Source organism: Haloarcula sp. CBA1127, from assembly GCF_001485575.1.
In the GTDB taxonomy this organism is placed as follows: Archaea; Halobacteriota; Halobacteria; order Halobacteriales; family Haloarculaceae; genus Haloarcula.
The window spans coordinates 2,289,495-2,399,070 of the sequence record NZ_BCNB01000006.1 but is presented as its reverse complement, the minus strand read 5'-3'; the positions used below and the strand labels follow the sequence as shown (position 1 = coordinate 2,399,070).

Below are 109,576 nucleotides of genomic sequence, written 5' to 3'. Positions count from 1 at the left end.
CGTCGATGATATAGGGCATGACGTTCTCGTCGCCTTCGGCGGCCTGTCGGAGCGCGTCGAGTTTCGCCTTGACGGCCTCCTCGTCGCGTTCCTCTCGGACGGTGGCGACGTTGTCTTGCTGGGCCTGCTCAACGGCCTCGTCGACCTCTTCGATGTCCTGCTCGCCCTCTTCCTCGACCTGATACTCGTTGACGCCGACGATGATGCGGTCGCCAGCTTCCTGTTCGCGCTGGCGCTCGAAGGCCACATCCTGAATCTGGCGCTGGACCCATTGCTCCTCGATGGAGCGGCGCATCCCGCCACGTTCGTCGACCTCCTCAATGAGTTCGCGGGCCTCCGCTTCGAGTTCGTCGGTCAGCGACTCGACGTAGTAGCTCCCGGCCAGCGGATCGATGGTGTCCGCCGCGCCCGACTCGTGGGCGAGGATTTGCTGGGTCCGTAGTGCTGTCCGGACAGACTGTTCGGTCGGCAGGCCGATGGCCTCGTCCTTGCCGTTGGTGTGGAGGCTCTGAGTCCCGCCCAGAACGGCCGCCAATGCCTGGTAGGAGACGCGGACGACGTTGTTCTCGATCTGCTGGGCGGTCAGCGTCGACCCGGCGGTCTGGGTGTGGAACTTCAACTGTTTGGACTTGGGATTCTGGGCGTCGAAGCGCTCGTCCATAATTTTCGCCCAAAGGCGGCGTGCTGCCCGGAACTTTGCTACTTCCTCGAAGATGTTGTTGTAAGAGGCAAAGAAAAAGGAGAGCTGCGGAGCGAACTCGTCCACGTCAAGCCCGGCCTCGATAGCGGCCTCAACGTACTCGATGCCGTCCCCCAGCGTGAACGCGATTTCCTGAGCGGCTGTCGAGCCGGCCTCGCGGATGTGATACCCAGAGATGGAGATGGTGTTGAACTTCGGTGTCTCGGCGGCACAGAACTCGAAGATGTCGGTGATGAGCCGCATCGACGGCTCCGGCGGGTAAATGAACGTGTTCCGGGCAATGTACTCCTTGAGCACGTCGTTCTGGATGGTCCCGCGGAGTTCCTCGCGGTCGACGCCCTGCTTGTCGCCGACAGCGATGTACATCGCCAGCAGCACCGACGCGGGGGCGTTGATGGTCATACTCGTCGAGACCTCGTCCAGCGGGATGCCGTCGAATACGGTCTCCATGTCATCAAGCGAGTCGATGGCGACGCCGGTTTTGCCGACCTCGCCGGCGGCCATCGCGTGGTCGGAGTCATACCCCATCTGCGTGGGGAGGTCAAACGCCATCGACAGCCCGGTCTGGCCCTGGTCAAGCAGATAGTTGAACCGCTCGTTGGTCTCCGTCGCAGTCCCCATCCCGGCGTACTGGCGCATCGTCCAGAGGCGGCCCCGATAGCCGGTGGGATACACGCCGCGGGTGTACGGTTCCTGACCGGGGAAGCCAAGGTCCTCCTCGTAGTCGAGATCGGAGATGTCGTCCGGGGTGTACAGCCGGTCTACCTCGTGACCTTCGGTGTCCGTGGTGAACGTCTCCTTGCGTTCGCCAAAGCGGTCGACGGTGGGCTGGACGTCGTCTTCCTCCCACTGAGCCTTCGACTCCCGTATCTCCTCCAGCTCGTCGGGGTCAAACATGGACGGATTGTCGGACGGCGGAGGCTTAAGGGTTCTTAAATCCTTCACGATTTGTAATACGCGTCTCGCCGTGGTATGGCGGCACGCTGTTCCGAGGTGGGTTTATATCTTCGCCATCTACCGAGAGCGTATGCCAATCGAACCGGGAGACGGCGTTACCATCGAGTACGTCGGCCGCTTCGAGGACGGGAGCGTCTTCGATACGTCACGTCCCGAAATCGCCAGGGAGCACGGACTCATCGAGGCACAGGGCGTCGACGCGAGCGAGTATGCACCGCTTTCCTTCACTGTCGGTGCAGGAGAGATCATTGAGGGAATCGACGAGGCGCTCGTCGGCATGGCCGCGGGCGAGGAGGCCACTATCACAGTACCCCCAGCCAAAGCCTACGGCGAGTTCCAGACCGACCGCGTCCGCGAGTACGATCCCGAAACGTTCGAGGGTATGGTCGGAAAAGAGCCGGAAGTCGGAACCCACGTCGAGGCTGAAAACGGGCTTCACGGGGACGTAACTGCTGTCCGCGACGACGCCGTCGAGGTAGATTTCAACCACGAGCTGGCCGGCAAGACGCTCGTGTTCGATATCGAAGTCGTCGACGTCAGATAATCAGTCCGTCGTCAGCAGATTATCAGTCGCCCGTGTCGTACTTGTAGGTCGCTTCGTCGGGGTCGATGCCGAAGTCCTCGGGACCCTCCTCTGGCTCAGGTTCCTCGGACTCGCCGGCACTGGCCTGCTTGAACTGCTTGCGGAGGTGGCCGGGAACCTCGAAGCGGTCAACGGCCACCCGGAGTGGCACCGCGTCCGGCTGGATGTTCTCCTGTTTGGTCGCGAGCCGGTCCCGGAGCGAGTCGGGGAGTTGTGCCGGCTCGATGCGCTCGAAGCCGAACTGCGCGAGAAATTCTGAGGCGTTCGTCAGTGAGTAGACGGTGTCAAACCCCTCGTCGCCCGCGTACTCGACCAGCCGTTCGATGACGTGTGTGCCGACGCCCTGATTGCGCCATTCGGGCAGGACGCCGATGCTGGTCAGTTCACAGACTGGCTCGTCGCCGCCCTTGTGAATACGGATACGGCCGAAGCCGGCCTTCTCGTGGCTCTCCTCGTCGATAGCGACGACGTAGTCCCGGGATCTAAAAGCCGTCTCGTCCAGCCCCATCTCTTCGATACGGTCGAGCAACCAGACTTCCTCGCGGTTTTTGGCATCCCGGACGTACATACCTCAAAGTTAGCTGCCGCAGTCAAAAGGGTTTGCGGCGTGGTTGAGACGGGAACGACCTGGTGGAGAGGCAATCACTAAGACAGTTCAACATGATTGATTGCCCATGATATCGCTCGAGATGGATATGGTCCAGTACGACTGTCCGTACATCGACACGACACGGGACTACGAGGTGTCGTTTCTGGCCAAGCAGTGGGATTTCCACCCTGTCGAGCGGGAACTGGAGACGCGGATCATGGTCAACGGAGCGGACCGGGAAGAACTGGACCGGGGGCTGAACGCACTGGAGACGCACGACCACATGGAGTCCTATCAGCTTCTCCGGCGGAAGGGCGACCTGGCGCTCATCCGCTCGCGCATCGATGAGACGAACGCGATGAGCGTCATCCGCGACCACAGTGGCTACATCACCGGCCCGTTTCGCATCCGTGACGGGTCGGAAATCTGGCACGTTGGCTTCGATACCGAACGCGTCGCGGAGGGGACCCTGTCTGAACTAGAGCGCGACAATGACTACACTATCAGGTCCCGCGAATCGGTCGATCTGGAGGACTACTACGACCTGCTACAGAACATCGACTCGGCGAAGCGGCTAGTCGATGGCTGTCGGGAACTCTCGGAAGTAGAGCGAAACACGCTGGAGAAGGCCGTCGAAGGCGGCTACTTCGACACGCCGCGGGACGCGACCCTGTCATCGCTCGCCGAGGAGTTCGATGTCTCGAAGATGGCCATCTCGAAGAATCTCCGGCGCAGTCAGCGGAAGATCCTCGACCGCGTCACGACAGCGATGAACGATGTGACCGAGTGAGAGCGGCGGGTGGGGCTGTGTGCTGCTACTCCGCCCCGCTACCCTGCATCAACTTCTGGATGTCTTCGTCCGCCGCCAGCTCTCCCGGGTCACCGCTGGCGACGATGTCCCCGCGCTCAATGACGTAGAGGCGGTCGACGACCTCAGGCACGTGTGTGACGTTGGACTCAGCGATGAGCACCGCAATGCCGCGGTCGTTGATCGCCCGGATGTGGCGCTTGAGGTTCTCAACGACGACCGGAGCTAATCCCTCCAGCGGTTCATCGAGGATGAGCAAATCGGGCTGGAGCGCCAGCGCCCGCCCGATGGCTACCATCTTGGCCTGACCGCCGCTGAGGTTCTGGACCTTCGCGTCCCGGCGGTCGTCGAGTTCGGTCAGTACGTCGTAGACGCTCTCGACGACCGCGTCCTCGTCGTCGATACCGCGGGCCGGCCCGCTGGTCCAGATGGGGAGTCGGAAGTTCTCGTCGACGGTCATTCCGGTGAACAGCTTCCGATCTTCGGGCTGATAGCCGATGCCACGCTTGGGAATCAGCTCCGAGCGGATGCTTGTCAGTTCCTCACCGCGGAATTTGACTGAGCCGCTCCAGACCGGCGTTAGGCCCATGATTCCACGGAAGGTACTCGTCTTCCCGGCCCCGTTGCGGCCAACGAGGCCGACCGCCTCGCCAGCGTTCACGTCGAGGTCGATATCCTCGGTCACCTGAAACCCCTCGACGGCGGCGTTGAGCCCGCGAACGGACAGCAGCGGTTCGCTACTCATCGTCGCCAACCCCCAGGAGGAGCCGTCGGAGTTCGTCGTCGGTTTCGAGCATCGTCGGCGGGCCGACGCCGTGGACTGCGCCCTGATGTAGGGCGACGACGCGGTCGGCGTACTCCGTGACGATGTCCATGTCGTGCTCGATAGTCACTGTCGTCACGCCCTCCGCCCGGCCCACCTCGACAATCGTTTCGATGACGTACTCTTTTTCGCGGGTCGACACGCCCGAGGTCGGCTCGTCAAGCAGGAGGTAATCCGGGTCGAGACCGAACGACATCGCCACGTCGAGCAGTTTCCGGTCGCCGTGGGGCAGTTCTTCGGCGACTGTGTCCGCAGCGTCTTCCAGCCGGAACTTCTCCAACAGCTCGTTGACCTGCGCCTCCACCTCTTCGTGGCCGTCGGCCATCGAGAGCAGGCTCCAGGTCTTGCCCTGTTCGGTCAACACGACCGTCCGGAGGTTCTCCCGGACCGTCATCTCCTCGAACACCTTGACGACCTGGAAACTCCGGGCGATGCCGGCGTCGACGCGCCCGTTTGCCGACATGCCGGTAATCTCGTCGCCGTCGAGGACGATGGACCCCTCGTCCGGTGAGAGAAAGCCGGTGAGGAGGTTGACGAACGTCGTCTTCCCAGCCCCGTTCGGACCGACGATGAAGACGAGTTCACCCTCGTCCTTACCGAACTCAAGCGTGATGTCGTCAGTTGCGACCAGTTCACCGAAGGACTTCCGCAGATTGCGTGCTTCGAGCATATCAGTCGACTCCGAAGAGGATTATCCGCAGGCTAGTCAGCGACTCGGCCACCTTCCGTTCAATCGACTGCACGGCATTCCGACTCCACGTCGACAGGACGGACGGCTCACGACGTAGTTCACTGAGCCGCGTGTTGACGATCCCGCCGGACCGGAGGGACCCGACGATCCCTCGCGGGAACCCGTACACCAGTATCAGCAGCACCACGCCCGTCAGGAATTCGTAGTACTGGGTCACGTCTTGCCCCACGTCCTGCAGGAAGACGAGGACGACACCGCCGATGAGTGGGCCGACAAGCGTTCGGAACCCGCCCAGAATCGCCATGAACAGGATGTCGCCCGACCGGAGGAAAAACAGCGTCCCCTCCGGGCGGACGTACTGGCGAACAACGGCGTACAGCCCGCCCGCGACGCCGCCGTAGATGCCCGAGATGACGAAGGCAGCCCAGACGTACCGTCGGACCGGGAGGCCGATGAACCGCGCTCGGGTCCGTTCCTGCCCGATGGCGTCCAGAGCGTTCCGGAACGGCGACTGCGTGATGCGGTACATCACGAACAGGCCGATGAGGATGACGACCACCGTCAGGTAGTACGTCAGGACCTGGTACACGTCGGGGCTGAACGCGGTCCCGAACAGGAGCGGCTGGTTCGCCGGCCCCGGCCGAATCGGGAGTCCGTCGCTCCCGCCGAGTGCGCTCTGGCCCAGCGCGATGGCGTACAGGAGTTGGCCGAAGGCCAGCGTCAGGAGGGCGAAGTACAGCCCGGTGTGTCGTAGCGATAGCACCCCGATGATGGCCGCCATCACCGTCGCGGCCGCGATGGCACCGAGCAACAGCAGGCCGACGCTCTGGACGCCGGCGTAGCGTGCGAGGACCGCGGTCGCGTACGCGCCGGTGCCGAAGAAGGCTGCGTGGCCGAACGACGTGAGCTTTGTGTGGCGAAGAAGGAGGTTCAGCCCGACCGCCGCAAAGCCAAACAGCAAGCCCTGATGGATGACGCTGAGCTGGAGGCTGTCGGAGAGGCTTGCGATATCTGGAATGACGAACAGGAACAAGATCCCAAGGACGAGGAAGGCCGCTTCCCGTCGCGTTACTTCGACTCCGAGGAAGCGATACGCCGGCGTTCCGTCGCGGTCGACACGCTCCGGCATCACGCCGTCTCACCCCACGTTCCGAACAGCCCTTCGGGCTTGACCAGCAGGATGAGCGCCATGATGGCGAACGGGGCCGCAATCTCGCCCGGCGGGTACAGCGTAATCATCCAGCTCCGGATGACGCCGACAAGCAGTGCGCCGACGAACGCCCCGCGGAGGCTGCCGAGGCCGCCGATGACGATGACGACGAAGGAAAGCACGAGCGGATTGGTGCCCATCTCAAGCGTCGCCGCCGTCGGCGGGACGGCCATCGCACCGGCGAAGCCCGCGAGGAACGCGCCCAGCGCGAACACGAGCGTGAACACGCGGTCGGTGCTGACGCCGATCGCGGTCGCCATCTCACGGTCGATAGCCGTCGCTCTGATGATGCGCCCAGTCTTCGTCCGCTCGAAGAACCAGAACAGGCCCACGACGACGGCCGAGCCGACGAGGATGACGAACACGTTGTAAGTCGGGTAGTTCAGCCCGACGAGTTCGCTCGTCGGAATCGCGTTGATCGCGCTGTAGACGGCGTCGGTCCGGATCGAACTGTCCCCCCAGATGAACTTCTTCACGTCGAGGAGGATGAGCAAGAGGGCGAAGGTCAGCACCAGCTGGTACACTTGGTCGCGGTCGTAAATCTGGCGCAGGAACACCGCTTCGAAGAGGGTTCCCACGGGCAGGAGGATGGCTGCCGTCACCAGCACGGCCGCGAGAACCGCGAGTATGAACACGGCGGTGCCGACGACGCCGCCCCCCGGCGGACCGATAATACCGATGATAAACCCGAACACGCCGATGGCGGTGTACGCGCCCAGCGAGAACAGTTCCCCGTGGGCGAGGTTCAGGACATCCAGAATCCCCAGGATAACGGTGAGCCCTGAGGCGATCATGAACAGGATGAACCCGAACTGGATGCCGTTGAGCGTCTGGACGAGCGCGGCTGTGGGTGTTACGGCCATGGCTCGGTATCAGGCGCTCCAGCTATCCAGCCAGTCGCTCCCGGTGACACCGGGTGGCGGCGCTGTCTCGGTGGCTGCGTATGTGTTCACGTCTTCAAGCCTGGCCGCCCCGAGGTCGTCATCATACACCATCTGCCCGGCAAAGGAGTTCGACGCGCCCTGATGGTCCTCGGCGATGTTGTGGTAGCCGGCCGGGGTGAAGAAGCCGTGTCCCTCCAGAACCTGCGCGATCTGCTCCTGAGTTGGGTATGTCCCCAGCAGGTCGATGGCCTTCTCGACGGCCGTTGCCCAGGCGGTGACCGCCCCGTACCCGCTCATGTAGTGTGCCGTTGGGACGGTCACGCCCTCCTGCTGTGTTGCGGCGTCGAACAGTTCGCGGCCGGGCTGCCAGTTTCCGGGTGCCGGCAGGCCCCAGTAGTAGTTCCGCGACCCGGAGTAGATGTCCGTCCCGGCCAGTGCATCGCCCGGCACATCGCCGGCCGCGCTGTACAGCGTCGTGCCGAACACCGTCGTGTTCTCGAACATATCGTTGGCGTTGGCCTGCCGGACGAACGTCGTCACGTCGCCGCCCCACAGACTGGAGAAGGTCACATCCGGCTCCTCGTTGTTGATCGAGGTGATGTGATTCGCCATGTCGCTGGCCCCGAGTTCCGGGAACCCCTCATAGACGATTTCGGCGTCGGTGAGTCTCTGGATGGCCTGCGTGAACACTCGCATCTCGTCCTCACCGAAGGAGTAGCCGGGGTTGACCCCGGCGACAGTCGAGATGTTGTCAGCGCCAATGCGTTCGACGGCTTCCCGGGCCATCGTCACCACTTCCATGATGTCGTAGTTCTGGAAGCGGAAGGAGTAGGTCGGATCGGGAACGGTTTCCTCGTAAAGCGTCGTTACTGTCCCGTCAGTGCTGACGTTGATGACCTCGTTTTTCTCGACTTCGGGGGCGATCTGGCTGTGTGTGCCACTGGAAATCGGGCCGAAGGTGACCTCTTTCCCCTCCTCGATGAACTGGTTGTAGCTGTCGAGCGGGTTCGACCCCTCGTTGACGACATCCAGTTCGATCTCTCGTTGTCCACCGATGCCGCCCGCTTCGTTGATGCGCTGGACGGCGAGTTCGGCCCCGCGCTGGGCCTGAATCCCGAGTACGCCCGGTGCGCCACGCGTGAACGTCAACAACCCGGCCTGTATCGGTTCGTCAGAAATCTCACCGCCGGACTGCTCGCTCTGATCCGCTGTTTCGCCGTCGCTCAGCAGCGTCGAGCAGCCAGCGAGCGCTGCGGCGACGGCTGAGCTGCCGACGGCGGAGAGCAGTTGTCGCCTGCCGATGCCACCAGTGTCATGGTCCGTTGTCGTTTGTTCCATAGGTGTGTCCCAATACGCCCCGGACAAGCCCGGGCTATCTGGTCACGCGGTGTGTGCCACGCTCACAGGGATGACTGATTCTTCCGACGTAACCCCCGAATAACGGGAGGTTTACACGTAAACCACGACGCCGGTGAGATGACGGAACAGCGTTCTCGGGCCGGAATGCGGGCATGTCACAGCAGCCAGTCGGGTATACATATCAACCCACCCCTATTCGGAGATGTCCAGAGAACGTGTGAACGAATGGCATCCAGCACTTCTCATGAACGGCTCGAAGTCGAGCCCATCGACGAGTCCTCGATCCTGTTCGCCGACGACGACCACTACACGAGCGACACCGTCTGTCTGGTGACCGGCGGCGGGTCGGGCATCGGCCGGGCGACAGCGCTTGCGATGGCCGCTAACGGGGTGACCGCCGTCGCCACGGATATCGACGCCGACGGCCTCGCCGAAGTCGCGGACACAGCGGCGGACCTCGACCTCGACGGGACCGTCGAGACAGTGACCGGTGATCTCGCGAACGACGCAGATATCGAATCCATCGTCGAGACCGCCGCCTCTCACGGCACAGTTCGCTATCTCGCCAACATTGCCGGCCTCCAGCACATCGACGCCATCGAGGACTTCCCGATGGAGAAGTACGACCAGATGCACGACGTGATGTTGCGCGCGCCGCTTGCGCTCTCGAAGCGCGTCATCCCGCACATTCGCGGCACCGACGACGGCGTGGGTGCCATCGGGAACATGGCGTCAGTCCACGGCCACTACGTTACCTCGGATAAGGTGGCCTACAACGTCTCGAAGTTCGGCCTGCGAGGGCTGACACAGTCTATTGCCGCCGAGGGCGGTGACGGCCTCCGTGGGTTCTCTATCAGCACCGGCTACGTCAAGACGCCGCTGGTCGTCGACCAGATTCCCGACACCGCCGAGCAACGGGGCATCAGCGTCGACGAGGTCATTGATGACGTGATGCTGGGCCAGGCCCGGGTCAAGGAGATGATGGACCCTATCGACGTGGCGAACCTCTTCGTGTTCGGCTTCTCAACCCACGCCGACCATCTCAACGGCGGGGACCTGCTGTTCGACGGCGGCATGACAAAGACCTACGAGTGAAATCTTGACGTGTGGACATGAATTACTCCTGCGTCACACAGACGGCGCGGAACCGGGCTCCCCCGCCCGACACACGAGCGTGTCGCGTGTATCGCGTGCCGGACGGCGGTACCAGTTTATACCAGACGACCAAACACTACGGAATACTGACCCTATGAGCGACCAAACCGACGTAGACTCCATCGTCCACGAACCAAGCCATTCGTTCGTCGAATCGACGAACGTCTGGGAGTTCATGCAGGAATACGATATCGACAACTACGACGAACTCATCGAGCGAACGACCACAGACCTGCCCGAGGAACCCGACTCGGGCGTCGAGTGGTTCTGGGACCTGCTCCCGGAGTACCTCGACATCGAGTTCTTCGAAGCATACGACGAAGTCAGGGACAACAGTGAGGGGCCGCAGTTCACCGACTGGTACACCGGCGGGACTATCAACGCCGCCCACAACGTCTTGGACCGCCACGCAGCGCGGGACAGCCCGACCCGAAACACAGTCGCGCTCATCTGGGAGGGCGAGCCCGGAGACGTGCGGGAGGTTACGTATCACGAACTGAACCGACAGGCCAGCAAGGTAGCGAACTATCTGGAGTCCGTCGGCGTCGGCACCGGCGACACCGTCGGCCTGTACATGCCGATGGTCCCCGAAGTCGCGTCGATACTGTACGGCTGTCTCAAGGTCGGCGCGATCGCCGTGCCGATCTTCTCCGGGTTCGGCGTCGACGCGACAGCGACCCGCATCGCGGACGCCGAGTGTTCCGTCCTGTTCACCGGTGACGGCTTCTACCGCCGGGGCTCCGGGGTCCACCTCAAGGGAAGCGCCGACGAGGCTATTGAGCAGGCCGGCGACGAACTCGGGACAACACCGGTCGAACACACTGTGGTCTACGACCGCCTCGGCATCGCGGACAACCCCGACGAGACGATTCGCTGGACCCGCCGCGACGAGTGGTGGGACGAGGCTATCGAGACCGCCGACGACGAGTACGCGGCTAAGGAACTCCCAAGCAATCAGGAGTCGATGCTCCTGTACTCCTCCGGGACGACCGGGAAACCGAAGGGCATCGTCCACACGCACGCCGGCGCACTCATGCAGGCGGCCAAGGAGATCTACTTCGGCTTCGACCACAAGCCGAGCGACCGCTTCTTCTGGGTGAGCGATATCGGCTGGATGATGGGCCCGTGGACGCTGCTCGGAAACCACGCCTTCGGCGGCACTGTCTTCATGTACGAGGGCGCGCCGGACCACCCGGAGCCGGACCGCTTCTGGGAGATGATCGACCGTCACGACATCACCACGTTCGGCGTCTCACCGACCGCAATTCGGGCGCTCCGCAAGAAGGGTGACGAGTGGCTGGAGGGGCATGACCTCTCCAGTCTACGGCTGCTGGGCTCGACCGGCGAACCCTGGGACCCCGAGAGCTGGCAGTGGTTCTACGAGAACGTGGGCGACGAGGACTGTCCAATCATCAACATCTCCGGCGGAACCGAGATCATGGGCTGTTTCCTGATGCCGATGCCGATTCAGTCGCTCAAACCCTGCACGCTTGGCGGTCCAGGGCTGGGGATGGATATCGATATCGTCGATTCCGATGGTGAATCAATCGCCGACACACACGAGCGCGGCTATCTGGTCGCCAGAGACTCCTGTCCCTCGATGACCCGGTCGCTCTGGTCGGGCGACGACCGCTACCTGCACGAGTACTGGTCGACCTGGGACGACGTCTGGGACCACGGCGACTGGGCCCAGAAAGACGAGGACGGCCTCTGGTTCCTCCACGGCCGGGCCGACGACGTGCTCAACGTCGCCGGACGGAAAGTCGGACCGGCGGAGGTCGAAGGGGCGGCGATGGAACACGACGCGGTCAATCAGGCCGCCGCTGTCGGTGCGCCGGACGACACCACCGGCACTGCTGTCGTCCTCTACGCCGTGCTGGAACCCGGCTACGAACCCGACGACGACCTCCGGGACGACATCCGCGCCGCCGTCGGCGAGGAACTCGGCAAGCCGTTCCGGCCCCGCGAAGTGCTGTTCGTCGATGAGTTCCCGAAGACCCAGAGCGGGAAAATCATCCGCCGGGCAATCGCCGGCGTCTACCGCGGCGAGGATCTGGGCGATATGTCCAGCATCGAGAACCCCGCGGCGCTGGACGAGGTCCGCGAGGCGTCGTAGTCAGCCCCCAACGGCGTCCTCTGCCGGCTTCTCCAGCCGTAACAGTCCGGGCAGTGCAAGCACCGCGAGAACGACCTCCGTCCCGCCGGCGACGAAGAACGCAACGGGGTAGCCGAAGGCTCCGGCGACAGTGCCGCCGACGAGGATGCCGGCGAGGAAGCCGACGCTGCCGAAGATGTTGAACCCGGCCATTGCAGTGCCACGCTCCGTCTCGATGGCGAGGTCTGAAACGAGTGCCATCGTCGCTGGGGCCATCAGTGCGCCGATAACGCCGGTCAGTACCATCCCCACACCGGCGATGGTGACCGTCGGCGCTTGCCCGACGCCGACAACAGTGAGCCCGTACAGCACCGACCCGACAACAATAGGAGCGGTTCGACCGATGCGGTCAGAGAGCACGCCGAAGGGATACTGCAGCAGGGCAAACGGGGCAAAAAACAGCGCCAGCATGACACCGGTTTCGCCGGGGCTCAGTTCGAACGTCTCCCTAAAATACAGGGTGCCGACGAGCGCGAAAAAGCCCGCAGTGAGCCGGTCGATAAACCCGAAAGCGTACGGCACGCCGAGCGTCGGTCGCTGTTTGAGGCCAGATACGGTCGCGGCCAGGCCTGACCGCCCGTCCGACGGTGCGCGGTCGGTCACGAGTAGAGCGGCCACTGCGACGACGAGCGACAGCGTGCTCGCCACGTACAGCGGGAGCGTCGTCTGGATTTCGTAGAGTTGGCCGCCGAGTGGCGCCCCAAGCGCCGTCCCACTGCCGATAGCGATGCCTGCCGCACCCATGTTCTTGCCGTGGCCGCCGCCGAGGTCCATCAGCATCGTCATCGCCAGCGAGAACGCGGCGATAGTGGCTCCGCCCTGGAGGACCCGTAGGACCAGCACGCCGGTAAAGGAGAGCGAAACCGCTCCGGGGAGCCACGCGATGAGGGCATACAGCACTGCGCCTGCGCCCGCCCCACCAGCGATATACGGTGCGCGCCGGCCGGTAGCGTCACTGAGCACGCCCCACACGCCGGCGAAAACGACGAACGCCCCGAACTCGGCGGCCAGAAACCACATACTCGCGTTCAGGTCTGTCGTCGCACCCAGCGATCGAACGAGTCTGTCGACACCCGGATACAGTAAGACCTGCGCCAGTAACACGGCGAAGATAACGCCCGCGAGAACGCCCCGGTCTGTGCGGTCCGTCACAGGCAACAGGTACAGCGAGCCGAGAAAAATAGATGTCGGACCCGAATACGGAACGCTGCTCGTAGAACGCTACAACGACCGACGACAGAACAGCGCGTCCGCTGACCCGGCCAATCCGCGTTACTCAGCGCTGTGTGGCGGAACGAAACCGCAGTTCGAACAGCCGTTGTGCTTCGTCGTCTGGTAGCTCAATTCCGCCCCGCAGTTCGGACAGTTGTACTGGTCTGAACTCATTCACGCACTGGTAGTGTTCGACAGTACCTAAACCTTTTCTCGACAATCGTCTATTATGCTTTTTCCGCCGGGTTATGGGATGTAGCGAGGCTTAGACTGCAATCTACCAGTTTGTGGGGCGGATAATTACATTGTTCAGAAAGGATGAACAAGGGTCTAAAACGGGTATTGGTCGCCCCCTGTAGCCGTTGCTCCGCATATAACGGCAGCCGTGTCCGCTCTATGCGCTCGACCACACCGGATCCGGGATTGCTGCCGGCGCAGCCTACATCGACTCCTGTCGAAGTGTTGGAGTGGCAATACTCCGGCCGTTAGCAGGCTCTGAGTTCTGGGGTCCGCTACTGGAGACCGCCCGTTTCGGTCGACAGGCGGATTCGGTTGTGTACTTATGTCTGGTGTGGCGAACGTCGCTACTGAGACAGCAAAAGAAATAACGGTACGGAATCGGCGTCGTTCCGTGGCCGTTTACATGTAGCCGAGGTCGCGCAGGCGCTCCATCAGGTCTTCCTTGTCTTGGGCGCGGCCAGCGCGCTCGGTCGTGTTCGCCATGTCCTGCAGCCAGGCGGGCTCTTCGGCGGACTTGTCAGTGCTGACCTCGCTCCCGAGCGAGCGGAACCCGGCGAAGTACTTCGGCGAGACCGGCACGTCTTCCTTCTCGATGCCCTCGGGCAGGTCGTCCTGACCCTGCGGGACGTAGCCGTCGTCCGGGTAGCCTTCGACCGTGTCCGGGACGACGAAGTTCCAGAAGGCTTCCCACACGTCGGCTTCCGCGAACTGGAGAATCGACTGGATGCGGTCGTGTGGCGGGTAGATGTCCGGGTCGTGACGCGGCGAGAAGAACGTCTCGTCGGCGCGGGACTCCTGCTCGTCCCAGCGGATGCCGGAGAGGATGCCATCGACATCGTGCTCCTCGATAGTGTCGTTGAGCGCCACCGTCTTCAGGAGGTGGTTGCCGACGTAGGTGTCAAGCAGGAACGGGAACGTGTCCTCCTCGTATTCGAGGATGTTCCGAATGTGGTGCTGGTTGTGCTCGGAGAGTTCATCGACAGGGATGTCATCACCCGGTTCGAGACCGTTCTCGTCAACGTAGTTGCCAACGTCTTCGTTGCGAGCCCAGATGACATCGAGGTCCCACTCGTCAGCCCAGTGCTCAACGAAGTCGATGAGTTCGTCGAAGTGCTGGTAGTGGTCGATGAAGACAACCGGCGGTACTTCGAGGTCGAAGCGCTCGGCGACTTCCTTGACGAAGTACAGCGTCAGCGTCGAGTCCTTGCCGCCGGTCCACATCACGACAGGGTTCTCGTACTCTTCGAGGCCGGTCTTCGTGACCTCGATAGCCTTCTCGATCTTGTGGTTGACAGTCGGGTACTCTTCGGGGTCTTCGCCCTCCCCGTCAGTGTAATCAACGTCCAGATAGTCCGGGAACTCTGCTGATTCGGACATAGTGTAATGAGATATAATTACGAATGCCAAGTACTTTTTGGATGATAGACAGGTGTGTGAGGCGGTGGCAAATAAAACTGCGGACGCCCGGTAGGTCACTCGGGTTTTTTGCTGCCGGTCCGAAAGGTGTGGTATGGACGACCGCCCAAGCCTCCCAGCCCGTCTCTTTCACCGCTGGCTGTTGCATTATGTCCCCGTGGCCGCGTTGCTACTGATAGCCAGTGTCCTGCTCGGCTACGGGCTCGGCAGTCAGGTCCCCGCCGAATGGCTTCAGAACCCCGGAACGACCGGCGAGAATCCCTTTATGCCGGCAGAGCTAACGACGCTCTCACTGACGATTAACAACCTCGGTGCGTTGCTCGTGATGGCACTCGGTGCTATTTCGCTTGGTTCGATGACGGTGCTCTCGCTCGTCTTGAACGGCCTGCTCATCGGGGTCGTCGTCGGCATCGCACTCAAGCAGGTCTCGCCCGTCGTCGTTGCCGCGCTCATCGTCCCACACGGCCTCATCGAGATCCCCGCACTGCTCATCGTCGCCGCCGTCGGACTGCGGTTCGGATGGCGCACGATACAGTACATCCGCGGCCGCACGGACGAACTGGTCACCGGACAGGATCTCCGGGAAGCCGGCTGGCTGCTTGCGACGGCCGCCGTGCTCATCGTGATTGCGGCCTACATCGAAGCGAACCTCACAATCGAAATTGCGTCACGGTTTACAGACACTGATCTCTCAGGCATCACACCAGCATAGCGGCGCGGACTGTCCGCTACCAGTGTTGAGCTACGGCTCGGCAAAATTGAATCCGTGACCGGACTACGCGCGTTACGAGATGAACTCGTTGTCGCGCCAGTTGACGCCCTCTTCTTCCTCGCCGTCGCGGGGTTCCTCTGCAACGTTGATCGCAGCAGGTCGTTCCTCCCCATCGACAATCCGAACAGCCGTTAGTTCCTCGTCAACCGCGGCAATCGCCGTCAGCGTGCCCTTTTCAGCGACTTTCGCGACCTCACACAGGACCTCGAACATCGCGTACTGGAGTGCGGTGTTCTGGAGCACAGTCTCGCGGTCACCCTTGAAACAGGCGTACTCGACGAGTTCGGACTCGATCTCTTCTTCTTCCTCTTCGAGTGCGCCCCACTGGGGGCCACCGCCGGAGCTTCCAGTACTCGCGGCCCCGGGTGGACCCATCTCGTCGGGGTCCTCCTCGTACACCCGGTTCTCCGTGACGCTAGCCTTGAGCTGGGCCGTCGGGGTGTACTTGCTCATGGAGTCGTCCTTGGCGACGGCGCTGACGATTAGCGTATTATTTCGACGGGTGATGTCGATGTCAGCGATTTCAGGTGGAAGGTCCGGATCCTCGAAGAAATCATAGGCGTCTTCCAGTGGCAGTTCAAGTGTCGAGTGAAGTCTGTATACGCGGCTGGTCATGGTTGGGGAAGCGTGTATCAGTCGTCGAAGGCCGTCCGCTGACGCTGTAGTCACTACACCATAGGGGCCACTTGCTTATATGACCTGTCCTTCATTCGCGGTTTGACCGCTCTATATCAGGCCACATCTAAGGCGTATGTTAAAGGTATTTACAGACCTTCTAGCAGGCCATATGTTAGCAGTATCCAGTGCCTACTAGTCGTCCGCAGGTGTGGGGTCGCCGTCCTCTGGACTGACATCCGCTTCAATACTGGGCGGGTACTTTCCCCGGTCGAGTTTCAGGTCCGACTGCGGGCGCGCCATGCAGGTCAGTGCGTAGTTCTCCCGTTCCCGGTCGGTCAGTCCACGGGCGGCAGGCTGGGTAACCGACCCCTCGACGATTTCGGCTGAACAGGCCAAGCACATCCCCACGCGGCAGGAGTACTCCTGTGCGATACCCTCCTCGATACACCGCGAGAGAATCGTCTCCTTCTCGGAGACGGTGATCTCCTCGCCCGTCCCCACAAATGTCACCGTATGCTCGGTCATGCTCGGCCATTTGATACCCCCCAGCAAAACTCTTTATCACCGCTGTCACGGAGCGAAACGGACTGCTGTCCGTCAATGCTGTACCAAGCACCCGCAGTCGGCCGTTCAGCGCGAGAGATAGTTCCAGCAGTCCGTCTGAAACCCGTAGCGGAATAATTTTCTCTCTCCGGGCAGGACGAGAGTGCATGACCACACACCAGGACGGCAACGCCGGCGGAGAGTCGGCGACGGCACGGACCGTTTCCGTGGACGTTGTCGTCGTCGGGGCCGGGACATCCGGCTGTTACGCCGCTGCGACCGTCGCGGATGCGGGCTACGACGTCGTCGTCGTGGAGCGCAAAGACGAGACCGAGGCAGGCCATATCGCCTGCGGGGACGCACTGAAAGGAGCCAGCGACTTCCCCGAGGCGATTCCCAAGTCCCAGCTCGAACCGGCGTTTACCAATACGGATGTCGACCACGGCCGGTTCGAGATACCGCAGGAGGACACTGTCCTCGAAATTCCCGTCCCAGGCGAACTCGCCGTCATCGACCGCTGGGAGTACGGTCGCTGTCTTATCGAGGGCGCAAACGACAGCGGTGTGGAGTTCCACTACGATACGGTGGTTCAGGACGTGTTACAGGACGATAGTGGCCGTGTGACTGGCGTGAAAGCCATGCGGAAAGGCGACCCTGTTACATACGAGGGAGACATGGTCATCGATGGGGCCGGCGCGCTGTCGATTCTGCAGGACAAGACCGACCTCGAAGCCGCGACCTTCGATACGAACGTCCAGTACTCGCAGTTTTGTTCGGCATACCGCGAGATAATCGAAGTTGATGAGCCGGTCGAATGGGACGACGCGCTCGTGTTCAAGCCAACCGAGCGCTCCGCCGGCTACCTCTGGTACTTCCCGCGCACGGACACGGAAATCAACGCCGGCCTCGGCTTCCAGATGAACGAGGAGCCGATGGAACTGGTCGACGACCTCAAACGCGATCTTCAGGGCCGAAGCGAGTTCGAGGGCGCGGAGGTACAGGACAAACTCGGCGCTGCACTGCCGACGCGCCGGCCATACGACTCCGCTGTTGCGCCCGGATTCATGGCTGTCGGCGACGCTGCCGGGCACGTTAACCCGACAACCGGTGGCGGAATCGCCGGGGCGGCCTACGCCGGGACCTATGCCGCTGAGCAGGCCATCGAGGCTATCGAATCCGGCCGGACGGACGACGAAGCCGCGCTCTGGGAATATAACGAGCGCGTGATGGACCACTTCGGCGCCCGGTACGCGGCGCTTGACGTGTACAACATCTTCACCACCGCCTACGACGTCGACGACCTGATGGCGCTGCTGGCTGCGCTGCCCGGCGAGAAGCTCGCCGAGGCGCTGTACGGCGGCTCGACCAGCATCGGGCTTGGGCTCAAACTCAAGATGGCCGTCAAGAGCATCGGCCACCTCGGGACTATCCGCGACCTCTACCAGACAAAAAAGGCCGCCGACCGGCTGCTGGAGCACTACGAGTCCTACCCCAGTGACCGCAGCGGCTTCGAGGCCTGGCAACGCAAGCGCGATTCGATTATGGACGATATCTACGAAGTCACTGGCGCAGAGCCGAAGTACTGATTCGGCAGTTCGTTGCGTTTTCGATTGGTTCTGATATATTTGCACGCCTTGTCAGTGGCAGAGCCATCGTTTTGGATAGCAATCTGGATAATGACTGATTAATTAGTGAACTATAGTTCTGAACAACAAGTTTTATTATTCAACAACATGACGTCAAAATGAAGTCACACTGGGGTCGGTCGACCGGGGGGTCACCGAGACGGAGACAGCGTGTCGGCCGTCGCCCGAGTGGGGGTCAATCATGCTAGCACGCAGATTCAAATCCGACGATAGTGCAGTCTCACCAGTTGTAGGTGTCATTCTAATGGTTGCAATAACAGTGCTGCTGGCAGCGACAGCAGCGACGTTCTTCCTCGATTTCGGTTCGGGGAGTCTCGGTCAAAACGCGCCACAGGCGGCGTTTACATTCGAGTACGAATCTGGAAGTCCCGATAGCCTGACAATCGAGCACCGGAGCGGTGACTCGATTCAGGCTGGGAATCTGTACATCACCGTTAGCGGGGCTAGCGGTGCTTCAGGCGTCAACGGTCAGCACGATTTCACAAGCATCGGTGGCGCGCCGGCGGCCGGTTCGAAAATCACGGCCGGGTCACGAGTGACCTTTTCGAGGAGTACGCTCGATCTCTCAGATGCGGCAGTCACGCTGAACTGGAAGTCGCCGGACAGCGGCAAATCTATTCAGCTTGCCAGCTGGGAAGCACCGTAGCGTATTCAGCCGTTCAGTTGGCTGATCGCTTCGGTGACGACATCGATGCCGATAGTCAGCGAGTCTTCATCGACATCGAACAGGGGCGTGTGGTGGCCGCCGGGGTGGTCAGTCCCGATACCGACGAACGTCGCCGTTCCGCCGTGGTTCTGGACGCGGTCCATCAGGTAGGTCGCGTCCTCGCTTCCGCCGAGGTCATCAGTCCGGAGACGGCTGGTGACGCCGGAAACTGAGTCCGCCGCGTCGTACACCACACCCGCGAGCGCATCGTCGCTCACCGCACTCGGCGCTTCTGCGGTTGTCTCGATATCGACCTCACAGTCGTGCATCTCGGCCGCGGACGACATAACGGCGTCCGCCCGCTCGCTCATGTACTCCTTGAGTGGCGTCGTTTCGCCGCGGACCTCGCCTTCCAGCGTCGCTTCTCCGGGGACAATATTCGTCGCTGTGCCGCCCTCGACAACGCCAGCGTTGACACGCGTCGCGCCGTCACCGTGCCGGCGAATCGCATGGAGGTTCTGTACGGCGGTCGCCAGGGCCTGTACAGCGTCCCGTCCCTGTGCTGGATGTCCTCCAGCGTGCGCTGTCTCACCGGTGAAGGTCGCTTTGAACTGCCGAACGGCGAGGAAGCCACCGATGCCGGCGACAATTTCCCCGGTCGGATGGTCGAGACCGATGTGTATCGCCAGCAAGTGGTCCACGTCGTCCAGATGACCGCTCTCGGCGACGGCCTTGCCGCCGCCGATGACCTCTTCGGCCGGCTGAAAGACGATTTTGAACGTTCCGCGGAAATCGCTCTCTTTCACTGCCTCCAACACGCCAAGGCCAATCGTCGCGTGGGCGTCGTGCCCGCAGGCGTGCATATACCCCTCGTTCGTTGAACGGAACTCCGCTGTCGCCGGGGCGTGTGCCACGCTGTCTGCCTCCGTTATCGGCAGCGCATCGATGTCGACTCTGAGCGCGACGGTCGGTCCCTCGCCCTGTTCGAGCACAGCGAGGGCACCGGTGAATCCCCCGTCGGCGGCCTCCAGCACGTCTTCGCGGGCACCAGCGTCACGGGCCTTCCGTTGCCAGTCTTCGAGTTCATCGGCGTCGGGGACTGCCATCCGTGCGTCGCCGTCCACGACATCCTGACCGAGATGCAACTGGTCGACCCCTATCCGTTCGAGTTCGTCGACGATGCAACTGGTGGTGTAGAACTCCCGCCACGCGGGTTCGGGATAGCTGTGCAGGTCGCGCCGGACAGACCTGAGCCGCTCCTGTTGAGACTCGTTCATGCCGGCGAAACGGGGCACAGTTACTTATAAGAAACCACAGGAGCAAACGACAGCTCCCCGACCCTACGATCCGCTGCCGACCTGCGTCCGCTGTTCCACGCCGGCCTCGACGTGGATGGCGTTCGGGAACGTTCGCTGGGTAACGTTCCGGGCGAACTCCTCGTACCCGACAATCTCTATCGTTCGGGTGTAGACGGTGTGGTTCCAGGACTCGAAGCGGCCACCGTCCGGTCCCAGCGTTTTCGACTGTGGAATCCGCAGTTCCTGTGGCTGCTTGGGATGCGGGCCCTTGAGTTCAACCCCCTTTTGCTCGGCGCTCTGTTTGATCTCTGTGACAGTGTCTTCGAGGCGGTGTCGGTCCCCACTGGTGAAGGTAAGCGTCGTGACGAAAGGCATCTGTGGACGAACACTCAGCCGCGAGTGACAAAAGGCCATCTGTTTCCGTTGTGTCTCCGATATTCTCTTAAGTAGCGGTGTCATAAAATCCGATAATGATAGAGGCCACGAGCGCGGGAGCCATCCTCTTTCGCGATACGCGTGGCCGGCGGGAGTACCTCCTGCTCAAGAGCCGACCCGGCGATTGGGAGTTCCCCAAGGGCGGCGTCGAGGGCGAGGAAGAACTCCAGCAGACCGCCATACGCGAAGTGAAAGAGGAGGCCGGAATCGGCGATTTCCGGCTTTTAGACGGGTTCCGCGAAGACTACGACTACGTGTTCGAGGCGAACGGCAACACCATCCACAAGACGGTCCACCTGTTCGTCGCGAAATCGTTCGAAGCGTCAGCCGAACTGTCCACAGAACACCGCGACCTGCAGTGGCGCGACTACGAGCAGGCCATCAACACGGTCACGCAGGACGGCCCCCGCGAGATACTCGAACAGGCACACGGGTTCCTCGACGAGCGCGACGAAGACGAGGAGTAGGGTAGCGCGGGCGGCACTCAACCGTACTCATGCGCACCGACGAGGCGCTCTGGTTAGCGGTAGCTCTGCCTTCGCTTGATGGCCGAGTCGGGCGAACTCTCCGAGGAACACAGCCTTTCCAAAGTGTCATATAAGATGACAGTTTAAGCTCACTTTCCGTGGTAGAATACTCGACCGAGCACCGTTATATGTAATCTAATCTTCGTTTTCCCCGATATCAGCCGTTGCTAAGTTAGTTTCTTCCGATAATATATTATATAAATAGTATTTGCCTCAATACTAACAGTATTTTTAAATAGGATAAGATTACAGTTTGCAAAGAGGCATCCAAAATGTTAGAAGACGGACTATCGTACCCAATGCAAGGCGACAGTTGGATAGCGCAGATGTTGATCGGCGGCGTACTGCTGGTGTTCTTTTTCCTGTTGATACCAGTGTTCGCGTTCAACGGCTATTTGCTTCGCGTGATCGGAACGACCGTTGAGGGTGAATCCGAGCCACCTGCATGGGACGACTGGGGCGAGCTCATCATCGACGGAATCAAGTTCAGTATCGTCGGTCTCGTGTACTCTATCGTACCCATAGTCGCCATCTTCGGTATCGGCAGCGTCCTCCTTGGACTGGGTGGCGCTGCTGGTAACTCCGGTGGCGGAATCCTCGCTGGCTTCGGATTCATGACAATTCTCCTTCTGATTCCGGTAATGTTCCTCGTGTACTACATTGTCCCGGCAGCGCTCGCCAATATGGCGGTTGAAGGCAGCCTCGGCGCTGCGTTCGACTTCTCGCTGCTGAAAAACGTCGTCCTCACGAGCGACTACTTCATCGCAGTCCTGATGCCGATTGTCGTCGGCATCATCACGAACATCATCAGCAACATTCTGGCGTTTACCGTCATCGGGCTCGTCCTCGTTCCGTTTGTTACCTACTACGGGCAGGTTGCCGTGTTCCGTATGTTCGGAACGGCGTTCGCAAGTCAGACGAACAAGACTGCACAGCAGGTAACAGGCCCGACCACGTCGGTCTAACCCTGCAGTTCTTACGCGGCCGACTACTTTTTCGAGGCACGTGACATTGAGTAGTGGAGCCAACCCGGACTCCGAGTTCGCCTTCGAGCTGTCTGTCTGCCAGTGGGCCGAGCGAGCGTGGTCGCCGTCCGACGACGCGGCCGTACTGGTTGCCAGACAGTTCGGGACGAAACACCGCCGCTGGGATACGATTGTACTGGAGTGCGATCGCGATGGACTCCGGGAGCGGGCGAAATTTGGGGCAGAGTCGTTCGACTCAGACCTCTTGCACGTCCTTCGGAACGCGCCGGCCGACTGGACCTACTATCGCGATGCGCTCCCTGACCCGGGCTACCCGTGGCGGTACGTCCGAGAGTCGATTCACGAGGCAGCTGACCGCGATGCCATCGAGACCCGCAAGCGCGGCAACCGGATCGAAATTCGTCGGGTACGTCCCTATCCGGACTGGCTCCGGCGGGTCGTCGCCATCGAGAACAAGCCCGATCTGACGGCCAGCGCCGCAAGGAACCTCATCCCACAACTGGAGCGGGACATCGCGCTGTCGCTGGCCGACGAGGTGTGGGTTGCGACGGCGGCGACCGACGAGCGCGTGGAACCGATCCTGCTGGCGGACCTGCCAGCAGCCGCCGGTGTGTTGACGGTCGACCCAGAATCCGGCACAGCTGAGACGGCCTGGCAACCGCGGTCGCTGTCAGTCGACGACCCTGGAACGCGAATTCTGGACCGACCAGACGATGACACCAGCGCCGCCCGGTTCGAGTACGTGGACACCGACTGGAAGCACGAGCGGCGTCTCGCCATCGCTGAGCGGGCGTATGCTCGCGGGTGGCGTGCGTACGCGAACACGATGCGCCCTGATTGCAGGCACTTCCAGCTCAGTACCGACGAGACTGGCGTGTATCCACACTGCGCCGCGAAGGGGCGTCTCCCGACAGCGGCGGAGTGTCGGGGGCAGTGTCCGTCCTACGAGCCGGAACCCCCGACGTGGCGGTCGATGGACTGGCCGCTCGACGGCGGGCCGGGCAAGGCAATAAAGCGGTTGTTAGCGCGGCGACGACGCCGCCAGCGGCCGGGGCTGTCAGAGTAGCTGACCGACACCGCGGTCCGCCCTCACTCCTCGGACAGCTCAATATCTAGCTCGTCGCGCGGAACGGCCAGCCTGAACGTCGGGACGGTCTTCTCGACTGTTTCCACGATACCCTTGTCTGCGAGGCTCCGGAGCGCAGAACGAACGTCGTCGGTATCCCGGTCCTCGCCGACCTCGCGGAGGGCGTGTAACACGGCGACGACGCTCTGGCTCTCCTCGTCCGGCCCGGCGATCACGTCGACGACAGCCTGCTGGAGTGAGGTGACTGTCACCGTCTGTATCCGTTCAGAGTCCTCCCCGTCGATGAGCGTCGTCGCCTCCGGTGTCGCACAAATGAGGCTGTTGTCGTTGCGGTAGTAGTACTCCTTGAGTTCGGCTTCGAGGTACTGGTGGACCTCGCTCCCGCTGTCCATGTCCCAGCGCTCCTGTAGCTCGCCGTTTTTCGTCGGCTGGAGTTCGACGATGTCGCCGAGCCGCTCGCGGGCCTCCTCCGAGAGGGTCATGGCGCGTCGGTACGACGACCACGTATTTCGGTGTTCTGAATCCGGGTAGGGCTCACTCGTGCCTGAGTGCGTCGATGGGGTCGACCCGCGCCGCTCGCCACGCCGGGTAGAGGCCGGCGACGACGCCGACCAGCACGCCGACGCCGACCGCCAGCGCCATCCACAGCGGTGCGAGCGAGAACGTCACTTCGGCGTACCGGGTCGCGCCGTAGCCGACGAGCAGTCCGAGCGGGACGCCGAGCAGCGAGCCAATCGTCCCAAGCAGTGCGGCCTCGACGAGGAACACCTGCATCACGTCACGGTTGCGCGCACCGACAGCTTTCATAATGCCGATTTCGCGGGTCCGCTCGGTGACGCTGACGAGCATCACGTTGGCGATGCCGATAGCGCCGACGACGAGCGCGATGACGGCGATGCCGGTGACGAAGCGCGTGATGCGCTCGATGACGTCGCTGATCTCCTCGACAAAGTCGTTTCCGGACCGGGCGACCAGCTCCGTGTCATCAGCCGAGAGTGACCGCGCGTCGGACTCACCGGAGAGGTACGTCTGAATCGCCGACTGCGTCTCCGGAATCTCTCGCGGGTCGACGACGAGGGTCACCTGCGGATACGCGCGCTGCCGCACGCCTGCCGACGGGCTCTCAACGACCGACTCATAGAAGGAGTCGATAGGAACGTACACCCGGGGCTGGCGGGCGAACTCGCTAACCGGGACTTCTCCGCGGGTCCCGTTGACGACGCCGACGACGGTAACGTTCCGCTCGCTCCCGTCCGGCATCGTCATCGTGAGGCGCTCACCGGTGGTGAGGTTCTCGGAGAACGAGCCGGCCATGCGTTCGTTGACAACGACGGCATCCTCCTCGGTTTCGAAAGAGCGCCCCTCGACGAGGACTCCCGGCGTGAAACTGGCCGGCCGCGTCGCTGTGACCTGCTGTCTAGCAAGCGTTTGATTCCCGTGCCGTACCGACTGCGTCTGGACGAGACCACGCGGGAGCACTGCCTCTACTCCCGCGATCCCCTCCAATTGCTGAATGTCGTGCTCGGTAAACACCGGCTGGAGGGTCCGGTCGAAGTCGTCATCGCCGGACGGGGTTCCGAACACGTAGATGTTGCCCGCGTTCGACGTCTCGATGTCGCCGACGATTTCGGCCTCGACACTGGCCCCGAACGTGGCGAACGTGATGACTGACGCGATGCCGATGACGACGCCGACGACCGTCAGCGCCGACCGGAGCTTGTGCGCCCTGATGGACCGGAGCGTGATGCGCACGCTCTCACTGGTGTCCATTAGTGCTCGCCTCCGGAGACATCCTCGACGGACTGGATGTGGCCGTCTTCGACGTGGACGATTCGCTCCGCCCGCTCGGCGACGTGCCGCTCGTGGGTCACCAGCAGGAACGTGTTGCCCGCCGCGTGGAGGTCATCGAACAGGTCGAGTATCTGTGCACCGGTGTCCGTGTCGACGTTGCCGGTGGGCTCGTCGGCGAGAATCAACGCCGGGTCGGTCGACAGCGCACGGGCGATGGCGACCCGCTGGCGCTGGCCGCCGCTGAGTTCCGAGGGGACGTGGTCGGTGCGGTCGCCGAGTCCAACCTCAGAGAGGAGCGACCTCGCCCGCTCGCGGCGACGGGCGCGGTCCCAGCCGTCGAAAACGAGCGGAAGGGCGACGTTCTCCACCGCGGACAGCCGCGGCATGAGGTTGAACGTCTGGAAGACAAAGCCGACCTCGGTCCCGCGGATGTCGGCCCGCTCGGCTTCGCTGGCCGCCGAAACGTCCTGTCCGTTGACCACGACCTGCCCCGACGACGGCGTGTCCAGCCCGCCGATGAGATTCAATAGCGTGCTCTTTCCGGAGCCGCTCGGCCCCATGACCGCCGTGTACGACCCCGCCGACAGGTCCAAACTCACGTCGTCCAGCGCCGTCACCGTCCCGCCGAGGTCGTACTGCTTGCTGACGCCATCGACGCGGACGGTCGTGTTCGCTGACTCGCTCACGGCCACGCGTACGGACTGGACGGCAATGAGGGGTTCGCCCTCTGTCATAGTAGTCCGCGCTGTGACAGGAGCAACCCACTTACCACTCCAGTCCTAAGCTCGGACAATGACAGCCGATACCGGACGGAGACTGGCTATCGTCGCTGTGTTTGTCACCATCGGACTGCTGGCTGTGGGGGCAGTCGCCGGCGTTTCCGGCTTCGAGCAGATGGGGCAGCCATCCGGCGACGACGTGCTCGACGAGACCGAGCAGCGCTACGACGCGGCCGAGACGATTACCGGGACCGCGACAGTGACCGTTACGAACGACTCGGCGTCGAAGACTGCGGCGGTGGAGTACGCCGCCGCTGAACCGAACAAAACGTGGGCCGCCGTCACGAGTGAGAACCGGTCCTACGAGATGGGGACGAACGGGACCGTCGTCTGGGCGGTCGGCGAGAACCAGTCGTATGCCCGCGAACTGACCGAGGAGTCCGTGGCGATGAATGACACCGCCGACCCGGTTCCCGAGGAGAACGTCACTGCGACGCTCCGGGGGACTGAGGAGGTCAACGGCGAATCGACGTACGTTCTCGACCTCGAACCGACCAACGAGAGCATCGACGCGCCGAATACGACGCTGTGGGTCAATACTGAGGACTACCGCGTCCACAAGATGACCACTGACGACGGGACGAACCGGACGGAACTCACCGTCGAGGAGACGAACTTCAACGTCAGCATCGACGACAGCCAGTTCGCCCCGCCAGCCGACCGGGTGGCCGTTACAACCGTCGAAACGTACGACACCTACGACGCAGCACAGTCCGCGACGGACCTGGACCTGCCAGAGTACGAGAACGGGACCTTCGAAGAAGCCCGGTACATCAGCCGGCCCGAGAGTACGGCCGTCGCTCAGCAGTACGACGCTGATGGCGAGAACGTGACGGTTCTGACCGCGACCGGCGCATCGAGCTATCTGGACGATGCGGAGAACGGGACAGCGGTGCAAGTGAACGGCCAGAACGCGACCGCAATCGAACGTGACGACAGGGCTGTGGTCTACTGGACCGAGGATGATGTCACGACCGGCGTGGTTGTCGAGGGGACGACCGACGAGGCCGTCGCTGTCGCTGAAGAACTGTAGCGACGCCCGCTAACTGTCTGTCTTCTATAGGTCTTCCAGCGTCGCTTTGACTGACGCCCAATGGCTCCCTTTCCAGAAGTGCTGCCCACAGTCCGTACAGCGCCAGACCCGCTCGTCACCTGCACTCGGTGCGTACTCCGGCGTCGGTTCTACCGGGTCGACCGCCTCGACCGGCCCGTTGCAGACGCCACAGTAGCCCGGCTCGGGAGCCAGCGAGAGGCGGAAGCCGGCGTCGGCGAGTTCTCGCAACTGGTCCGCAATCTCTCGCTCACTGAGGAGCACGCTCTCGGATGCGCGGGCGGCGAGGTCGCTGTCCCGAGTAATCACCAGTCGGTCCTCATGTTCCGCTATAGCGAGGAGGTCGTCATCAGCCTCGGCGTCCCGGTCCAGCGCGTAGGCCGTGTCGTAGCCACACATCCGCAGATAGGTGGCGAGTTTGCCGAGCATCGCATCGAGCGCGAGCCGGTCGCTGGGTGTGTTCTCAGGCATCGAGGAACTCTTGGAGGCCCTCGGCGTCGCGGGTGTTCAGTACGTTGTCCGTCTCGGCCCACCCTCGACGCGCCGTGTGGACGCCGTAGCGCAGGAGTTCGAAGTTACCCGGGCTATGTGCGTCCGTGTTGATGGCGATTGTCGCCCCGGCCTCGATGGACTGCTTGACCGCGCCGCCACCGAGGTCTAGCCGGGCGGGGTTGGCGTTTATTTCCAGCGCCGTGTCGTTGTCGGCAGCGACAGATGCGAGCTGCTCCACATCCACGTCCAGCCCTTCTCGACGGTTCAGATAGCGCCCCGTCGGGTGGCCGATGACGTTTACCTCGGGGTGCTGTGCGGCCGCGACAAGGCGGTCTGTGCCGTCCCCGTCCAGCGCGGCGTGTGGCGAGGCGACCACGATATCCAGCTCTGCCAGCAGGTCGTCGGCGACCGAGATGCTGCCGTCCGCTGCGATGTTCGCTTCAACGCCGGTGAATACGTCGATGTCGGCGTCTGCGGCGACCGATTCGACTTCGCTGATCTGCTCGCGGAGCCTCTCGTCCGGGACGCCGACGCCGCCGACCATCCCCGGCCCCGTCGCGTGGTCCGTGACGGCGAGGTAGTCGTGGCCGAAGTCGGCGGCACCCTCAACCATCTCCGTGATACTGTTGCTGCCGTCCGACCAGTTCGTGTGGGTATGGAGGTCACCACGGACCTCGCCTTCGGCGAGGAGGTCAGGCAGCGACCCGTCCGCGGCAGCCTCGACTTCGCCGCGGTTTTCGCGGAGTTCCGGCGGGACCCAGTCCATGCCTAGGGCGTCGTACACCGCTTCCTCGGTTTCGCTGGCCACCAGTTCGCCAGCCCGCTGGTCATCGTCTTCGACGCCCTCGACATCGAAAACACCGTACTCGTTGACTTTCAGGTCCTGCTCGATCGCGCGGTTGCGGACCGCCACGTTGTGGTCCTTGCTCCCGGTGAAATACTGCAGCGCCGCACCGAACTCCGATGGGTCGACGATTCGAAGGTCGACCCGCACGTCGTCCGCGTAGGCGCTCGCTTTCGTCTCGCCGGACTCGATAACCCGGTCGAGCCCGTCCCAGTCAGTGAACCACTCGACGACGGCCTCGGGGTCGGTACTCCCGACGAGCACGTCCACGTCGCCGATAGTCGGCCGCCAGCGGCGAATCGAGCCGCCGAGCGCGCACTCGGTCACGGCGTCACCGGCGGCCATGTAACTCCGAATCCGGTCACCGTACGGCCGGGCCTCGCCGAGCAGCGACCGCTCGTGGGCCTCACGAGCGAAGTCGATGTTGTCGAGGATGTTCTGCTCCGTCTTTGCACCGAAGCCCGACACCGCCTGTATCTCGCCGGCCTCGGCGGCGGCTTCCAGTTCATCAAGGGTGGTGATGCCCAGCGCCTCGTGCAGCGAGCCAACGGATTTCGGCCCCACGCCCTCGACCGCTGTGAGTGCGTCCATCTCGACGGGAAGCTCCTCGCGGAGTTCGGTTAGCTCCTCGATTTCGCCGGTCTCGACGTATTCGACCACCTTCGAAGAAATGGCGTCGCCGACGGCGTCTATTTCACCGACGCTATCCTCGCCCTCGGCGGCCAGCCCCTCGATTGCGCCGGGGAAGTCCCTGATGTTCTCGGCCGCCCGGCGGTAGGCCCGGGGCTTGTACTCGACGCCTTTAGCGTCCAACAGGTCGGCGAACTCTTCGAGCAGTGTTGCGATTTCGTCGTTCCGGCTCATATTAGTAGCTCCGTCCGGCACGACCCGTGCCGGAGTCCGCGTCCTCGTGTCCAAGCGCTTTCTGCAGGAACTTCATCCAGCGTTTCCTGTCAGCCGTCTCCTGTGCCTGCGCTTCCTGCTCGATGTTGGCCGCACCGAGCTGTTCGAGGGCGTTGAGCGCCCGGTCGATGCCGATAATGGCCGTGGCAAGTTCCTCGCCGCGCTCGTAGCTCACTTCGTTGTCCTCAATCCGTTGTTTGCGCTGGAGACGCTCGCGCCGCAGGTTCTTTTTCGCTTGCTCGACGCGCTCGCGCTCGCCCCGCGGAATTGTCTCCCGACGCTTGATTTCGAAGACGAACGACTGGAGTTCGATCCCCTCGCCCTGCACGGTGATTTCATCGGGAATGTTTGCACCGACGGTCGCGCTGTCGCGTTCGATGCGCTCCAGCAACTGTTTGCGCTCGAACTCTTTCACTACCAGATGTTAGACCGGGTTGCCCTTACCCGCTTCGCCCATCGGTCACCGAGGTTTGCACGGCGGTGCCTGTGTCGCGCCACCTACGTGTACCCGTTCAACGCCCTGCTTCAGGCGACCCTCGTGAGCGGCCCCGACTGATTGAGAACGAAGTCGGCGATATCTTTTTGATGGTTTCTGCCGTTCTCATTGTACGAGAGTAATACTGTCCCCCTCGCTTATTACATGACTCTAACGTTCGAACCGCTTGACGACTGCCCTGGACTTGCGGTTATTGATCAGATCGAGCGCCAGCGCTACCGGATACACACGCCGACCCCAATCGCCCTCAGAGAGGCGGAGACCGACGTGTTTCAGTATCCCGTCGGGGACGCTGTCCGGATACGGACGCGCGCTATCGAACTACCGACGGTGGTCATGGTGTACGTCCGTGACGACGACGGAGCGATAGCCGCCGAGGTTGCCCAGTTCGAGTCGGAGACGCTGCCGGCGGATGACTACGTGCTAGACCCGCTGACGCAGATCAAGACGTATATGCGGGTCGAGGACACCGCGGTAGAGGTCACCGTCGACTCAGACCGGACTCGAATCGAGTTCGACAGTCCGACCGATCTGCTCATCGGCGCTCGCTCACAGCACGACCGCCCGGCGGCCACGGTCACGACGACTGAGCAACCGGCGGACGTAATGGCCGCGGTCGAAACCTTTGGGTCGGCGCTCAAGGCCCACGATCCGGAGCGCTCCTATCCGACACTTCGCGGCCACCCGCCAGCACTTGAGATCGGTGATACGCTGGACATCCCGGGGGAGATCGACAGTCCGGATACCGGTGTCACGCTCGAACTCCCGCCCGATCTCGCGTCTATCTTCGTCGCCGCGCCGCTTTCGTACTACCTCGGAGCCTCACTTGCTCCCGCATCTGAGCCACGACTCGTAACCGACAGCGGATTCACGTACTCACTCGACACCGCACGAGGCTTCGAATCCGAGGTCGGGCGGACGCTCAAACGGCTGTTCTTCCTCGATTGTGTCACACGCACTGAGGGGTTCCACCAGATCGACTTGCACGAGCGAGCAGCTATCGAGCCCTACGTCGACCTCGACTTCCAGTCGCTGTACCAGCAACCGCTAGCGGAGCAGGTCGCCACCTATCTGCAGGTCCCGTACGACGTTATTGAGGACCACATCCCGAAGTGGCGGCTGACAACGCACATCGACCCGGTGCCGGCGAACGCGGAACAGCTCCCGTACGTCGTCGATGACCTCGCTATCGTCCGAACGCACCAGCAACAGCGGCTGAACCAGGCGAGCGTTCCGGCGGAGGCCGAGGCCGAGTTCACCCGCGACGATGTCATCACTCGTGCCGCGAGCTCCGACGCTGGCACCGCCACAGCCGAGACGGACTACGTCGAGCCACAGGCCCACGACTCACTCGAACAGGCCTGGATCGGGGACAGCATCCCCATCGGTGCGAGCAAGCTGACCAAAGCGGCGTTTGAACACCGACTCGACCGCGATACGAACGCCGAGGATATTACGTTTCGCGTCGTCCAGAACGACGCTCGGATGGACGAGGAACGACAGCTCGTCGACGAAGTGTACGGCACCCGCGACGACCTGCCGTTTGATGTCACGGTCCACGACAACCTGACGACGGCAGAACTCAGAACGGTCCTCACGACCGACGCGGAGTTCTTCCACTATATCGGCCACACCGAACACGACGGCTTCGTCTGCTCCGACGGCAAACTTGACGTGACGACGGTCGATTCAATCGGCATCGACACGTTCCTGTTGAACGCCTGTAACTCGTACAATCAGGGCCTCGCCCTCGTCGAAAAGGGTGCCATCGCCGGCATCGTCACGCTCAACGAAGTCCTGAACGACGGCGCGGTTCGCATCGGCGAGGCAGTTGCCCGACTGTTGAACTGTGGGTTCCCACTCCGGGCGGCGCTTAGTATCGCACGCGGTGAGAGCATTCTCGGTGGGCAGTACATTGTTGTCGGTGACGGCGGTGTTACTGTGACGCAGTCAGAGGGAGGAACGCCAAATATGCTGGAAATAAGCCCTCGTGAGGCGCAGTTCGAGCTATACATCAACATGTATCCCACTGATGTCGACGGATTAGGGACAATTACTATGCCTCTAATAGAAAACCATTCTTATCATCACCTGTCATCCGGCAAGATTGGTCCACTTATACTCAATAAGACAGAAATGGAGGATTTCCTTCTTAAACAGGAAGTCCCTGTGCAGGTTGAGGACGAACTGCATTGGAGCAGGTCTATTGATTTAACAGAGGTCACCTGAGAAAAGAGTACTATAACTCTCAGTCGAAACTCTGTTGGCTAAACTGAATCGTCTTTTATTCCCTCTGAAATTAGGGACCGATGTACGAACTGTTGTTAGCTGCTGCTGCAGTCCCTGCCTGTGACAGTAGCATCAGGAGGGTGAAGAGTGCGCCGGCCATTTTTGGGTGCTCTGCGAGGTATTCGCGCATTGTGGTATCTGACATGATACAATTTGGATGATGGCAGGGAGATAATTAAATTTATTTGAAAAGTACCTACATATTATATATTGTATTAAGCATAGAATTAAAAGATAAATCTAGAAATCAACTTATGCAAGGCTTAAATCGCGTGTCTAGTGGAAAAATTACACGCGCGGCTCGTATGTACGGATGAGAAAACGCCAGCGATACCCCCCCCCCATCAGTAACGTTTAGTAGGCAGGTATGTAACTGATAATCAGGGTTGTGTATTAATGTATGAGTGGGAATTAACTGATAACCATCCGAAATATAGACGTCCCACTGGCTCGCTTCGGTTGTCGGACGTAGGGTGGTCGATGTATACAACGGTCGCTACTTTCTTGATGCAATTGATGATCACTGGTGGCTTTGTCGGCAGCACCGGGGGGAAAGATGGCTTCTGAGGAACAGTGGCGACTCGGAGACAAGACAGTGGAACTCTCCAGCGCAGCCATCAGCGGTAGTCGACGCGCGGCAACGCGACATACACCACTTCTCCGAACTGAATCAGTTGACCGACGCGATGAAATGCGGACAGAGGTCCCGATTCCGCTGGCAAAGGTCGAGCAGTCCCAGCAGTGTACCGTGTTGCACGTCGACGACGATCCACAGGTTGGTGAGCTAGTCGAAGTGTACCTCGAACGCATCAACGACGACTTCAATGTCGTGACCAAGACCAGCGCCGTCGCCGCGCTTGATTTCCTCCGGACCGAGCAGGTCGACTGTGTCGTCAGCGACTACGATATGCCGAACACTGATGGGCTGGAGTTTCTGGAACTCGTCCGCGAGCAGTATCAGGATATCCCATTTATTCTGTTCACTGGCAAGGGCAGCGAGGAAATTGCGAGCGAGGCAATCGCGTCGGGCGTTACCGACTATATGCAGAAGGGAGGCCGGTCAGACACATACGATGTTCTCGCCAACCGAATCGAGAATGCCGTTGAGCAACATCGTACCGAGCAGCGGTTCTGGAACGCCCTTTCGTGGTACCAACGGCTCGTCGAACAGGAGCTCGCGGGCGTCTGTATCATTCAGGACGGGGCGTTTGTCTACGTGAACCAGAAGCTGGCCAACATTTTCGGCTATGACCAGAGTGATCTCATCGACGAATCCCCGGCTCTCCTCACGGCAAAGGGCGACGGCGACCGACTTCCCGAGTCACTCCGAGCAGCGGACTCAGACGAGCTCGAAACGTTCCATTCGGAGTTTGAGGGCCGACAGGCCGACGGGGAAACGCGTACCATCGAGGTGTCCGGCGGGTCCATTGAGTACGATGGCGAACCGGCGTGGATCGGTGTGCTCCGAGACGCTGAAAGCAACCCCGACGCTGGCGAGTGAGTCGCCGTTTGGCTGCTGTGTGCCGCCTTTTGATACTACTAGCTCAGACATCGCAGTATCATAGCGGTCTGCCAGTGGCTGGCCCACTGTAAGCACAATCCCTTTCCACCGCCCACACGTATCGTAGTACAATGTCGGAGTGCGATGCCTGTGGAAAGCAGGAGAACATGCCGTACCAGTGTGGGCACTGTGGGGGAACCTACTGTGCGGAACACCGGCTTCCCGAGGCCCACGATTGCCCCGGACTGGACAACTGGAGCGATCCGGGCGGCGTGTTCGACAGCGGGTTCGACGAGAGTGTAGATACTGGCCAGACCTCCGGGAGCGGCGGTGTCGCCGACCGGTTCGGTATCGACACCGGGCCCGGCGGGCCGCTGGCGTACTTCCGGGGGAACGTCACGTACCTGTTCCTGGCGATTATGGGTATCGTCTTTATCTCACAACACGTCGTAACGCTCGCGTTTGGCGAGCAGGTCCACCAAGCGCTGTTCGTCCTCCACCCAAACAACCCTGAGTACGTCTGGACCTGGTTTACATCAATATTCTCTCATGCACGAGGGGGTCTGTTCCATATCTTCGGGAACGGGATTATCATCTACTTCTTCGGCCGGATCGTCGAGCAGCAGATCGGGTCGAAGAAGTTCGCGATCTTCTTCCTCGTATCCGGTGCGCTGGCGGGCCTCGGTCAGGTTGGTCTCCAGATGTTCCTGAGCGGCCCCGCTTACGGCGTCGTCGGGGCCAGCGGGGCTGCACTGGCTATCATGGCATTCCTGACCGTGTTGAAGCCGGATCTGCGCGTCTACCTGTACTTCCTGATCCCGGTACCAATCTGGGCCATCACTGGCTTCTACTTCCTTCTGAGCATCGCTGGGACGTTTAGCATTGGAGGCGCAGGACTGCTCGGCGGCAATATCGCCCACCTCGCTCACCTCATCGGCCTCGTCATCGGGCTCTGGTACGGCCAGAGAATCAAGGGGCAGACCCGGATGCCTGGCCAGATACAGTTCGGCGGTGGCGGCGGCCCAGGCGGACCCGGTGGACCGGGCGGTCCCGGCCGGCGTCGTCCGTGACGATGAATCCGGTTCGCCCCGAGTTCGTTCCTGACCCGTCGCTCTCGCAGGCTGAGATGGAGGAGTTGCAACGCGACATCGCCGAGGTTGCGCGGTTCGAGGACGAGATGGACGTTTTGCCCGAGACAATCGCGCCCGCCAGAGACGCGCCGGACAGCGACCAGACCACGCTGGGTGCTGGCGACGATACGACGGACCCGCCCCTCATCGCTGGCGTCGATCAGGCGTTCGTTGACGACAAGGCTGTCTCGGCTGTTGTCGTGCTACAGAACGGCGAGGTCATTGAGCGAGTCAGCGCCGTCGAACGCACCGAGATCCCGTACATTCCCGGCCTGCTGTCGTTCCGCGAAGGCGGCGCAATTCTGGCCGCGTTTGCGGAGCTAAAGACCGACCCCGACGTGGTCCTTGTCGACGGGAGTGGCCGCATCCACTTCCGGGAAGCCGGGCTGGCAACACACATCGGCGTCACGCTGGACGTACCGGCCGTCGGTGTTGCCAAGAACCTCCTCTGTGGCACACCAGAGCAGTCCCTCGACGAGACGTATCCGGAAGGAACGCGGATTCCGATTATAGCCGACGATAGCGTCGAGACCTGCCCTGACGGGACAATAATTGGCCACGCACTCCAGACACGACAGTACGACTCCCCCAACCGGTACATCAACCCACTTATTGTCAGCCCTGGCCATCGCGTCAGCGCACGCACGGCGGCGGATATCGTCGACGCCACTGCCGACGGCTACAAACTCCCCGAGCCGACCCGGCTGGCCGACAGCTACGCCGACGAGGCGAAGGCAACCGTCGAGTAGCTCGTTCGGATAACCGACAGTATAACTTCCCGGGGTGTGTTCTCCCGGCCAACACATGGCGAAGACGGTGCTGATTACGGGTGCGTCCTCGGGTATCGGACGGGCGAGTGCCGAGGCGTTCCTGGCCGACGACTGGACTGTCTGGGCGACCGCCCGCGAGGAATCGGATATCGAAGACCTCGAAGATACAGGCTGTAAAACCGCCGAGCTTGACGTGACGAACCCGCGGGAGTGCGAGCGGGTCGTCGAGGCGCTTATTGAGTCCGAAGGGCGACTCGACTGCCTGATAAACAACGCCGGCTACGCACAGTTTGGTGCGGTCGAGGACGTATCGACGGCGGCGCTACACGAGCAGTTCGACGTGAACCTCTACGGCCCGCACCGACTCATCCGCGAGGCGCTCCCACACATGCGTGCCCGGGAGAACGGGACCATCGTCAACGTCTCCAGCGTCGCGGGTCGTATCGCGTTCCCAAACCAGGGCGGCTACGCCGCGTCGAAGTTCGCCCTGGAGGGACTTAGCGACGCGCTCCGGATGGAGGTCGAGGAGTTCGACATCGATGTCGTGCTCGTCGAACCCGGACCGGTGGAGACTAATTTCGACGACCGCGCCGACCAAGAACTCGACGACCTCGATACGTCCGGCGCGTACGACTGGCTGTATCAGGCCCACGAAGATTCGAACCTCGTCGGCATTCAGGACGCGCTCTCTGTCACGCCTGGGACGGTTGCGCTGACCATCCGTGACGCTGCCAACGCCAGCGACCCCGAACCGCGGTATCCGGTCGGACAGGGCGCACAGCTACTGCTTATGCTCGACTACTTGCCGGCGCGGTGGCGCGACGCAGCGTTCGGTGTCATCCGGAAGCTGACGAGCTAATCACCGCCCTCGCCCAGTTCAGTCCAGACAGGCCGCGACAACCGACAGCAGTCGCTCGCCGCGCACTTCTTCGGCGAACAGCGGCACACGGCGTACGTCGTGGCCGCGGAACATATCCTGTGACCGGGCCAGCGCGTCTTGCTGGACCTGCCAGCGCCGTGCGCAGAATTCACAGTCGGCGTGGTTCGGGCCGGCGATGTCCACGTCCTCGCCGAGCACCTCGCTCGGGTCCTGCATCACCCGGTTGACGACGACGGTGCTGACAGGGATGTTGAACTCGCCGAGTTGTGCGAGTAAGCGTTCAGACTCGACGACAGAGAGTTCCTCAGGCACCATCACGATGCGGAAGTCCGTCTTCCGTGGGTCCTGCAGAATCGACCGCAGATGCTCGATCCGGTCTGATAGCTCCTGTAGGTCCTCGATGCCGGCCTCGGCGTCGACATCCTGATCATCGCCGAACATTCCCGTGAGGTTGTCCATCATCCCGGAGAAGCGCTCGCGAAGCTGGAGAATCTTCCCGACCATCGAATCCATCGTCTCGGGGAGTTCCAGCAGACGGAGAGTGTGGCCGGTTGGCGCGGTGTCGATGACGACGCGGTCGAAGCGGTCGTCGTCGACGTAATCCAGCAGGAGCCGGAGCGCCGCAGCCTCATCGGCTCCGGGCATCGACCCGCCAAGGAGTCCATCTTCGCCACCAATGGGGTCCTCGGCCTGGCCTGCGCCCGCTGCACCGCCTGCACCCCCGCCAAACATCCCGTCACCGCCGAGCAGTTCACCCATGCCGCCCAGTGCGTCCTCCTCAACACCGAGCGGTCCCTCGCCGACGGCGGCCTCCGGGTCGATCTCCGCGGCGTACAGCGGGATGTCTTCGCGGATGCGCGTCGGCGTTGCCGGAATATCCGCATCCAGCGTGTCTGACAGGGAGTGGGCAGGGTCCGTGGAGACGACGAGCGTCGCCGTGTCGTCGCGCGCGGAGGCCAGCGCAGTGGCCGCAGCACACGTCGTCTTACCGACGCCGCCTTTCCCGCCGTAGAGGACGTACTCCGCCGCGTCGATTCCTGCGGGCGCGTCGATGTCATCGACTGCTTCGACGTCGAGTTCGCTCATGCCAGAAGCTACGCTTGTCTGGCCTTGAGTACTTCCCGAAAAGGAGTTGTCCTACTGTCTCGAGGACCGCGCTTCACGGACGTCCGCGCCGTCCCGGAGTTTGTCCTCACAGTTTGGACAGACCCGGGGGCCATGGCCTTCGACGGCTTCTGGTGTAAAAACCCGTACGTACTGCTCGGTTACGAATTCACCGCAGTTCTGACACTCGGGCATCTATAGGTACACTCGTTCCACGATGTATATGCCTTCCGCTGCCAACGAAACCTTCCGGTTAATCAACAGGCGGCACTACTGGTGGTCGGCCCAGAACGAATCCAGCTGGCTCGCGAGGAAATCCGGCGTCATGCGGGTGAACTCCTTGCGTTCTCCGGCGGGCAGGTACGGAGACACCGAATGTCGTGCGTTCGGCGTGTACCGGCGGCCCACTAGCGCCCGCACGCCGACCTCGTCAACGCCGCGGATGACGCGGCCGATGGCCTGGCGCGCGCGCCGCACAGCCGGAACTGTCAGGGCGTACTCGAAGGCATTGTCCTCGCCGAAGGCGTCACCGTAGGCGCGCTGGACGCCCCGAACGCGGGGCGACCCGATGTTCACCAGCGGAATGCCCACGACGGCACAGGTCGAGAGCTTCTCGCCGTCGTAGTCGACGCCCTCGGTCAGCGTCCCGCGCGTCGACGTGACCATGACTTTCCCGTCGCCGCTGAAGAACTCCCGTTTCAGCCGTTCGGTCTCCTCGTTGCTCGATGACTCGTCCACGAGGACCGGCTTCTCGACGGCGTCTTGCAGGTATGCGCCGGCCCAGCGTGCCTCCCGGTAGTTCGGCATCGCCACCATGACGTTGCCCGGCGATCGGGCCAGCGCGCGCAGTGCCTGTGCGTACTCGTCGCGGGTGGGGTTCCAGTTGTCGCCGAGCGGGCGCATCATTTCGGGGTCGCCCCGGTTGCGTGCGGTAAACGGTGTCGCGTCGACGAGGTACGACGCCCGGTTCTCGGGCGGGAACGGCAGGTCGTAGGTCGTCGACCGGACCGGTCGTCCGTCGCCAGATTGCTCGTCGGGGGCCGTCGAGCCTGTCTCGGCCATCGAGTCCAGCCCCGACACGCGGGTGAACACGTCCAGCGGCTCCAGTGTCGCGCTCATCAGGATACCGCCCCCGAGGTCGTCGAAGACGTTCCGCAGGGCCGTCGCGGGCATACAGTTGTAACACAGCAGTCCGGGCGTGTAGACAGCCTGGTAGTCGGAATCGAGGTTCTGTCCGTGGTTCGGCGAGTGCTCCAGTTCGATCTCCCGGAGGAACGTCGCATGGTCGCGCTCCCACCACTGCCCGGCCAGCACGCCGACAGCGGCACACACCGGCTGGCGGGTCAGCCCAAGCTGGTCGATTGCGTCCTCGACGGCGGCCCCGACCTTCGACAGCGAGCGCCAGAGCGACCCCTCATAGCCCTTGCGCTCGGCCCATTCGGTTAGCTCGTCCTGCTCGACCGTGTCGGGGTCCCGCAGCGGGATTTCGCGGTCGTGCTCGGGGAGGCTTGACGGGTCCGCGCGCCAACCCTCGTGTTCGGCGTCAAGGAAGGACTCGACGCGGTTGTCGAGCCACCGGACGAGGTCGTCGTAGAACTTCCGGGCCTGATCGACCGCGTCCAGCGGGACTTCACGAGCCGACAGCACCTCGCGGACCTGCGCCTTGTGGTCGGCGCTCTGCTGGGCGCGCTGGATGAGTGTCGTGCAGTCGTTGCGCGCCTGCACGAGGCTCTGGCGGCCCAGGCGGTCCGACAGGAGGTCCCGTACGCGCTCTTCGAGTCGGTGGGCCTCGTCCACGATGACGAGTGTCTGGCTGTCGAGCACGTCCGACAGCAGCGGGCGAGAGCCCGGGTCGAACAGGTGGTTGTAGTTCCCGACGATAACATCAGCCTCGTCCAGCATCACGCTCATGACCCGGTGGGGGCAGGTCCCGCGTTCCGTTGCCGCCGGGAGGTAGTCGTCCATCGTCACCACGTGCTCATCCCCGGCCGAGAAGTCGACGGGCGAGCCCTTGTTGCGGGCGTACCAATCCGCCTCGAACGGACAGTACAGCGGCGGGTCTGACCCCTCTGCCATCGACTCCGGAGCCGTTGGCTGGGCCTGCCGGTACGGCGAGGCCGCGCCGGCCGTCTGAAGTGTGTCGTCGCCAAGGGTCGACTGCTCGGCTGCGTCGGGGCGTGCGGCCGCGGCGAGGTCTTGCCCTTTCCGCGGGTCCCACCACTGGTCGTCGTCGGCCTCACCGGCTATTGCGGCGTCCGCGACGGCCGCCCCGTCCGAGTGTCCGTCGTCCTCGACTAACCGCGCTGTCGCCTCCCTGAGGTCCTCACAGCGGTCGTGTGTCCCTACGTCGTCCGGGAACTGTCCCTCGCGCCCGTACGGACAGAGGTCGCGCTTGCCGACCAGCGAGATACCGGCGAACGGCTCCTCGATACCGGCGTTGAGCGCTCGCAGGTCGTCGACGAACTGCTGGAGTTGCTGTTTGACCGGCGTGACGACGACCATTCGCTCGTACAGGTCCGTATCGCGGACCAAGGTCGCGCCGGCGGTGAGCGCGGCCATCGTCTTGCCCGTCCCGCATGGCCCTTCCATCGCGAGAAAGCCGCGTGCTTTGCCCGCCTCGATGGCTCGTTCGACGGCGTCGGCCTGATTCTCGTAGGGCTCGTCGAAGCCGAAATACGTGCGCCAGGACTCCGTGCCCGTCGAGGCGGGGTCTCCCATCGGAACGGGGTTAGTCGTCCCGGTATTTGAACCGCGGGGTTCCCGTCCGTCGCAGTCGCTCTGTGCGCGTCGCGTCGGGACCGCAGTGAACCGAAAAACGGGCTGTGACTGGCCGCCGCCCAGTCACTGGCACCGAGTCGTTAGTCCAGCAGGCCGAGGTCGCTCAGCCGCTCAACGATGGTGTCGACGGCTTCCTCCGCGTCCTCCTTTCGCTTCCCGCCGGTGACAACGAGCTTCCCCGAACCGAACAGTAGCGCGACCACGTCGGGTTCGTCGAGTCGGTAGACGAGGCCCGGGAACTGCTCCGGCTCGTACTCGATGTTCTCAAGCCCGAGGCCGATGGCGATGGCGTTGAGGTTGAGCGAACTCCCGAGGTCGGCGGAGCTGACGATGTTCTGGACGACGATTTCGGGGTCGTCGTCGACTTGGATGTTCAGGTCACGGAGCTTGTCGAAGACGATGCGCAGACTCTGGTGGACATCGTCTGTCGATTTCGCACCCGTGCAGACGATCTTGCCCGACCGGAAGATGAGCGCGGCGGATTTGGGGTCCTGTGTCCGATAGACGAGGCCCGGGAATTGCTCGGGGTCGTAGTCGGCTCCCTCGAGGTCCATCGCGACGCTCTCAAGGTCGAGTTCTTGTCCGATACCGGTCGAAGCAACGACATTTTCGATGTCAATGCTCTCTTTTGGGTCGACCATATAGTGTTTTAAATACCGGATTTAAATCATATAAACGTTTGTGATGCTGTGATTACTAGTCGTTCTTCGACCTCTACCACGTCCGACAGATTCCATTCAAGTAGGGGTCTGTCGGTTGAACGACCCTGCTGTGACCGTTTGCTCCGGCATCGCAGTCTGGTCAGCCCGGCGGTCACTGGGCCGCTGAAGACGCGACGATACCGCTATACAGTGTGGCCGTCGTTGTCGACGACGCTCGCAAACGCGACGTTTTCCTGGACGGTCTCGATCTCGACGGTCGGCGAGTCGCCCGGTTCGCCGTCGGGGACGATGACAACGTATCCGCGTTCGACCTTGGCGATGCCGTCGCCCTGGTCGCCGAGCGATTCGATGGTCACGTTTCGGATTTCGCCCTCGTCGACCGGCGGTTGCGGGACGCCGGTGTCGACTCGTTCCGAGTCGGTATCCTGTGTAGGCGTCTGCGGCTGGGCTGTCGTCGACGCGCTGGCGTCGACCTGCGAGAGCAGGCCGACGCGGTAGGTCTCGCCCGGCGAGACTGCACCGTGGGATACTTCACTTTTCGGAATTTCAACAATATATCGGTCCCCGTCCGTCTCTATTTGGGCACTGAACAATGTACTGAGCGCATCTGGAACTTCGACCATAGCCTATTCTACGGCTCATGATAGATAATGGTCCTGCCCTGATGTGGTGAAAATTGCCGGCAGTTGCCGATTAGTCGTCGCTTTCCACTCGATTGGTTCCCGTATCGACCCCAGCCTCATCAAGCAGTTCCGTCCTGTGCTCGTCTAGCAGCGGCGCACGACCGCCGGGCGAGGGCATCGTCTCGGTCATCTTTATTGGACTGCCAGCGATGGTCATCCGGTCGTCCGCGCCCGGTTGGTCCACCTCGGCGAGCATCTCGCGGTCGTGGATATGCGGGTCGTCGAAGATGTCGGCGGTGTTCTGGACCGGCGCGGCCGGCACGCGCCCTTCGAGCAGGTCAAGGAGTGTTTCCGAGTCGATGGCGGCGGTCCACTCCGCAATTTCGGCCCGCAGGGACTCGCGGTTCGCGATCCGGCTGCCAGCGTCGGGGTAGTCCGCGGCGAGGTCCGGGCGCTCCATTGCCTCGCACAGCGCCTCCCAGTGGCCGTCGGCGAACGCCGCGATGACGACGTGGCCGTCGGCAGCCTCGAAGGAATCGTACGGGAACAGCGTCGGGTGAGAGTTCCCCTGTCGAGTCGGCGGTTCGCCGTCACAGGAGTACTGGTACACCGTCCGCTCGCACAGTGACACCATCGAGTCATACATCGCCGTATCGACGTACTGCCCCTCACCAGTCCGCTCGCGGTGATGCACGGCCGCGAGGATGCCGACGGCGTTCAGCACGGCGGTGAAGAGGTCGCCGACGCCGGGGCCGACCTTCGTCGGGGGACCATCCGACTGGCCGGTGATTTCCATGACTCCGCCCAGCGCCTGCGCAATGAGGTCGAACGACGGCTGGCCCTGTCGGTGGGTTTCACCCGTTCGCGGGTCGCCAAAGCCCCGGATGGACGAGTAGATGAGGTCCGGGTTGTGTTCTCGCAACGTTTCGTAGCCGCAGTCGAACTTCTCCATCGTGCCGGCCTTGAAGTTCTCGACCACCACGTCTGCGCGCTCAACGAGCGAAAGGAACGCCTCGCGGTCATCGTCGTCCCCCAGGTCGAGTTCGAGCGAGCGTTTCCCACGGTTGACGCTCTGGAAGTACCCGCCGTAGGCTTCTTCGTCGCCGTCGCTCACGAACGGCGGGTTCGACCTGATGAGGTCGCCGCCGGGGCGTTCGACCTTTACCACGTCCGCGCCCATGTCCGCGAGCAACATCGTACAGTACGGTCCGGCGAGGACCTGTGTCAGGTCAAGCACACGCAAGTCGTCAAGCGCACCCATGGGAAAACCACGACGGGGCGGCCGCATAAACCTTCTTGAATGTCCGTTATAAATTCCTTAAGGCCATATTATCATGAAAGACCATTAGGTTTATCACTACCCGCCGATGACGGGGAAGTACATGCCCCGGACCGTTATCCTCGGCGTGATTGGCTCCGACGCGCACGTCGTCGGCATCACGATTCTAGAGCAGGCGCTCTCGGCCGCTGGCTTCGAGGTCATCAACCTCGGCGTCCAGACGTCACAGGACGAGTTCGTCTCCGCTGCGAAATCTCATGACGCCGAGGCAGTACTGGTATCCTCGCTGTACGGGCACGCCCGCCAGGACTGCGAGGGGCTGCACGACGAGCTCGACGATGCTGGGCTCGACGTGCTCACGTACGTCGGTGGGAACCTCGCCGTCGGACAGTCCGACTTCGAGGAGACGCAGGCGACCTTCCGACAGATGGGTTTCGACCGCGTCTTCGACGCGGAGACGGACCCGGAGGAGGCAATCGAGATGCTCCGCGAAGACCTGCAACTGACGACAACAGAGGCGGAGCAGATCAGGGTTGACGGGTGACTATGCCAACTGACGAGCGACTCAGCGACGACCAGCTACAGCGCATCGCAAACGACCTCAGGGACAACTGGCACACAGGCCGCGAAGTCGACTTCGAGGAGGCCATCGCCTTCCATGAGTCACTGCCGGCCTCAAAACAGTTCGCCCAAGTGCTGGAGTCCGCCGACCAGCCGCTCCTCCAGCCGCGAGCGGGCGTCCCTTGCCTCGAAGAACAGATCGACCTGCTGCGGTATCTACAGGACGAGGGCGGTGCGGACCTCCTGCCAACGACCATCGACTCGTACACGCGCGACAACGAGTACGAGAAGGCTGAGGAGGGACTCGCCGCCTCCCGCGGCAGCGACGAAAACGAACTGAACGGCTTCCCCGCGGTGAACCACGGCGTCGAAGACTGCCGGCGGCTCATCCGGGCGCTCGACGCACCGGTCGAGGTCCGGCACGGCACGCCTGATGCCCGGCTACTGGCGATGGTCACGCTTGCCGGCGGCTTCCAGAGCTTCGAGGGCGGGCCGATTTCCTACAATATTCCGTACACGAAACGGCACGACCTCGCGACGACCATCGAACACTGGCAGTTCGTCGACCGGCTCTGCGGGGCCTACACCGAGCGCGGTGTGACGATCAACCGCGAGCCCTTCGGTCCGCTGACCGGCACGCTCGTCCCACCGAGCATCGCCATCGCGGTGATGCTCGTGGAGGGCGAGCTTGCTGCGACACAGGGCGTCCGGTCGCTGACGCTGGGGTACGGACAGGTCGGAAACCTCGTGCAGGACGTGGCGGCGCTGCGGGCGTTGCGGAAGCTCGGCAACGAGTATCTCCGCGATGAAGTGACCGTCACGACCGTCTTCCACGAGTGGATGGGCGGCTTCCCGCCCGACGAGGCGCGGGCAAACGGCGTCATCAGTCTCGGCGGCGCGACGGCAGCTGTCGCGCAGCCGGACAAGGTCATCACGAAGTCCGCCCAGGAGTTCCAGGGCGTGCCGACGAAGGAGGCCAACGCAGCCGGACTGCGAACGACGAGACAGCTTATCGATATGATGATCGAACAGGATATCGACCTCGGGGGTATCGACGAGGAACAGGCGCTCATCGAGCGGGAGACGCGAGCGCTGATGGACGCTGTATACGAGGCCGGCGACGGCGACGTTGCACAGGGAGTTATCAACGCCTTCGACAGCGGCGCACTGGACGTGCCCTTTGCCCCCAGCGACGCCGCCAAGGGCGCGGTGCTGCCGGCCAGAGACGACGATGGCCGGGTCCGCATCTTCGAGTTCGCGGACCTCGCGCTCCCGGACGACATCAAGGAGATTCACGCCGCGCGACTCGGCGAGCGAGCCGAGACCGAGGGCCGCGACCAGTCGTTCCGGATGGTCGCCGACGACGTGGACGCCATCAGCGATGGGAAGCTCATCGGGCGGCCGGGCGGCGACAACAGCCCCGCGGGGGGTGCAAGCGATGCGGATTGAGGACGTTCGAACAGTTCCCGGCCTCTCCGGGTTCTTTTTCGACGACCAGCAGGCCATCAAGGATGGGGCGACACAGAGCGGGTTCGCCTACGATGGCCAGCCGGTCACAGACGGATTCGACCGCATCCGAGAGGCCGGCGAGGCGCTCATCGTTGAAATCGAACTCGCCGACGGCTCCATCGCGACCGGCGACTGCGCCGCGGTCCAGTACTCGGGGGCCGGCGGCCGCGATCCGCTGTTCCGGGCTGAGAAGTACCGCCCCGTCGTCGAGGGGGCTGTCGCTGACGCACTCCGTGGGCAGGACGCAACCCAGTTCGGGGCTAACGCGACGATGCTGGAGGAGATGAACGCCCAGCGCTCGGGCGGCGACCAGCTCCACACCGCGGTCCGCTACGGCGTCTCGCAGGCGCTGCTGAACGCAGCCGCACAAGCACGCGGAGTGACGCCGACGGACGTGCTTGCAGACACCTACGACACCGACCCAGCGACGTCACCGGTTCCGGTGTTTGGGCAATCGGGCGACGAGCGCCGTATCAACGCCGAAAAGATGCTCATCAAGGGCGTGCCGGTCCTGCCCCACGGCCTGTTCAACAGCGTCGAGAAGGTCGGCGAGAACGGTGAGGGGCTGCGAGACTACCTCGCCTGGCTCTCGGACCGGGCGACGGCGCTCGGGCCGGAGCCGTACTCGCCGCGCTTCCACGTGGACGTGTACGGCATCCTCGGGAAGGTGTTCGGCCCGCCGTACGACCGGACCGAAGTGACCGACTACTTCGAGACGCTGCGGGAGGCCGCCGCGCCGTACCCCCTTCAGGTCGAGGGACCGATGGACGCTGGCGGGCGGCAGGCACAGATAACCGAGATGGCCGAACTCCGCGAGGGACTGGCCGATGCGGGCGTCGACGTGGACATCGTCGCCGACGAGTGGTGCAACACCTTCGAGGACGTCCAGGCGTTCGTCGACGCGGAAGCGGCCGACCTAGTTCAAATAAAGACGCCGGACCTCGGGGGCATCCAGCGCTCGGCCGAAGCGGTGCTGTACTGCGACGGCACGGACACCCGGGCCTACGTCGGCGGGACCTGCAACGAGACCGTGACCTCCGCGCGGGCCTGTGCCCACGTCGCGCTGGCGACCGACGCCGCGCAAGTGCTCGCAAAACCGGGGATGGGCTTCGACGAGGGGTTCATGGTCGTCACGAACGAGATGCGGCGGGCGCTTGCCAGACGAGACGCCACGCAGGAGGTGCCGGCTGATGACTGACTGGACCGACCCCGACGCGCTTGATCTCTCGGACAGCGAGACGTTCGACTCGCTGCTGGACCGGGCAGACACCAGAGAAAAGGGCCACTTCTTCGAGTTCTTCGCCGAGGGCGACGAACTCGTTCACGACCCCGGCCTCCGACTCACCCACCACGGCAGCGAGCAGTGGATGGGCCAGACGCTCAACCACGACCCGGCGTACTGGCGGGCCGACACGGCACGCGAGCGCGGTTTCGAGGAGCGCCCGGTCCACCCGGATTACCTGCTGGCGTGTGTGATGGGCATCACTGTCGAGGACCTCTCGGAGAAGGGCGGGTACTTCCTTGGACGCGACGACGTAACGTTCCATCAGCCGGTGACAGCCGGGACACCGCTGTCTGTCACGTCGACTGTCGTCGACACTAAGACATCGTCCTCCAGACCCCAATACGGCATCGTCACCTGGGAGACGGAGGGCCGGGACCGCGAGACAGGCGAGACGCTGGTATCCTACCAGCGGACGAACATGATACCGCGCCGCGAGCCGGCAGCCACTGACGGTGGCGCAGTCGGCGAACAGGACGAGGGCGGACCAGCGCTGCCCGATACCCTCGTCTCTCCAGATGGCGAGTACTTCGAGGACTTCCAGACGGCACTGGAACGGGCCGACGCGGAGAACGCAGCCGTCGCCTACCGCCACGAGCGCGGCCGGACGATGGACGACCAACTGGTCGCCGGTCTCCCACTGGCGACGCTCAATACCGCACGACAGCACCACAACCGCGACGAGATGGCCGACTCGCCGTCGGGCGACATCGTCGCGTACGGTGACGTAACACGATCGGTTGCGCTGGCACACGCCCGCTCCGACGAGGCGACCTACCGCGAGCGTCGCTTCGCTGACGAGCGGTTCCACGACTTCGTCACGCTCGGTGACACCATCTACGGCTTCACCCGCGTCCTCGACTGCGACCCCGACGCCGGGCCGGAGCAGGCCGGCGCGGTCACGTTCGAGCACGTCGCGTTCAATCAGGACCAGACCCCGGTCTACTCGGGCCGGCGAACCGCACTCATTCAGCGAGATACATGACACGACTCTGTCGCACATTCCAGACCGCACCAGCCGCGATACCGAACGACAACAGCGCGAAGTTCCTCGTCTCTGGGCTCACCAGCGAGGGGTTTCAGGCCCCCGATTGGCTCGTCCCTGACATCGAGGACGGCACCGCGCCGTCGATGAAAGACGAAGCTGTCGACAACATCGTCGAGCACATTCCGGACCATGCCGACGACTTCGCCGGAGACATCCTCCCCCGAGTCGAATGGGCCTACGACGACGCCGACGCCCGCGAGCGTGGCATCGAGCAAGTGACTCGCTTGGCCGAGGAAGTCGGCGAGGAACTCGACGGCTTCGTCTTCCCGAAGGTTGGTCGCCTCGACGACGTGCGCGACGCCGCGGGCGTCATCGCCGACGCGGAGCGCGACGCCGGACTGCCCGAGGGGACGCTGGAGATGGCGATCATTCTGGAGACGGCCCCCGGCCGCTCGGATCTGCGCGAAATCTGCCAGTACGCAACAGACTCCCGGCTCTCCGGCCTCGTGTTCGGGCCGGTGGACTACACGGCGGAACTCGGCGGTCGCACGCTCAACGGCGAGCGGCCCCGCTGGGACGGCCTGCTCGAAGCGCTGTCGAACGAGACGAGCGCGGCTGACATCGTCGCCATCGGCGGCCCCTTCGACCAGTTGTTCCACGAGCGCGCTGGCGTCACCTACTACAACGCCGAGGGGTACGCCGATCAGGTGGAGTACGAGGCGACGATCGGCATCAACGGCTCGTGGTCGCTGCACCCCAAGCAGACCGAACAGGCGAATCGAATCCATATGCCGACAGTGGAAGAAATGGAGCGGGACCTCCACAAAATCGAGTCGTTCAACGAGGCCAAACGCGAGGGCACTGGCGCGGTCGTCGTCGACGGCCAGATGGTCGACGAAGCGACCTACAAGAACTTCGCCAACACCGTCAAGACTGTCCGAGCCATCGACGAGACACATCCTGCCCAGACCGAGGCGTACTACGATGACGACTTGCTGGCGCGGGCGAGAGACGTCGAACTGATTTTCGGCTAAGCCGGCAGTCGTTTCTTATTCGAAGTAGTTCGCCAGCCGTTCGGCCGCTTCGTCGGCCCGGGAAGTCACGAGCGCGAACCGTATCCAGTCGCTACGGGACTCGCCGAAGGCCTCGCCAGGCATCCCGGCGACGCCGGCCTCGTCAATGAGTTCGTACACGTTCTCGAACGACCCGGGGAAGTCGGGGAACCGCGCCATCACGTAGAAGCCGCCGTCGGGGCGGTTGTACTCGGCGCCAGCCGCAGCCAGTGCGGCACAGAAGTCGTCGACGCGCCTTTCGAGTCGCCGTCGGCAGGCGGCGTAGTAGTCCGGATTCGTCGTCTTCAGCGCCCGCAGGACGGCGTACTGCGCTGGTCGGCTCCCGGTGACGTTCGTAAGCATATGCTGGGTGCGAGCGCGCTCCAGAAGTGTCCCAGTAGGCCGGTCTTCCGGCGGGAAAATCGCATAGCCAACCCTGAGCCCCGTTATCGCCATCGTCTTCGAGAAGGAGTTGGTGGCGACGACGTGGTCGGAGTCGGCGTGTAGGGCCGAACTGAACCGACCCGCGTAGTCGAAGTGGTCGTACACCTCATCGCTGAGCAACAGGGCGTCGTACTCCTCAGCGATGGCGACGAACTCAGCCATCGCTTCAGCGTCGTACACTGCGCCGGTGGGGTTGTTCGGCGAATTGACGACGATGACGGCCGTCTCCTCGCTTGCGGCCGCTCGAACGTCCGCGGGGGCCAGTCGGTTGTGCTCGTCGACCGGAACGAAGGAAATATCCGCGCCGATGAAGTTCGCCCGGCCGGCGTAGTACGGGTAGACCGGGTCAGTCAGGAGGATTTCGTTGCCGTCGAAATGATGGAGCCCGCCGGTCATCGCGAGGTGGTTCGCCTCGCCAGCGCCGTTCGTGACCAGCACGCGGTTCCGATCCACACCACGCCGAGCGGCGATTTCATCGCGGAGTGGCGTGAGGCCCACGCTTGGCGGATACTGGTAGTCGTCGGCCGGGGCTTCGGCGTAGTCTCTGAGCCCGTCCCGAAGCCCCTCGGGCGGGTCCCAGTCGGGATTACCCGACACCATGTCTACCACGTCCCGGTCGGCCCGAGCCGCATACTGCATGACCCGGAAGAACTGGGGTTCCGTGTAGTCCATATGTCCATTCTGACTGCCGGCCCCGTCTGCTTTTCTGTCTACTGGCGAATATACAACGTCAGTCCGCCGAGGACGAGCAACAGCATCCCCCACAGGAGGTCCGACCCCGGCAGGACCCAGAGGAATAGCGTCACGAGGCCCGACGTAACGAGTGACCAGCCAAGCGTCGTCTGATAGCTCATATACACAGTTGTGTCTCCTAACTGAAAGTATCCCGCCCTGAACGTTTATTCGCCTGTCACGACAACTACGGCCAATGGCAGACGACACTGCGGACCCAGTCGAGAAGCGCGTCGGCAAGCGTCTCCGAGAAGCTGCTGCCACGGTCGCTACCGCGGAGTCCTGTACCGGTGGCCTCGTGGGGTCGAAAATAACGGACATACCCGGGTCGAGCGACTACTTCGATCGCTCGCTGGTCACCTACTCCTACGAGGCCAAGCGAGAACTGCTGGCCGTTTCGCGGGAATCGCTGGACGACCACGGCGCGGTCTCCGAGCCAGTCGCTATCGAAATGGCAAGGGGCGTTCGCGATACCGCCCGGACCGACTGGGGCGTCGCCACGACCGGCGTCGCTGGGCCGAGCGGCGGCTCGCCGGAGACGCCCGTCGGGACGGTGTACATCGCTGTTGCCGAGGCCGCCCCGTGGGGAACCAACGAGTCTGGCGTGACAGTGTCCCGCTACGAGTTCGATGGCACCCGTCGCGAGGTCAAATCGGCCATCGCATCACAGGCGCTCCGAGACCTGGAAACCGCCTTACAGGAGTAGTAAGCTCTTTCAGTTGGGACACGGACGGTCCGGTAGATGAACAAACGTGGGCACGTCCTGAACGCGGTCCTCCTGAGTATCGGACTGGGGTACGTTCTCGACCCCTCGGGCGACGTGACGACCTTCGCGACAATCGCGGAGGTGTTCCTTCCCATCGTCCTGGGTGCGCTGTTCCCCGATGTCGACACCGCCTTCGGCAAGCACCGCAAGACGCTGCACAACATCCCCGTCCTCCTCATATTCTTGGCCCATCCGCTGTATCACGGCGGTAACCTCCAGTGGGTGTGGCTCGGCGTCCTCACGCACTACGTGCTTGACTACTTCGGCTCCCGACGGGGGATTGCCCTGTTCTACCCGTTCTCGGACACAGAGTATGGCTCACCGACGGGCGTGACAACCTCAAGCGACCGCGCTGAAGCCGTCACCGTCGTGATTACCGCCTTCGAACTGCTCGCGGTTGCCCTGCTTGTCCACGTACTCCCACAGTATCTGCCGCCAACGGTCAGAACCTTCGTCGTCGAGAACAGCGCGTTTCTGGTTTAGTACACTTTCACGTCGTTGAATCGACCGGCGTACGCGACGTGGTCAGGGTGTGTCGGCTCGGTCCCCTGTAACATCAGTCGGTCGAACTTACCCCACGTGTTTTCCAGCCCCAGATGCGCCCACTCGACCGCCCGGCGGAGGTCGTGTGAGAGACCATCGCGATGGAACAGCGACCGCTCCACATCGTTTTGCAGCGCCACACTGAGCCCCGCCACGCTCTCGAACGCCTCGGTGAACGTTACGTACGCCTCGCCGACGGTACCGCGGACGTGGGCATACGACGAAACGAACGGCTCGTGGCCGGTCTCCGACGTGAATGATTGCGCGCGGTCTCGGTGGTGGGACAACTGCTTGGGGTTGTACACTTCCAGCGCGTCGATGATGTCGTCGTACGCTTCGATGTCGTCCAGTCCGAGACTGACGTTGAGAAAACCGGGATGTGGAACCAGCACAGCCGCGTCTTGACGGTCCAGTTCCCGCATCGCGCCGTCGAAAGTAATGAAATCCGGAACCGGGTCTTCGAGTCCGATGCCTAGCACGTGCCGGCGCTGTTGCCAGGTGCCAGTAAATATCTCTCTGGCTGGAAACACAGTCAGCTCTTCGTCGGAAAACGCCGCTGCTTGCCGCCGTATCTCCGACAGCCGCGTGAAATGCGGCGCGTACACCAACGCGTCGAGGCCACGTGCCTTCGCGCGCTCGACGACCCCGTCATCGAGCACTTTCACGTGGAGATCAACGGCGTACCCCTCGGGTTGCACGGTGAACGCTAACTCCGTACTGCCATTAGGGGTTTCCGTTTCGGTAGCGCGCGGGACAGACCGCTGACAGGTAGCAGCCAACGTTTTTAACCCCGCGTCGCCTGCGACTGAGCAAATGCCACGCTGGGAGTGCGACATCAAAGGGGACGAGAGACAGTTCGACCGCGTTGAAGAGCTTATTATCCACCAGTCGGTCGAACACGACCGTATCGAGTGCAAGGTCTGTGGTGCCGTCGTCCCCGACGGCTACTTCGCTATCAAGCACGCGTTCGACGAACACTCCCGCGCGGAGTACGTTCGCGCCTACGACGCCTCCGCCGCCGAGGTCCGCCGCCGCGAACAGATCAAGGAGTCTGTCGAGGCCGCCGCGAACATGAGCGAGGTCATCGACCGACTGGAAGGCGGCGAAGCGTAGCGACTGCGCGTTTTTGAAAACGGAGACGGCGTATCAATTGGTACGTCGCCGAAGAAGGGTTATTCCGGTCTCTCACGGACAGCTACGCTCCTCGTTCGAATTAAACGATGACCGCCTCGCTCAGCGCTCTTCGGAGTCGAGAACGCGGATCTGGTCACCACGCACGGTAACCGGAATCGGGACTGTCGCCTCGTACAGTTCGACGGTGACCTGATCTTTGCCCTCGTCGATGCGCTGGACCTGCGCCTTCTCGCCCTTGAACGGGCCGGCGATGAGTTCGACGATGTCGCCCTCCGCGATGCCTTCCACGTCCGGTTTCGGCGAGAGGAAGTGCTCGACTTCCGCCATCGAGGACTCGCCCTGCACGACGCCGTTGGCGTGGGGAATCTCGTCGAGGATACGGTCGAAGACGTTGTGGTCGTCCGCTTCGACCATGACGTAGCTGGTGAGCGAGTCCGGCGCGAGCGCGGCGTGGATCTCGTCTTCTTCGCGGGAGATGATCATGTCCGCGACGGTGCGCTCCTGACTGGCCGTGGTTTTGACTGCGTAGATCCCCATCGGTTTACACCGGCTTGCTGCCAGGGATGAAGGTCATCACGGCGAAGATGATGAACCCGAGCAGTCCGACCAGCGCGATGCCCGCGCCGGCGATTTTCGCGATCTGGGAGAACTCCTCCCACGACGGCGTACTCGCCAGTTTGAGTACGCGGATGTAGGAGGTGAGATCGTATGGAACGTCCATAGCGGGTCGTACCCACTGGTGGCTTTTCTATATTGTGGTGCGCGGCGACGAGTCCGCACCTCTCACAGAGTGCGCTGGGTATAACCGCAGATTAAAAGAGTAGCCGACAGAACGGATCGATAATCGGAACGGGCGTTCTGAACCCGTTCAGTCAGTCGTCAGTCAGCGCGGTTCCGTCCGACCCGTGTGACCCCAGTTCACTACTGCCATCGGCATCGCTGGTTTCGAACTGGTCGATGAGGTCCTTGAGGTCGGTCGCCTGACTGGAGAGCGACTGTATCTTCTCGGTGACCTCCGTAATCGACGCTGTCTGTTCCTCGGCGGACGCGGCAACGTTCTCGGCTTCTGCGGATGTCTCCTCGCTGATCGAGCCGACTTCCTCGGCCATCGAGACGACTTCTTCCATCGAAGCTGCCTGTTCGTCGGTCGCGTCGCTGATAGCCTGCACGCCGTCGTTGGCTTCGTTGACCTGCTGGACGATACTGGTCAGCGCGTCGGTCGTGTTTTCGACCGTCTCTTTCCCGGTGTCGACGCTTTCGCCCATCTCCTGCATATCCTCGACGGTGGTATCCGTCCGGGACCGAATGTCGTCGATCATCGACTCGATGTCAGTCGTCGCTTCCTGGGTTTCCTCGGCGAGCGTCTTGATTTCGCGGGCCACGACAGCGAACCCTTCGCCTGCCTCACCGGCCCGAGCGGCTTCGATGTTCGCGTTGAGCGCGAGCATGTTCGTCTGTTCCGCGATGTCGTCGATGAGCGTCGTGACCTCGCCGATGCGCTCCATCTCCTCCGCAAGGGACTCCACCTGTTCGATTGCCTCGGTGGACTTCCGTTCGAGCGCCTCGATTTCGGCGGCGGCCTGCTCGGCGTATTCGCGGCCGGATTCGCCGTCGTTGACGGCCTGCTGGGACTTCGACGCGACTTCGTCGGTGGATGAGGTGATTTCCTCAACAGTCGCCGACAGGTCGGTCATCTCGTCGCTCACCTGCTGGATGTTCCGGTTTTGCTCGTCAGCGCCCTCAGCGATCTGTTGCACCGACTCGCTCACCGACTCGCTGGCCGACCGCACTTCCTGTGCGCTCGCGGAGATCGTCTCTGTCGAGCTGTCGACAGTGCCGGCGAACCCTTCGATGCGGTTGACCGTTCGTTCGAGTTCCGCGATCATCTCGTTGAAACTCTCCGCGATATCGACCATCGCGTCGTAGTCGCTGTCGGTGGCCATCCGCTGGGTGAGGTCCCCGGCCGCCGACTTGTCCATCACGTTGCTGAACTCGGCTGCCTTCGCTTCGAGGGCAGACGCCATCGACTCGGCGTCTTCTTTTGCCGCCTCCGCCTCGTCCCTCGCGGCTTCAACGTCGGTAATCAACGTCTGGATATCCTCGCCCATCTCCTCCAGCGCCGCGCCGAACTCGCCGGGGATGCTCTCGTCGAGTGCCGGGTCGTCGAACCGCTTTTCGGCGAGCGCGTCAGCCTGGTCCGCGGCGGTCGTCAGGTACGCCTGCATCGACGCGAATGAGTCGTACAACTGTCCCATCTCGTCGACGCGCGTAGTCTCCGGGAGGGTGCTATTGATATCACCGGCGGCGATGTCTTCGGCGCTTTCGGCCACGCGGGAGAGTGCGTTTGCGGTTCCGCGCCCGATTGTCACGCCGACGACGAACAGTGCCCCGACGGCAAGCGCCACCAAGAGCGCGATATTTTGTGAAACAGCCGACTGCAGGGCGAACGCGCGGTCCTGGGGCACGTGGTACAGCAACGCCCACTCAGTGCCGGTCACCGGCGTGTACGCCATCACGTACTGCCCGTCTTCCATGCCCGTTCTGGCGGAGACGGACTTGTAGCCGGTTTCGCCGTTCAGGGCTGCTTCGACGCTCGTATCGGTCGCATCCCCGGTTGCCGCGTACTCTTCGAGAATCGAGCTTTTCCGGTTGTCGAGGATGATCTGCCCGTTTGACCCGACGACCTTCACGTCGCCGGTCGCAAACGGTGACGTGAATTCGTGGGAGCGCGCCTCAAGTGACGCCGTCAGCACGACGTATTCGTCGCTGCCGGAGACGGGCTGGACGAACGCGATGACCGATTCGTTCCCGCTCTGGTACGCTTCGGACGTGCCCGTTGGTCCTGATGAGACGACTGCCCCACTCGCGTCGGTCCACGGGTCGTCAACGTCGCTCAGTGCGACGCCGTTCAGTTCGTCGTCGGTGCTGGCGGTGACTGTGCCGTCAGCAGCGTCGACGTAATGAAGCGCCCGGACATCTCCCGGGAGCCCAATGAGCTTCTGTTCGAGCCACCGCTGGTGGTCTGTATCCGAGGTTGATTCGGACCGGTCACCGATAGACGACGCAAGGAACGACGTCGTAGATTGCTTGTTCGAGACCCAACTCGAAACGGAACTCGACTGGGACTCTGCGACACCGAGAATCTGCTCCTCGGTCTGTGACTCGACCAGCGACCCCGTGTCGAGGTGGATGGCCGCGCCGCCGAGCGCCAGCACGACGACCACGCCGAGCAACAGGACGCCGAACTTCGCCGCGTACCGCCGCCGAATAACGTCAGGGAGCGCACGCTCCGTCGCCTGCATCATCCGATTCGGGAGCGAACTCATTGATTCCCTCCCGACTGGAAGAACCGTGACTGCAATAGCTCCAGCGACTCGACTGACCCATTATTGACCCGTTCGATCAGGTACGAACTCAGCGGTTCGAGGTTCGCTGTCAGGTCGACGCTTCCGGACGCACCCTGGTAGTTCACTGCTCGGCCTGCGTCAGTGAGTGACCGAACACGACCGAAGTCACCGACTGAAACAGTGTGCCCAGACCCGCCGGAAACCGATTGAATGGTCTCGGCGATTGCCGGACCGCTGGCTTCACCGGCCTGTTCGGCGGCACACGCCATCAAAAACAGCGCATCGTAGGCATTGACCGAGTACGCTCTGGGCTGGTCGATATCCGGGAGTCGGCGGACGAGTTCGAAGTAGGCCTGCGTTCGCGCAGAGGACAGCGACGCGCTGTAGAACCCTTCGTAGTACGACGGGAGGTCGCCGCCGAACATCCCCGCGGACAACACCCATGGAACGTCGTACTCCGACTGGCTGTACGCATCAAGGATACCGCGTTCCTGACCGGAGACGCTGGTGAAGCTGACGGCATCAGGGTCGTTCTGAAACACGTCCCCGAGCGTGTCGTCGAACGATTCCGACCCCGGGTCGTACCGAACGTCGGCGACGATCTCAGCGTCCAGTGCCTCACGCTGTGCGTCTGCCAGTCCAGCACCGAACGAGTTGTCGATACTCAGTAACGCGACGGAGTCCGCGTCGATGTACAGCGAGTCGTCGACGGCCTTCGCCATCACGACTGCTTGCGTCCCGTCGCTTGGCACCGTTCTGCCGAAGTACTTCCGCCCGTTGGCTTGGCCGGCCGACGATAGTTGCGGGGCAGTACTGGCGGGGCTGACCTCCATGATCTCGTCGCTGGCTGCCTCCGGTGCGAGAGCGAGCGACGCGTCACTGACGAGACCACCGACGAAGCCGATGACACCACGGTCGACAAGCGTCCGGTACTGCTCGACAGCAGTTTCGGCGCTGGCTTCGGTATCGAGGATGGTCACTTCGACGTCGGTACCGCCGATACCACCGGCCGCGTTGACGTCGCTCACTGCCTGCTCGACCATTCGCTTGCCGTGTTGCCCGAGCGGAGCGAGCGCACCACTGAGTGGGAGGAGCGCACCAAACTGCACAGTGTCACCGCTCCCACTCAGGGTACCAAGGCAGCCAGACGAGAGCCCCAAGCTCCCAGCTGCAATACATTTTTTGAGAACGCCACGCCTCGAATCTGAGTACATGGACAAACAGTCTGAATTTCTGGATAAACGCTTTTCGGCGAGAATATCATTTATGATAGTAAAATGTAGGTAGTGCGGTATATAACGGTAGTTACGGAGAAACAGAAAACTGAGACGACGGGGTAGTTTAGTCGACGTAGTCGATGTCTTCGCCGAGTTGCTGGGCGGCCTTCTCCTGTTCGGCCTCACTCTGGCCGTAGATTTGTGGGCTCTCGACGCCGGTGACGACGATCATCGTCTCCATCTTGCCCTCGAACTCGTTGTTGACCGACGCGCCCCAGATGATACGAGCGTCGGGGTCGATACGATCGTAGATTTCCTCGACGACGCCCTCGGCTTCCTCGATGCTCATGTCGGGGCCACCGACGACGTTGACGAGCGCGGAGTTCGCGCCGTCGAACTCCACGTCAAGCAGCGGAGAGCGGAGTGCCGAGCGGATAGAGTCCTGCGCCTTGTTCTCGGAGTCGGATTCGCCCAGCCCGATCATCGCGACGCCGCCGTTCTCCATAATGGTCCGAACGTCGGCGAAGTCCACGTTGACGAGGCCGGGTTTGGTAATCAGTTCGGTCATGCCTTTGACCGAGCGCATCAGCACGCGGTCACAGATCTTGAACGCGTCCTGCAGCGGCATCGACGGCGCGTAGTCCAGCAGACGGTCGTTCGGGACGACAATGACCGTATCGGAAACGGAACGGAGTCGTTCGAGGCCAGCGTCAGCGTTGGCACGGCGGCGTTCACCCTCCGCGGTAAACGGAATCGTGACGATAGAGATAGTGAGTGCGCCGGCTTCCTGCGCGGCCTGTGCGACGACCGGGGCTGCGCCGGTGCCGGTGCCGCCGCCGAGACCGGCGGTGACGAACACCATATCCGACCCGTCGATAGACTGCTGGATGTCCTCGATATCTTCTTGTGCGGCCTCCTCGCCGATTTTCGGGACAGAGCCCGCGCCGCGGCCACCGGTACGCTTGCGGCCGATGAGAATTTTGGTGTCGGCGGCCACCTCGTCGGCGAGGTGCTGTGCGTCGGTGTTTGCGGCGACGAGTTTGGCCCCGTGGATGCCCTCCTCCATCATCCGGGTGACCGTGTTTCCGCCAGCGCCACCACAGCCGACGACCGTAATCTTCGTCTCTAGGTCTTTGACGACGCTTGCCAGTTCCTCGTCGGACATCGTCCCCGATGTGGACATGTCCTGTGACGGCGTCGATGTCGTTTCGTCGACAGTGCCGCCAGCCGCGTCCTCCCCGTCTTGTTCTGCCTCGTCGATAGCGTCGTCAATTATCGAATCCATAATTTAAAGCGTCCTTGCAGACGAATAGTTATTAGTTTTCCCCCTGTGTCTGACGCCCGTCTGACGTGTTGAGTGCCAGCTTTGGCGGCTAACGCGCCAGTGTTCACAGCGTATATCGACGTATACGCTCGCGATGGAACCGCTCCGGGTCGATTTCTTCGCCGTCGATTTCGACTGATTCGCCAGAGGCGAGTTTCCCGAACTTCGGTCCCTCGGGGATGTCAGCAGTTCGCGCGAGGTCCGGATCGAACGCTGTCTCGCGGGCGATGAGTTCGTCCGCGTTTCGCTCGACGCTGTCGAAGCGTCGTTCGAGAATTTCGACGAGCGGGTCGACGACCGCTTCCAGATCCGTCGTCGCCGGACAGACAATCGGTCCGGTGAGCACGGTCCCGTTTTGCTCAGTCGCGTACGCGATAGACTGGCGGTCGATAGTCTCACGCAATGCCGCACTATCGATGCCGCGCACGTCCGAGATAAGTTCTTTCGGGAGGTCGAGTACGGTCCACTCGCCGTCGTATCCGGGTGCAAGCGCTCCGAATCGAAGGCCCTCGTCGACTGGCCTGACAGCGTCTTCTAGCGCCTCGACGAGGCCAAGGTCGACACCGGTTGTTTCCTGAACGAACGTCTCACTGACGACGCGGTAGCCCAACGACTCGATAGCTGCCTCAAGATCCGGCCGGTCACCCTCCATGAGGGCGTAGTCGGCCGCGCTGGCCCGGAAGGCGCGGTCGAGCACTGTGTCGCGCTCCTTGTCGCTGTCGGCCCACTCCGCCAGCGCGTCCAGCGACCAGTTGGCGGCGATGTGGCCGACTGCCCAGTCCGTCTCACGAACAACTCGCTCGAATCGCGGGGCGTAGTGGCCGCCGCCGACGCCGAGGAGGTGGCGGCGCGTCCCGTTCTCTCGTGGCCTGTCAGCCGGTTCGTCGGCGAGGTCAAGTATCGCTTTGGCAGCGGCCTCGGCGGCGTCGGGGTCCTCCCACTGTGGCTCCGCACTGCCGACCTCAACGAACATCGACGGAACGCCGACTTCTGTCGGGCCGTGGTGCGTACACTCCATCCCGACTTCGTAGTTCGGCGGAGCGTGGCGCTGGAGCGCCGAAACCACGCTCTTGTGAGCACCGGGACAGGCTCGGGCGAACTGCCCGTCTTCGCCGCCGTACTCCGCGACGCCGAAGTTTCCGGTATGGTGAGCCGTCAGGAGCTCGTCCGTCTCGCCGGCGTGTTTTGAGGCGAACACCAGCAGGTCCGGGTCGTCGAACGCTGCCGCGACGTTTTCGATGTCCAGATGTAACGCCTCGAACTCGCGGAGTTCCACGCTGTCTGTTCGGAACACCGTACCGCCGCCCTCGTCGTCGGGCCGCGTTTCGTCGACGCTCGTTTCCCAGTCACGCAGAGAACGCAGGTGTTCGCCGATGTGAACTGACGCTGCGTCGGCCTGTGAGACAACGATTCCAAGCATCAATCGGCGTTCTCCAGATGGACCGGTTCACGACCCATCGCGGACCGGACGGCGTCACCGGCCAGCCCGAACAGGTGTTTCAGCGCCTCGCGGCGCTGGACGAACAGCCCCACGCCGATGGCGACGTACAGCCCTGTATACGCCAGCAGAAGGTCGTGACTCGATATCGGCAGAGCGATGAGGTCCCTGATGATGGCGAACTCCAGAATCACCTGCGAGATGAACAGCGTGAACAGCCCGATTGCTTCGCGGATACTGATCTCGAAGTTGACCAGAATGGCGAGCGCAAAGAAGGACTGGGCCGCCGTAATCCAGATCTCCGCGCCCTGTCTGGCGTCGAACGGCAGGACGCCGTACCCGCCGAGCGCGATGGAGTACACCACCGCGATGGTCCCGATGAGCAGCGTCCACTGATTGAGTTTCGAGGAGATGAGGGCGTTGAACCCGGCCGTCGACCGGGCCTTGTTGACCAGCACGGCAACGACGATGAGTTCGGGTGACTCACTGGCCAGCGGAGCAACCCACTGGATCATGAAGAACTCGGGGATGCCGTTCGCGACACCGATCTCTTCGAGGCCGTGGGCGAACGGCTCGACTGCAGTGAATATCATCGCGCCAGAGTAGCCAAACAGCACTAGGACGACGAGCGGCCGCCACGGCAGCGACCACTCCTGGAAGTACTTTGGCACGCCCACAGTGTGCTCGCTGTGTTCGATGTCGGACTTGAGCACGAGGCCGATGTACGCGACGTAGAGGCCGACCAGGAACAGCGTATCGAGGATACCGATACCGCCGCCAAGAGGGACGAGAAACGCCCACAGCGTCGCCAGAAAGAGGAAGGAAATCTCGGTTGCGATGTCGGTGTCCAGCTGGACGGCGTCTTTCAGGAAGCCGTCGCGTTTCGTGACTGCGGGGTCCTGTGTCTTTGCGGCGCGCCAGACGGTGAACACAGCGATGCCCGCCCAGCCGATACCGATAAGGATGCGATTCGCGCCGGTCATGTTCGCGATCGCGAGGTTCGCGTCGTGACAGGCGCGAGCGAGCCCCCCGCTCGCGGACTCGATTTCTGCCGCCGTGAACTGGCGACAGGCCTCCGTCGTCGCCCCACCAGCCCCGGCGTTCCAGGCGTACAGTGCGTCGACGGCGTACTCTGGAGCCACGGCGAGGATGGCGAGGACGGCAATAGCGAACGCCCTCGGTACGTCTTTCTCTGCAGTTTCAGCGCCCCAGGCCAGCAGGAACGACGCCCCGAGGACGGCGAGCCCACTGACCGCGACGGTGGTCACGTTCCCGACCTCAATGCCGGAGATAAATAGGTAAATCCAGCCGACAGTCAGGGCCAGCGCGACTGCGACTTGCATCAGTGGATGGCGAAAACGACTCACTGTCGGAAGTGTGGCTGGGTCTGGCTGAAAAGCTTGCGAAAGTGTCGGCTGCAGACCGTGCTTCCCACAGAGCGTGGCGTTCATACGACCGGGGCGCGCTGGCGTTGGTATGGACGTTTACGGACTCATCGGCAACCCGGTCGGGCACTCGCTGTCGCCCCCGATGCACGAGGCGGGCTACGAGGCATTGGGACTTGATGCACGCTACGTCACGTTCGAACCACCAGCTGATGCTGGTGCCGAAGCCATCGAAGCGGCAGAGACGCTCGGAATTGACGGCCTCAACGTCACAATCCCGTTCAAGCAGGATGTCCTAGACGCCGTCGACACCGCGCCGCTCGCCGAACGCATCGGCGCGGTCAACACTGTCGCCTTCGACGGCGAGACGCCGACGGGCTACAACACCGACGCGGTCGGTGCGGTCCGAGCGCTGGACCACCACGGTGTGTCGCTGTCGGGCACGGCGGTCGTTGTCGGGGCCGGCGGTGCGGGGCGAGCGGTTGCGTTCGGGCTCGCCGACAAGGGGCTGTCGGTGCGGATCGCGAACCGGACCGAGTCTAAAGCCGACGCGCTCGCCGATGAAGTCCCGGACGCCTCCGGCCACGGGCTTGACTCGCTCTCCGACCTGCTTGTGGATGCCGACATCCTCGTCAACTGCACCAGCGTCGGTATGGAGGAAGACAAGACGCCGGTCCCCACCGACGCGTTACACAGCGACCTCGCGGTGCTCGATGCGGTGTACACGCCAATCGAGACCCGTCTGCTACAGGACGCGGCGGCCGCGGGCGCAACGACAGTCGACGGTGCGTGGATGCTCCTGTATCAGGGGGTCGAAGCGTTCGAACGCTGGACTGGCGAAGATGCGCCAGTGGACCGGATGAACGACCAGTTGCGCGACCACCTGTAGCGGAGCGGTCACCAGCAAGAGATTTGTGTGGGGGATAAATACGTCCATGTATGGGTCTGCTTCAGAAATTGAAATCCGCCCTCGGGCTTGACGGGACTGGGTCATCCACGTCGGGAACTAACCGCGACGTGGACGTGACCGTCGAGCGAGAGCCCTCTACTGAAGACGAAGACGCTGTGAAGGGGACGAACACCGCGACGACTACCGAGACCCACACATCCGATACCGCGGACGGGGCCGGGACTGAATCAGGGGATGGGAGTGCAACATCTGCTCACACGGACGAGTCGGAGACTGCCGCGTCACCGACCACCACCGATGACGAATCGACATCTGCGGCCGATGATTCTTCCATGGACTCCGAGCCAGAAACGGCGGCCGACGACGAAGCCAGCGACTCGGCGGCCACTACTGACGAGGAACCGGCCGAGGCTGATGACGAGGACGCCGCTGAGACCGACGACGAGGGAAGCACTGCCCCCGTCACAGACATCAAGGGCATCGGCCCCGCCTACGCCGACCGACTCGCCGATATCGGTATCGAGACGGTGGGCGAACTGGCCGCTGCGGATGCAGCGGACATCGCCGCGGACACCGACCTCTCAGAGAGCCGTGTTTCGGGCTGGATAGAGCGGGCCGAGGACTTCTGAGACCGCTGGCAGTCCATCTTTTTGCGCCGAACCGCAAGGGAATTAGTCGCCGCACTGTTTTCGTTCGGTAATGCAATCGGTCGAAACCGACCGGATGACGTTCACCGACCTCGCAGCCGGCGCGCCCGCAGCGGCGCGTGTCCCTGTCGAGGTTCGAGTGAACGTTGATGACCCGTTTCTCGCCTATCGCCGGGCGCGCGACGAAACTGGCGGCGTGTATCTGGCGACGACCGGTGGACAGTCTGGGTGGGGCTACTTCGGGACAGCCCCGGCGGACTTCCACGAAGTCGACCCGAGAGCAGGCGGGACCCTCGCCGCATTGACAGAGTTCCTTGACGGCGAGCGACTGGTTCGCGGTGACTGTGACGTGCCGTATCCCTGCGGGGCCGTCGGGTGGCTCTCGTACGACGTGGCGCGGGAACTGGAGTCCCTGCCCGACAGCGCCGACGCCGACCGTGCGCTCCCGAACCTCCAGATAGCTCGCTACGACCGCTTCGCCGCCTGGGAGGAACCCCGCGGTGAGTCGGTGACGCTGCGCGTGACGGCCTGCCCGCGGGTCGGCGACTTTGAGACGCCAGAACTGGCATACGAGTTCGGAAAGCAACACGCGCTGGACCTCGCACGGGCGGCCGTGCAGGGGGACCCTGCCGTCGGGGACCCTCCGGTCGAGGCCGACGAAGCGACCTTCGAAAGCGATTGCACGCGCGAGTCATTCGCCGACCGGGTCCGGACAGTCAAGCAGTACATCCGCGACGGCGACACGTTCCAGGCGAACGTCTCCCAACGCCTCCGCGCACCCGCCGCAGTCCATCCCGTCGAGGCCTTCGACGCGCTTCGAACTGTGAACCCCGCACCGTACTCCGCCCTGCTTGAGTTCCCCGGCGTCGACCTCGTCAGCGCCAGCCCGGAACTCCTCTTGCACCGCGACGGCGACCGTATCGAGACCGAACCCATCGCCGGCACCCGCCCGCGAGGCGAGACGCCCGAGGCCGACGACCGACTGGAAACGGACCTGCTCGACGACGAGAAGGAGCGGGCCGAACACGCGATGCTCGTTGATCTGGAGCGCAACGACCTCGGGAAAGTGAGCAAATTTGGGAGCGTCGAGGTGTCGGATTACCGCCGCGTCGACCGCTACTCCGAAGTGATGCACCTCGTCTCGGTTGTCGAGGGCCGGCTCCGCGACGGCGCGTCTCTGCAGGACGCCATCGCTGCGGTGTTCCCTGGCGGCACCATCACCGGTGCGCCCAAGCCCCGGACGATGGAGATTATCGACGAGGTGGAGGCTACCCGACGGGGGCCGTACACCGGCTCCATCGGTCTGTTCGGCTTCGACGGCAGAGCGACACTGAACATCGTCATCAGGACCCTGGTCCGGTACGCCGAGGAGTATCACCTCCGCGTCGGTGCCGGCGTCGTCCACGATTCGGACCCAGACAGCGAGTATCAGGAGACGCTTGACAAGGGCCGCGCGCTCGTCAACGCCGTCGACGAAGCGCTTGGCCGGCGTGTCGACCTGGCAATGGAGGGCGAGGGATGAGCGACTCTCATGGTAACGGCGGCAGCGGCGATAGCGGCGAAAGCGGGGGCAACAGCGGCACCGACGCCGAGGGTGGCCCGGCGACGGACTCACTGGCTCCGACCGTGCTGGTCATCGACAACTACGATTCCTTCGCGTACAACCTCGTCCAGTACGTCGGCGAGGTGGTCCTCCGCCTCGGCGGGACTGAGGACGACGTAGTTGTGCGGCGCAACGACGCCATCGACGTAGAAGGTATCCAGCAGATGGACCCCGACGGCATCGTCGTCTCGCCGGGGCCAGGGACACCCGAGGAGGCTGGCGTCTCGATTCCGATATTCGAAGAGTTGGAGTACCCGACGCTGGGAGTCTGTCTCGGCCATCAGGCGCTGTGTGCGGCCAACGGTGCGCCCGTCGGCCACGCCGAGGCGGTCGTCCACGGCAAATCATCGTCAGTTACCCACGACGGCACAGGTGTGTTCGAAGACATCTCAGACCCGTTCGAGGTCGGGCGCTACCACTCGCTGGCAGTCGACCGCGAGCACCTCCCCGACGTGCTGACCGAGACAGCGTACACCGTCAGTGACGGCGGTGCTGCTGGGACCACGACGGAACCGACTTCAGTTGACTCTGTCACCGACGACGGCACGGACGAGTCGCAGGTCGTCATGGGCGTCCGCCACAACGACCGCCCGCACATCGGCGTGCAGTTCCATCCCGAAAGCATCCTGACTGACCACGGCAAGACCATGATCGAGAACTTCTGCCTGCTATGCAATACCACGTAAACGGGACGCTCGTTCCCGAAGACGAGGCGACGGTGTCGGTGCGCGACCGCGGGTTCATGTACGGCGACGCGGCGTTCGAAACGCTCCGGGCCTACGGGGGTGAGCCGTTCCGGTGGGACGCCCACCGCGAGCGCCTCCAGCGGACGGCCGAGACGCTGGGCTTCGCTGACGCCGTTCCCGAGGACCTCGGGGAGCGCGTCGACGAGACGCTCGCGGCTAACGATCTAGCGGAGGCGTACGTCCGACTGTCTGTCACGCGGGGCGTCCAGCCCGGAAAGCTCACGCCGGGGGCCGATGTCGACCCAACTGTCGTCGTCATCTGCAAGGAACTCCCGCGGGGCGGGCTTGACGGCGAGCGCGTCTGGGACGAACCGGCGTCGGTTCAGACGGTCCGGACCCGACGGATTCCCAGCGAGGCCGTTCCGGCGGACGCGAAGACTCACAACTACCTCAACGGAATTCTCGGCCGACTCGAACTCCGGAAGGCCGCCGCTGGCGGCGACCCAGCCGACGAGTGTCTCATCCGGGACATGGACGGAAATCTGGCAGAAGGGGCGACGAGCAACCTCTTTTTCGTCACGGACAACGGTCTCCGGACCCCGAGTACGGACCTCGACCTGTTGCCGGGTGTTACCCGCGACGTGGTGATGGACATCGCTCGCGGCGAGGACTTCCCCGTCGAAACCGGCCACTACTCGCTCGATGCCCTGCGCGACGCCGATGAGGCGTTTCTCACAAACTCGACGTGGGAGATCCGGCCGATCGAGACCGTCGACGGCATCTCCGTCGGGAGCGGGCCGATGACGAAGCTCCTCCAGCGGCTGTTCGACGAGCGCATCGAGGAGCAACAGTACTGATTGCACTGAGGGGGTAGAAAGCAAGCCAGCGTGGATCGCTGGCGTGCTAGCTGACTGGTGCCCGCGTCCGCGGCCTACTCGGGTGCGTAGCAGACCCAACTTGTTGCGGGAACGGTGATCTGGACCCAGCTGTCACCGTTGGTCGAGATATTGCCCGCGTTGCCGCTGTAATCGTTGAGTGCCTGGTTCGTCCAGCTTGTGGGGACCCACTTGCTCCGCTGGCCGCTCGCACGGTTCAGGCCGACGAGGAGGTTCCCTTTGCGCTCGTAGATGTACAGGTCCTGATCGACGTGACGGGTCTGAGCGTCGCCGCTTGCGAGGTTGTTCCGGATCCAGAGGAGGTTCCGGATGCCGTCGTCGTCGACACTGATACGGTTGCTGTACACCCGTGGATACCCCTCGTATGTGAGGATGTAGGCGTACGCGAGTTTCTCGTAGTCCGGCGGCCCGCTGTCGTGGTTTGAAACGAACGTGAACGCCTGGAACGGCGACTGATTCACCATGCCGGCGCCGTCGAGCGCCTGCATATCGCCGCCGCTGTGGAACGTCTCCTCTTTCATCGTGTAATAGAGTGGGTAGTCAGTGACGGACATCTCCGTGTCGGCGTACCCCTGGCAGACGCTGACATCGCCATCGAGCACCTCACCCACTGTCCAGAGATCGAGGTCGTCGGCCCACTGGTTCGCGTAGTCGGCGAAAAATGACTCGGGGACGTGTTTGGCGGCGTCCCAGCGAATGCCGTCGACACCGAGGTCCGCGTACTTCTGGACGTAGTTCTGTAACTCGCCGCGGACGTATTCGGACGTCTGTTTCAGGTCTTTCAGCCCGACGAGCCAGTCGTCCTCGACCGACTCTGGATCGTCGTAGTTAATGTCGTCTTTCGGGTGGAAGTCGCGTTCGCTGAACCGAGGGAGGTCCTCGAACGTAATGCCCGGCGCGTCCCGGAAGTCGTCGTTTGCAGCCATGTGGTTGATGACTGCGTCGGCGACGACGTCGAGGCCCTGATTGTGGGCCTCCTGAACCATCGCCTCGTACTCGGCCTCTGTGCCGAACACGCTGTTGAAATCCGTCAGATCGACGGGCTGGTACCCCAGCGGTGGGTCGGTGACACCGTTTTGATGGCTCCGATCGAGGCGGCTCCGATGGGCGGGTGGGACCTGAATTGCATCGTAGCCCTGTTGTGCGACTGTTTCCAGCGTCGCTGTGACTTCTGTCCAGTCTGTGTGGTAGTACTGGTACACCGCGCTATCACCGACGGCGGCGCTACTGCCGAGCGATGTGGCGGTGCCGAATACTGCAGCACCGAGCGCGCCAATCCCTTTCAGCACAGTTCGCCGAGACGCTCGGCCACTGCCGGTTATTTGGGTTCTGTTCATCTGGAATCGAAGGTGTGTCTCATGTTATCTACCATGCACATCTGCAAAGAATGATGAAACACTACATCATAATAAATAGTTGGTAGTGATAGTAGAATTATGTATCAGAGTTCGAGAGTACCTGAATGCTAATCAGGGAAAGAATCGTCGACAGAGCCGCCATCTACACACACTTTCGACTCTAGGTATATACAGCGTTGAGAACGTGTTTCTTATCTGATTTATTAATTACAAACTCACTCTGTATCGAGACGGCTCGTTCACACCACGTCTTCGCGCTCCACACCGCCAATAGCGAGACGCAACTCAGAACCCGACGTGCCAGTGGACATCAGAATCCCGACGAGTGGTTCGCATCCGGGACCCGCTTGGTGGCCGTTCACGGCTTTGGCGACTTGATTCCCACCACAACTGTCTGCGGAGCTACGTTCCGCGCTACTCGCCGTGACCGGCGGTTTGAAACGGCTCACATCCTTAGGGATGCGTAGTATGGACGAGGACAGCCGTATCGTCGCGCTGGATGAAGTGCCAGACGATGGAACCTTTCTGTTCACTGTTCGTGACGGGTTCGACACGAAAGAAGCGATTATCGTTGAGTTGTCCGATGCCGTCGTCGCGTTCGAGAACTACTGTCCACACTGGACAGATGTCCGGCTTGACAAAGGCAGTGGGGCGACGGTTCGTAACGGGGAACTGGTGTGTGAGAAACACGGGGCGACGTTCGAATCCGAGTCGGGGCTGTGTAACTACGGTCCCTGCGAGGGGGCAGTGCTGGAGGAAGTCGCGATCACTACTGAGGACGGTGATGTCTACCTGACTGACGAGCGCTACGAGTTCGAAAATCAGGGACCCTCCGGCAATCATGACCTTTCCTCACGCGGTCGCATCGGCTTCTCCGGGAACTGAGCGCACAGAATCGATGCCGCTGGGAATCGGTCCTGTATCAGCTGATCCGGTACGCCGGCTCCGAGACGGCTTCGCATTTACACTCCGGGCATCGACTCGGTCGGTTCGTCAAGTCGTCGAAGTCCGTGAAGCCGCACTCCTCGCACTCGGGCGGCGCGACGAGAAGCTGTTCGTCGGTCGATTCCAGAGATTTCGATATATGCTCTACGTGCGTGAGCGCGTCGCTGGTCTGTATTTCGAACTCGTTGGCGATTGTCCCGGCGGCCATCGCTTCGTCGCGTAGTTGGTCAGCGATGCGCTGGCGCGTCGTTCGACTTGCCTCGCGCATGGGAAAAATTGGCATCCGACTGTTATAGGCTTTGTTCTGTTCTTGTGGCACCACCGTCGCCCTCTCCCGGTCAGTTCCTCCATCCGCCACGATACTTTATCACCGACGGCGGTGAATAGCGACACCCGATGTTCGACAGAATCCTCGTTCCGACCGACGGAAGCCCCGGTTCCGAGCGCGCGTTCGAGGTCGCCGCGACGCTCGCCAGCACTCACGATGCAACCGTCCACGTCCTCTCGGTCGTCGACGAGCACGGACCCACGGACGACTGGGACTACGATGGCGACTCCCCAGCAGAAGCGTTCATCGAGTCACAGGCTGACCACGTCGACACCGAAGGCCTGTCCGTCACCGCCGCGGTCCGCGAGGGGGTCGTCCACGACGCGGTGCTTGACTACGGCGACGAGAACGACATCGACCTCATCATCATGGGGACCCACGGCCGCACCGGTGTCCGGCGGTTCCTCCTCGGCAGCGTGACCGAGAAGGTCGTCCGCCTCGCCGACGTACCGGTCCTCTCGGTCAAAGCCGACGCGGAGCCGGGGACCGTCTCGTTCGACGACATTCTGCTCCCGACCGACGGCAGTAGCGGCGCGGAGGCAGCGATTGAACCGGCGGGCGCGCTCGCAAGCGCAACCGATGCCACCGTTCATCTCGTTTCGGTTGTTGACACGCGGTCGCTCGGTGTCGATGTCGGGTCGAGCGTTATCGTCGACGAATTGGAGTCAGTCGCGACGGATGCGGTCGAGAATACGTCCGACCGACTCTCCGAGATGGGGGTCGAAACCGTCGAGACAGCTATCGCTCACGGCGTCCCGTATCGGACCATCCTCGACGCTATTGAGGAAGCTGATGCCGACCTCGTCGTCATCGGAACTCACGGCCGCACCGGCATCGACCGCTACCTGCTGGGCAGCGTTGCCGAAAAACTGGTCCGAACCTCGCCGGTTCCGGTGATGACCGTTCGAGCGTCGGACGTCGGTGAGGAAAGCTAACACCGCTCCCAGCGGTGTATCGTGGAATTATAGCCAGCCGATAAGACAGCGCTCGAACGGCACTCGACCGACCTATCCGAAGTTCTCGACTTTCGCGTCGTCAGTGTTGACCCCCGCAGCTTCCAGCGCTTCCGTGGCGGCGTCGAGGAAGTCCGCGAAGCCGTAAATGAACACCTGTCCGCCGTCCTCGATGGCGTCGGCGACCGGCTCAGTCAGGGACTCCTCGCTGTCGATGACCGAGACGAGCGCCCCGGCCTCGGCGAGCGCGTCCAGTCGGTCCTCGTGGACCGGCGCATCGTCCTGATACACGACTGCGGCCTCGTTGCCGTCGTCCAGTGCGCGCTCGGCGATACCCACGGCCGGACCGACGCCGGGACCCCCGGCGAGAACGACAGCGCGACTTTCGCCTTCGTAGTAATCCGACCCGAACGGCCCGGCAATGCGGACACCGTCGCCCGCTTCAAGCGCGCCGAGCTGGGGGGCTAGCTCGCCGTCGGGGTCGATGCCGACGGTAATCTCGAACGCCTCGTCGACCGTCGGCGAGGAGATTGTATAGAACCGCGAGATGTCTTCCCCGTCAACGGCCAGCGTCAGCTTGACGAACTGCCCCGGCTGTGCGTCGAAGGCGTCCGGTGTCTCGAAGTCGATCGCCACGGTGTCCGGTCCGACATCTCGGACGGCAACCACGTCGAGGACTTGTTCATCCATACCCGAGAGTTGCCGTGACTGGGCAAGGGGGTTACGGTCGCGGAGTTTCACGCCTCCCGGCATTTTTTGCTGGTGTTTTCTAACATACGGGTTATTATGCCGGTTTTCACTCGAAACTACCCCGGAATTCACTCGAATGCGAGTAGTGCGCGCGCGGGCGGTTACGGAAGGCTTTTCCTACCACGCTGGCTACCCGAGGGATATAATGCCAGAGGACCTGAACTGGGCCATCGGCGGCGAAGCCGGCGATGGAATCGACTCCACCGGGAAGATTTTCGCGCAGGCACTCTCCCGGGCTGGTCGACACGTCTTCACCTCAAAGGACTTCGCCTCCCGCATCCGTGGCGGGTACACTGCCTACAAGGTACGGACGTCAGTCGACCGGGTTGAGAGTGTCGTCGACCGCCTCGACATCCTGATCGCACTCACCGAGCGCACGATCCACGAGAACGAGGACGAACTCCACGAGGACTCCGTCATCATCTACGACGGCGAGCGCTCGACGATGCAGGACGTGGAGGTTCCCGGCGACGCGACAGCACTTGAAGTACCGCTGAAACGACTCGCGGAGGACGCGGGTGGGGCCATCATGCTCAACGTCGTCGCACTGGGCGCGGCGTGTGAAGTCACCGGCTTCCCCATCGAGAACCTTGACGAGAGCCTCGAAAAGCGCTTCGGCGACAAAGGCGAGGCCATCGTCGAGAACAACAAGAAGGCCGCCCGCAAGGGCCAGAACTACGTCCAAGAGGAGTACGGCGAGTTCGACTACGACATGGAGACCACCGACGAGGACTACGTGCTCCTCAACGGCGACGAGGCCATCGGCATGGGCGCTATCGCCGCCGGCTGTCGCTTCTACGCCGGCTACCCCATCACACCGGCGACGGACGTGATGGAGTACATGACCGGTCGCGTCGACCAGTTCGGCGGCAAGGTCGTTCAGGCCGAGGACGAACTCTCGGCCATCAACATGGCGCTTGGCGCGGCACGTGCCGGTGCCCGAGCCATGACCGCCACGTCCGGGCCGGGTATCGACCTGATGACCGAGACGTTCGGACTGGTCGCCACAAGCGAGACGCCGCTGGTCATCTGTGACGTGATGCGCTCCGGTCCGTCGACCGGGATGCCGACCAAACAGGAGCAGGGCGACCTCAACATGACGCTGTACGGCGGCCACGGCGAGATTCCGCGGTTCGTCGTCGCGCCGACGACCGTCTCGGAGTGTTTCTGGAAGACCGTCGAGGCGTTCAACCTCGCCGAGAAGTACCAGACCCCGGTCTTCCTCGTCTCGGACCTCGCGATGGCCGTGACGGAACAGACCTTCTCCCCAGAGACCTTCGACATGGACGAGGTCGAAATCGACCGCGGGAAGGTCGTCGACGAAAACGAAATCGACACCTGGCTGGACGAGAAGGGGCGCTTCCAGGCCCACTTCGCGGCCGCCGACGGGGTCTCGCCGCGTGCGTTCCCCGGCACGACCGACGGCGCACACATGACGACCGGCCTCGAACACGATGAACTCGGTCGCCGGACCGAGGACACGGACGTGCGTATCGAGCAGGTCGACAAGCGCCAGCGGAAAGTCGAGACCGCCCGCGAACAGGAGGACTTCGACTACCGCGAGTTCGGCGACCCCGACGCCGACACGCTCGTCATCTCTTGGGGCTCCAACGAAGGGGCCCTGCGTGAAGGGCTGACGCTGCTGGAGGAAGACGGCTACGACGTGCGGTTCCTCTCGGTGCCGTACATCTTCCCGCGGCCGGACCTCTCCGAAGAGATCGAAGCCGCAGAGGACGTCATTGTCGTCGAGTGTAACGCCACTGGCCAGTTTGCGGATGTTATTGAGCACGACGTCCTCGAACGGGTACAGCGCATCAACAAGTACAACGGCGTGCGGTTCAAAGCAGACGAACTGGCAACCGAGATCAAGCAGACGCTTGACACACCCCCGGAGGCAACACAATGAGTTCCGACGTTCGCTTCACAGACTTCAAATCCGACAAGCAACCGACCTGGTGTCCCGGCTGCGGTGACTTCGGGACGATGAACGGCATGATGAAGGCACTGGCAGAGACGGGCAACGACCCCGACAACACCTTCATCGTCGCCGGTATCGGCTGTTCCGGCAAGATCGGGACGTACATGCACAGCTACGCGCTTCACGGCGTCCACGGCCGCGCCCTGCCGGTGGGCATCGGCGTGAAGATGGCCAACCCGGACCTCGAAGTGATGGTCTCGGGCGGTGACGGTGACGGGTACTCCATCGGTGCCGGCCACTTCATCCACGCGGTACGGCGCAACGTCGACATGAGCTACGTCGTGATGGACAACCGGATCTACGGGCTGACCAAGGGGCAGGCCTCGCCGACCTCGCGTGAGGACTTCGAGACCTCGACCTCGCCCGACGGCCCGAACCAGCCGCCGGTCAACCCCAAGGCCCTCGCCCTAGCCTCCGGCGCGACGTTCATCGCGCAGTCGTTCTCCTCGAACGCACAGCGACACGCCGAGATCGTCCAGAAGGCCGTCGAACACGACGGCTTCGGCTTCGTGAACGTCTACTCGCCGTGTGTGACGTTCAACGACGTGGACACCTACGACTACTTCCGCGACGCCATCGTAGACCTCGACGAGACCGACCACGACCCATCGGACCGCGACCAGGCCAAGGACAAGATCCTCGAAAGCGAGAAGGAGTACATGGGCGTCCTGTATCAGAATGAAGATTCCGTTCCATTCGAGGAGCGTGAGGGCGTCGAGGGCTCGATGGCCGAGATTCCAGACGGCGCGCCCGAGGGCGCGATGGACCTCGTCCGCGAGTTCTACTAGACCACCTTTTTCAGCGTCGCCTTTCCTCGCGCGCTCACAGAGCGCGCTGTGGGAAGGCTCCTCGAAAAACGTGGGCGAAAAAGGCCGGAATCGAGGCCGAGCCTCGATTCCGGTGAAACGGCGGCCTGCGGCCGCCGTATGCTACCTGGCGTTTCTATAGACTCCCCAAACAGGTGTTCTTGATGACACATCCCGGCAACAAGTTGTGGCGATCACAACGTTGCTGAATGGGTTTATTTATGACAGTCGAATGAGGACTGTACGGAGATGGGTGACACGCTCGACTACGACGAAGCGGAAGCCCGGCAAGAGGAGGCGATATACAGAACGCCGGCCGCAGCGGCGCGTCGGGAGCGAGTCCGGACCCTGCTCGCACCCGAACTAGGCGACACAGTTCTTTCTATTGGCTGTGGGCCGGGCTTCGAGCCGGCAGAGATCGGCTGGGCGGTCGGCACCGAGGGACACGTTCACGGTATCGACCGGAGCCAGGCGATGCTTGAACTCGCCCGAGAACGCTGTGCTCCGCTCCCGCAAGTGACCGTGTCAAAGGGAGACGCTAGTTACCTTCCAGTGGCCGACGAATCGGTTGACGTGGCCGTTGCGGTGCAGGTGTTTGAGTACCTCGAAACAGTTGCGCCGGCGGTTGCAGAACTGGCCCGAGTCCTGCGGCCCGGCGGGTCCGCTGTCGTCTGTGACGCTGATTTCGCGTCGCTTGTCTGGCGCAGTCCCAATCCAGAGCGAATGGCCCGCATCCTCAGGGCGTTCGACGACCACTGCCCGCACCCGCGACTGGGCTCCCGTCTGGCTCCGGTTCTCCGAGAGGGTGGGCTGGCGGTTGACCGGGTCGAACCGAACACTATTGTCAACACCCGACTCGAAGAGGAGACGTTCGCGTATCATCTCATGCAGTTCATTGAGGACTATGCGGCCGACCATGGAGCTATCGAGCGTATGGCGGCACAGGCCTGGGTGAACGACCTCCGGGAGCAGGAGGTTGCCGGGGAGACGTTTTTCAGTTTCACGCAGTACTGCTATCTCGTTCGCAAACCTGCGTCACAGTAGGTCGGCGATATGTGGGAGACAGAGAGCCAGATATCATGTCTTCCGGTCTCACACACAATAGAATCGGGTTCGGACCCATATGCTGGTATCCCTAACAAAAGGTATGCACGTTTTCTGGCATCAGCGGGACCTCCGAATACCGGACAACCGGGGGTTGACTGCCGCCGCTGCGGACGACGAAGTACTGCCGGTGTACGTTCTCGACACGGACCTGCTGGCAACCATCGGGAAGCGGCAGCGAGCGTTCCTGCTGGCCGGCGTCCGAGCGCTGAAACAGGCGTATCGGGACCACGGCGGGGAGTTACTCGTCAGGAAGGGGACTGCCGTCGATGTGCTTTCGAATGTTGTCGATGAGTACGATGCCGACCGGGTGTACTACAACGAACACTACCGCCCAGCACGGCGGAACCGCCAGCGGCGAGTCGACGAAGCGCTCCCGACGAAATCGCTGACTGACCTCGTGCTCGTTGACCCGGCAGGGCTCGATAGCCAGTACGAGAACCACAGCCGCTTCTACGACGACTGGCAGGCCCACCACAAGCTACCGCCGGTCGGCAGTCCGGACTCGGGCACACTCGTCGACGTGTCGGACCCAACGACAGCGCCGACCATCGAGACGGAGATGGACCTGCCGACGCCCGGCTACGAGGGCGCACGGCAGCGATACGACAACTTCCTCACCGGCGGCATCGAGACGTACAACGATACCAGAGATGATATGCAGGCCGCCGTCGAGCGGCCGACCAGCGCCGTCTCGCGTATGTCGCCGTACCTCGCGGCGGGGATGATCGGCATCCGCGAGATGTGGCGTGATGCCTCCGACCGACATACAGAAGCTACCGGCGACGCCCAGCGAAACATCCAGAAGTACCGCTACGAGCTTTCGTGGCGCGAACAGAGCTACCACCTGCTGTACTACAACCCAACGCTGTTGTCGGAGAACTACAAGACGTTCCCAAACCGTATCGAGTGGGAAAACGATGAGGATAACTTCGAGGCCTGGAAGCGCGGCGAGACGGGGTATCCATTCATCGACGCCGGGATGCGCCAGCTCGAACAGGAGGGGTACATCCATAACCGGCCGCGCCAGAACGTCGCGTCCTTCCTCACAAAGCATCTCCTCGTCGACTGGCGCGAGGGGGCGCGACACTTCCGGAAGCGACTGGTCGACCACGACCCGGCTAACAACGCCGCCAGCTGGCAGTGGACGGCCTCGACCGGGACCGACTCCGTGGACGTGCGAATCTTCGACCCGGTCGCACAGATGAGCAAGTACGACAGCGGGGCAGACTACGTCACGGAGTACGTGCCGGAGCTTCGCGGCGTTCCATCGAACAAGATTGTCGACTGGCCGACGCTCTCGGACGGCGAACGCGAGGAACTGGCCCCGGACTACTACCACCCAATCGTCGACCGGAACGCCGCCTACGAGCGCGCACAGCGCGTGTTCGAGACGGCGCTGGGGAAGCGCTGAGGAAGGTAGACGTAAGTAGCGCTATGCTCTGTACTGCACGAGGAGATAGGCCGCCACTGCAACGGAACCAGTGACGCCGGTGAGCCAGATATCCGTACTCAGATACAGCCCCGGTGTCGGCGGGTGGTACTGCGTCAGCGGCCACAGCACTTCGTATGATCGGCCAGCCGCCTTCAGTAGGAGTGCATCGGCAAACAGGTGGCTGGCCGCCCCGAGCGACAGCAGACCGAACACGCGCCGCCGGTCGGCGCGGTTCACGACCACTACCCCTACAAGGACGGCGACGAACGCGCCACCGAGCGTGTGGACGCCCAGCCAGTCAAACGGGGTGTCCAGCGCCGCCTCGATGGTCGCGGAATCCACTAGGAGCTTGATTTTCGCCATATCCGGAATAAATGCGCCCGCCATACCCACAGTCACATACTCGCCAGTGAGCCAGTCGTACCGCAGTGACAGGAGGGTACAGATGGTGAACGCGATGAAGGCGTGCGAGAGCAGGTCCGGCATCAGGCACGCACCTCCTGCACCTGTGTGCGCAGCGCCCGTATCGGCCGGAGTGGCTCCTCACGCCGGCATAGTGCCCCCGTCTGCCAGTTCAGCCGCCAACCACAGACTAGCCGTCCGAGGGTCCACAGGCCGGCGAGGGCAGAAACGAGGTACATCGCAACGTAGTTTGTCGCGGGCACGCTCACACTGTTTTCCGCGGTGATGGTCCAATCTGGGCCGAGCGTCCCGTACACCTGCAGTGATTCGCCTTCGGCGACGGCTCTGTCGACGTTCCGGACCACGATCGCGAGTGTGCCGCTGTAGCGCTCGCCGTTAGCAGCGTACTCGTACTCGACGGCGATTTCGACCGGCTCAGTTCCGGTGACCGTGCCAGTCACCTGAACAGACTCGCCGACGTACCTGTCGTAGTCCGCAGCTAGTGCGTCCTCTGCGGGATAATCGCCCAGTTCGGAGGCCGGCGTGGCGGTGCCGAATCCGACCATGAGTGCGAACAGCACGGCCAGCAATCCGCAGATAGCTGCGGCCCTGCCCACCCACGAGTGAAGCATTCAAATCTCGGTGCGGGCGGCGTGATATAAACTCTGGCGCTTGGGTCGAATCGATATCGCTCGTGTGCCTACTCAGGCTTGCCGGGCAGGACGTCCGGGTCGCCGGAGCGGTAGATGTACTCGACAGCGACGCCGGTCAACGGCGAGTCGGCGGCCGTTGCGTAGGACTTCGCGAGGTCGAGGTACTGTTCGGTCACGTCGACGACGCGCCGATAGGCGGCTTCGTCGTCGGGCGCGAGCAGGTACTCGGCGGTAACAGGTGTCAGTTGCCCCTCCGCGCGGTCGTCGTCGTAGTCGTCGACGTCGTCGAGCCACACCTGTGCGCCGATGATGGCGAGGACGATGGCCTTGGCGAACTCGTCATCGATATCGAGGCCAGCGAGTCGGTAGAGGTCAAGCATCCCGTCGTAGAGGACGCCGACACGGGCGTACTGGGTCTTGCTGTAGGGGAGTTCCTTCTCCGTCTCGGTAAGTGTCGCCGGCTCCTCGTCATAATCAGCGAACTTGTATTCTTTCCGGATATCGGTCAGGGCATCGGCGTCACCGTCCTCGGCCGCAGTCATCAGCTCCCGGAAGTAGTCGTCGCGGTCCTGATGGGCCTCGCTGTAGTCGACAGCCCACTGGTAGGCGTTCTCGACAACAGGCGGCATATCTTCCAACAGGCCGTCGAGGTGGGACTGCAGCGCGGACTGGGCGACCTCGGCGACACGACGGCGGTCGGCTTCGCTCCCGCTCCACGGCTCGCTTCGCTCACCGTGTCGCTTCGAGGGCTCCAACCGGTCGCCCTCGGCCGCCTCAAACTCGACCTCGAAATCTTCGAACTCGTCGTCGTTGATGGCGTCGCGCATATCGCCATCGATGAGTGCCTCGATGGAGAGGCGAGTCATCTGCTCGGCGCGGACGACCATCTCGCGGGGCGCAAGGTCCTGTGCCGGTCCCTGTTCCAGCGCCGTCTTGTCGACAGTCGGAACACCGTCGGCGATAGCGTCGATAACGGGGTCACCGGGTGCCTGCTGACGGGCATTGCGGTAGACATAGCCCAGCGTCAACTGTGCGGGCAGAATAAGCTTCGTGTCATAGGAGAATTCGACCGGCCGGCCGAACTCGTCTTCGAGGGCGTCCTCGATGCGGTCGGTTACGTCGTCGACCATTGCCTCGGTGCGGTCATCGATCTCGGATTTCAGCGAAAGACTGCCGGCATCGAACACGCCGGTGTCCGCGTAGTATCCCAGCACTGCCCGTACTGCCGTGGGAAGCCGCCGCCTGTCCGCGAGCACGCCCGCGCCTGTCTTGAGAACCATTGTATGTCGCCCCGGGTGTTCCCGTCATGGTAGTGGGGCCGTCTTTACCCTTTCGAGAACGCCCTCGGTGTATTCGGAAAGACTGATTACTGACAGGGAATACCCACAACCATGCGCGAGCGCTTTGACGTGGTAATAGCCGGAGCCGGCCCTGCCGGGGCGCAGTGTGCCCGTGATCTAGCGGAGCGAAACTACGAGGTGCTCGTTCTCGAAAGCGAGCCCGAAGACGGGTTCCCGCGTCAGAGCAACAAGTCTACCGCCGGGACGTTTATGTCGGCGATGACGGGCTTTGCGATTCCTGATGACGTGGTGATGAACTACACGGACGACGTCGTACTCGAGTCCCCCAACGACCACTACGTCCGCAATCAGACCGGCGCAGTCTTGGAGTTCGCGGAGTTCAAACAGTGGCTCGTCTCTGAGGGCCGGGATAAGGGCGCGACCTACCGCTTTGACTCCCGCGTCTCGGCCCCCATCATGGAAAACGGTGAGATCGTCGGCGTCCGCTACGACGGCGACGAAGAGGTGTACGCGGACATCGTCATCGACGCCACCGGCCCTGCCGCGCCGCTGGCGAAGGAACTAGACGTGTGTAACCTCCAGCGGGACCACCAGGCCATCGGCGTCGAGTACGAGTTCGAGGGCGTCGAAGTCAACCACGACGACTACGCCGACCTCAGGGACGCGATGATGCTCCGCCTCGATCACGACCTCGCCCCGGGTGGCTACTCCTGGATTTTCCACACCGGTGAAGATACGGCGAAAGTTGGCCTCTGTTACATCCAGAACGGCTCCCACCAGAAGTACGCCAAAGACGGGATGGGGATCGACGACTATCTGGAGTACTGGCTCGATTCGGACCCCAGATTCGACGACGCCGAGCGAATCGAGGGCACACAGGCCCACCGCGGGTCGGCCCACATCCAGCCACCCGACTCGATGAGCACGGACAACTTCATGGCTATCGGCGACACTGTCCCGACTGTCGACCCGCTGTGGGGAGAGGGGATACATAAAGGGATGAAATCGGCCCGCGCCGCAGCCGCGACAGCCGATTCGGCGCTCAAGCCCGACGAACCCGACACGTCGGCGGAGAACCTCTCTGTCTACGATCAGCTCTGGCACAGCGAGGTAGCCCCGAAACACAACGCCCGCCTGATGATGACGGAACTGCTGTATCTCGCCCCGAACGAGCGGTACGATCAGCTGATGGACGATCTCCGGAGTACCGGACAGGACACCCTCAGGCAGATCAACGGCGGCGACCGGCGGGCGATTGCGAAGCTCACCCATCTCTCTGACATGCCGATTCTCGTCGAATACGCGCGCCGTCGTCTCGATATCTGAGTACCATCACGCGAAGTGCGGCAGGTTTTTTTCCGCCGGCCCGGAGTTTCAGATGATGGAAACCCCCGTTGGTGTGGTCGGTGACGACGCCCTCGCAGACGTGCTCCGAGACGCCGGCGTAGCTGTTGAACGGGGTAGTGACGGCACTGTGCCGGATACTGAACGGGTCGTCGCTGTCGGTGAGGACGCCGTCGCTGCCGTGGCGCGGGCCGACGGTGACCCGCTCGTGTTGCCAGTCGCGGCAGGTCGCGGCGTCCGGTCAGTACCGCGAGACGACGCTGTCGGGGCTGTGTCGGGGCTTGCGGACGCCCGGGTTGAGACGCATCCGATCCTCCGCGTAACGATGCCCGACAGAACGGTCGAACAGGCGTTCTGGGACGTGACCCTCGTCACTGCCGACGCCGCCCGCATCTCCGAGTTCACTATTGCATCGACGGCTGACCGCATCGGACAGTTCCGGGCCGACGGTGTCGTAATTGCGACGGCTGCTGGCTCACCGGGCTACGCCCACCGTGTCGGCGGCCCAATTCTGGCACCGTCAGACCAGGCAGTGGCAGCACCGATCGCGCCGTTTGCAACCGACCCGGATCACTGGGTGTTGCCCGTCGACGGACTCAGTGCCTCGGTCGAGCGCGACGAGGCGACCGTCGAGTTACTCGTCGATGACCGCGTATCTCAGCCCGTCAGCTATCAGGAAAGTATCACAATCTCGCTCGGGTCCCCCGTTCGGACCGCCGTCGTCGACGAGAGCCAGTCCAGATTCGAGTGAGATTGGAAAGACACTAATGGACGGTGGACAGAGCTTTGCATATGCAGCCATCCGTAACGTTCTTTGGGCCACTGGATACCATTCTGGGGAGCCCCACTGTCGGCGGCGCGCTCCTCATCGAATACGTCATCTTCGGAGTGGTAATTGTCAACTTCCTGACCCGGCAGCTCGCCCACAGAAGCCACGTCAAACAGTACGAAAACGATGGCGCGGACGCGGTCAGCCGCCACCCGGCGCACACGTTCACCAACATCACGCTGGTCGTGCTGTCGTTTTTCTACATGACGCTTCACCATCACGGCGGGATGGTCCTGTCGGTACTCGTCCTCGGCGCAGTCATCACCGACTTCTTCGAGTTCGAATCCCGGAAGGTCGAGGCGCGCCGTGACATTCCACTCGAACGGCCGAAGGGAGCCATCGTCGCCGCCCTCGTAGTGTTCATGTACGCGGGCTACCAGAGCCTGTTCTGGGTCATCAAGGGTCCCTGGAGCGCTATCGTCTGAACACGGCCTCTCATTCTGTCGGCGTCGAGTACCTGTAATTTGTTAGCCGCGCCTACCGATAGCCGTGGGTATATGATCGGCACTCCTCCCAGCTCATCCAGTACCAAACATTCGTATGGTTCTGCGCCATAATAGTTTTTGGACGGCCAGCATACTACGATTTCAGGGGCTAATTGGTATAGAATTAGCCGCAATAGTTTAATACCTACACTTCATTTGTGTCGGTGTAGACGAACATGTCACACAGGTCCCTCACAACGGCGTTGACACTATATCGCGGGGAAACACTCACACTCGAAGAGGCGGCGACCTACAGCGGAGTGTCACCAACAAAGTTCGCCGCGGCGCTTCGTTCCCGCGGGATTCAGGTACGTGACGAGGACAGCGCACCGCTCGATCAGACTGCGAACTGAGAGTGGCGTCGGTCCCAGTTAGAAAGACACGGCTACTGCGTACTTATGCCGACCGCTCGTTGAGATACGCCTGGAATTCACTGATCAGCGGGAGCACGACCCAGAAGGTCAGTGCGCCCAGTACCGCGAACCAAAAGAACGCGTCGCCCATGAACAGAGCGATCTGGTCGAACGTGGTCGGTTCCTCGATAGTAAGTTCGCCGGTGAGCTGTGCCCCCTCGAAACTCGGCGTGTTGTACCAGCCCTTGATGGTCATCCAACCCAGTCCGCCGACCATGAGGCACGCGAACCCCTTCATGAACTCGTCAGCCATTATCCGAACGTTAGGTAGCGTCGTCTTTAGACTTTCCCATTTCCTCGGTACGGAAGCGCGTCGAAAACGCATAGACGACTGTGCCGGCGAGGATGCACGCGATCCCGGCGAGGCCGACCGGAACATCGATCTCTGAGGCGGGCGCTGACGCCCGCTGTGTCGCCACGTCGACGAGGATGAATCCGGCGACGACGCTGACGACCGCAAACAGCGTCGAAAACACCGTCACGGCCTTGTACACGCGCAGCGGCACCACAACGTCCCGCCGCTCCGAACCGTCTTCAGTCCCCGCTGACTGGTCCCCTGTCATCGGTACCACTAGGGACGGGAGCCACTTTACTGCGGCGAGATGTGGTCGCAACGCTCGCGGTAGTAGTGGGCAGAGAACGTGAGAAACGACGGAGAAATCGACCGATCAGATTACTTCGGCGGCCGCAGCCGATAGTACCGACGGTTGAGGTCGAACATGTAGCCCTCGCGCATCGTCTTGAGCACCGCGTAGGTGATGGTCGCACTGATGATGGGGACGAGGAACGTCAGGTCGAACAGCAGGTGGGAGTCCATCGGGAGGAGGTTCTTGATGGACAGCGCGGCGATGGTCAGGCTGAAGATGACGCCGGACATCCCGACCGCAGCCCAGAACGGCTGCTCGACGGGACGGCGGGCGGACCCCTTGTTCAGGAAGGGGACGATGGCGACGAATCCGACGACCACGACGTTTGCCAGCACACCGTAGGTTCGGTCAGCCATGAGCTTCGAACCGCCGAGGATGCTCAGCTCGGGGTTCAGCGGGCCGAGCTTGAGCAGGCCGAAAGACCAGTAGAGATACCAGTCCGGCAGGATAATCGCCGGCGTCACGCCGGAGTTTGCGGGGTTCGGCATCTCTGGCGGTAACGTCGCCGAGACGAACAGAATCATGCCCACGAAGAAAGACGTCAGCGCGATATTGCGCATCATCTCGTGGGGCCAGGCCGGGAACGCGAGCACGTCACGCTCGACGTAGTCCGACTGCTGGCGAAGGTCCTGGTCCTCGCGGCGCGCCCGCTCGAAGTACTCGTAGGTCAGCCGGGAGAGCCCCTGGGTCCGCTCCTTTCGCTCGGACCATGCGGGGGTCTCGTCGTCCGGCGAGACGATACCGGTGCCGGAACCGTCCGTGCGAACGTCGTCTGTGTCGTTGTCGCTCATAGTATTAGTGTGGCTCAGCGATCCCCTGCATCCAGACGATGCCGATGTGGACCGCGATGATGGCAGTCGTGATGAACGGCAGGAAGAACACGTGCAGGATGTACATCCGTTGTAGCGTGGCCTGCGATAGCGTGAACCCTCCGAACATCAACTGTGCGACCCACTCACCGATAAGCGGGATGGAGAGGGACATCTCGACGCCAATCTGGCCGGCCCAGAACGAAAGCTGGCTCCACGGCAGCAGGTAGCCGGTGTATCCGAACACCAGCGTCAGCGAGATCAGGACGATGCCGATGAGCCAGTTCAGCTCGCGCGGCTCCTTGTATGCCCCGGTGAAGTACACACGGAGCATGTGGAGGAACACGGCGGCGACCATGATCTGCGCGGCCCAGCGGTGAACCGAGCGCAGGAAGTAGCCGAGGTTGAGCTGGCCCATGATGAGCATCACCGAATCGTACGCGACTGTCGGCGACCCGTCAGCAGCCGCGGCTGCCGGTGCGTAGTAGAAGCCCAGCAGCGCGCCTGATATCGCAGCAACGATGTACGCAACTGTCGAGAACGACCCGAGTGCGTACAGTGGGTACCAGTACCAGAACTTGTTGTCGAGGTTGTACTGTTCCGTGTGGCTCTTCGGCATCTGCATGTTGACCTTGTAGTAGAGATCTTCGAGGATCTCCAGATAGTCAACGACGCGCAGCCGTCGGTCGAGCCAGATGAGCACGGTCAGGTACACCGATTCGATCGGTGTCAGCTCGCGCGATTCCATCCAGCCTTTGTGGTCGTGTTCGTCTTTGCGTTCGAGACTCATTGATTACTCCGTTTTTGGTGGGCGTGGCAGCGCCACGAACGTCGATTGCACGGGGCTGAACGGGTCATACACGGACTGGTGGCACTGACAGTAGATGTCGTTGGCCGCGCCGAAGTTGGCGCTCCCGCTCTGCGTTTTGAACCCTGGCACGCAACAGAAGTGCGTGCATTTGTTCAGCCAGGCGATGAAGCCTTGGTCAGTTGCCTCGGAGACGAATGACTGGACGCTTCCGGGAAGGTCCGCGTACTCGCCCTCGCCATTGGCCATCTTCTCGACCTCGGCTGACCTGATTATTTGCACCGGAGCGCCGTTCTTTCCATCGCTGTTGGCCCGCCAGATGACACTTGCGGGCTTCCCGACGCCGGAGTCGCCGATGCCGTTACCCCAGTCCTTATAATCCTCGAACATATCGACCGTAAGGGGTTTGCCGGACTCGTACTCTCCCTGCCAGGAGAAGGTCCCTGTGGAATTGAGGAACGTGTTGTTCCGGTCTGATTGTGGGTAGATAGCTGCAGTACTCTGGATACCGCAGTACTGGAACCACTGTGAGGAGTAGTCGATGCCGCTCCCGCCGAAGTCCGGTGCAACGGCCGCACCGGCGTTCTCGTCGTACTCTGGCCAAAGCCCACTGATCTCGCCACCGTTAATCTCGATCGGGATGATCGGCATTCCCCGCGGTGCCGGTCCATCAGTGTTCTCAACGGCAACGAACGGGGTTGTCCCGCCACCTTCGCCGGCGGCGTCTGTCGTCGCGTCAACGGCTGCTGCGCCACCGACGCCAACGCCGGAGAGTGCAGCGCTTCCAACGACGCCCTTTACGAAGCGACGACGGCCTGTTTCGGCCGGATATTTGTCTTCATCAAGTGGCATATTATTTCTTGTAGTATGGGTACACTGCGCGTTTGAATGTCTCTGCGAACTTGTCGCCATCTGCAACCGTTGTTCCGTCAACGTCTTCCTGACGGATGTAGAGGTCTTCCCACTTGCGACGGCGCTTCTTGACGATCATCACGTCGGGGAGGAACTCCTTGCGGTACAGCAGCATGATGAACGCCAGGTCGATGAAAATCGCCGTCAACACGCCGCCCATGAACATATTGGCCTCGATGAGGCGGACGGTCAACACCGTGCCGATGCCGGACGCCCACCCGGCGATCATGCCGTAGGTGAAGAGGCCGACGAGGCCGACCTGAATCACCGTCAGGAGTACGATGCCGACAGCCGCTGCTGTGCTTTCGCGTGGCGGTTCGTACCGGTGGATATCACCGTACGTGGAGCCTTCGGACGCCATTAGTTGTTCCCTCCGCTAGTGTGGGGCGACTCGCCGTACTTCAGCTGGAAGAACGTGAATATCAGCGGGATGATGACTGCGAGGCCAGCGCCGAACCCGACGTAGTGTGGCTGAATCGGGACGCCGGCGTAGTGGGGGTCGACCTCGACCGGGCCACCACCACCGACCGTCATTGTCGGGTACTCCTCGCCGACGACGATAGCCCCCTTCATGTTGAGGCTTTCGTGGGGGACACAGAGATACGGGTAAATGCCGTCCTCTTCGAAGGTGTGCTCGTAGTTGACGCCAGCACTGGAGACGGCGCTACCGGAATCCAGCGGGCCGTCACCATCTGAGGCGACGTTGTGGCCGCCGCCGTTGCCTGTCCACTCCCATTGGACGGTCGCGCCGTTGTCAACGTGGACGGCTGGCGGACCGAACCCGTACGCGCCGCCGTTGGCCTGCACGCCGACCTCGACAGTTACTGTGTCCTGCCCGGTCGCGTCGACGGTCGACCCGTCGAAGTTCCCGACCGAATCCAGGAAACCGCCGTAGTCCGGGACGGTTTCGCCACCGTCACCGCCCTCCTCCTGTGCGGCGGCTGCGCCGGTGGCGCTGAGGGTCGCCGCAGCACCGGCGGCCCCCCCTGCTGTCCGGACGAACTCCCGTCTGTTCATATACACTCTGGAATCAGGACTGAGTTTGTATAAACCCACCGAATACCACCCGCAGGAACCGTCATTACCCGGCTTCGTCAGTCTCGGTCGCTCCGTCTTCAGACCCCGAATTCTGTGGGTCGAGCTCCGGAACGAACTCCGGTCGTTCGCCGTCCTCGAGTCCGATAGCCCGGAGTCTGTCCCGGTACTCTTCGGCGCGGAACGTGTCCGAGAGCCTCGCGTTCGCGACGGTGAAAAAGAGGACGAGCGACACACCGATGAAGGCAGCGCCAGCTACGACCAGAAGCGCAATGCTAGTCCCCCTGTTGCCGATGACGCCAGCGGTCGCGAGCACTGCGCCCCCGAGCAGGGCAATCCCGGCCAGGAGCTGTGCCCCGGCAATCGCCTGTAACATCCAGTTGCCGAGTTCGCCGCCACCCTCGGGAACTGATTCCGGTTCGGGAAGGGGCCTATCGGGGACGTTCTCGGGCACGTCGTAGGAATCCATCGAACACAGCGCGACTGTGGGCTTCACGTCACGCATGACGGTCCCCTCGCCTTCGAGGCTTCCGTCGGGGTAGACGACCGCGTAGCCTTCGTCGGAGTACGCGAGTACGCGTGGCGGGTCCCGATGACGTTCGATGCGGGCGAACACGTCTCGGTTTGCAACGCGGTTCCGCAGGTCCCGCGTGACCCGGTCGAGGAGTTCGTCGCCGGTGATCCACGACTCCTCGTCGAAGGCAACGTCCCATTCCTCGGCGGTCATCTCGGCCATGTCCGCCGGACCGAAGTTGTCGAAGTCGTACTTCTCTTCGACCTGCTTCCGGAGTGCCTCCGTGTCGAGTTCCTCGCCCAACTCGCCGTCTTCGCCCGTCTCACCGCCGTCGCCTTCAGCCCCGTGTTCGCCGGGCTCGGTTTCGGCAGCTACCGCGTCCGCAGGGGTGTTCCCGCGCTCGTCCTCCGTGGGAGACGTCGAGTCCGGGTCGGCCATTGCTCGGGTGTACGGACCGCGATGGCTTACAAGTTCTGACCTTCTGCATCCGGCAGTCTTTAGCGAGCACTGTCCCTAGGTCGGCCCATGGTGTCGGACGGCCTCGTGGCCACAGTCGTGTTACTGTCGGTGAGCCTCAGCCTCCCCTGTTTCTTGTACGGCGCGTACTACATCATCGAGACGGAGCCAGTCACCTGGGACGTGCTGATGCATCACCTGAAGTTCGTCACGACGGGGCTGGTGTTGACCACCGTCCCGATGGTGTTCTGGATGGTCCCACGGCTCCCAGACCAGCTCGGTGGCCTGTCCGCTGTTCACGCAATGCTCGGTCTGCAGGCCTACGCGTTGCTCGCCTTCGGCGGAACGGGTATCGTCCGCATCTTCCGCGCGAAGCGGAAACACGACCTCTACAACGAGTACGACGAAGACCTGTTACTGGACGAAATCGGTGACGAGACGTTCAGCCACTGGCGCTCGCGGCTCCGTATCGGCGTGTTCGGATACGTCATCTTCTGGCTGCTGGCGTATCTGGTCGGCGTCGCTCGATATGCCCTCCGGTACGTGGTGTGAGTGCCGACAGCGGGTCTGATTCTCGGTTTCTGCGAACAGGCTATATGTTTCATTAGCCTTGCATGTCTATCTCTAGTTGTGGTTCCAATGTACGAACACATCCTCTTTCCAACCGACGGTAGTGACGGAGCAGCAGCCGCACTGGCGCATGCACGCAATCTCGCCGAAACGCACGACGCGACGTTACACATCATGACCGTCCTCGATACGTCGTCGCCGCATATCGGGATGACTGCCGCGAGCCCGGAAGGGGTAACGACCGGCATGACTGCGGAGGAGCACGACGAGTCGGAGCCAGGCATGGTCGGTGAAGAACACAATCTTGAATCGTCGCTACAGGAGCGGTCACAGGCCATCGTTGAGACAGCGGCGGACGAGGTCGATACAGTCGACACCGTCACCGCCATTGAGCGCGGTCCCCCCGATAAAGCAATCCTCGACTACGCCGACGGGAACGACATCGACCTCATCGTCATGGGGACCCACGGCCGGACGGGTATTGAACGGTATCTGCTCGGCAGCGTCACCGAAAAGGTCGTTCGCACATCCGACGTGCCAGTGCTCACTGCGCGTTTCAGTGACGAGGAAAACTGAGTCGCTCGGCGCGGGGCTACCATGCCTCGCCGCTGGCGAGGTCGACCTCGCTGTCGCCTTTCTCTGAGGGACAGATGTCCGCCAGCACGCACGCCTCGCAGTCGGCCGAGCGCGCACCACACACGGCTCGCCCGTGGTCGATGAGCAGGTGCGTAAACTGTTGCCACTCGCTTCCCGGTACCACGTCGAGCAGGTCCTGCTCGATGGCTTCCGGGCGCTCTTTTTCGGTGAGCCCCAGCCGCCGTGAGAGCCGCTGGACGTGCGTGTCGACCACGATGCCCTCGACGATGTCGTGGCCGTGCTGGAGGACGACATTCGCCGTCTTACGACCGACACCGGGGAGGTCAGTCAACGCAGACATCGTGTCCGGGACCTCGCCGTCGTGTTCTTCGGTCAGAATCTCACCGATTCCCTGGAGATAGCCGCCCTTGTTGTTGTGGAACGTAATGCCGTAGATGTCCTCAGCGAGTTGCTCCTCGGAGGCTGCAGCGTAGTCCTCGGCACCCTGGTACTTTTCGAACAGGTCTGCTGTGACCTCGTTGACTCGCTCATCGGTACACTGCGCCGAAAGGACGACGGCAATTAGCAGTTCCAGGCGGCTACTGTAGTTCAGTGAAATCGTCGAGTCGGGGTATTCCTCATGTAGCCGGTCGACGACCTCTGTTGCCTGTTCCTCACGTGACTCCAGCGGCGTTCCCATACCGCAGGGCAGTGCTGGGTTCCCTTTGGCGTGTCGTTCTTGACTGCCTGCTGATTGCATGTCACTACCACGCAAGCTGTGGCAACGCCCTTATATCAACTGTGAGTTGTTTCACGCGTGTCAGGACCAGCGTTCATCCACGGCGAACGCGTGACGCTCCACCCGCAGCAAGCAACCGATAGCGACCTGCTACAGCAGCTATTAAACGAGCCGCAGGTCCGGCATAAGATCGGCTTCAACGAACCACTTTCAGAGCCTGCCGCAGAAGACCTCAACAGCCGCGATGCCGACACGCACTTCGTCGTCTGTGTGGATGATGAGCCGGTCGGGACGTGCATGCTTCACGAAGACTACCACCCGTGGGGATTTGGTGTGCTCGGGTACTCAATCTGTCCGAACCACTGGGGCAACGGCTACGCGACCGATGCTGTGGACTGTCTCGCACAGTATGCGTTTCAGGAACTGCGACTGAACAAACTCGGTGCGGACTGCTACGCTACCAACCCGGCCTCCGCGCGTGTGCTGGAAAAAGTGGGATTCCAGCAGGAGGGACGACGGCGCGACCACGCCTTCGTCGACGGCGACTACGTCGATCTACTGGAGTATGGTCTCCTCGCTGACGAGTGGAGCCCATGACCCGCTCTGACACACCTACCGAAGCTTCTTTCAGTACCCCCTCGTCGGCTTGTGTATGCCCGGACCAGCATTCCTCCGGGGCGAAACAGTAACGCTCCGAACGGTCGAAGACGAAGATGTCGAGTTCCTGCAAGAGACGGTCAACAACCCTGATGTCAGACACGGTCTTTCGGCCACAGAGCCGATCTCCGAACAGGCAGAGCGTGAGTGGGTCGAATCTGTCGCCAGCGGCGAGACCGATGACGTGCACCTGCTCATCTGTGTCGACGGCGACGCGGTCGGTATCATCGGCCTGAACGATGTTACAGACCGGATCGGCATGGCCGAGCTCGGCTACTGGCTCACACCGGATGCGTGGGGCAACGGCTACACGACCGACGCCGCCCGAACGGTCACCGAGTACGCCTTTCAGGAGCGTCGGTTCCATCGGGTGTATGCGAAGGTCTTCGCCGGCAACGAGGGCTCCCAGCGCGTGCTTGAGAAGACGGGGTTCCAGCGAGAGGGGACGCTGCGGGACCACTGGTTCCGCGATGGCCGCTACGAAGACGTACACATCTACGGTCTGCTAGAGGACGAACTGGACCACGGTGAGTAGCTACAACTCGGCAAGGCCACGCAGAACCGTGTCGAGGGCCGGTGTGGTCCCGTCGGTGTCGTCGAACACAGTTGCCACCTGAACACGACATCGCTGGTCGACGACGAACGCCGCTCGCTGGATACTCCCGCCCTGTTTTCTGACGCCGAACTGCGTCGCGACGCCGTGGGTGTCAGCCAGCAGCGGGTAGGGAAGCGACAGCGCCGCCGCGAGCGACCGGCAGTCGTCGATATCTGCTGGGAGAACGCCAAAGACAGCCACGGCATCCGATACGCTCGCCCAGTCTGCGTCGGCCAGCGCACTGAGGACGGTCCGCGACTCGGGGTCGTCACCGGGAACGAACGCCACGACCACCGGCGCGCGGTTCGTCGCAGCCGACAACCGATAGGCACCAGCACCTCCGTCCGCGGTCCCTTGCAGGTCGAAATCCGGAGCTGGGTCGCCGGGCGAGAGCATACTGAGTGAACGGGAATGCAGTGTAAAAGTCCCGCGGCCTGAACAAACGACTGGTATCCGTGTGGCGACAGTGCTACTGGGAAGACAGAATCCGCCCGACAATCGGTTTTGGAAGTGCTGCGTGGTATTGAGCCCCCGCACCGCAGACGTTTCAGTCGCAAAGAAGCTTTATAAGCCGTCCGACCAACCACCGTCGTATGGGAATGGAGAATCTACCACAAGAGATTACAGCCCTCGTGGGTCGCGAGGTGTATTCGAAAAACGGCGTGTTCGTCGGCGAAGTCGAAGACCTTCGGCTGGAACTTGATCGCAAGGAAGTGACAGGGCTGGCACTCCACCAGCTCAACACGGAGCTGTTCGACGAAGAAGTGAACACAGCCCGGGGCGTCATCATTCCGTACCGGTGGGTCCAGGCTGTTGGCGATGTCGTCATCGTCAGTGATATCGTCGAACGGCTTCGCCAGCCCGAGGCCGGCGACGAAGAAGAAGAAGTCCCCGCCTAGTTTCCGTTCGAACTCTCGCTACTGGAACTGTCGACACCCATTGCTTCGAACAGTTTCCGCTTAACTGCTTCCTCAGTGAGTTCCAGCAGTGTATCTCTGTTGTCATCGCTCGTATCTAGACCGGTAAAGATGCCAAGCGGTATCTCGACGCTGGCATCGGTGGAGTGGCCCGCTGTCTCGCCCATCCCGCCGAACGCGTCTGATAGTACCTTGCCGATGTTCATCCGGATATCCTTGGACCGAGCGGCGAGATAGATTGTATCATCGGCAATAGCGAACACCGCTGTGGTCGTGATGCCCTCCAGGTTGAGGAGGTGCTGGGCCGCCTGTGCCAGCGCATCGCGGTCCCGAATGAACCCGGCGTTGGAGACGAGGTGGCTCCCCTGAACCTCGCGGTTCCGGATTGCCTCGGCGAGCACGTCAAGCGTTTCCGGACTCATCGACGGCGATTCGACCTGCTCGAGCGTGTCGTGGTCGGCGAAGGGATACAGATACGCCGCGGCGGTCAGGTCTGCCGGCGTCGTGTCCCGTTTGAAATCCAGCGTCTCGGCACGGATGCCGTACAGCAGCGCCGTGGCGACGCTCTGGTCGAGATTGAGATCGAGTTCCTGAATGTACTTCGTTAGAATCGTCGACGTGGCCGAGATGTTGGGCCGGATATCGGAGAAGGCGGCGTCGTGCTCCAGTTCGTGCTCGTGCTCGTAGTGGTCGACGACGATATCGACCGATTCGACAGCCGGTTCACCACCTTTGGCAACGTCCACCAGCGCGAACGTGTCGTACTCATCGAGGTTGACATCCTCGTTCGAGGTCAGTTCGATACCGAGGAGATTGACGAACGCGCGGTTCTCCTGATGCCCGATCTCGCCCTCGTAGATGATGTCAGCGTCCACATCGCGGCTTGCGGCGATGGCCCGTAGCGCCGCCGCCGAGGCGATGGAGTCCGGGTCCGGTGACCGGTGGATAAGTATCGCCATGCGTTCCTCGGTCCCGTCGATGACGTCCCCAAGCTGCGAGGCCTTGTACTCCAGTTCACCCGTCTCCAGCGCTCGTAGCGCCGAATCGGCGATGACTGCGGAGGGATTGATGACCACGTCCGCACCGAGTTCCGTGAGGTCGTCGGCAGACACCGGGTCATCAGCGCGAGCGATGATGAACTGCTCGCCGCCGGACTCGCGGATATTCTGCACCGCTTCGGCGTTGGCGTTCACGTCCGGAGACATGATGAGAACCACGTCGCGGTCGGCAACCGTCTGGGCAACGTCAGTCTCGCAGATGTCTGCCTGCTGTGCGTTGAGGTCCTGATCGCGGAGCGCCTCGACTCGCCCCTCGTCTGCGTCGAGGATGAGTACGTCTTTCCCCTCCTCGACGAGTTCTTCCGCCACGGCGTGGCCAACACTCCCACACCCGAGGATGGCGTAGGTCGACATAGAGGCCATCGTGATGCCGCTGGCTGTACTCATTAGTGTCTGTATCGCTTGGCGTCAAGCCTCTTTAATGCCAGCTATTTCACCAACAACTGGGAACGGTCTCCTGAAAGATCGGGTCGAGAGGCTGTCAAACGTCGCCCAGCTCGGACACAGTCGCACCAAACGACACCGATGATAGCCAATCGCCGCTAGCCGACTGGTGTGTGCAAGAAACGTGGGACCAACCGACATGAGGCGTTCGAATGAAAACCTATTTTACCGGGCCGTCCAGAGAATTGAGTGCACTGGGCCGGTAGCTCAGTCTGGCAGAGCGACGGCCTCTTAAGCCGTCGGTCGAGGGTTCAAATCCCTTCCGGCCCGTTTTCCTGCGAACGACAGTGAGCAGTGAACATATTCGAAGGATTTGAATCAGGGAGGTCGCGCGGAGCGAAGCGAGCACGTCCGATCGTGGTTCAAATCCCTTCCGGCCCGCTACTTACTATGGCTCGCAAATCCGCGAGCTACGGGTGTAGGAGGAGACAGTTGAACCAGAGAGGGCGCGAAGCACGAAGCGAACACGCCCGACCGTGGTTTGACTCTCTTCCGATCCGTTGGGCAGGCCAGTTCAGCCGTCCAGTCGCTTTCGCATCTTGACGTGTGGGATGCCTGCTTCCTCGAATTCGTCGCTAACCGTCTCATAGCCGAGCTGCTGGTAAAATGGTTCAACGTGGGTCTGTGCGTGGAGTTTGAGTTCGGTTGCGCCGTCGTCCCGAGCGGCGTCTTCGACGGCCCGCATCAGCGCTGCGCCGACGCCATCGCCCCGATAGGGCTCGCGGACCGCAACTCGCTCAACCTTGCCGACCATAGGCTCGGGGAACCGGAGCCGAGCAGTCCCGACGGGATGCTCGTCTTCACGGGCCAGAAACTGAACGGCCTCCGAGTCGTTTCCGTCGAGTTCCTCATCCTCGGAGACGCCCTGTTCCTCGACGAACACCGCTGTTCGGACGGCTGTTGCCGCATCTTCGAACGCATCCCAGGTGCCGACACTGATTTCCAAGTCGCTCATGATCGCCGCTTCGAGCGGGTCCCCTGTATGTGCTGTTACTGGGAATCGCCGAAACCATCAACACAGATGCGGGTGAAGCGAGCACGTATGACGTACGACTACGCTCGCGACCACGAGCACGAACTGTCGGCGGAGTATCTGTACGCCTCTGACGCGGAGGTTCTGGGAATCTACGACTCTGATGACTCTCTACAGGTCGACGTGGCCGTCATCTGTCCCGAATGCAGCGAGACACTTCGCTTGGAGGCGACCGTCGACAAAGTCACGTCGTCCGGAACGGAACTGCCGCTGGACGAAGACTACTACGACTGACTAGCGTATCCGCAATAATTTTTTCCGCGGCGCGAGTACGGCCGTCCGCTATGTCCGACTTCGACACGTTCGAGTGTGCGAGCTGTGGTGCGTCGTTCAAAGCGTATCCCGACGCAAATGCGGCACAGAAAGAAGCGTGTAGTCCGGCCTGCGAAACCGCGTTATAATCGGCTTCGACTTTCTGTTCCGCTGGTCGACAGCGTTAGTTGTCGGGGCTGTAGTTGGGTGCTTCGTCCGTAATCATCACGTCGTGTGGGTGGCTCTCCTGCTGTCCCGCGGCAGAGACCCGAACGAACTCGGCGCGTTGCTTGAACTCTGGAATCGTCTCGGCTCCGACGTAGCCCATCCCGGACTGCATCCCGCCGACGAGCTGGTGGAGTTCGGAGGCCAGCGAACCCTTGTACGGCGTCGCGGCTTCGACGCCTTCGGGGACGAACTCCTCGCCCTCTTCGTCGTCCTTGAGGTAGCGTTCGCCGCCGCCCTCGTTCATCGCGCCGACGCTACCCATGCCGCGGTACTGCTTGTACTTCTTGCCGTTCATCGTGATGACGCGGCCCGGGGCCTCATCGGTTCCGGCGAAGTAGGAACCGAGCATCACCGCGTCAGCGCCTGCGGCGATGGCCTTGATAGCGTCGCCGGAGTACCGGATACCGCCGTCGGCGATGACCGGCACGTCGTGCTGGCTCGCCACGTCGGCGACCTGCGCAACGGCGGTGATCTGTGGCATCCCCGAACCGGTGACCACACGAGTCGTACAGATGGAGCCGGGGCCGATACCCACTTTGACGCCGTCGGCGAAGTCGACGACGGCCTCAGCGGCTTCCCGGGTTCCGATGTTGCCGACGACCACGTCGGCGTCTACTTCGGCCTTGATCTCGCGGGCGCTCTCGATGACGTTCGCGTTGTGGGCGTGCGCACAGTCGATGAACAGGATGTCAGCGCCGGCCTCGTCGGCGACCTGTGCTCGGTCCATCTCGAAGGGGCCGACGGCGGCACCACAGCGGAGCGAGCCGTCGTCCGCGCGGGCGGCCTGGTCGTACTCGCGACGCTGGAGGATGCCCTGCATCGTGACCAGTCCGACGAGTCGGTTCTCGCCGTCGACAATAGGGACGCGCTCGATTTTGTGGTCGTACATCAGTTCTAGCGCTTCACGCGGGGTCACGTCCTCGGGTGCGGTGACGACCTCGTCAGTCATCGCATCTGTGACGGCGTCGTCCTCACCGACCTCCAGATACGGGCGGATGTCCGTCCCGGAGATGATGCCCAGCACTTCGCCACTGTCGTCGTCGACGACCGGCGCGCCCGAAACGCCCTCGTGTTCCATCATCTCGTCGACCTCGCGGACGGTCTGGTTCGGGCTGGCCGTCACGACATCGCGGATAATGAGTTCGTCGGCGCGTTTGACCCGCTCGATTTCGGTCGCCATCTGATCGGCGTTCATGTTGCGGTGGAGGACGCCGATACCGCCCTGTCGCGCCATCGCGATTGCCATGTCGCTCTCGGTGACGGTGTCCATCGCCGCGGAGACAACGGGGACGGTCAGTTCAACCGACTTCGAGACCCGCGTTGTGGTATCTGCCTCGTCTGGTTCGACGCGAGACTCCTTGGGTCTGAGGAGTACGTCGTCGAACGTCAGCGCCTCCGGCACTCGGAGCTTCTCTGAGAAAGGCTCGGAATCGTTCGCCATGTAAATCGTCCACGACGGCCCGGCAAAAACGTTGCGAGACTCAGCGCTACGTGGGGTTCGATGCCACACGTCTCTCTGGCACCCCGTTCCAGAAATCCGCCATCGATCTCTCATTTTTCATTCCCTGGTCCCGAAGGTGAGACATTCGTCCACAAACAGCGAGGCATTCCGGAGAAACGGTGGCGTATGTGCGCAGTTCTCACGCAACGGTTATGTGCGAATGAAGGATAATTAAAAACATGCGACTCACCGAACCCGCACGGAACGGTACTGCCCGCCAGATGACGTCCACAGCGTCGGGCAACACAACGTTCACGTGGTTCGGTAAGAAATTCTGGCAACTCTGTCGTGTTCGTCAGGACCGAGTGAGAACCTCCCAACGAGAGTTGGGTTACGCTCGACCGTAACACGACATGAGTAGCTCCAGACACCCGATTGCACTCGACATCGAGCAGCAGGTCGGCCGCGGTGGCCGGCTGCTGGCGACCGTCATGGGCCTGCCGCTCGTTGACGGCATTTTCCCGGTGCTCGTCCTCGCGGGAGCACTCTCGACCTGGATGGGCGTCCTCGAAGTCGGCTTGCTCGTCTTCGGCGGGTCGGCCACTGTCGCCGTCGTGTTAGCCGAACTCGAAGGCGGTCCCCGGCAGCAGGCGCGTTCGGTACTCATCATCGGAGCCGTGTTGATGCCGATCGCGCTCGTCGAAGCGGCCCTTGCCCCGACGATCGCGGGGATCGTCAAACTGGGGACCCTCGAACGCTTCGCCGGCCTCGTCATCCTCGCCATCGCCGCACAGACCGCGAGCGCACGTATCGGCGAATACCTGCCGCGGCCGGCCGTCATCGTCGGACTCGGCCTGCTGGCGAGTCTGGACCCCGCCGGCGCGACGCTGGTCACCGCCATCGAACCCGGCGTCTTGCTCCGCGCGGCCGCCACCACCGGCGTCGGTATTGGCTTCGCCCTCGCCGTCGCGCTGGCCAGTCCGTGGCTCCGCAACGCCGTCGACATCGACCGGTTCCGCTTCGGTAGCGCCGTCGCGCTCGGCGTGCTCGCCCTCTCTGTCCTCGGCGTGATGCCGACCGACGCGCCGGTGGCGCTGGCCGTGCTCGCCGTCACGGCGCTGCTGTCGTTCGACCCGGAGAACGCCCGCACGCGTCACACGGAATACCGGCCGGACGCAGTTGACCTCACCGCCGCCTTCGCCGACGGCGGCGCGTCCCAGGGCGTCGCCGCCGACGAGCAGACCGACGAAGGGGCCGCTGTCGAGTACGAGCCTGACCAAGAGCGCGCCCCGTGGCTGTGACGAGGGAGAACTTTTAGGCCTCTCAGGCTCGGCTGTCCGGTATGAGCGACAATCGCGTGGTCCAGGGTCGGATGCAGACCCCCGAGAGCCTGGCCGAACTCATCGAAGGTGAGGATGTTATGGACGCAGAGCCTATCGAAGACGCCGATGACGACTGCCCGGAATGCGGCGAAAACGTCATTTCCGTGGGATATATGCCCTCTGCGCTGGAATTCGTTACTGGATACAAGTGCCAAGAGTGCGACTGGTCGGACACCGACCGCGACTGAGCGCCGTCTGCCAATCGAAATCCCTTTAATGCGAGTCGGCTTACGCCGGAGTGCGGGGTCGTGGCCTAGTCCGGGAAGGCGGCTGACTCCAGAGGCCACGCGCCTGGGACGACACTTCGAGGGCTGATATACTGAGCGGCCGGCTGATCACCGGTCCGCGACGATGACCCTCTGGAGTTCCGAGGCGCAGGACGGAGATATCAGCCGATCGGGGGTTCAAATCCCTCCGACCCCATACTGTTACCCTTCCAGACCTGTCTATTCATTGACTTTCGCGTAGTATTACAGCTAAATAATCTATATCTGTCTTCAAAAACCCGCTCTCAGCGAAGCCAACGCATTCCGGAATCATAGATTCTCGTAATCAGTTCCAAGTTGGGACGCCAACACTGCCTAAGTCCAATGAGTTTACTGCATGGCGGCTATCTGCCCACCCATGAGTCAGTTATTACGTGATTTACTTGCCGGAAACGCCGACCACGCGGCGGAGTTCCGGGATCGGTTCGACAGCGTTCAGAACTCTCAAAGGCCAGATGCTGTCACGGTCTGTTGCTCCGATTCGCGGGTACTTCAGGACCATATGTGGGGTAATAGCGAACCGGGGCATCTCTTTACTTGCAGCAACATCGGGAACCGAGTCATCCAGCGGACCGCATCTGGCGAGGCGGTGTCCGGTGACGTACTGTACCCGATCGAGCATACGATGACCGAAACTGTCGTCGTCGTCGGCCACACCGGTTGTGGAGCGGTGACCGCGACGTACGACGACCTGACGGATGGCCTTGACGAACCGGCAGGCATTGACCACTGTCTCAGCGTTCTCAGGCCCCATCTCGAGCCTGCACTGGAACATCTCCCTGAGGATATTGAACGGGCAGCAGCCGTCAACCGACTCGTTGAGTACAACGTCGACAGGCAAGTCGAGTTTCTTCGAGATAGTGACGATGTTCCCGCCGCTGTCGACGTGTTCGGCGTCGTCTACGACTTTCAAGACGTGTACGGGGGGCAACGGGGTGAGGTCCACGTCATCAACGTCGACGGCGAAACCGATGTCGGCGCGCTCCGGGCGGCCCATCCCGACATCGACTCACGGATCAACCGCCTCTGGGAGTACTAGTCCGGCTACCGGCTTTCGCGCTGTTCGACCGTATTCAGTTCGATAATAGTCTCCGCCACTATTAAAAGGGTTTTATCGAACCATTAGGATTTCACTGATGGTAACACTCTTTGTCTGTGGTAACTAAGTCCATTCTATGTCAACAGAGACGGATGCACAGGGACGGCTGTATATCCCAAAAGAGGTGCGCGAAAAGTACGGCCAGAAGTATCACATTGTCATGTACGAGGACAGAATCGAACTGATCCCCGTCGCAGACGATCCACTCACCGCTGTCCGTGAGGCGGCAGGTGAGCTTCACGATGCATCCGTCCAGGAGATTCAAGGTGATATCGAGGCGGAGGCGAAAGACGTAGCTGAGGAGGCCGGCGGCGATAGATGACGGTGTATGTCGAGACAGATTTCCTGCTCGCACTGGCAAAGGATACCGATTGGCTACAGAGCTCCGCAGAGGACGCCCTCGTCGAGTACGATGTCGAAACGTCACCGTTCTCGTACCTCGAACTCCTTCTCGCTCGGGAACGTTACGAGTTCGACTACGTTCCGCTGGTAGCAAACCTGCTCGAACTCGTCCCCGTACGAAACGAGGAAGAGAAACAGGTAGTTCTGAAAGCCGTTAACTACTACGACGAGGGAATGACGCCGTTCGACGCATTTCATGTAGCGACTGCGGAAACGCGAGGATTGGATGTCCTCTCCTCTGAGAAGGCCTATGGAGAAGTGGAGGTCGACCGAGTCCCACTCGAACCAACTGACGAAGAATGACTTCGGACTGAAAAGAGAGTCGCACAGTCCTGAATCATGGTTTTCACGATAGTTATGCTGACCACGGGTGCGACAGACCGGACCAACTCTTCCGGCTGCCCGTCGAGTCCAAAAGTTCGGACGGTGGAGCGAGTAACATCGCACTCAAGCCACTAATGCGCGTATAGAAGTCCTATTGAAGCCGTTCTTCTGCTACCGGCTCTCTCTTTGTTCAACCTTGTTCAGTTCGATCAGCAACCGGAAAATCGCTTTCACGAGGTTCTCGTCGACGTCGAACTGCTCCGCGTTGTCGCCGGCGCGGTCCATGACGGCCTGCTCTTGCTGTTCGTCGGTCGTCGGCAGCCCCTTCTCATCTTTGACCTGTGCGATGGTGTCAGCCACGTAGGTTCGCTGTGCGATTTTCTCGACGATCTCCCGGTCGATAGTCCGGATTTCGTCGCGCAGTTCGTCCAGCGACATGTCCTCTGGGTTCGGATTCGTGCTCATACTGTGTGTGTTCCCTCGGTTTGTGTCGTCGTCAGCCAGGTCGCCCCGGGTCGCTCGTCCCAGGCGTCCTGTACGGCTTCGAGTGCGGCCCGCTCGCCGACGGCAGTGAATGACGGTCCTGTCCCGGACAGCGAGACGCCCTCGACGTGCTGGAGCGCGTCGAGAACCGGGTCCGTCTCGAAACCCAGCGCGGCCGAGAACGCGAGGCCGTTGACCGTCATGGCCCGCTGGTAATCGCCGTCGAGCGCGAGGTCCTCGACGAGGCGGGCCATCGGCGCGATCTGCCGGCATCGCTCGACATCCGCGTCAGCACTGAATGATTGTTCCGGCGGCGTCCAGACGAGCACGTCCCAGTCGATTTCCTCGCGGGCTAGGAGCGCGTCGTCCTCGTTGTCGGTGACGGTGACGCCGCCCAGCATCGACGCCGACGCGTCGTCGAAGGCCCCGGTGACGGTGACGCCCACGTCGCGAGCGGCCATGACGCCCAGACGGGCCATGTCCTCGCGGCTCATCCGCTCGGTCGCATCAAGCGCGTCGAGCGTCGCCATGACGGTTGCGTTCGCGGCCGCACTGGAGCTTTTCAGTCCCGACGCCATCGGGACCTCGCTCTCGGTGCGGACGGTCCCGCCGGAGACCGCGGGCACGCCCACGTTCTGTGGGCCGCCGTGGGCGTCAATGACGTACTCGACACAGCGCTCGATAAGCCGTGTGTCGGCGTCCGGCGCACCGGCGACCTCGCCGGTAACACCGTCGGTCTCAGTCGAGAGCGTGACGGTCGCTGTCGTGTACTCGTCGATAGCAAACGCCGCGCCGCGGCCGGTCGCGAGCGCGTTGAGGACCGTCCCTGCTGCGGGCGCTGCTGCCTTCCCTTCCATCGACGTGTACTCTCACACGGACCTATTTACTAACTGCGATACCCCTGTAGCGGCCACATTGACCGCAGCAGCGAAGCGATCGCGTCACAGTAAGACGGACAACACTATACCGACCAGTTCGAAGGAAGCCAGCAACCGGAAATGAGCATCGGGAACGTACTTCGTGGACTCGCAGCAGGCATCGCGGTTCTGGGCTACGTCAGCCTGTTTCTGTTGTTGCAGGTCCAGGCGGCCCCAGTATCAGCGCTGGCGGGAATTGCAGTGCTCTCCACTGCTGTGCTCGTCATTGCTGGTGGCCGGCCCGCAGTTCGCCAACTTCTGGGTCGCGGGTCGTCCTCTCAGGCGGACACGTCCGGGTGGTGGCTCGCTCGCGTCGAACCCGCACTCGAAGACGTCTGGAACACGTATGCGGACCTCGTGCTAACGGTCGGCCTGTGGGGCATCAGTATCAGCTCCTTTGGCGGACTCATAACCTATCCCGGCGACGACCCGCCGTTCGGCCTCGCTATCGTCGGATTCCTGTCGATGGTCTGTGGACTCATCTCGCTCGGGTTTCTCATCGATTCGAGATACGAGTGAAATCGGGTGACTCGGGTTCCGGTCAGGCCGGGAACAGGAGGTACGGCAGAATAAACAGCAACAGGAACATGAACAGGAGGATGATGCCGTAGCCGGCGAGCGTCCCGGCGGCTGTCAGCCACGCCGGATGGTCGAACTGCTCGGTTAAGTGTGCCATACCGTGCGGTTCAATCGGCGATAGTATAGTGGTTTGGGAGCGGGACGTACCCGAACTACTGCAGTATCCTCACTGCGACTGGGAACGGTAGGCTTTCAACGATCGGTTCAGTACACTGGCAAAAATGTATATTGTCATCGTCGGTGCGGGTGATATCGGGTCGCCGTTGCTTGAGATTGCGACAGCGGGGGGGAACGAGGTCGTCGTCATCGAACGCGACAAGGAGCGGGCGGAACGTGCGTCGAGACAGTACGACTGTCTCGTTATCAACGACGACGCGACGGTGAAAGATACGCTAGAGGACGCCGGTGCGGACCGGGCCGATGCGCTCATCTCGACGACCGATCAGGACGCGACCAACATCATGGTCTGTCTGCTGGCACAGGAACTGGAAGTGCCGGACATCGTCTCCGTCGTCCACAACCCAGAACACATGAACGTGTTCCGCCAGATCGGCGTCAACACGATGCAGAACCCACAGCGGCTTATCGCCGAGTATCTCTATCGGGCCGTCAAACGGCCGTCTATCGTTGATTTCATGCGGATTGGCGACCAGGCGGAAGTGTTCGAAATAACGGTCACGCCAGGCGCGCCGATTGCGGGCAAGACGCTGCAGGAAGCCAACACGGAGGGTCTCATCGGCGGCCAGACGCTTATCGTAGCCATCGAGCGTAATGGCGATGGTGACCCAATAACGCCCCGCGGCGATACGCGTATCGAGGCGGACGACCTCCTCACGGTCTACTCGGGAGAGGGTGCGACGCCGGGGGTGACCGACATCTTCGGTCACTCCGAGGACCACAACTGATATGTCGCGACGGAACGGCGGGCTGCTCCCGACGGACCTGAAGACAATCGCCCGCGATATCGGGTCCCTCCTGCTGATGGAGGCTGGGCTGATGACGATTACGGCCGTGATTGCGCTGGGCTTTCGGGAGTTCTACGCCGCGTTCGGGTTCTTCACTGCGGCCGGGGTGACCGCCGCTGTCGGTGGCCTCGCAAACCGGGGGTTCACCGATGCTCCAGCCCCACAGATGAAACACGGCATGGTCATCGCCGCCGGCGGGTGGCTGCTGGTCGCCGCGTTCGGCTCGTTGCCGTTCCTGTTGACCGCGTGGTTCACGCCTCCTGCTGTCATGGATACGTTCGTCCCGGTCGGAACGGACACGAGTACGTGGGAGCCGATCAGGGTCGGCGGAACCACGACGCTTTCCAGTCTGGCGTACTTCCGGAATCCGCTCCATGCCTTTTTCGAGAGCATGAGCGGATGGACCGGGAGCGGCCTGACGATGGCGATTCACGAGCCTTCGCTCCCCCGCGCAGTCCAGTGGTGGCGGTCGTTCATCCAGTACGTCGGCGGCGTCGGCGTCATCGTCCTGACCGTGTCTATCCTGTCACGGCCTGGCAGCGGCAGTTACGCACTCTACCAGAGCGAGGCCCGCGAGGAAAAGATCCACCCGAGCGTCGTCTCCACCGTCCGAACGGTCTGGAAACTTGTCGCCGGCTACACGGTTCTCTCGTTCGCACTGCTGTTCGGTGCTATCCTCGCCAGCGACAGCGAGTACGCGGAGTCGCTGCCGCTGTGGGAGGTCGCCTGGCAGGCACTCAACCATGCCATGACTGGGCTCACGACCGGCGGGTTCTCGGTCACTGACAACTCGATTGCGACGTACAACTCACCGCTTGTCGAGACCGTCCTGTTGCCGATTATGATTCTCGGTGCGATTGCGTTCCCGGTCCACTACGTCGTTTTACACGACAGGCAGGTTCGCGAACTGGTGACGGACCTGCAGACCCGCTGGCTGTTCATCCTGCTTGCGCTCGGCGTCGTCGGTCTCTCAGCACAGAACGCGTGGTCCGTTCCTGCGACGACTGAGGCGTTTGCCACCCAGTCATTCCTGCCGTTTTCGGTGCCGATGCTCGACGCCGCACAGCTTGATGCGGTCCGGGACTCGACGTTCCAGTGGGTCAGCGCCCTCAGCTGTACCGGCTTCCAGTCGGCACCAATCGGTCGCTGGCTCGCCGGCGGCAAGGTGCTCGTGGCCGGTGCGATGGTGCTTGGCGGCGCTGCGGGGTCCACTGTCGGAGGCATCAAAATCATCCGGGGCTACACCATCGTTCGCGGCATCATCTGGCAATTCTCGCGAGTGTTCCTCCCGACGAACGCGGTGATTACGGCCCGTATTGGCGACCGGACGCTCGACCGTGAGTCGATGGAGCGGGAGTTCAGCGAAGCGGCCATCGTCACGCTGCTGTGGCTCATCATTCTCGTCACCAGCAGCGTTGTCCTCACCAACGTCGCGGGACCAGCGTTCGGCTACGCCGATGCCCTGTTCGAAGTCGCCAGCGCGCAGGGGAACGTCGGCCTTTCATCGGGCATCACCGGCCCGTCGATGCCCGCGCTTGCGGAGGGGATGTTCGTGTTGAATATGTGGGTCGGCCGACTTGAGATTATCCCGATACTCGTGTTCATCCGAGCCGGGCTGTACGGTCTCGACCCGTAGCTGAGCGGTCGCCCCGCTGTCTTTCACTCTTCGTCAGGGTACACCTCGCCGAGGAACATCCAGCGGACTTTCGTTCCGCCTTCGGGTCTGGTCTCCTCCTTGACGTGGTAGAGATACGGTCCGTGTGGGCAGTCATCACATTCTTCAGCACAGGTAGTCCGCTTCACCACCTCGGTGTAGCCATCGCGTTTGGTCGCGCGGAGGATTTCCTCGTTGGGGCCCGGCTCCACCGGCGATTCCGTCTCGTCGTGGAATCGCAGCAGTTCCTGCGCGTAAATAATCGTATTGCGAAGTTCGTCAGGCGTCAACTGGGGCAGTTCCGTCGCCACGTTATCCGGAACCCCCTCAGGCGGTGTCGGCTCGTTTTCATGACTAGACATACTCACATCTCTATCTGGGAGGAATATAACTGAACTGGCAGCTACAAACAGCGACAGAAGATGTCTCCCGGACTCACTCGTTCCAGAACGCACCCGTGAATAGCACGAACACGGGGATTATCTCCAGTCGACCGATCCACATCAGGAATATCATCAGCAGTTTGCTGGTTTCCGGGAAGAGTTCGTAGGTCCCGAACGGCCCCAGAAACCCGAACCCGGGACCGATATTCCCGATGGTCGCCAGGCTTGCGCTGAGGGCTTCAAAAACAGTTAGGTCGAGCCCGACACGGCCCGCATCGAGGAGGAGAAACACCGTCGCGATACCGAAGGTGAGCAGGTACAGTAGCGTGAACCCGTATATCGCGTTGATAACGTCCTCGTCGATGACCTGCCCGCCGAGCCGAACTGGTTTGACGGCGCTGGGATGGGACGTCGTGAACAGCTGGCGTCGGATACTCTTGAACACGACGAGCCATCGGACGATCTTGATACCACCACCGGTCGACCCTGCGGAGCCGCCAATAAACATCGCGAACAACAGAACTCCCTGTGCGGTGTTGCCCCACTGGGCGAAGTCGCTCGTCGCGTACCCGGTCGAGTTCAGCAACGAGGCGATCTGGAACGTGGCTTGCCGGAGCGAGTTCTCCAGCGCCCCCTGCGTGATGCCCCCGAGTTCGAGCGGCGGTGCGGACCCGGTAAACAGCAGGCCCCAGAGGATGACGGCCACGCCGGCGTTTGCGCCGAGGTACGCCTGGAGTTCACGGTCCTGGAGGAAGGCGGCATACTCGTCCTGCAACAGGAGGTAAAACAGCGCGAAGTTCATCCCAGCAATGAGCATGAACGGAATGACGGCCCACTGGACAGCCGGTGAAAAGTAGGCGATGCTCTCAGCCTGTGGCGAGAAACCACCGGTCGGCAGCGTCGTGAACCCGTGGGCAACGGCGTTGTAGGCGTCCATATTCGGTGCGTAGCCCGTGTAATGGAGGCCGAGCAGAATGAGGATATACAGAACAGTAAAACCCAGATAGAACAGCCAGAGGAGCCGTGCGGTCTCGGCTATCTTCGGCGTCAGCTTCTGGAGTTCTGGGCCGGGTGCCTCCGACTCAATCAACTGCGCCCCGTTGACGGCTGCCTCTGGAAGAATGGCGACCATCAGGACGATGATACCCATCCCACCGAGCCACTGAGTGAGCTGTCGCCACATCAGCAGCGCGTGGGAGTGGCGAGCAAACGATATTTCATCGGTAGCAGTCGCGCCAGTGGTGGTAAACCCGGACATCGACTCGAACAGTGCGTTCACAGGCTCACCGAGCGCTGATTCAGTCCCATACCCGGCAATAACGTAGGGAATCGCACCGATGACCGCGACGGCTCCCCACGAGAGCCCGACGAACAGCAGCGCTTCGCGTGGCCCGAGTTCGTGGCTGTCGCTGGCTTGCTCTATCGCTACGCCGAGCGTAATGGCGATCCCGATAGAAATCAGGAAGACAACGGTATCTTCTCCGTACAGCAGACCGATCCCGAGCGGGACCAGCATTGCGACGGCGAGATACTTGATCACAGTGCCGGTCAGGGCAACGCTCTGTCGCCAGTCGACGCGAACCGACATCACTGATCACCGACCATTACCTGACGCTCACACCCCCGATATGAAAAAGCCCCGCGTTCCAATAGCGCTGTTTCCAGCGAATTTACTCGTACACAGCGTCAGTTCGATACGGTCGCTGTTCCGTTCTGGCAGCACACCGAGCGCGTATGTAGCCGCGTCGTCCGGGGTAGACCTTGCCGTTGGAACTGCCGGAGACGCTGCAGTGGCGACTCAGGCGTGACCCTGTTCTTTCGCCCCCTCGCGGATTTTTTTCGACCGCTTGCGGACACGTGAGACGTATCGTTCGATTTTCTCCGGTTTCTCGCCGTAGAACGACGCGGCCCAGTGGACGTCGACGCCGTCCTGTGTGAGGAAGTAGGCGACAAGCGTATCACGGCCCGCCTGTATGACCGTCGGTGGCACGCCGCGGTCGCCGGTCCCGGCCTCTTGGAAGCCGTTCACATCGAAGTACACATCAGCGTATAGCGTTGCCATCTCGGGGTCATCGAACTCGACGCCCTCGTGGTCCGGAGCCTCGAACCGGTAGCGTGTGTCGCCGTCGCCAGTCGGTCGTTCGGCGATGCGTATATCGAGGATGTACTCGCGATAGGTCGAACTGTCCGTCGGTGCAACAGTGGTGTCTGGTTGTGGCATGGATAAGTTGGTCTGGGCTACGGTCGTCGGCTCGTTCTGGCTGCGAGCGCCGCCACTGCGGCGAGTGCAGCGATGGCCAGTACTATCGGGAGTGACCCGTTCGCGCCGGTCGTCGACTGGTCGTCGCCACTCGCGGAGTCGTCTTCCGTGGCACCTGCGGCGTTTGCGGTGCCCGTTGACTCGGCTGTGGACTCGCTGGCGGGTGACGATGCGTCGGTCATGGCGGCCACTGTCTCTGTCGATGCGCTCGGCGAGACTGCGACCGCCGTCGGCTCGGTCGTAGGTTCGACCACTCCGCCGCCGTCCGCGTCGACCTGGCTCGACGCGACGGTCACCTGTGTCTCGCCGCCGGCGACGCCGGTGAGCTGGACCGTCGCGAGCGACGTGGCGCTCGCGCCGGGTTCTATCTGCCCGTCGAGGTCAGCCGCCTCAAGTGTGACTGTCCCGCCGTCTGAACTAATGACAGGGTCAGTCGTGAGGCCGAGGCGGTCGGGGTAGCTTGCGTTCTCGAATCGGGCGACTGCGGGGTCGTCGACGGAGAGTTCGAGCTGGTAGCCGGCCAGTCCGTCCGGCGCGCTGGTGAGGACAACCGGTACGGCCATCGTCTCACCGGCGGCGACGGAGCCGGTCTCGATGCTGATTGCTGGCGTACTCTGCCCTGCAGCGAGCGCGGGGACTGTCCCCGCGAAGAGGACGAGCGCGACGAGCGCGAGCGGGGTGCCAGCGGTTCTGACGCAACCGCGTATCGAAAGGGGGCTGTCGTCTGTCATTGTGTTCCTGTATGGAAAGATGAGAGGGGGTCGGTTGCGGCCGTCAGTTGACTTCTTCGTAGAGTGCCGTCACGTCCGCGAAGTCGAGTTTGCCGTTCTCATTGAAGTCGTACGCCCCGGTGTTCAGCTGCACGCTGTCGGAGTCCATGTTCGAGAACAGCACCTGCACGTCCTCGTAGTCGAGACGGCCGTTGCCGTTGAGGTCCTCGAAGTGACCGTCACCGTCGGGGTCGGTCGGCGCGGTGTCGCCGACGACCGTCTGCGGGCCACCCACAACGATGCCGTTTCGAGCTTCTGCCTCGATGGCGTTCCCGTTCTCGTCATCCATCTGCTCGATGGAGACAGTCAGGTCGGTCGTGCCGCCGCCGTTGGCGCGGACGTCAAGCGTTGCGAGCGAGACGTCCATCGCGCCGGACTGGACGTTCGTGTTGACATCGGCCACGCGAATCGTCGCCGACGAGCCGTCGTCGCTGATGGAACTCTCTGTGAGTCCGAGCGCGTCGGGGAAGGAGACACCGGTGATAGATGCGATTTCGGGGTTCGAGACGGTGACGGTGAGCCGAGCGCCGGAGAAGCCAGCGGGGAGCGACGAGGCGGTCAGCGGGACGCTACCCGTCGACCCGCTGCCGACCGCGGCGGAGTTAGCGCTGACGACGACGTTAGGCTGGTAGACATAGAGGCCGTCGTTCGGGTACGAGCGCGCGGGGCCGCCGAAGCCGTCTTCACAGCAGATGACGCGGCCGTCGCGCATCGTGTAGACGTTGTCGATGTTCCGGAGCGCATCGTTTGCGTCTTCCGGCGAGTCGGTGAAATCGGGGCCGGTGATGACCGGTTCGAGCGTCGAGACGTTGTAGTCCGATTCCAGCACACCGCGATAGACGACGCCGCCGTCGACGCGGTCCATCTGGATGTCGCCGGTGTCGTTTGCGAGGTCGTCGTTGAACTCCGAAATGCCGAAGTAGATGAAATCGCTGGGCTGTGAGTTGTCGACGCTGTCGACGCCCTCGGCCTTGTTGAACTCGATGGTCGCACCGATCTCCTTGGCGGCTGCGCGGGTCTCAAGGAACGGGACGCGACGGAGTTCCTCGTCGACGCCGTCTGGGCCGTTCGCCTCGTACTGTTTGGCCCACTCGATGATAGCCTCGTTCGAGATGTAGTTCCGGTTCCCGTTCTCGATGACGTCGAGGTCGGCCTGCTTGATGACCGCCGCTGTCACCTCGTCGCCTTCCGCCCAGTCGGCGTGTGCGCTGAGGTAGTCGGCTTGGGTCACGTCGTCGTACTCGGCGACCCAGGACTCGACCTCGCCGTTGGTGGCGTGGCCGAGTTCTATCCACTCGATTTCGAGCGGGGTCTGCGCGGGAGAGTTCCGTTCGCCGGCTTCGGCAGCGTTGGCCGCGTCGTTCGTGATCTTCGGTGCGTACAGCGTTCCGGCAACGTCCATCGGGTCGTCGTACTCCGGAATCGGCTCGTCGGCGACGAACTTGTAGATGCCCTTGCTGTCGCCGTCGGAACAGCCGTAAACAGTCCGCTGGTCGCCTTCGATGTCAGGTGCCTCCCACGAGGCCCGCCCCATCACGTAGTACTTGACCGCTTCAGGTTCGTCAGCGGTCGGTTCGCGGAAGTCGACGAAGTACCCGTACCGGTACGGGTTCGGATACACGTCGTCGAGCAGCGTCGTGTCGAGGTTCTCGCCGTCCCCCTGGTCGTCGCGCTCCGCACCGAGGTAGTACGCGAGGAACTCGACGCCGGTCAGTGCCCAGTAGCCCTGCGGGCCGAAGTTCTCGTCGAGGTCGCCGCTCTCGGCGTAGGACTCGATTGCGCCCGATATTTCACTCGGGTTCGGCCGGTTCCAGAACTGACACCCGCCGATGAGGCCCTCGCCCGACCCCGCCTCGACGATGTCGCTTACCGTCGCCGTCAGGCTGACGCGGGGGTGTGCGTAGTTCTCCTCGGCGGAGATCATCGTCTCCCACGGACTGAGGTCGCCGTAGCAGTTGATCCGCGTCCCACCGTGTTCGCGGAGTGACTCAGTGTTGGTCAGGTTCATCGCGTTCTCGGTGTCCGCGCTCCACTCGCCGTTTTCGTCCTGGCTGAGCGGGACCCGGGAGACGCACCCGGGGCTGTTCTCCCAGTTCGTGAACAGGTAGCCCTCGGTCCCCTCGTCGTTGCTCGGGACGAACTGGTTACAGTCGGGGTTCGTCGCCGCGCCGCCGTACTGTGTGCCGGCGAAGTTCTCTTGATTGATATCTGTCCCGTCGGGCGTCTGGACCACGCCGAGGCGTTCCTCGCCGCCGTTGATCGGTTCGCGCCCTTGGACGAGGACCTCGTAGTCACCGGCCGCTGATCGGACCTGACGCTGTTTCTCTTCGGTGTCCGGAATCCCCACCTCCGAGAAATCATCGTTACTCCCATCGAACTCGAACTGGAAGCCGCTGAAATAGCCCACCGCGGCCCGTCCGAACGGTTCGGGGTTCTCTCCTTCCGGGTGCTGGAGGCTGTACAGCAGTGATCCGTCTTCAAAGACGAACGGTCCCGTCACCTCCGCACCGAATGCCGTCGTCGAGAACCGTTTGAGACTCCCGGCGACACTCGGTGCCCCGGGTGTGTCTGTCTCTTCGACCTCTTCCCCACTTGCCACGCCGATGACGCTGGCCCCAAGTGCAGCAGCCACCGACTGTGAAAGTACCTGCCGTCGAGTGAAATCGACCATGCGAGTGAGGGGTAGCAGTGATTATTAAAGCAAGTTTATAATATTCGTATGATGTATTTAGAGCGATCTTAATACATCGGCTACACACGTACTGCTAATTTGCTAGATGTATCATAAATAGTACTATTTTTGCGGGATACGTACTGAATAGCTCTGACAACATCCGCTCACGGACCCGTTGGAAATCACCTACTTACCAGTAAGCGTTACAGGGAGCTGATACTACTCCATACCACGATATGTCATGTTACGAAGTAAACAGGTCGGCGCTGTGGAGCGTGGGACGAAGGGCTACATCCCCATGTCGGCGGCCGGGTCGGGGACCGGAAGCGCGTTCGGGGACACACCGAGCAGTTCCGCTGCGTGGTCAAGCGCCATGTCGAAGCCATAGTACCGCTCCAGTTCGTCGCCGTCAGCGGTCGGTCTGACCTTCAGCATCGCGTACCCCTCGATGTTCTGTGCGACCGCAGCGCTCCCGCCGTTGCTCTCGAATATCAGTAGCCGTTCCTCGTCGGTCTCTCGGTAAGTGGCCGTGATACCGTCGGCTGACGCCTCGACGGGGAGTTCGGAATCGGTCATCGGCGGCTCTAGGGACCGGGGGTATGCGAACTTGGCGGTCCACTCGGAACCGCAAACGCGAAACCGGGCGGCTGTGACCGGACACCTATGCCGAAGTGGCTCCAGAGCGGTCGCCGACGCGATATGTGCGTCCTGCTGGCTGCTGCCGAGGACGGGGAACTCTCCGGCCAGCGGCTGAAAACGCGGCTTGAGCGTCGCTACGACACGCGGATCGAACCGAAGAGCTTCTACGGCGCGCTTGACGCGCTGGAGTCGGCGGGGTTCGTCGCTCACCGCGAGGACGGCATCGCCGACAAGTACTCGCTGACCGAGGCCGGCAAGCGACGACTTCGAGCCCAGTTCGAATGGATGCGGGAGGCGCTTGGCGAGGAGAGCTAACTATTCATTCCCGGCCCTGCCGAATTTCGTCGGCCGCTACCGATGGGATATCCTTTTTGTGAGCGGTCCCACAGAACACAGGTATGTCCCTGTCCCGCTCGCTCCTCTTGGCAGGTCTAGACGCCCTCCCGTTTGCGGCGCTCGCCAGCTTGGCAACGTACGTGTTCGCACGCACAACCATCCAGCCGTCAGTAGTTGTTGGCATGCTCGCCGGGACCGTCGGTGTGGCGGTCCTCCTCGCGCTGGGAACTATCAGCGCGAACCGCTACCGTGCGGACGGAAAATCGTTCTACTTCACGCGTGCGGTCGTCGTTGAAGGACTCCTCTCGCTTCCCTAGTCGAGAAGCTCGCTGGCAATCGTATTCCGAAGAACCTCGCTGGTCCCCTCGTAGATCTCGTTGAGTTTGGCGTCGCGGTAGAACCGCTCGGCCGGGAAGTCTTTCGTGTAGCCGTAGCCGCCGTGGACCTGAATGCCCTCGTTCGCCACTTCTCGGGACACCTCGGAGGCGTAGA

119 protein-coding genes and 2 tRNA genes (2 of these 121 only partly in view) are annotated in these 109,576 nt (G+C 62.4%); 57 read left to right on the top strand and 64 right to left on the bottom strand.

Annotated features, from left to right (window positions below):
- A protein-coding gene (locus tag AV059_RS16640; RefSeq protein WP_058996226.1) for a methylmalonyl-CoA mutase crosses the window boundary here: on the bottom strand, positions 1–1,597 show its 5' portion. 86 nt of this gene lie to the left of the window's left edge; only the first 1,597 of its 1,683 coding nucleotides appear in the window; the start codon lies at positions 1,595–1,597; its stop codon lies off the left edge, out of view.
- Positions 1,598–1,727: 130 nt separating this feature from the next.
- Between AV059_RS16640 and AV059_RS16635 the strand changes: the two genes are divergently transcribed.
- Positions 1,728–2,201, top strand: coding sequence for a peptidylprolyl isomerase (locus AV059_RS16635; protein ID WP_058996223.1), 474 nt, complete (start codon positions 1,728–1,730; stop codon positions 2,199–2,201).
- A gap of 22 nt (positions 2,202–2,223) precedes the next feature.
- On the opposite strand, the gene AV059_RS16630 is transcribed toward AV059_RS16635, so the two are convergent.
- Positions 2,224–2,808, bottom strand: coding sequence for a GNAT family N-acetyltransferase (locus AV059_RS16630; protein WP_058996221.1), 585 nt, complete (start codon positions 2,806–2,808; stop codon positions 2,224–2,226).
- A 106-nt stretch (positions 2,809–2,914) separates the two neighbouring features.
- On the opposite strand from AV059_RS16630, the gene AV059_RS16625 reads away from it, so the two are divergent.
- Positions 2,915–3,619, top strand: coding sequence for a helix-turn-helix domain-containing protein (locus AV059_RS16625; protein ID WP_007190498.1), 705 nt, complete (start codon positions 2,915–2,917; stop codon positions 3,617–3,619).
- A 25-nt stretch (positions 3,620–3,644) separates the two neighbouring features.
- Here the strand turns inward: AV059_RS16625 and AV059_RS16620 are convergent, their stop codons facing one another.
- Genes AV059_RS16620 through AV059_RS16600 form a run of 5 tightly spaced genes read right to left on the bottom strand, consistent with a single transcriptional unit; the run spans position 3,645 to position 8,583 of the window.
- Complete coding sequence (locus AV059_RS16620; protein WP_058996219.1) at positions 3,645–4,382, bottom strand: ABC transporter ATP-binding protein; 738 nt, start codon at positions 4,380–4,382, stop codon at positions 3,645–3,647.
- Positions 4,375–5,130, bottom strand: a complete 756-nt coding sequence (locus tag AV059_RS16615) for an ABC transporter ATP-binding protein (RefSeq protein WP_058996217.1) — start codon at positions 5,128–5,130, stop codon at positions 4,375–4,377. The genes AV059_RS16620 and AV059_RS16615 overlap by 8 nt, the downstream gene beginning before the upstream one ends.
- A gap of 1 nt (position 5,131) precedes the next feature.
- The gene (locus AV059_RS16610) at positions 5,132–6,280 is read right to left on the bottom strand and encodes a branched-chain amino acid ABC transporter permease (RefSeq protein ID WP_058996215.1); all 1,149 of its coding nucleotides are present in this window, start codon (positions 6,278–6,280) and stop codon (positions 5,132–5,134) included.
- Complete coding sequence (locus tag AV059_RS16605) at positions 6,280–7,224, bottom strand: branched-chain amino acid ABC transporter permease (RefSeq protein ID WP_058996213.1); 945 nt, start codon at positions 7,222–7,224, stop codon at positions 6,280–6,282. The genes AV059_RS16610 and AV059_RS16605 overlap by 1 nt, the downstream gene beginning before the upstream one ends.
- A gap of 9 nt (positions 7,225–7,233) precedes the next feature.
- Positions 7,234–8,583 carry an ABC transporter substrate-binding protein gene (locus AV059_RS16600; protein ID WP_058996211.1) on the bottom strand — a complete coding sequence of 450 codons (1,350 nt, stop codon included), beginning with the start codon at positions 8,581–8,583 and terminating at the stop codon, positions 7,234–7,236.
- 246 nt (positions 8,584–8,829) lie between these two features.
- Between AV059_RS16600 and AV059_RS16595 the strand changes: the two genes are divergently transcribed.
- Positions 8,830–9,699 carry an SDR family oxidoreductase gene (locus tag AV059_RS16595; protein WP_058996208.1) on the top strand — a complete coding sequence of 290 codons (870 nt, stop codon included), beginning with the start codon at positions 8,830–8,832 and terminating at the stop codon, positions 9,697–9,699.
- A gap of 154 nt (positions 9,700–9,853) precedes the next feature.
- Complete coding sequence (locus AV059_RS16590; RefSeq protein WP_058996207.1) at positions 9,854–11,875, top strand: AMP-binding protein; 2,022 nt, start codon at positions 9,854–9,856, stop codon at positions 11,873–11,875.
- On the opposite strand, the gene AV059_RS16585 is transcribed toward AV059_RS16590, so the two are convergent.
- Together AV059_RS16585 and AV059_RS16575 are read right to left on the bottom strand one after the other, a co-directional pair.
- A complete protein-coding gene (locus tag AV059_RS16585; protein WP_058996205.1) occupies positions 11,876–13,066 on the bottom strand; it encodes an MFS transporter in 1,191 nt (396 codons plus the stop codon).
- Between the two features lie 699 nt (positions 13,067–13,765).
- Positions 13,766–14,743: a phosphoadenosine phosphosulfate reductase family protein gene (locus AV059_RS16575; protein WP_005534748.1), complete on the bottom strand. Its 978-nt coding sequence runs from the start codon at positions 14,741–14,743 to the stop codon at positions 13,766–13,768.
- 133 nt (positions 14,744–14,876) lie between these two features.
- Here AV059_RS16575 and AV059_RS16570 point away from each other — a divergent pair, with 133 nt between their 5' ends.
- Positions 14,877–15,494 carry a stage II sporulation protein M gene (locus tag AV059_RS16570; RefSeq protein WP_058996200.1) on the top strand — a complete coding sequence of 206 codons (618 nt, stop codon included), beginning with the start codon at positions 14,877–14,879 and terminating at the stop codon, positions 15,492–15,494.
- 72 nt (positions 15,495–15,566) lie between these two features.
- Here AV059_RS16570 and AV059_RS16565 read toward each other — a convergent pair whose 3' ends face one another.
- Together AV059_RS16565 and AV059_RS16560 are read right to left on the bottom strand one after the other, a co-directional pair.
- A complete protein-coding gene (locus tag AV059_RS16565; protein WP_058996198.1) occupies positions 15,567–16,169 on the bottom strand; it encodes a hypothetical protein in 603 nt (200 codons plus the stop codon).
- Positions 16,170–16,364: 195 nt separating this feature from the next.
- The gene (locus tag AV059_RS16560; protein WP_058996196.1) at positions 16,365–16,697 is read right to left on the bottom strand and encodes a 2Fe-2S iron-sulfur cluster-binding protein; all 333 of its coding nucleotides are present in this window, start codon (positions 16,695–16,697) and stop codon (positions 16,365–16,367) included.
- Between the two features lie 185 nt (positions 16,698–16,882).
- Here AV059_RS16560 and AV059_RS16555 point away from each other — a divergent pair, with 185 nt between their 5' ends.
- Complete coding sequence (locus AV059_RS16555; RefSeq protein WP_058996194.1) at positions 16,883–18,301, top strand: geranylgeranyl reductase family protein; 1,419 nt, start codon at positions 16,883–16,885, stop codon at positions 18,299–18,301.
- A gap of 241 nt (positions 18,302–18,542) precedes the next feature.
- Entirely contained in the window at positions 18,543–19,007 is a 465-nt protein-coding gene (locus AV059_RS16550) for a type IV pilin (protein ID WP_079990793.1), read from the top strand.
- Positions 19,008–19,012: 5 nt separating this feature from the next.
- Here the strand turns inward: AV059_RS16550 and AV059_RS16545 are convergent, their stop codons facing one another.
- A complete protein-coding gene (locus tag AV059_RS16545) occupies positions 19,013–20,284 on the bottom strand; it encodes an amidohydrolase (RefSeq protein WP_058996191.1) in 1,272 nt (423 codons plus the stop codon).
- A 63-nt stretch (positions 20,285–20,347) separates the two neighbouring features.
- The gene (locus AV059_RS16540; protein ID WP_058996189.1) at positions 20,348–20,680 is read right to left on the bottom strand and encodes an uS10/mL48 family ribosomal protein; all 333 of its coding nucleotides are present in this window, start codon (positions 20,678–20,680) and stop codon (positions 20,348–20,350) included.
- A 95-nt stretch (positions 20,681–20,775) separates the two neighbouring features.
- Here AV059_RS16540 and AV059_RS16535 point away from each other — a divergent pair, with 95 nt between their 5' ends.
- From AV059_RS16535 to AV059_RS16525, 3 genes are all read left to right on the top strand, one after another.
- Positions 20,776–21,207: a bis(5'-nucleosyl)-tetraphosphatase gene (locus AV059_RS16535; RefSeq protein WP_195156668.1), complete on the top strand. Its 432-nt coding sequence runs from the start codon at positions 20,776–20,778 to the stop codon at positions 21,205–21,207.
- Between the two features lie 359 nt (positions 21,208–21,566).
- Positions 21,567–22,232: a DUF4013 domain-containing protein gene (locus tag AV059_RS16530; RefSeq protein WP_228841826.1), complete on the top strand. Its 666-nt coding sequence runs from the start codon at positions 21,567–21,569 to the stop codon at positions 22,230–22,232.
- A gap of 40 nt (positions 22,233–22,272) precedes the next feature.
- Positions 22,273–23,319: a DUF5787 family protein gene (locus AV059_RS16525; RefSeq protein WP_058996186.1), complete on the top strand. Its 1,047-nt coding sequence runs from the start codon at positions 22,273–22,275 to the stop codon at positions 23,317–23,319.
- A 23-nt stretch (positions 23,320–23,342) separates the two neighbouring features.
- Here AV059_RS16525 and AV059_RS16520 read toward each other — a convergent pair whose 3' ends face one another.
- The 3 genes from AV059_RS16520 to AV059_RS16510 are packed head-to-tail and all read right to left on the bottom strand — an operon-like array spanning position 23,343 to position 25,865.
- Entirely contained in the window at positions 23,343–23,822 is a 480-nt protein-coding gene (locus tag AV059_RS16520; protein WP_058996184.1) for a DUF5797 family protein, read from the bottom strand.
- Positions 23,823–23,874: 52 nt separating this feature from the next.
- Positions 23,875–25,110 (bottom strand): ABC transporter permease, encoded by a 1,236-nt coding sequence (locus AV059_RS16515; protein ID WP_058996182.1) that lies wholly within the window; start codon positions 25,108–25,110, stop codon positions 23,875–23,877.
- Positions 25,110–25,865 carry an ABC transporter ATP-binding protein gene (locus AV059_RS16510; protein ID WP_195156667.1) on the bottom strand — a complete coding sequence of 252 codons (756 nt, stop codon included), beginning with the start codon at positions 25,863–25,865 and terminating at the stop codon, positions 25,110–25,112. Before AV059_RS16510 ends, AV059_RS16515 begins: the two co-directional genes overlap by 1 nt.
- 58 nt (positions 25,866–25,923) lie before the next feature.
- Between AV059_RS16510 and AV059_RS16505 the strand changes: the two genes are divergently transcribed.
- Positions 25,924–26,943, top strand: coding sequence for a hypothetical protein (locus tag AV059_RS16505; protein WP_058996180.1), 1,020 nt, complete (start codon positions 25,924–25,926; stop codon positions 26,941–26,943).
- 24 nt (positions 26,944–26,967) lie between these two features.
- On the opposite strand, the gene AV059_RS16500 is transcribed toward AV059_RS16505, so the two are convergent.
- From AV059_RS16500 to AV059_RS16490, 3 genes are read right to left on the bottom strand one after another with little or no spacing between them, the layout of a single operon-like run.
- Positions 26,968–27,432, bottom strand: coding sequence for a Mut7-C RNAse domain-containing protein (locus tag AV059_RS16500; RefSeq protein WP_058996178.1), 465 nt, complete (start codon positions 27,430–27,432; stop codon positions 26,968–26,970).
- The gene (gene polX / locus AV059_RS16495) at positions 27,425–29,161 is read right to left on the bottom strand and encodes a DNA polymerase/3'-5' exonuclease PolX (protein WP_058996176.1); all 1,737 of its coding nucleotides are present in this window, start codon (positions 29,159–29,161) and stop codon (positions 27,425–27,427) included. Before polX ends, AV059_RS16500 begins: the two co-directional genes overlap by 8 nt.
- A 1-nt stretch (position 29,162) precedes the next feature.
- The gene (locus tag AV059_RS16490; protein ID WP_058996174.1) at positions 29,163–29,615 is read right to left on the bottom strand and encodes a DUF5788 family protein; all 453 of its coding nucleotides are present in this window, start codon (positions 29,613–29,615) and stop codon (positions 29,163–29,165) included.
- Positions 29,616–29,840: 225 nt separating this feature from the next.
- Between AV059_RS16490 and AV059_RS16485 the strand changes: the two genes are divergently transcribed.
- On the top strand, positions 29,841–31,925 hold the full coding sequence (locus AV059_RS16485; protein WP_058996172.1) for a caspase family protein: 2,085 nt from the start codon (positions 29,841–29,843) through the stop codon (positions 31,923–31,925).
- 70 nt (positions 31,926–31,995) lie between these two features.
- Here the strand turns inward: AV059_RS16485 and AV059_RS23025 are convergent, their stop codons facing one another.
- Entirely contained in the window at positions 31,996–32,130 is a 135-nt protein-coding gene (locus tag AV059_RS23025; RefSeq protein ID WP_023843239.1) for a hypothetical protein, read from the bottom strand.
- 411 nt (positions 32,131–32,541) lie between these two features.
- Here AV059_RS23025 and AV059_RS16480 point away from each other — a divergent pair, with 411 nt between their 5' ends.
- The 4 genes from AV059_RS16480 to AV059_RS16465 all read left to right on the top strand — a co-directional run bounded on the left by AV059_RS16480 (position 32,542) and on the right by AV059_RS16465 (position 36,245).
- The gene (locus AV059_RS16480) at positions 32,542–33,486 is read left to right on the top strand and encodes a response regulator (RefSeq protein WP_058996170.1); all 945 of its coding nucleotides are present in this window, start codon (positions 32,542–32,544) and stop codon (positions 33,484–33,486) included.
- Positions 33,487–33,617: 131 nt separating this feature from the next.
- The gene (locus tag AV059_RS16475) at positions 33,618–34,556 is read left to right on the top strand and encodes a rhomboid family intramembrane serine protease (protein WP_058996168.1); all 939 of its coding nucleotides are present in this window, start codon (positions 33,618–33,620) and stop codon (positions 34,554–34,556) included.
- A 2-nt stretch (positions 34,557–34,558) separates the two neighbouring features.
- The gene (locus AV059_RS16470) at positions 34,559–35,365 is read left to right on the top strand and encodes an endonuclease V (RefSeq protein WP_195156666.1); all 807 of its coding nucleotides are present in this window, start codon (positions 34,559–34,561) and stop codon (positions 35,363–35,365) included.
- Between the two features lie 55 nt (positions 35,366–35,420).
- Positions 35,421–36,245, top strand: a complete 825-nt coding sequence (locus AV059_RS16465) for an SDR family oxidoreductase (RefSeq protein ID WP_058996165.1) — start codon at positions 35,421–35,423, stop codon at positions 36,243–36,245.
- Positions 36,246–36,263: 18 nt separating this feature from the next.
- Here the strand turns inward: AV059_RS16465 and AV059_RS16460 are convergent, their stop codons facing one another.
- From AV059_RS16460 to mct, 5 genes are all read right to left on the bottom strand, one after another.
- A complete protein-coding gene (locus tag AV059_RS16460; protein WP_058996163.1) occupies positions 36,264–37,352 on the bottom strand; it encodes a TRC40/GET3/ArsA family transport-energizing ATPase in 1,089 nt (362 codons plus the stop codon).
- A gap of 288 nt (positions 37,353–37,640) precedes the next feature.
- Positions 37,641–40,088, bottom strand: coding sequence for an ATP-dependent DNA helicase (locus AV059_RS16455; protein WP_058996161.1), 2,448 nt, complete (start codon positions 40,086–40,088; stop codon positions 37,641–37,643).
- A 140-nt stretch (positions 40,089–40,228) separates the two neighbouring features.
- Positions 40,229–40,789, bottom strand: coding sequence for a TATA-box-binding protein (locus AV059_RS16450; RefSeq protein ID WP_004516850.1), 561 nt, complete (start codon positions 40,787–40,789; stop codon positions 40,229–40,231).
- Between the two features lie 203 nt (positions 40,790–40,992).
- On the bottom strand, positions 40,993–41,433 hold the full coding sequence (locus tag AV059_RS16445; RefSeq protein WP_058996160.1) for a TRAM domain-containing protein: 441 nt from the start codon (positions 41,431–41,433) through the stop codon (positions 40,993–40,995).
- Between the two features lie 70 nt (positions 41,434–41,503).
- The gene (mct, locus tag AV059_RS16440) at positions 41,504–42,694 is read right to left on the bottom strand and encodes a succinyl-CoA:mesaconate CoA-transferase (RefSeq protein WP_058996157.1); all 1,191 of its coding nucleotides are present in this window, start codon (positions 42,692–42,694) and stop codon (positions 41,504–41,506) included.
- Positions 42,695–42,815: 121 nt separating this feature from the next.
- On the opposite strand from mct, the gene glmS reads away from it, so the two are divergent.
- Genes glmS through citE form a run of 5 tightly spaced genes read left to right on the top strand, consistent with a single transcriptional unit; the run spans position 42,816 to position 48,086 of the window.
- Entirely contained in the window at positions 42,816–43,256 is a 441-nt protein-coding gene (gene glmS / locus AV059_RS16435; RefSeq protein ID WP_004516847.1) for a methylaspartate mutase subunit S, read from the top strand.
- 2 nt (positions 43,257–43,258) lie between these two features.
- On the top strand, positions 43,259–44,722 hold the full coding sequence (locus AV059_RS16430) for a methylaspartate mutase subunit E (protein ID WP_058996155.1): 1,464 nt from the start codon (positions 43,259–43,261) through the stop codon (positions 44,720–44,722).
- On the top strand, positions 44,712–45,980 hold the full coding sequence (locus AV059_RS16425) for a methylaspartate ammonia-lyase (protein ID WP_058996153.1): 1,269 nt from the start codon (positions 44,712–44,714) through the stop codon (positions 45,978–45,980). Before AV059_RS16430 ends, AV059_RS16425 begins: the two co-directional genes overlap by 11 nt.
- Positions 45,973–47,049 (top strand): 2-methylfumaryl-CoA hydratase, encoded by a 1,077-nt coding sequence (gene mch, locus AV059_RS16420; protein ID WP_058996151.1) that lies wholly within the window; start codon positions 45,973–45,975, stop codon positions 47,047–47,049. Before AV059_RS16425 ends, mch begins: the two co-directional genes overlap by 8 nt.
- Entirely contained in the window at positions 47,046–48,086 is a 1,041-nt protein-coding gene (gene citE, locus AV059_RS16415) for an L-malyl-CoA/beta-methylmalyl-CoA lyase (protein ID WP_058996149.1), read from the top strand. The genes mch and citE overlap by 4 nt, the downstream gene beginning before the upstream one ends.
- 15 nt (positions 48,087–48,101) lie before the next feature.
- On the opposite strand, the gene AV059_RS16410 is transcribed toward citE, so the two are convergent.
- Together AV059_RS16410 and AV059_RS22490 are read right to left on the bottom strand one after the other, a co-directional pair.
- Positions 48,102–49,220 (bottom strand): pyridoxal phosphate-dependent aminotransferase, encoded by a 1,119-nt coding sequence (locus AV059_RS16410; RefSeq protein WP_058996147.1) that lies wholly within the window; start codon positions 49,218–49,220, stop codon positions 48,102–48,104.
- Between the two features lie 38 nt (positions 49,221–49,258).
- A complete protein-coding gene (locus tag AV059_RS22490) occupies positions 49,259–49,402 on the bottom strand; it encodes a hypothetical protein (RefSeq protein ID WP_004961837.1) in 144 nt (47 codons plus the stop codon).
- A gap of 74 nt (positions 49,403–49,476) precedes the next feature.
- Here AV059_RS22490 and AV059_RS16405 point away from each other — a divergent pair, with 74 nt between their 5' ends.
- Positions 49,477–49,986 carry a CinA family protein gene (locus AV059_RS16405; RefSeq protein WP_058996145.1) on the top strand — a complete coding sequence of 170 codons (510 nt, stop codon included), beginning with the start codon at positions 49,477–49,479 and terminating at the stop codon, positions 49,984–49,986.
- A 36-nt stretch (positions 49,987–50,022) separates the two neighbouring features.
- Complete coding sequence (locus AV059_RS16400; RefSeq protein WP_058996143.1) at positions 50,023–50,529, top strand: metal-dependent hydrolase; 507 nt, start codon at positions 50,023–50,025, stop codon at positions 50,527–50,529.
- Here the strand turns inward: AV059_RS16400 and AV059_RS16395 are convergent.
- The gene (locus AV059_RS16395; protein ID WP_058996141.1) at positions 50,526–51,287 is read right to left on the bottom strand and encodes a PHP-associated domain-containing protein; all 762 of its coding nucleotides are present in this window, start codon (positions 51,285–51,287) and stop codon (positions 50,526–50,528) included. The two genes, AV059_RS16400 and AV059_RS16395, sit on opposite strands and share 4 nt — an antisense overlap.
- Before the next feature lie 115 nt (positions 51,288–51,402).
- Here AV059_RS16395 and AV059_RS16390 point away from each other — a divergent pair, with 115 nt between their 5' ends.
- The gene (locus AV059_RS16390; RefSeq protein ID WP_058996139.1) at positions 51,403–51,702 is read left to right on the top strand and encodes a hypothetical protein; all 300 of its coding nucleotides are present in this window, start codon (positions 51,403–51,405) and stop codon (positions 51,700–51,702) included.
- A gap of 120 nt (positions 51,703–51,822) precedes the next feature.
- On the opposite strand, the gene AV059_RS16385 is transcribed toward AV059_RS16390, so the two are convergent.
- The 7 genes from AV059_RS16385 to AV059_RS16355 all read right to left on the bottom strand — a co-directional run bounded on the left by AV059_RS16385 (position 51,823) and on the right by AV059_RS16355 (position 60,392).
- The gene (locus AV059_RS16385; RefSeq protein ID WP_004516836.1) at positions 51,823–52,260 is read right to left on the bottom strand and encodes a transcription elongation factor Spt5; all 438 of its coding nucleotides are present in this window, start codon (positions 52,258–52,260) and stop codon (positions 51,823–51,825) included.
- 4 nt (positions 52,261–52,264) lie between these two features.
- Positions 52,265–52,444 carry a protein translocase SEC61 complex subunit gamma gene (locus AV059_RS16380; protein ID WP_004592944.1) on the bottom strand — a complete coding sequence of 60 codons (180 nt, stop codon included), beginning with the start codon at positions 52,442–52,444 and terminating at the stop codon, positions 52,265–52,267.
- Positions 52,445–52,595: 151 nt separating this feature from the next.
- Positions 52,596–55,049 carry a methyl-accepting chemotaxis protein gene (locus AV059_RS16375; protein WP_058996137.1) on the bottom strand — a complete coding sequence of 818 codons (2,454 nt, stop codon included), beginning with the start codon at positions 55,047–55,049 and terminating at the stop codon, positions 52,596–52,598.
- Positions 55,046–56,284 carry an ABC transporter substrate-binding protein gene (locus AV059_RS16370; protein ID WP_228841824.1) on the bottom strand — a complete coding sequence of 413 codons (1,239 nt, stop codon included), beginning with the start codon at positions 56,282–56,284 and terminating at the stop codon, positions 55,046–55,048. Before AV059_RS16370 ends, AV059_RS16375 begins: the two co-directional genes overlap by 4 nt.
- A 127-nt stretch (positions 56,285–56,411) precedes the next feature.
- A complete protein-coding gene (ftsZ, locus tag AV059_RS16365; RefSeq protein WP_004592941.1) occupies positions 56,412–57,572 on the bottom strand; it encodes a cell division protein FtsZ in 1,161 nt (386 codons plus the stop codon).
- A gap of 103 nt (positions 57,573–57,675) precedes the next feature.
- Complete coding sequence (locus AV059_RS16360; protein WP_058996135.1) at positions 57,676–59,031, bottom strand: D-aminoacyl-tRNA deacylase; 1,356 nt, start codon at positions 59,029–59,031, stop codon at positions 57,676–57,678.
- On the bottom strand, positions 59,031–60,392 hold the full coding sequence (locus tag AV059_RS16355; RefSeq protein ID WP_058996133.1) for a sodium:calcium antiporter: 1,362 nt from the start codon (positions 60,390–60,392) through the stop codon (positions 59,031–59,033). The genes AV059_RS16360 and AV059_RS16355 overlap by 1 nt, the downstream gene beginning before the upstream one ends.
- 133 nt (positions 60,393–60,525) lie before the next feature.
- Here AV059_RS16355 and AV059_RS16350 point away from each other — a divergent pair, with 133 nt between their 5' ends.
- The 5 genes from AV059_RS16350 (at position 60,526) to AV059_RS16330 (ending at position 65,137) form a co-directional block, all read left to right on the top strand.
- Complete coding sequence (locus AV059_RS16350) at positions 60,526–61,323, top strand: shikimate dehydrogenase (RefSeq protein ID WP_058996131.1); 798 nt, start codon at positions 60,526–60,528, stop codon at positions 61,321–61,323.
- 50 nt (positions 61,324–61,373) lie between these two features.
- Positions 61,374–61,973 (top strand): helix-hairpin-helix domain-containing protein, encoded by a 600-nt coding sequence (locus AV059_RS16345; protein ID WP_058996129.1) that lies wholly within the window; start codon positions 61,374–61,376, stop codon positions 61,971–61,973.
- 70 nt (positions 61,974–62,043) lie between these two features.
- Entirely contained in the window at positions 62,044–63,513 is a 1,470-nt protein-coding gene (gene pabB / locus AV059_RS16340) for an aminodeoxychorismate synthase, component I (protein WP_058996126.1), read from the top strand.
- Complete coding sequence (locus AV059_RS16335; RefSeq protein WP_058996124.1) at positions 63,510–64,280, top strand: aminodeoxychorismate/anthranilate synthase component II; 771 nt, start codon at positions 63,510–63,512, stop codon at positions 64,278–64,280. Before pabB ends, AV059_RS16335 begins: the two co-directional genes overlap by 4 nt.
- A complete protein-coding gene (locus AV059_RS16330; RefSeq protein ID WP_058996122.1) occupies positions 64,265–65,137 on the top strand; it encodes an aminotransferase class IV in 873 nt (290 codons plus the stop codon). Before AV059_RS16335 ends, AV059_RS16330 begins: the two co-directional genes overlap by 16 nt.
- A gap of 74 nt (positions 65,138–65,211) precedes the next feature.
- Here AV059_RS16330 and AV059_RS16325 read toward each other — a convergent pair whose 3' ends face one another.
- On the bottom strand, positions 65,212–66,465 hold the full coding sequence (locus tag AV059_RS16325) for an alpha-amylase domain-containing protein (protein WP_228841823.1): 1,254 nt from the start codon (positions 66,463–66,465) through the stop codon (positions 65,212–65,214).
- 537 nt (positions 66,466–67,002) lie between these two features.
- Here AV059_RS16325 and AV059_RS16320 point away from each other — a divergent pair.
- The gene (locus AV059_RS16320; protein WP_007190455.1) at positions 67,003–67,419 is read left to right on the top strand and encodes a Rieske 2Fe-2S domain-containing protein; all 417 of its coding nucleotides are present in this window, start codon (positions 67,003–67,005) and stop codon (positions 67,417–67,419) included.
- 37 nt (positions 67,420–67,456) lie between these two features.
- Here AV059_RS16320 and AV059_RS16315 read toward each other — a convergent pair whose 3' ends face one another.
- Positions 67,457–67,747, bottom strand: a complete 291-nt coding sequence (locus tag AV059_RS16315) for a transcriptional regulator (protein WP_004592932.1) — start codon at positions 67,745–67,747, stop codon at positions 67,457–67,459.
- Between the two features lie 128 nt (positions 67,748–67,875).
- On the opposite strand from AV059_RS16315, the gene AV059_RS16310 reads away from it, so the two are divergent.
- On the top strand, positions 67,876–68,742 hold the full coding sequence (locus AV059_RS16310) for a universal stress protein (protein WP_058996118.1): 867 nt from the start codon (positions 67,876–67,878) through the stop codon (positions 68,740–68,742).
- 72 nt (positions 68,743–68,814) lie between these two features.
- Here the strand turns inward: AV059_RS16310 and AV059_RS16305 are convergent, their stop codons facing one another.
- Positions 68,815–69,450, bottom strand: coding sequence for an FAD-dependent oxidoreductase (locus AV059_RS16305; RefSeq protein WP_058996116.1), 636 nt, complete (start codon positions 69,448–69,450; stop codon positions 68,815–68,817).
- A 205-nt stretch (positions 69,451–69,655) separates the two neighbouring features.
- Here AV059_RS16305 and AV059_RS16300 point away from each other — a divergent pair, with 205 nt between their 5' ends.
- The 4 genes from AV059_RS16300 (at position 69,656) to AV059_RS16285 (ending at position 74,812) form a co-directional block, all read left to right on the top strand.
- A complete protein-coding gene (locus AV059_RS16300; protein ID WP_058996115.1) occupies positions 69,656–71,416 on the top strand; it encodes a 2-oxoacid:acceptor oxidoreductase subunit alpha in 1,761 nt (586 codons plus the stop codon).
- Positions 71,413–72,276, top strand: coding sequence for a 2-oxoacid:ferredoxin oxidoreductase subunit beta (locus AV059_RS16295; protein ID WP_058996113.1), 864 nt, complete (start codon positions 71,413–71,415; stop codon positions 72,274–72,276). Before AV059_RS16300 ends, AV059_RS16295 begins: the two co-directional genes overlap by 4 nt.
- Before the next feature lie 267 nt (positions 72,277–72,543).
- Positions 72,544–73,338: a class I SAM-dependent methyltransferase gene (locus tag AV059_RS16290; RefSeq protein WP_058996111.1), complete on the top strand. Its 795-nt coding sequence runs from the start codon at positions 72,544–72,546 to the stop codon at positions 73,336–73,338.
- A gap of 103 nt (positions 73,339–73,441) precedes the next feature.
- Entirely contained in the window at positions 73,442–74,812 is a 1,371-nt protein-coding gene (locus AV059_RS16285) for a deoxyribodipyrimidine photo-lyase (protein ID WP_058996109.1), read from the top strand.
- Between the two features lie 21 nt (positions 74,813–74,833).
- Here the strand turns inward: AV059_RS16285 and AV059_RS16280 are convergent, their stop codons facing one another.
- From AV059_RS16280 to AV059_RS16270, 3 genes are all read right to left on the bottom strand, one after another.
- Positions 74,834–75,319: a metal-dependent hydrolase gene (locus tag AV059_RS16280; RefSeq protein ID WP_058996107.1), complete on the bottom strand. Its 486-nt coding sequence runs from the start codon at positions 75,317–75,319 to the stop codon at positions 74,834–74,836.
- A complete protein-coding gene (locus tag AV059_RS16275; RefSeq protein WP_058996105.1) occupies positions 75,319–75,867 on the bottom strand; it encodes a hypothetical protein in 549 nt (182 codons plus the stop codon). The genes AV059_RS16280 and AV059_RS16275 overlap by 1 nt, the downstream gene beginning before the upstream one ends.
- Before the next feature lie 68 nt (positions 75,868–75,935).
- On the bottom strand, positions 75,936–77,168 hold the full coding sequence (locus tag AV059_RS16270) for a hypothetical protein (protein ID WP_058996104.1): 1,233 nt from the start codon (positions 77,166–77,168) through the stop codon (positions 75,936–75,938).
- Between the two features lie 111 nt (positions 77,169–77,279).
- Here AV059_RS16270 and AV059_RS16265 point away from each other — a divergent pair, with 111 nt between their 5' ends.
- The 4 genes from AV059_RS16265 (at position 77,280) to AV059_RS21660 (ending at position 80,200) form a co-directional block, all read left to right on the top strand.
- Positions 77,280–78,515, top strand: a complete 1,236-nt coding sequence (locus tag AV059_RS16265; protein ID WP_058996103.1) for a digeranylgeranylglycerophospholipid reductase — start codon at positions 77,280–77,282, stop codon at positions 78,513–78,515.
- A gap of 55 nt (positions 78,516–78,570) precedes the next feature.
- Positions 78,571–79,284: an NAD(+)/NADH kinase gene (locus tag AV059_RS16260; protein ID WP_058996101.1), complete on the top strand. Its 714-nt coding sequence runs from the start codon at positions 78,571–78,573 to the stop codon at positions 79,282–79,284.
- A 41-nt stretch (positions 79,285–79,325) separates the two neighbouring features.
- Entirely contained in the window at positions 79,326–79,787 is a 462-nt protein-coding gene (locus AV059_RS16255; RefSeq protein ID WP_058996099.1) for a hypothetical protein, read from the top strand.
- Between the two features lie 236 nt (positions 79,788–80,023).
- Positions 80,024–80,200, top strand: a complete 177-nt coding sequence (locus AV059_RS21660) for a UPF0175 family protein (protein WP_079990792.1) — start codon at positions 80,024–80,026, stop codon at positions 80,198–80,200.
- Between the two features lie 43 nt (positions 80,201–80,243).
- Here AV059_RS21660 and AV059_RS16250 read toward each other — a convergent pair whose 3' ends face one another.
- From AV059_RS16250 to AV059_RS16215, 8 genes are all read right to left on the bottom strand, one after another.
- Positions 80,244–80,513 (bottom strand): hypothetical protein, encoded by a 270-nt coding sequence (locus AV059_RS16250; protein ID WP_004517812.1) that lies wholly within the window; start codon positions 80,511–80,513, stop codon positions 80,244–80,246.
- A gap of 10 nt (positions 80,514–80,523) precedes the next feature.
- A complete protein-coding gene (locus AV059_RS16245; RefSeq protein ID WP_058996097.1) occupies positions 80,524–80,823 on the bottom strand; it encodes a hypothetical protein in 300 nt (99 codons plus the stop codon).
- A gap of 110 nt (positions 80,824–80,933) precedes the next feature.
- Positions 80,934–81,698 (bottom strand): cytochrome bc complex cytochrome b subunit, encoded by a 765-nt coding sequence (locus AV059_RS16240; protein ID WP_058996095.1) that lies wholly within the window; start codon positions 81,696–81,698, stop codon positions 80,934–80,936.
- 4 nt (positions 81,699–81,702) lie between these two features.
- Entirely contained in the window at positions 81,703–82,506 is an 804-nt protein-coding gene (locus AV059_RS16235; protein ID WP_058996093.1) for a cytochrome bc complex cytochrome b subunit, read from the bottom strand.
- A gap of 3 nt (positions 82,507–82,509) precedes the next feature.
- Positions 82,510–83,376, bottom strand: a complete 867-nt coding sequence (locus AV059_RS16230; RefSeq protein ID WP_058996092.1) for a cytochrome B — start codon at positions 83,374–83,376, stop codon at positions 82,510–82,512.
- A 1-nt stretch (position 83,377) separates the two neighbouring features.
- Positions 83,378–83,797, bottom strand: a complete 420-nt coding sequence (locus AV059_RS16225) for a hypothetical protein (protein ID WP_058996089.1) — start codon at positions 83,795–83,797, stop codon at positions 83,378–83,380.
- Positions 83,797–84,453, bottom strand: a complete 657-nt coding sequence (locus AV059_RS16220) for a halocyanin domain-containing protein (RefSeq protein WP_058996088.1) — start codon at positions 84,451–84,453, stop codon at positions 83,797–83,799. The genes AV059_RS16225 and AV059_RS16220 overlap by 1 nt, the downstream gene beginning before the upstream one ends.
- Before the next feature lie 64 nt (positions 84,454–84,517).
- Positions 84,518–85,423 carry a hypothetical protein gene (locus AV059_RS16215; RefSeq protein WP_058996086.1) on the bottom strand — a complete coding sequence of 302 codons (906 nt, stop codon included), beginning with the start codon at positions 85,421–85,423 and terminating at the stop codon, positions 84,518–84,520.
- Positions 85,424–85,510: 87 nt separating this feature from the next.
- Here AV059_RS16215 and AV059_RS16210 point away from each other — a divergent pair, with 87 nt between their 5' ends.
- Positions 85,511–85,993, top strand: a complete 483-nt coding sequence (locus AV059_RS16210; protein WP_058996084.1) for a hypothetical protein — start codon at positions 85,511–85,513, stop codon at positions 85,991–85,993.
- Positions 85,994–86,080: 87 nt separating this feature from the next.
- A complete protein-coding gene (locus AV059_RS16205) occupies positions 86,081–86,587 on the top strand; it encodes a universal stress protein (RefSeq protein ID WP_058996082.1) in 507 nt (168 codons plus the stop codon).
- A 16-nt stretch (positions 86,588–86,603) separates the two neighbouring features.
- Here the strand turns inward: AV059_RS16205 and nth are convergent, their stop codons facing one another.
- Positions 86,604–87,287, bottom strand: coding sequence for an endonuclease III (gene nth / locus AV059_RS16200; protein ID WP_058996080.1), 684 nt, complete (start codon positions 87,285–87,287; stop codon positions 86,604–86,606).
- A gap of 117 nt (positions 87,288–87,404) precedes the next feature.
- Between nth and AV059_RS16195 the strand changes: the two genes are divergently transcribed.
- Both AV059_RS16195 and AV059_RS16190 read left to right on the top strand, forming a co-directional pair.
- Complete coding sequence (locus AV059_RS16195) at positions 87,405–87,923, top strand: GNAT family N-acetyltransferase (protein ID WP_058996078.1); 519 nt, start codon at positions 87,405–87,407, stop codon at positions 87,921–87,923.
- Positions 87,924–87,978: 55 nt separating this feature from the next.
- Positions 87,979–88,518, top strand: coding sequence for a GNAT family N-acetyltransferase (locus AV059_RS16190; protein WP_058996076.1), 540 nt, complete (start codon positions 87,979–87,981; stop codon positions 88,516–88,518).
- Here the strand turns inward: AV059_RS16190 and AV059_RS16185 are convergent, their stop codons facing one another.
- The gene (locus tag AV059_RS16185) at positions 88,519–88,974 is read right to left on the bottom strand and encodes a peroxiredoxin family protein (RefSeq protein ID WP_058996075.1); all 456 of its coding nucleotides are present in this window, start codon (positions 88,972–88,974) and stop codon (positions 88,519–88,521) included. It abuts the gene before it with no gap.
- Between the two features lie 203 nt (positions 88,975–89,177).
- On the opposite strand from AV059_RS16185, the gene AV059_RS16180 reads away from it, so the two are divergent.
- Positions 89,178–89,477, top strand: a complete 300-nt coding sequence (locus AV059_RS16180; protein WP_058997649.1) for a PRC-barrel domain-containing protein — start codon at positions 89,178–89,180, stop codon at positions 89,475–89,477.
- Here the strand turns inward: AV059_RS16180 and AV059_RS16175 are convergent.
- Positions 89,474–90,940 (bottom strand): DHH family phosphoesterase, encoded by a 1,467-nt coding sequence (locus AV059_RS16175; RefSeq protein WP_058996073.1) that lies wholly within the window; start codon positions 90,938–90,940, stop codon positions 89,474–89,476. The genes AV059_RS16180 and AV059_RS16175 overlap by 4 nt on opposite strands.
- A 253-nt stretch (positions 90,941–91,193) precedes the next feature.
- Between AV059_RS16175 and AV059_RS16170 the strand changes: the two genes are divergently transcribed.
- A tRNA-Lys gene (locus AV059_RS16170) sits at positions 91,194–91,267 on the top strand.
- A 244-nt stretch (positions 91,268–91,511) separates the two neighbouring features.
- On the opposite strand, the gene AV059_RS16165 is transcribed toward AV059_RS16170, so the two are convergent.
- Positions 91,512–91,952: a GNAT family N-acetyltransferase gene (locus tag AV059_RS16165; RefSeq protein WP_058996071.1), complete on the bottom strand. Its 441-nt coding sequence runs from the start codon at positions 91,950–91,952 to the stop codon at positions 91,512–91,514.
- Positions 91,953–92,039: 87 nt separating this feature from the next.
- On the opposite strand from AV059_RS16165, the gene AV059_RS16160 reads away from it, so the two are divergent.
- The gene (locus AV059_RS16160) at positions 92,040–92,264 is read left to right on the top strand and encodes a hypothetical protein (RefSeq protein ID WP_058997647.1); all 225 of its coding nucleotides are present in this window, start codon (positions 92,040–92,042) and stop codon (positions 92,262–92,264) included.
- A gap of 202 nt (positions 92,265–92,466) precedes the next feature.
- On the opposite strand, the gene guaB is transcribed toward AV059_RS16160, so the two are convergent.
- Complete coding sequence (gene guaB / locus AV059_RS16155) at positions 92,467–93,951, bottom strand: IMP dehydrogenase (RefSeq protein WP_058996069.1); 1,485 nt, start codon at positions 93,949–93,951, stop codon at positions 92,467–92,469.
- Positions 93,952–94,364: 413 nt separating this feature from the next.
- On the opposite strand from guaB, the gene AV059_RS16150 reads away from it, so the two are divergent.
- The 6 genes from AV059_RS16150 to AV059_RS16125 all read left to right on the top strand — a co-directional run bounded on the left by AV059_RS16150 (position 94,365) and on the right by AV059_RS16125 (position 97,403).
- Positions 94,365–95,252, top strand: coding sequence for a DUF5794 domain-containing protein (locus AV059_RS16150; protein ID WP_058996067.1), 888 nt, complete (start codon positions 94,365–94,367; stop codon positions 95,250–95,252).
- 41 nt (positions 95,253–95,293) lie between these two features.
- Complete coding sequence (locus AV059_RS16145; protein WP_050037997.1) at positions 95,294–95,521, top strand: DUF5795 family protein; 228 nt, start codon at positions 95,294–95,296, stop codon at positions 95,519–95,521.
- A 54-nt stretch (positions 95,522–95,575) separates the two neighbouring features.
- A tRNA-Trp gene (locus AV059_RS16140) sits at positions 95,576–95,756 on the top strand.
- A gap of 201 nt (positions 95,757–95,957) precedes the next feature.
- A complete protein-coding gene (locus AV059_RS16135) occupies positions 95,958–96,638 on the top strand; it encodes a carbonic anhydrase (protein ID WP_058996065.1) in 681 nt (226 codons plus the stop codon).
- 136 nt (positions 96,639–96,774) lie between these two features.
- A complete protein-coding gene (locus AV059_RS16130; protein WP_058996062.1) occupies positions 96,775–97,020 on the top strand; it encodes an AbrB/MazE/SpoVT family DNA-binding domain-containing protein in 246 nt (81 codons plus the stop codon).
- Positions 97,017–97,403: a PIN domain-containing protein gene (locus AV059_RS16125; RefSeq protein ID WP_058996061.1), complete on the top strand. Its 387-nt coding sequence runs from the start codon at positions 97,017–97,019 to the stop codon at positions 97,401–97,403. Before AV059_RS16130 ends, AV059_RS16125 begins: the two co-directional genes overlap by 4 nt.
- A gap of 192 nt (positions 97,404–97,595) precedes the next feature.
- On the opposite strand, the gene AV059_RS16120 is transcribed toward AV059_RS16125, so the two are convergent.
- Positions 97,596–97,889, bottom strand: coding sequence for a chorismate mutase (locus AV059_RS16120; protein ID WP_004592890.1), 294 nt, complete (start codon positions 97,887–97,889; stop codon positions 97,596–97,598).
- Positions 97,886–98,764 carry a shikimate kinase gene (locus AV059_RS16115; RefSeq protein ID WP_058996059.1) on the bottom strand — a complete coding sequence of 293 codons (879 nt, stop codon included), beginning with the start codon at positions 98,762–98,764 and terminating at the stop codon, positions 97,886–97,888. Before AV059_RS16115 ends, AV059_RS16120 begins: the two co-directional genes overlap by 4 nt.
- A 141-nt stretch (positions 98,765–98,905) precedes the next feature.
- Between AV059_RS16115 and AV059_RS16110 the strand changes: the two genes are divergently transcribed.
- A complete protein-coding gene (locus AV059_RS16110; RefSeq protein WP_058996057.1) occupies positions 98,906–99,343 on the top strand; it encodes a hypothetical protein in 438 nt (145 codons plus the stop codon).
- A gap of 22 nt (positions 99,344–99,365) precedes the next feature.
- On the opposite strand, the gene AV059_RS23020 is transcribed toward AV059_RS16110, so the two are convergent.
- The gene (locus AV059_RS23020) at positions 99,366–99,500 is read right to left on the bottom strand and encodes a hypothetical protein (RefSeq protein WP_255356166.1); all 135 of its coding nucleotides are present in this window, start codon (positions 99,498–99,500) and stop codon (positions 99,366–99,368) included.
- A 124-nt stretch (positions 99,501–99,624) separates the two neighbouring features.
- Here AV059_RS23020 and AV059_RS16105 point away from each other — a divergent pair, with 124 nt between their 5' ends.
- Positions 99,625–100,308: a TrkA family potassium uptake protein gene (locus AV059_RS16105; RefSeq protein ID WP_058996055.1), complete on the top strand. Its 684-nt coding sequence runs from the start codon at positions 99,625–99,627 to the stop codon at positions 100,306–100,308.
- Between the two features lies 1 nt (position 100,309).
- Entirely contained in the window at positions 100,310–102,004 is a 1,695-nt protein-coding gene (locus AV059_RS16100; RefSeq protein WP_058996053.1) for a potassium transporter TrkG, read from the top strand.
- 23 nt (positions 102,005–102,027) lie between these two features.
- Here AV059_RS16100 and AV059_RS16095 read toward each other — a convergent pair whose 3' ends face one another.
- The 6 genes from AV059_RS16095 to AV059_RS16070 form a co-directional block, all read right to left on the bottom strand.
- The gene (locus AV059_RS16095) at positions 102,028–102,384 is read right to left on the bottom strand and encodes a hypothetical protein (RefSeq protein ID WP_058996051.1); all 357 of its coding nucleotides are present in this window, start codon (positions 102,382–102,384) and stop codon (positions 102,028–102,030) included.
- 73 nt (positions 102,385–102,457) lie between these two features.
- A complete protein-coding gene (locus tag AV059_RS16090) occupies positions 102,458–103,993 on the bottom strand; it encodes a TrkH family potassium uptake protein (RefSeq protein ID WP_058996048.1) in 1,536 nt (511 codons plus the stop codon).
- 210 nt (positions 103,994–104,203) lie between these two features.
- On the bottom strand, positions 104,204–104,626 hold the full coding sequence (locus AV059_RS16085) for a hypothetical protein (protein ID WP_058996046.1): 423 nt from the start codon (positions 104,624–104,626) through the stop codon (positions 104,204–104,206).
- Between the two features lie 17 nt (positions 104,627–104,643).
- Positions 104,644–105,396: a hypothetical protein gene (locus tag AV059_RS16080; protein ID WP_058996044.1), complete on the bottom strand. Its 753-nt coding sequence runs from the start codon at positions 105,394–105,396 to the stop codon at positions 104,644–104,646.
- A 43-nt stretch (positions 105,397–105,439) separates the two neighbouring features.
- A complete protein-coding gene (locus AV059_RS16075) occupies positions 105,440–108,106 on the bottom strand; it encodes an alkaline phosphatase PhoX (protein ID WP_058996042.1) in 2,667 nt (888 codons plus the stop codon).
- 291 nt (positions 108,107–108,397) lie between these two features.
- Positions 108,398–108,685: a hypothetical protein gene (locus AV059_RS16070; RefSeq protein ID WP_058996040.1), complete on the bottom strand. Its 288-nt coding sequence runs from the start codon at positions 108,683–108,685 to the stop codon at positions 108,398–108,400.
- Between the two features lie 87 nt (positions 108,686–108,772).
- On the opposite strand from AV059_RS16070, the gene AV059_RS16065 reads away from it, so the two are divergent.
- Both AV059_RS16065 and AV059_RS16060 read left to right on the top strand, forming a co-directional pair.
- Positions 108,773–109,063: a PadR family transcriptional regulator gene (locus AV059_RS16065; RefSeq protein WP_058996039.1), complete on the top strand. Its 291-nt coding sequence runs from the start codon at positions 108,773–108,775 to the stop codon at positions 109,061–109,063.
- An 83-nt stretch (positions 109,064–109,146) separates the two neighbouring features.
- Positions 109,147–109,401 carry a hypothetical protein gene (locus AV059_RS16060; RefSeq protein WP_058996037.1) on the top strand — a complete coding sequence of 85 codons (255 nt, stop codon included), beginning with the start codon at positions 109,147–109,149 and terminating at the stop codon, positions 109,399–109,401.
- Here the strand turns inward: AV059_RS16060 and AV059_RS16055 are convergent.
- A protein-coding gene (locus AV059_RS16055; RefSeq protein WP_058996035.1) for an acyl-CoA dehydrogenase crosses the window boundary here: on the bottom strand, positions 109,398–109,576 show its 3' end. The gene runs 970 nt beyond the window's last position; only the last 179 of its 1,149 coding nucleotides appear in the window; its start codon lies off the right edge, out of view — the gene reads right to left on this strand; its stop codon occupies positions 109,398–109,400. The two genes, AV059_RS16060 and AV059_RS16055, sit on opposite strands and share 4 nt — an antisense overlap.

Excerpts from the sequence above, each read along its gene's own strand:
- AV059_RS16635 (WP_058996223.1), top strand. The coding sequence starts at position 1,728 with ATGCCAATCGAACCGGGAGACGGCGTTACCATCGAGTACGTCGGCCGC.
- AV059_RS16630 (WP_058996221.1), bottom strand. The coding sequence starts at position 2,808 with ATGTACGTCCGGGATGCCAAAAACCGCGAGGAAGTCTGGTTGCTCGAC.
- AV059_RS16625 (WP_007190498.1), top strand. The coding sequence starts at position 2,915 with ATGATATCGCTCGAGATGGATATGGTCCAGTACGACTGTCCGTACATC.
- AV059_RS16620 (WP_058996219.1), bottom strand. The coding sequence starts at position 4,382 with ATGAGTAGCGAACCGCTGCTGTCCGTTCGCGGGCTCAACGCCGCCGTC.
- AV059_RS16615 (WP_058996217.1), bottom strand. The coding sequence starts at position 5,130 with ATGCTCGAAGCACGCAATCTGCGGAAGTCCTTCGGTGAACTGGTCGCA.
- AV059_RS16610 (WP_058996215.1), bottom strand. The coding sequence starts at position 6,280 with ATGCCGGAGCGTGTCGACCGCGACGGAACGCCGGCGTATCGCTTCCTC.
- AV059_RS16605 (WP_058996213.1), bottom strand. The coding sequence starts at position 7,224 with ATGGCCGTAACACCCACAGCCGCGCTCGTCCAGACGCTCAACGGCATC.
- AV059_RS16600 (WP_058996211.1), bottom strand. The coding sequence starts at position 8,583 with ATGGAACAAACGACAACGGACCATGACACTGGTGGCATCGGCAGGCGA.
- AV059_RS16595 (WP_058996208.1), top strand. The coding sequence starts at position 8,830 with ATGGCATCCAGCACTTCTCATGAACGGCTCGAAGTCGAGCCCATCGAC.
- AV059_RS16590 (WP_058996207.1), top strand. The coding sequence starts at position 9,854 with ATGAGCGACCAAACCGACGTAGACTCCATCGTCCACGAACCAAGCCAT.
- AV059_RS16575 (WP_005534748.1), bottom strand. The coding sequence starts at position 14,743 with ATGTCCGAATCAGCAGAGTTCCCGGACTATCTGGACGTTGATTACACT.
- AV059_RS16570 (WP_058996200.1), top strand. The coding sequence starts at position 14,877 with ATGGACGACCGCCCAAGCCTCCCAGCCCGTCTCTTTCACCGCTGGCTG.
- AV059_RS16565 (WP_058996198.1), bottom strand. The coding sequence starts at position 16,169 with ATGACCAGCCGCGTATACAGACTTCACTCGACACTTGAACTGCCACTG.
- AV059_RS16560 (WP_058996196.1), bottom strand. The coding sequence starts at position 16,697 with ATGACCGAGCATACGGTGACATTTGTGGGGACGGGCGAGGAGATCACC.
- AV059_RS16555 (WP_058996194.1), top strand. The coding sequence starts at position 16,883 with ATGACCACACACCAGGACGGCAACGCCGGCGGAGAGTCGGCGACGGCA.
- AV059_RS16550 (WP_079990793.1), top strand. The coding sequence starts at position 18,543 with ATGCTAGCACGCAGATTCAAATCCGACGATAGTGCAGTCTCACCAGTT.
- AV059_RS16545 (WP_058996191.1), bottom strand. The coding sequence starts at position 20,284 with ATGAACGAGTCTCAACAGGAGCGGCTCAGGTCTGTCCGGCGCGACCTG.
- AV059_RS16540 (WP_058996189.1), bottom strand. The coding sequence starts at position 20,680 with ATGCCTTTCGTCACGACGCTTACCTTCACCAGTGGGGACCGACACCGC.
- AV059_RS16535 (WP_195156668.1), top strand. The coding sequence starts at position 20,776 with ATGATAGAGGCCACGAGCGCGGGAGCCATCCTCTTTCGCGATACGCGT.
- AV059_RS16530 (WP_228841826.1), top strand. The coding sequence starts at position 21,567 with ATGCAAGGCGACAGTTGGATAGCGCAGATGTTGATCGGCGGCGTACTG.
- AV059_RS16520 (WP_058996184.1), bottom strand. The coding sequence starts at position 23,822 with ATGACCCTCTCGGAGGAGGCCCGCGAGCGGCTCGGCGACATCGTCGAA.
- AV059_RS16515 (WP_058996182.1), bottom strand. The coding sequence starts at position 25,110 with ATGGACACCAGTGAGAGCGTGCGCATCACGCTCCGGTCCATCAGGGCG.
- AV059_RS16510 (WP_195156667.1), bottom strand. The coding sequence starts at position 25,865 with ATGACAGAGGGCGAACCCCTCATTGCCGTCCAGTCCGTACGCGTGGCC.
- AV059_RS16505 (WP_058996180.1), top strand. The coding sequence starts at position 25,924 with ATGACAGCCGATACCGGACGGAGACTGGCTATCGTCGCTGTGTTTGTC.
- AV059_RS16500 (WP_058996178.1), bottom strand. The coding sequence starts at position 27,432 with ATGCCTGAGAACACACCCAGCGACCGGCTCGCGCTCGATGCGATGCTC.
- polX (WP_058996176.1), bottom strand. The coding sequence starts at position 29,161 with ATGAGCCGGAACGACGAAATCGCAACACTGCTCGAAGAGTTCGCCGAC.
- AV059_RS16485 (WP_058996172.1), top strand. The coding sequence starts at position 29,841 with ATGACTCTAACGTTCGAACCGCTTGACGACTGCCCTGGACTTGCGGTT.
- AV059_RS23025 (WP_023843239.1), bottom strand. The coding sequence starts at position 32,130 with ATGTCAGATACCACAATGCGCGAATACCTCGCAGAGCACCCAAAAATG.
- AV059_RS16480 (WP_058996170.1), top strand. The coding sequence starts at position 32,542 with ATGGCTTCTGAGGAACAGTGGCGACTCGGAGACAAGACAGTGGAACTC.
- AV059_RS16475 (WP_058996168.1), top strand. The coding sequence starts at position 33,618 with ATGTCGGAGTGCGATGCCTGTGGAAAGCAGGAGAACATGCCGTACCAG.
- AV059_RS16470 (WP_195156666.1), top strand. The coding sequence starts at position 34,559 with ATGAATCCGGTTCGCCCCGAGTTCGTTCCTGACCCGTCGCTCTCGCAG.
- AV059_RS16465 (WP_058996165.1), top strand. The coding sequence starts at position 35,421 with ATGGCGAAGACGGTGCTGATTACGGGTGCGTCCTCGGGTATCGGACGG.
- AV059_RS16460 (WP_058996163.1), bottom strand. The coding sequence starts at position 37,352 with ATGAGCGAACTCGACGTCGAAGCAGTCGATGACATCGACGCGCCCGCA.
- AV059_RS16455 (WP_058996161.1), bottom strand. The coding sequence starts at position 40,088 with ATGGGAGACCCCGCCTCGACGGGCACGGAGTCCTGGCGCACGTATTTC.
- AV059_RS16450 (WP_004516850.1), bottom strand. The coding sequence starts at position 40,789 with ATGGTCGACCCAAAAGAGAGCATTGACATCGAAAATGTCGTTGCTTCG.
- AV059_RS16445 (WP_058996160.1), bottom strand. The coding sequence starts at position 41,433 with ATGGTCGAAGTTCCAGATGCGCTCAGTACATTGTTCAGTGCCCAAATA.
- mct (WP_058996157.1), bottom strand. The coding sequence starts at position 42,694 with ATGGGTGCGCTTGACGACTTGCGTGTGCTTGACCTGACACAGGTCCTC.
- glmS (WP_004516847.1), top strand. The coding sequence starts at position 42,816 with ATGCCCCGGACCGTTATCCTCGGCGTGATTGGCTCCGACGCGCACGTC.
- AV059_RS16430 (WP_058996155.1), top strand. The coding sequence starts at position 43,259 with ATGCCAACTGACGAGCGACTCAGCGACGACCAGCTACAGCGCATCGCA.
- AV059_RS16425 (WP_058996153.1), top strand. The coding sequence starts at position 44,712 with ATGCGGATTGAGGACGTTCGAACAGTTCCCGGCCTCTCCGGGTTCTTT.
- mch (WP_058996151.1), top strand. The coding sequence starts at position 45,973 with ATGACTGACTGGACCGACCCCGACGCGCTTGATCTCTCGGACAGCGAG.
- citE (WP_058996149.1), top strand. The coding sequence starts at position 47,046 with ATGACACGACTCTGTCGCACATTCCAGACCGCACCAGCCGCGATACCG.
- AV059_RS16410 (WP_058996147.1), bottom strand. The coding sequence starts at position 49,220 with ATGGACTACACGGAACCCCAGTTCTTCCGGGTCATGCAGTATGCGGCT.
- AV059_RS22490 (WP_004961837.1), bottom strand. The coding sequence starts at position 49,402 with ATGAGCTATCAGACGACGCTTGGCTGGTCACTCGTTACGTCGGGCCTC.
- AV059_RS16405 (WP_058996145.1), top strand. The coding sequence starts at position 49,477 with ATGGCAGACGACACTGCGGACCCAGTCGAGAAGCGCGTCGGCAAGCGT.
- AV059_RS16400 (WP_058996143.1), top strand. The coding sequence starts at position 50,023 with ATGAACAAACGTGGGCACGTCCTGAACGCGGTCCTCCTGAGTATCGGA.
- AV059_RS16390 (WP_058996139.1), top strand. The coding sequence starts at position 51,403 with ATGCCACGCTGGGAGTGCGACATCAAAGGGGACGAGAGACAGTTCGAC.
- AV059_RS16385 (WP_004516836.1), bottom strand. The coding sequence starts at position 52,260 with ATGGGGATCTACGCAGTCAAAACCACGGCCAGTCAGGAGCGCACCGTC.
- AV059_RS16380 (WP_004592944.1), bottom strand. The coding sequence starts at position 52,444 with ATGGACGTTCCATACGATCTCACCTCCTACATCCGCGTACTCAAACTG.
- AV059_RS16375 (WP_058996137.1), bottom strand. The coding sequence starts at position 55,049 with ATGAGTTCGCTCCCGAATCGGATGATGCAGGCGACGGAGCGTGCGCTC.
- AV059_RS16370 (WP_228841824.1), bottom strand. The coding sequence starts at position 56,284 with ATGTACTCAGATTCGAGGCGTGGCGTTCTCAAAAAATGTATTGCAGCT.
- ftsZ (WP_004592941.1), bottom strand. The coding sequence starts at position 57,572 with ATGGATTCGATAATTGACGACGCTATCGACGAGGCAGAACAAGACGGG.
- AV059_RS16360 (WP_058996135.1), bottom strand. The coding sequence starts at position 59,031 with ATGCTTGGAATCGTTGTCTCACAGGCCGACGCAGCGTCAGTTCACATC.
- AV059_RS16355 (WP_058996133.1), bottom strand. The coding sequence starts at position 60,392 with ATGCAAGTCGCAGTCGCGCTGGCCCTGACTGTCGGCTGGATTTACCTA.
- AV059_RS16350 (WP_058996131.1), top strand. The coding sequence starts at position 60,526 with ATGGACGTTTACGGACTCATCGGCAACCCGGTCGGGCACTCGCTGTCG.
- AV059_RS16345 (WP_058996129.1), top strand. The coding sequence starts at position 61,374 with ATGGGTCTGCTTCAGAAATTGAAATCCGCCCTCGGGCTTGACGGGACT.
- pabB (WP_058996126.1), top strand. The coding sequence starts at position 62,044 with ATGCAATCGGTCGAAACCGACCGGATGACGTTCACCGACCTCGCAGCC.
- AV059_RS16335 (WP_058996124.1), top strand. The coding sequence starts at position 63,510 with ATGAGCGACTCTCATGGTAACGGCGGCAGCGGCGATAGCGGCGAAAGC.
- AV059_RS16330 (WP_058996122.1), top strand. The coding sequence starts at position 64,265 with ATGCAATACCACGTAAACGGGACGCTCGTTCCCGAAGACGAGGCGACG.
- AV059_RS16320 (WP_007190455.1), top strand. The coding sequence starts at position 67,003 with ATGGACGAGGACAGCCGTATCGTCGCGCTGGATGAAGTGCCAGACGAT.
- AV059_RS16315 (WP_004592932.1), bottom strand. The coding sequence starts at position 67,747 with ATGCGCGAGGCAAGTCGAACGACGCGCCAGCGCATCGCTGACCAACTA.
- AV059_RS16310 (WP_058996118.1), top strand. The coding sequence starts at position 67,876 with ATGTTCGACAGAATCCTCGTTCCGACCGACGGAAGCCCCGGTTCCGAG.
- AV059_RS16305 (WP_058996116.1), bottom strand. The coding sequence starts at position 69,450 with ATGGATGAACAAGTCCTCGACGTGGTTGCCGTCCGAGATGTCGGACCG.
- AV059_RS16300 (WP_058996115.1), top strand. The coding sequence starts at position 69,656 with ATGCCAGAGGACCTGAACTGGGCCATCGGCGGCGAAGCCGGCGATGGA.
- AV059_RS16295 (WP_058996113.1), top strand. The coding sequence starts at position 71,413 with ATGAGTTCCGACGTTCGCTTCACAGACTTCAAATCCGACAAGCAACCG.
- AV059_RS16290 (WP_058996111.1), top strand. The coding sequence starts at position 72,544 with ATGGGTGACACGCTCGACTACGACGAAGCGGAAGCCCGGCAAGAGGAG.
- AV059_RS16285 (WP_058996109.1), top strand. The coding sequence starts at position 73,442 with ATGCACGTTTTCTGGCATCAGCGGGACCTCCGAATACCGGACAACCGG.
- AV059_RS16280 (WP_058996107.1), bottom strand. The coding sequence starts at position 75,319 with ATGCCGGACCTGCTCTCGCACGCCTTCATCGCGTTCACCATCTGTACC.
- AV059_RS16275 (WP_058996105.1), bottom strand. The coding sequence starts at position 75,867 with ATGCTTCACTCGTGGGTGGGCAGGGCCGCAGCTATCTGCGGATTGCTG.
- AV059_RS16270 (WP_058996104.1), bottom strand. The coding sequence starts at position 77,168 with ATGGTTCTCAAGACAGGCGCGGGCGTGCTCGCGGACAGGCGGCGGCTT.
- AV059_RS16265 (WP_058996103.1), top strand. The coding sequence starts at position 77,280 with ATGCGCGAGCGCTTTGACGTGGTAATAGCCGGAGCCGGCCCTGCCGGG.
- AV059_RS16260 (WP_058996101.1), top strand. The coding sequence starts at position 78,571 with ATGGAAACCCCCGTTGGTGTGGTCGGTGACGACGCCCTCGCAGACGTG.
- AV059_RS16255 (WP_058996099.1), top strand. The coding sequence starts at position 79,326 with ATGCAGCCATCCGTAACGTTCTTTGGGCCACTGGATACCATTCTGGGG.
- AV059_RS21660 (WP_079990792.1), top strand. The coding sequence starts at position 80,024 with ATGTCACACAGGTCCCTCACAACGGCGTTGACACTATATCGCGGGGAA.
- AV059_RS16250 (WP_004517812.1), bottom strand. The coding sequence starts at position 80,513 with ATGGCTGACGAGTTCATGAAGGGGTTCGCGTGCCTCATGGTCGGCGGA.
- AV059_RS16245 (WP_058996097.1), bottom strand. The coding sequence starts at position 80,823 with ATGACAGGGGACCAGTCAGCGGGGACTGAAGACGGTTCGGAGCGGCGG.
- AV059_RS16240 (WP_058996095.1), bottom strand. The coding sequence starts at position 81,698 with ATGAGCGACAACGACACAGACGACGTTCGCACGGACGGTTCCGGCACC.
- AV059_RS16235 (WP_058996093.1), bottom strand. The coding sequence starts at position 82,506 with ATGAGTCTCGAACGCAAAGACGAACACGACCACAAAGGCTGGATGGAA.
- AV059_RS16230 (WP_058996092.1), bottom strand. The coding sequence starts at position 83,376 with ATGCCACTTGATGAAGACAAATATCCGGCCGAAACAGGCCGTCGTCGC.
- AV059_RS16225 (WP_058996089.1), bottom strand. The coding sequence starts at position 83,797 with ATGGCGTCCGAAGGCTCCACGTACGGTGATATCCACCGGTACGAACCG.
- AV059_RS16220 (WP_058996088.1), bottom strand. The coding sequence starts at position 84,453 with ATGAACAGACGGGAGTTCGTCCGGACAGCAGGGGGGGCCGCCGGTGCT.
- AV059_RS16215 (WP_058996086.1), bottom strand. The coding sequence starts at position 85,423 with ATGGCCGACCCGGACTCGACGTCTCCCACGGAGGACGAGCGCGGGAAC.
- AV059_RS16210 (WP_058996084.1), top strand. The coding sequence starts at position 85,511 with ATGGTGTCGGACGGCCTCGTGGCCACAGTCGTGTTACTGTCGGTGAGC.
- AV059_RS16205 (WP_058996082.1), top strand. The coding sequence starts at position 86,081 with ATGTACGAACACATCCTCTTTCCAACCGACGGTAGTGACGGAGCAGCA.
- nth (WP_058996080.1), bottom strand. The coding sequence starts at position 87,287 with ATGGGAACGCCGCTGGAGTCACGTGAGGAACAGGCAACAGAGGTCGTC.
- AV059_RS16190 (WP_058996076.1), top strand. The coding sequence starts at position 87,979 with ATGCCCGGACCAGCATTCCTCCGGGGCGAAACAGTAACGCTCCGAACG.
- AV059_RS16185 (WP_058996075.1), bottom strand. The coding sequence starts at position 88,974 with ATGCTCTCGCCCGGCGACCCAGCTCCGGATTTCGACCTGCAAGGGACC.
- AV059_RS16180 (WP_058997649.1), top strand. The coding sequence starts at position 89,178 with ATGGAGAATCTACCACAAGAGATTACAGCCCTCGTGGGTCGCGAGGTG.
- AV059_RS16175 (WP_058996073.1), bottom strand. The coding sequence starts at position 90,940 with ATGAGTACAGCCAGCGGCATCACGATGGCCTCTATGTCGACCTACGCC.
- AV059_RS16165 (WP_058996071.1), bottom strand. The coding sequence starts at position 91,952 with ATGAGCGACTTGGAAATCAGTGTCGGCACCTGGGATGCGTTCGAAGAT.
- AV059_RS16160 (WP_058997647.1), top strand. The coding sequence starts at position 92,040 with ATGACGTACGACTACGCTCGCGACCACGAGCACGAACTGTCGGCGGAG.
- guaB (WP_058996069.1), bottom strand. The coding sequence starts at position 93,951 with ATGGCGAACGATTCCGAGCCTTTCTCAGAGAAGCTCCGAGTGCCGGAG.
- AV059_RS16150 (WP_058996067.1), top strand. The coding sequence starts at position 94,365 with ATGAGTAGCTCCAGACACCCGATTGCACTCGACATCGAGCAGCAGGTC.
- AV059_RS16145 (WP_050037997.1), top strand. The coding sequence starts at position 95,294 with ATGAGCGACAATCGCGTGGTCCAGGGTCGGATGCAGACCCCCGAGAGC.
- AV059_RS16135 (WP_058996065.1), top strand. The coding sequence starts at position 95,958 with ATGAGTCAGTTATTACGTGATTTACTTGCCGGAAACGCCGACCACGCG.
- AV059_RS16130 (WP_058996062.1), top strand. The coding sequence starts at position 96,775 with ATGTCAACAGAGACGGATGCACAGGGACGGCTGTATATCCCAAAAGAG.
- AV059_RS16125 (WP_058996061.1), top strand. The coding sequence starts at position 97,017 with ATGACGGTGTATGTCGAGACAGATTTCCTGCTCGCACTGGCAAAGGAT.
- AV059_RS16120 (WP_004592890.1), bottom strand. The coding sequence starts at position 97,889 with ATGAGCACGAATCCGAACCCAGAGGACATGTCGCTGGACGAACTGCGC.
- AV059_RS16115 (WP_058996059.1), bottom strand. The coding sequence starts at position 98,764 with ATGGAAGGGAAGGCAGCAGCGCCCGCAGCAGGGACGGTCCTCAACGCG.
- AV059_RS16110 (WP_058996057.1), top strand. The coding sequence starts at position 98,906 with ATGAGCATCGGGAACGTACTTCGTGGACTCGCAGCAGGCATCGCGGTT.
- AV059_RS23020 (WP_255356166.1), bottom strand. The coding sequence starts at position 99,500 with ATGGCACACTTAACCGAGCAGTTCGACCATCCGGCGTGGCTGACAGCC.
- AV059_RS16105 (WP_058996055.1), top strand. The coding sequence starts at position 99,625 with ATGTATATTGTCATCGTCGGTGCGGGTGATATCGGGTCGCCGTTGCTT.
- AV059_RS16100 (WP_058996053.1), top strand. The coding sequence starts at position 100,310 with ATGTCGCGACGGAACGGCGGGCTGCTCCCGACGGACCTGAAGACAATC.
- AV059_RS16095 (WP_058996051.1), bottom strand. The coding sequence starts at position 102,384 with ATGTCTAGTCATGAAAACGAGCCGACACCGCCTGAGGGGGTTCCGGAT.
- AV059_RS16090 (WP_058996048.1), bottom strand. The coding sequence starts at position 103,993 with ATGTCGGTTCGCGTCGACTGGCGACAGAGCGTTGCCCTGACCGGCACT.
- AV059_RS16085 (WP_058996046.1), bottom strand. The coding sequence starts at position 104,626 with ATGCCACAACCAGACACCACTGTTGCACCGACGGACAGTTCGACCTAT.
- AV059_RS16080 (WP_058996044.1), bottom strand. The coding sequence starts at position 105,396 with ATGACAGACGACAGCCCCCTTTCGATACGCGGTTGCGTCAGAACCGCT.
- AV059_RS16075 (WP_058996042.1), bottom strand. The coding sequence starts at position 108,106 with ATGGTCGATTTCACTCGACGGCAGGTACTTTCACAGTCGGTGGCTGCT.
- AV059_RS16070 (WP_058996040.1), bottom strand. The coding sequence starts at position 108,685 with ATGACCGATTCCGAACTCCCCGTCGAGGCGTCAGCCGACGGTATCACG.
- AV059_RS16065 (WP_058996039.1), top strand. The coding sequence starts at position 108,773 with ATGCCGAAGTGGCTCCAGAGCGGTCGCCGACGCGATATGTGCGTCCTG.
- AV059_RS16060 (WP_058996037.1), top strand. The coding sequence starts at position 109,147 with ATGTCCCTGTCCCGCTCGCTCCTCTTGGCAGGTCTAGACGCCCTCCCG.